This window comes from Thioclava sp. F1Mire-8 (genome assembly GCF_002213165.1).
Classification (GTDB): domain Bacteria; phylum Pseudomonadota; class Alphaproteobacteria; order Rhodobacterales; family Rhodobacteraceae; genus Thioclava; species Thioclava nitratireducens.
Genome location: NZ_NBNY01000005.1, coordinates 54,307 through 166,480, shown reverse-complemented (window position 1 = coordinate 166,480; position 112,174 = coordinate 54,307). Strand labels below are relative to the sequence as shown.

Sequence of the window (112,174 nt, the reverse complement as noted above, 5' to 3'; positions counted from 1 at the left end):
GACCAAGAACTCGGTTTCGACCGCACGTCTCGGCGCAGAGTCGGTAAAGGATCTCGCCCAGCAGTTCGTCGAGCGTGTTTCGTTCGCGCAAGGCGATGCGGTGGATCATGCTGCGGTTCAAAAGGAACTGCGCAGCATCGTTGATCAGATCGGCACCACGATCAGCCAGGCAACCTTCAACGGTGACAGCCTCGTCGACGGCTCGGCCAACGTGACGGTCGTCACCGGGATCAGCCGCGCAAGCGGTTCCTTCGCAACGACGTCGATGACCTTCCAGGCGGTCGATCTCTCATCGCTTCAGGCGACGCTGAGCGGGATCGACATCTCTGGTGGTTCGGCGGCGGTTCTGACCAGCGCGCTGACGAGCGCCCAAAGCGCTCTCTCGACGGCGATCGACAACGCGACCTCGCTGGGCGTTGCGGAGAAGTCGCTGGAAGCTCAGCAGAACTTCCTTGGCAAGCTGACCGACAAGCTCGACACCGGTGTCGGCAACATGGTCGATGCGGACATGGAGCAGGAGGCGGCTCGCCTGCAGTCCTACCAGGTTCAGCAGCAGCTCGCGACGCAGTCGCTCTCGATCGCGAACCAGGGCCCTCAGAACCTTCTGAGCCTGTTCCGCTAATCGGTGGCGAAGACATGAATGGAAAGGCCCCGTGCAGTGCGGGGCCTTTCCTTTTATCGCGCTCCGGTTGTCTTTTCCCCCAAAGTTTAAAAACGCCTTTAACCGGGTTGTGCTAAGTTCGGGCAAAGAGAACAAAAGAATATCGAGAGGAGAGCTTGCATGAGCGTCGCCGCGTATAAGCGAACCATTTCCGAAACCGAGTCTCCGCGGCAGATCGAGCGTCGTATCCTGTCGCGCGTCACTGGCGAGCTTGAGGCCTTTCTCGTCGATTATGACGAGGCGCCACGGGCCGGACGGGGGGCGATCCTCGCGCAGGGGCTGCGCACCGCGCTCTGGGAAAACGAACGCATCTGGACGGCATTGCGCGACGACCTCGCGGAGCCTGCGAACCAGTTTCCCGCCGAGTTGAAGGCCGGGCTGATCTCGCTCGCGCTCTGGGTCGAGCGGCAGACGCAGATGGTGATGGGCGGCGGCGGCGCGGTTGCGCCGCTGGTCGAGGTGAACCGCAACATCATCCGCGGGCTCAGCGGCGACGCGGGCGAGCCGGTCGCTGCGGAATAAGAAGGGGCGCGGGTCATGGCATTACGACTGACGTTGAAACCGAACGAGCGGATCGTGGTCAATGGATGCGTCATCCGAAATGCCAACCGCCGCCAGACACTTCAGATCGAGAATACCGCCGACGTGATCCGGGCCGAAGACCTGCTGGATGAAAACTGCGAGCCGACCCCGGTGAAGCAGGCCTATTTCCTGATCCAGACCGCGCTGATCCGCGCCGATACCCGCGACACGCTGGTGCCGGTCATTCAGGAGAAGCTCGCCGATCTCGCCACGATCTTCAGTGCCGCCGTGGTTGGCAGTGTTTTCGAGGCCGCGAACTGGGTGTCTCAGGGCGATTATTACAAAGCGTTGAGCGCGCTGCGCCCGGTCATGCGCCGCGAAGAAGAACTGTTCGCCCGCCTGTCCGCAAACACGAGCGCGACGGCGGCGCTGGAGGGCGAAGAATGCTGACGATTTCGGGCATGAGCAGTCGGCTCGCGCTGAGCCTGATCGATCGGACGCAGGCCAAGCAACTCGATCAACTGGCGCAAGAGCCGCAGCATGCGCGCGCGATCAGCCGTTTCCGCGAGAAGATCGGGGATATCCATACCGCGGCCGACTTGGTGAAGGATTACGACGCCTATAGTTTCGTGATGAAGGCCTTCGATCTGGAAGACCAGCTGTTCGGCAAGGCGATGATGCGCGAAATACTGTCGAGCGATCCCACTGACAAAAGTTCCCTCGTCAACAGGCTCACCGATCCGCGGTTTCGCAAGCTCTACGATGCGCTCGGGTTCACCAATGGCGGCACTGCAAACGCGAATACCTCCTCGGCCTCGTGGCAGGACAAGATCGTCGATCAATATGTCAGCCAGCAGTTCATCAATGGTGAGCGCGACCAGAACGAGACCGTCGGGTCCGTGCTCGAATTCCGGCAGAAGCTCGGCGGCGTCAAAACATGGTATTCGGTCCTGAAAGACAAGGATATGGCGCAGTTCATGCGCACCGCTTTGGGGATCCCGAATGACGTGGTGAAGCTCGATGTCGAGCGGCAGAAACAGATTTTCGAGGACAAGTTCGATCTTCCGAAACTCAAAGACCCGAAAGAGGTCGATGATCTGGTCTCCCGTTTCGTCGCTGTGTCCGATGCGAATAACTTCTCAATCGGAGGGGCGGCGGGGAATGCTGCGGTGACGCTGATGCAAGGCGCGGTGCAGGGGGGCTCGGGCCAATTCGTGCCCGCGACCTTCGATTTGACTGCGATCGCTACCTTCTCGGCTTCGCGCTACCGGTAAGCTGGTCGCCGGTCACGGACGGCTTCAGTCGATAATCACGTCATCATCGTCGAGCGGAATCCGGATTTCGTCCTCGCGCGACAACTCGAGCGCATAGTCCACAAGCGCGGATTGCGCTTCTTGCACCTCGCGCCCGCGCACCGGGCCCATCGCGGTCATTTCCTCGTTCAGCATGTCGCGCGAGCGGGCGGGCAGGGCGCTCAGGAAGTAGTCGCGTACCTCCTTCTTGGCCCCGCGCAAGGCGAGCGGAAGCGTTTGCCCTTCGACCCCGCGCATGACTTTGACGAGGCTCTGCTGGTCGAGCTTGCACAGATCGTCGAAGGTGAACATCTTCGCCTTGATCGCACCGAACGCCTCGGGAATACGTTTTTCCAGACGCTGGGTGATGTCGTCGAACAGCTTGCTATCGAGCTTGTTGAAGAGATCGGCCATGCGCTGCTGCGGGTCCGGGCCGGTATTGCGCGTCGCCGAGCTCATGAACTCTTTCTGCAACGTTTCTTCGATGTTCTGGAAGACATAACGCGGCACGGTCTCGATGCCGATCATCCGCTCCAGCACTTCCATCATGCGCTCTTCGCCCAGAAGCGGCAGCACTTTCGAGGCGACCTCGGGTTTCACCTTGCTCAGGATCGCCGCGACGGTCTGGTCGTGCTCTTCCTTGAGATAATTTGCGATGATCTGTTCGTTCAGCGCCGAGAAGTTTTCCCAGATATTGCGTCCTACCAGCGGGCCCTGAATCTCGTTCATGATGTCGGAGACGCGCTCGTCGGGGAGGAACCCTTTGAGCATGCTCTCCGCCATCTCCATCGAGCCCACGAGGCCGCCGCCATCGCCTGCGGTTTCCATGAACTCGCTCATCACCTCTTCGACGATATCGGCGGGGATCGTACCAAGGGACGAGATCGCATGGGTGATCGAATGGATGTCGTAATCGTCGAGCCGCTGCATGAGCCCTGCGCCGTGTTTCTCCCCGAGGCAGAGGAAAAGAATCGCTGCCTTCTCTGGGCCACGCAGTTTCTTGTAATCCCGGGAGGTTCTCATCGTCGGCGCTCGATCTGTTCTGAGGTGTAGGCAAGGATAGCAGGCTATCCTTTTATTCTCAATCAAGATCGCCCGCTATTCTTTGTAGTGATGTGTTTTCTAAGGATAGGGGCGGCGCAGAGGCTTAGCCACCCCCGCCATAGGCAACGTAAGATTGCATCATGCTCCCTGCGAGCATGTACCAGCCGTCGATCAGCACGAAGAAGATGACCTTGAAAGGCAACGAGATCATCACCGGCGGCAACATCATCATGCCCGCACTCATCAGCACCGATGCGACGATGAGGTCGATCGCGATGAAAGGCAGATAGATCAGGAAGCCGATCGTGAAGGCGCGCCGCAGCTCGGAGATCATGAAGGCAGGGACGAGGGTGCGCCAGTTCGCCTCCTCCGCCGTGGCAGGCGCGGGCGTCTCGGGCGCGGGTTCGGCGTTTTGCCCCGCTTCGTTGTCGCGGACGAGATCGGCGAAGAGCTTCAGGTCCTTCGGACGCGTATTGGCGAACATGAAGGCCTTGAACGGCGCGCCGATCCCGACGAGCGCCTGTTCCTCGGTCACCGTGTTGTTCAGAAGCGGCCGCAGCCCCCCGGTCCAGGCATCGTCGAAGACCGGCTGCATCACGAAGAAGGTCATGAACAGCGCCATCGCGCTCAGCACCATGTTCGGCGGCGTCTGGTTCAGCCCCAGCGCTGAGCGCAGCATCGAGAAGACGATCACGAAGCGGGTGAAGCTGGTCATGACGACAAGGACGCCCGGCGCGATGCTGAGCACGGTCATCAGCGCGATCAGCTGAATGATCCGCCCGCTCAGGCTGGCCGATGCATCGCTGCCTGGCGCGGCATTGTTGAGCCCCTGCGCTAGGTCGCTCAGCAACCCGCCCGCCTCCTGCGCCTCTGCGCCGCTGCTGAAAGCGAGCGACGCTACGAGCGTCAGGGCGACAAGTGGCAGGCCGGATTGCACCGTCAGAAATCGCTTCGTGAGGTGGATCATCGTTTCGGGACGTAGTCTTTGACGATCTCGGTCAGGGTGACGCCGAGCCGGTTGTCGCCCACTTTCACCAGATCGCCCCGCGCCACCAGCCGGTCGTTGATCACCACGTCGACCGGCTCGCCAATCTTCTTCTCCAGCTCGATGACCGAGCCGCGGCTCAGGTTCAGAAGCTGCGAGATCGGGATACGGCTCTGACCCAGCACGATCTGCACCGAGAGCCCGACATTGAGCATCGCGTTGACGTTCTGCCCGTCGGCATCGCTCTCGGCCTGTTTGCTGGCGAGCGTATGCAGCAGGGTCTCGGCTGCAGCGGCGCGGGCTTCGCCCTGCGTCGGCTGGGTTCCGGTTTCCGGCGTCTCAGGCGGCTGCGTGGATTCGGGCGTATCGTTGTCGGACATTTACACGGCTTTCCTGATTGGTGTGGCTTGGGGAGAGATCGTCTGCCGCAGGGCGATGAGGATGCTGCGGCAGACCGTCTCGAAGCTGTAATCCATCACGCCGTCTTCCCAGTCGGCATGGATGTCGCCATCGGCAAGCGCCGGGTCCGCGACGATGTTCAGGGCGGGGCTGTTCGGCCCGGCGCTGGCCTCGATCACCGGCGTCAGCCCCGCGACATTGGCGGGGGAGAGGCGGATCGTGAGGCTCGGTTTGCGCAGCGCGATTTCCATCGCCCGACGGATCTGGGTCTCGACCCGCGCGGTCGAGCAGCTCTCGATGAATTCGGGGAAAACCTTCTCGCAAACGCGCAGCGCGAAGCCGCAAAGGTGTCGCTCCAGCGCCGCTTGATGAGCGAGCTGGTTGCCCAGAAGTGCTGTGATCTCCGGAGAGAGCTTTTCCAGCGCCTCGGTCTGGCGTGCCTCGAGCGAGGTCGTGATCTCGGTGGTAGCCTCGTTGCGGCCTTGCGCACGGCCCGCCTCGAACCCTTGGGCGCGCGCGGCCGCCGCCGCGGAATCGAGATCGGCCTGAGTGAAGACCTTCAGGCGTTCGGCGGCGCGGCGGGCGTCTTCCGCCTGCATCTCTTCATCGAAGTCTCGCTGGAAAACCGTCATGTCATGCCTCGTTGAGCAGCCAGCCGCGCAGGACCTTGAGGGCCTCTTGCGGTTCTTCTTCGGCGATCTTCTGGATTGCCGAGACCTTGCGCTTCAGGATCGCGCCGCTGATCGCGAAGTTGGTGACGAGCTCCTCGTCCCTGGCGGGATCGTAGCGCTCCGCACGTTGGACGGGCGCTGCGGGCTCGGCGGCCTCCTGCGTTCGGGGCGCGACGGCACTGGCGGGCGCTGCGGGCAGGTTGTTGCCCGCGGGTGCTGCTGCTTCCGCCTCGCCCTCGGGGGCTGCGAGCGCCCCGGCGCCGGGCGCCTCGCTCAGCCGCGCGCGTTCGCGGTCGGCCCGGTTCAGCAACGGGCGCAGACCGAAGACAAGCACCGCGACCACGATCAGAAGGGCAAAGACCCAGCGCAGGATCGACACGATATTGTCGGAGAGTCGCTGCATCAGCGTCGGGCCGACCGGGCCGCCGACTTCCATCGAGTAATCGATGAAGCGCAGGCTATCGACCGAGACTGTATCGCCGCGATTCTGGTCGTAGCCGATCGCCGATTTCACCAGTGCGGTGAGACGCGCGATTTCCTCGGGCGAGCGCTGTTCGTATTTCAGCGAGCCGTCGTCCTGCACGTTGTATATGCCGTTGACCAGCACGGCGACCGACACGCGCTTGACTGCACCCGCTTCGGTCGTGGTCTCGCGCCGGGTGTTGCCGATTTCGTATTGCACCGACTCGCCGTTCTTGCTGCGGCTGTCGGTCGTGCTGCTCGCGCCGGGGCCGCCAAGCGCGCCAGGGATGTTGTTTCCGGTGTTCACACCCGCATCGCCATTCTGCACACCCTTTTGCTGTTCGGCGTTGTTCTGGGTGGAGCGCACGACCTGCTGATCGGGGTTGAAGCTTTGCTGCACCACGACTTCACGCTGGTTGGACAGGTCGACATTGACCTGCACGCGGGCATTCCCCGCACCGACACGCGCCGTCAGGATCTGCTCGATCGAGCGCGCCATCCGGTCCTCGGTCGCGGCCTTGTTCGACTGGAGTGTCGCTTGCCCGGCCGCATCCGAATTCTCCGCGAGGATGGTCTCGCCGCTGGCCGAGAGCACCGTCACCCGGTTGCCGTCGAGATTGGGCACTGCCGCCGCGATCAGGTTGCGAATCGCCAGCGCCTCCTTGCGGCTGATGCCGCGGGTGGAGGCGGCGCGCACGATGACGCTCGCGCTCGGGTCGGGGCTGGTGCGCGAGAAGGCTTCGCGCTCGGGCAGAACCAGATGGACGCGGGCGCTGCGCACCCCGTCGATGGTCTGGATCGAGCGCGCCAGCTCGCCCTCCATCGCGCGCAGACGGTTCACATGCTGCATGAAGGTGTTCATGCCGAAGCCGCTTGCGTTGTCGAACAGCTCCCAACCGGGTTCGCCATCCACTGGCAGGTTCTTTTCGGCCAGCGCCATGCGGGCGCGGGCCATGTCTCTCTCCGGCACCGACACCGCGCTGCCATCTGCAGACAGTTGCGTCTTGAACCCTGCCTGTTCGAGTGCGTCGACGATTCCGGCTGCGCTGGAGGGCGAAAGCTGGCTGTAGAGCAGCTTGTAGTTCGGGGCGGTCACGACGGATAGGCCGAAGACCAGCGCGAACACGCTGACGACGCCGACGGCCCCAAGCATCAGCAGCTTGCGCCGTCCCAAGGATTGAAGATTCCGCAAGAATTGCTGCACGGCGAACACCAGTTATTCTTCATCTACGCAATAGAAGCTATTCTATCTTTGTATTGCAAGTAAAGTACGGATGTATATACTTCACGACATCCAATGAAGATCGGGTTTTATCTTTAAGTTCGACGAAGAGAGGCGCGGTAGCCGATGACAGATGCGGCCGTTGATGGAGAAGAGCTTGCCGAAGCGCCTGCCGGGCGCTGGCGTGTCTTGCGTGACCACAAGCGTCTCGTGATGGCGGCGGGCGCCCTCGCGGTCGTGGCCATGTTCTGCGGTGGATTCGTCGCTTTCGGTGGCGTCTCTGCCCTCACCGGGGGCAAACCCGCAGAGTCGGCAGGCCATGGCGGTACGGGCGCGGGTGCCGCGGCCGGCGGGGACGCGCTACTGGATTTCGACGACATCGTGGTGAACATCACCGGGACGACTGCGGACGGCGCCTCCGCCGCGCGCTACCTCAAGATTCACCTAGCGCTGGTCTATCCCGAATCGCCAGAAGCCGAAGCCGCGATGGCCGAGAAGAAACCCTTCATCCGCGATACCTTCACCGGGTTCCTCCGGCAGATGACGGTCGAGGATCTGCGCGGCAGCATCGGTCTCATCAAGCTCAAGGCGGAGCTGCTCAAGCGCGCCCGCGCGGTCGTCGGGGACAATACGCCGAGCGAGGTTCTCATCAGCGATCTGGTGGTGCAGTGACGATGGCGGAGCAGGCGGACATGGCGATGGCGACGACGACGACGGCGGAGGTCGAGGACGAGATCATCCGCATGTCGATGCTCAATTACGAGCGTCTGCCGATGCTGGACGTGATCTTCGAGCGCTTCGTTCTGTCCTTCTCCAGCTCGCTCAAGTCGCTGACGGGTTCGGTGCTGGACGTGACGCTGGGCGAGGTCGAATACCTGCCCTTCGCCGACGCGATGAAAAGCCTGCCCAAGCATGGTTTGATCGCGGTTGCGCAGGCCGATCCTTGGGATGACCAGTTTATCCTTTCGCAGGATCCGGTCTTCCTGTTCTCCGCGCTCGAACTGATGCTGGGCGGGCAGCCGACGGGGCGGGCGAAGGATGCCAAGAACGGCTTCACGACGATCGAGCGCCGGATGGGAGAGCAGGTCGCCGAACGCATCCTCGCCGACATGGCGGTGGGCTTCCGTCAGATTTGCGAGGTCTCATTCCAGGTCGACCGGATGGAGAGCAATCCGCAATTCGCGAACATCGCTCAGCCCAACAGTCCCACGGTCCGCGTACCGCTCAAGGTCAGCCTCGAAGGCTACCACGGCGAGGTTCATCTGATCCTGCCTTACTCGACGCTGGAGCCGGTGCGCCCGCTGCTCACCAAGATATTCTTCGGGGATCGGCTGGGCGCGGACAGCTCGTGGCGTACGCAGCTGAAACAGAAGATCGAAGGGTCGTCGGTGGCGCTGACCGCGCAGCTGCACGAGCTTGTGGTACCGATGCGCGAGATTCTGGACTGGAAAGTGGGCGACACGCTCGACCTCGGGATCGACGACACCCAGCCGGTCCTTCTGCTCTGTGCCGGGAGTCCGGTTCTCGAAGGCGAAATGGGCAAGAAGCAAAACGGGTCGATGGCGCTGAAGGTGACCGCGAACCTCATGGGAAAGGACGAGTGGAGCAATGATGTCGATGCTGATTAACGCGATTATTCTCGTGTCTCTTGTGGGGTTGATGGCCTATGGCGTGGTGATCACGCGACGGGTCAAGAAGCTGATGCTCGTGCTCGAGGAAATGGAGCCGCTCGTCGCCGCTTTCTCCGCGGCCGTGGACAAATCGCAGCTCTCCGTCGAGGAGATGAAGGACGCGGTCGCCGAGGTGCAGAAAGCGCCCGCGCCCGAACCGGCGCCCGCGCAAGAGGCTGCGCCCGCCCTGACCTTCAACTCGCGCCGCGCCGCGCCGAAAGCGCCGATGGGATTGACCCGCGTCACCGGCAAGGCAGAACTGGTTAAAAGCTTCTTCGAGCAGACCCGCGTGCGCCGGGAGGCGCAGGGGCAATGGTGAAGAGCCGCCCCCTGCAGGTTCTCGTCGGTGTGCTGCTGCTTTCGGGCGGCGCGAAGCTCGCGACCAGTCTTCCCTCGGACATGATCCCGTTCCCGGACTCGCTTTTGCAGGCGGCTCTCGCAAGCGGGGCGGAAAAGCCGAACGCGGCAAAGGCTTCGTCGGCGGACGCTCCCGGCGATGCCAAGAGCAGCTGCGCCCCGACGCCGGAGGAGCTTTTGATGTCCGTGCGGCAGGAGCGCGACCTTCTTGCGGAACAGAAGAAGAAGCTCGACGCCCGCAGCGCCGAGATCGAGCTTGCCAAGCAGGGGCTCGACACCCAGTCGCAGCATCTCACCGAGTTGAAGGACAAGGTGACCAAGCTGCTCGACCAGGTCGACAAATCGCATACCGCCGACGTCGATCGCCTCGTGTCGATCTACAAGAACATGAAGCCGGCGGCGGCGGCTTCGATCATGAACGACCTCGATATAGAGGTGACGGTCATGGTGCTGGCCACGATGAATGAGCGCGACGTCGCCCCGATCATGGCCGCGATGACCCCGGTGCGCGCGCGGGCCGTCTCCAAGATCATTCTCGAACGTTCGAAGCTGCCGGGCGACCAGAAGCTGGTCAACGTCAAGCTCAACTGAAAAGCGCGGGCGTTCCGGCCCGCGCAGTTACCCGAATTTGCATCCAGTTTGGGAAAAGGGACGTTCAGCCCCTATTCTCATTCCTCGTCGACCCGCAGGACCGAGCCTTTCGGCGGCGCGCGCCGGATGTTGCGACGCAGATCCATGACATAGCCAATGATCTCCGCAACCGCCTGCCAATGCTCGACCGGCACGGTGTCATCCACTTCGATCGTCGCGTGCAGCGTACGCGCGAGGGGCTTATTCTCGACGATCGGCACCTCGTTCTCGCGCGCGATCTGCCGGATGCGGGCGGCCACGGCATCGGCCCCCTTGGCGACGCAGACCGGTGCGGCGTCGCTGCCCTGTTCGTATTTCAGCGCCACGGCATAATGCGTCGGGTTCGTCACGATCACGCTGGCGGTCGGCACGGCCTGCGCCATGCGCTGGCGGGCGCGCCTGCGTGCGATCTCCGCACGGCGGCCCTTGATCTGCGGATCGCCCTCGGAGTCCTTCATCTCGTCGCGGATTTCCTTGAGAGACATGCGCAGTTTGCGCCGCCACTCGAACCGTTTCCAGATGATGTCGCCGATGGTGATCGGGACGAGGAACACCATCGCTGCGCTCAGCAGCCATCCGGCCCAATGGGCGGCGTAGCTCGGAATGTTCTCGGGCAGGAAATTCTCGCCCTGCCAGATCCCGGTGACCGCGCGTTTCGCCACCCACAGCGCGAGCACGCCGATGACGAGAACCTTGGTGATGCTCTTGGCGAACTCGACCAGTGCGCCGGGCGAGAACATCTTCTTCAGCCCCCCAAGCGGCGAGAGCTTCGACAATTTCGGCTTCATCCGCTCCGACGAGACCACGGTTTCGCCCTGGATCAACACGCCGAACAGCGCGGCCAGAAGCATCACGCCGAAGATCGGGGCGGCCCATCCCGCGATCTCGCCGAAGAGCATGCTGAGGATGTCGCCAATATCGCGCGCGCCTGCCGACCCTTGGCCAATCTTAACCTGGCCCGCCCCGGCGAAGACCTGACCAAGCGAGGTCATCGCCCGGCCCGCCACGAGTGGCAGGATGAACATCACGATCATCAGCAGCGAGAAGACCGACATCATGTTGCCGGTCTCGCGCGAGGAGGGCACGTCGCCTTTCTCGCGCGCCGATTTCAGCCGCTTGTCTGTCGGCTCTTCGGTCTTGGAGGATTTATCCTGTTCGTCGCCTTCGGCCACGGCGCGCTCCTTAGGGTATGACGAAAGTGCCGAGCCAGTCGGTGAACCGGCCGAGGAAGACATGCAGCATGCTGGGCGACGCCGCCGCAAGGATCAGCAGGCCCGACGCGATCAGCGCGGGTGCTGCGACGAAGAAGACAGGCAGCGCGGGCATCATCCGGTTTGCAAGCCCCATCCCGAGATTGAAGATCAGCCCCATGACGAAGAACGGCGCCGCGATAGCCGCCCCGATATAGAGGCTGGCCGACGCGGCCTTCACGATCTGCTTCGCCATGTCGCCCAGCAGCAGGGTGCCCGGCGGAAAGACGTCGTAGGAATAGAGCAACGCGCGGATGATGACGTGATGCGTGTTCGTGACGAAAATCAGCGCGACGCCCGAGATCAGCAGGAAGCTCGCGATCATCGTGGAGCCTTCGAACGACCCGAGGCTCGGCGCGAAAGCATTGGCGAGACCCGAGACCTGCCCGGCCTGATGCCCCGCAAATTGCAGCGCGCTGAACAGCACCCGTGCAGTCAGCCCGATCCAGAGGCCCGTCGTCACCTCAAACCCGAGATAGATCGCGAAAGAAACGAGATTGTCGGGCTGCATCGGCATCACCGGCGTCGCGGGATAAAGCGCGAGGCTGAACACCACTGCCATCGCCAGACGGCTTCGGGTCGGCACCTGCATCTCGCCGAAGCCCGGCATGAACATCATAGCGCTGCCCAGCCGGGCGAAGACTATGAGATAGCCGAATAGCTGCGCGTCGAGAAATGTGCTCAGCCCGCTCACCCCTCAGGCCCCGATCGTCCCGACCGTCTTCATCGCGGCCTTTCGGTGCACCTCGTTATGTGAGATCACCTGAGTCATCGGGCTCACGCGTTCGAGCATCGAGCGGACATAGCCACGCACTTCCGGCGCGACCATCAGCGCGGGCCATTCGTCGCGTGCGGCGTGGCGCTGGATTTCCTGACGCGCCTCCAGCACGAATTCCTGCACGCGCTGCGGCGACATCAGGAAGGTCCGATCCTTGCCGTTGATCTTCACCGCTTCGCCGAATTCATGCTCCCACGCACCCGACATTGTCAGCACCGGCACGAAGCCCGAAGCATCCGCCAGCGCGCGGCAGATCTGGTTCGCAAGGCGGGCGCGGACCCGCTCGGTGATCACGGCAGGGTTGGTGCTCGACGGCGCGGCCTCGGCCACCGCCTCGATGATGAGCGGCAGGTTGCGGATCGAGATACGCTCGGCCAGCAGCGATTGCAGCACCTGCTGCAGCAGGATTTCCGGGGCGGGGTTGGAGATGTCGCTCGCGAGTTTCTGGTAGTCCCGGTCCAGCTCGGCCAGAAGCTTCTTCACCGCGCCATAGGTGAGCAGTTCGGACATATGCTCCTTGATGATCTCGGTGAGATGGGTGGTAATCACGCTCTCGGGGTCCACGACCGTATGGCCCTGCTGTTCGGCCTCGGACGCGCGCGCCGGGTCGATCCAGACCGCGCTCAGCCCGAAGGTGGGTTCCTTGATCCGCTCGCCGGGCAGCTTCACCTGATCACCGGACGGGTCGATCACCATCACGAGGTTGGGGCGCAGCTCGCCTTTCGCCGCCTCGACGCCCTGCACGAGGATCGAATAGCTGTTCGTCGGCAGCATCGGGTCGTCCTTGATGCGCACCGAGGGCAGGACGAAGCCGTAATCCTTCATGAAAAGATTGCGCAGGCTTTTGACCTTGCCGGGCAGGGCGGCGTCCATGCTCGAGATCAGCGGCACCAGTCCCGCGCCGAGGCTGAGGCGCAGCTCGTCGAGCTTGAGTTGCTGCTGCGTCGTCTCGGCCGAGGTCTCTTCCATCTGGGCCGCGCGGGCTTCTGCCGCCGCCGCGTCGCTGGCGCGCAGCGCGGCCTGCTCCTGCATTACATAGCCCAGCCCCGCGAGCAGCCCGGCCAGCGCGAAAAACACCACGATCGGGAAGCCGGGCAGCAGGCCGATCCCGCCAAGAAGCACCGCCGCCATGTAGAGCGCTTTCGGGAAGTTCGACAGCTGCCCCAGCACCGCCTCGTTGGCCGCGCCTTCCGTGCCGCCTTTCGTGACGATCAGGCCCGCTGCCAGCGACACCACCAGCGCCGGGATCTGCGTCACCAGCCCGTCGCCAATCGTCAGAACGGTGTAGTTGCCCGCCGCCTGAGAGACGCTCAGCCCGTGCTGGACCACGCCGATCAGGATGCCGCCGACGACATTGATCAGCGTGATGATGATCCCGGCCACCGCGTCGCCGCGCACGAATTTCGACGCACCGTCCATCGCGCCGAAGAAGCCGCTCTCGTCCTCGAGCTCCTTGCGGCGGCGCTTGGCTTCCACCTCGTCGATCAGTCCCGCGCCCAGATCGGCGTCGATCGCCATCTGCTTGCCGGGCATAGCATCGAGCGAGAAGCGCGCGGAAACCTCGGCGATCCGGGTCGAGCCCTTGGTGATGACGACGAAGTTGATCACCACGAGAATCGCGAAGATCACGATACCGATCACGAAATCCCCGCCCACGATGAAGCGCGAGAACCCTTCGATGACGCCGCCCGCCGCGCCGGGGCCGGTATGGCCCTGGCTGAGAATCAGCCGCGTCGAGGAGATGTTGAGCGACAGCCGCAGCATCGTCACCACGAGCAGCAGCGTCGGGAAGGAGTTGAACTCCAGCGGCTTCGGGATCCACAGCGCCACCATCAGGATCAGCACCGAGACCGACAGCGAGATCGCGAGGCCGAAATCCAGGATGATCGGTGGCAGCGGGACGAACAGCATCCCGAGGATCAGCGTCACGCCGATCGCGAAGCCGATATCGCGGTTCTTGATGCCGAGCCCCACGAGGTTCTGGCCGAGACTGGTTTGTTTTTGGCTCATTGCGCGCTCAATTCGTTCGCGTGAAATTGGGAAGCACAGGTTGCAGGTCGTTCGTCGAATAGATCGAAAGCCGCATGTCCTGATCCGCCGTCAGATCGGCCGACCAGAAGACGGGCAGTTTGCGGCGCGTGGGGCGTGGCGAGGCGGTCATGGTGGGCGCGTCCACGGAGGCTGCGCCTGCGAGTCGGACGAAATAGTCGCCCCTTTTCTGCGCCACCGCGAGATTGCGCCTGAGCGCGGTCAGATAGGTCTGGCGCGCCTCCGGGGTGAAGGAGTGATACGAGCCTGCGGCGAGCCACCAATCCCCCGTCCGCCGATGCAGATCGACCAGAAACCGCGCCGCGTAATCCACATTCGCCGCCGGATCGAAGGACTGGGCCAGCGAGTCAAACGCGTCCGGATGCCATTTGCGGTTCACCTGCATGCAGCCCGTATCGATCGAGGTGACGCCCGCTGCTTGCTTCTGGTGGACCCAAGCCATCGCCGCTTCGCGGCTGTCGAACACGCGCCCTTCGCCCGCGGCATTCACGCTCCACGGCCAGACGGTCAAGCGACCTTCATTGCGAAACCCCGCCTCCTGCAGCCCGATCGCGAGAAGCAGGTTGTCGGGGATGCCGTAGCGGTCCTGCGCCGCGAAAATCTGGCGCAGGCATTGCTGGTCATTGCCGAACTTGGAGGGGACGACTGTGGTTGCCTCGGGCACGGGGCGGCTGGAGGTGTAGAACCCCGCCCAGCCCTCGGCCCGCGCGGGGCCTGTCGCGGCGAAGCTCGCGATTGCAAGCGCCGCCAAGGCGCGAAACCACCCCGCCCGCGCCATCAGGTGGGCCCGTTCATGATGAGATCGAAGACGGTATCCGACAGGTGCGAGAGCGTCGCGTAGATGAAGGGCAGGGCGAGCACGAGGCCCACGAAGATCGCGACGATCTTCGGCACGAAGGTCAGCGTCATCTCCTGCACCTGCGTCAGTGCCTGGAAGATCGCGATGCCAAGGCCGACAAGCAGCGCGAGCGCGAGGATCGGGCCGGCCCCGAGCAGGATCGTCCAGATCGTGTCCGACATGATCGCATAGACATCGGCTTCTTCCATGACGCCCCCGCCTGCCTCAGATCGGCATCCGCATGATTTCCTGGTAGGCCTCGACCAGCTTGTCGCGCATCGCCACGGTGACCTTCACGGTGGATTCCAGCGCCATCGTCGCTTCGACGACCTGCTGCGTGCTGGCCTGTCCCGTCAGACCCGCCTGCGCGGTGGTATCGGCCGCACGCATGGTCTGGACCGCGTCTTCGGCGGCGCTCTTGAGCATGTCGCCGAAGCTTTGTCCCGCGGATTTGGCCTCCTGCGCGGAAGCAGGACCGCCACTCAGGTTGCGCGAGGCGCCATAGGCGCCCCGGATCGCTGCGTTGGAGAGGACTGGATCGCTCATGCGTCACCTATTTCAGAAGGTCGATCATCTCGCGGCGCATCTGGCGACCGGTCTCGAGCATGTTCAGGTTGGCCTCGTAGCTGCGCGCCGCTTCGCGCATGTTGCTCATCTCGATGATCGGGTTGACGTTCGGCAGTTTCACGAAACCCTCGGCATTCGCCGCCGGATGAGCCGGGTCGTATTTCAACACGAAATCAGAGGTGTCGCGACCGACTTCGGTGACATCGACCATCGAGGCGCCTGTCGCGTCATCGACCATTTCGCCGAAGGAGATGGTCTTGCGGCGGTAGGGATCCGCGCCCGGCGTCGAGCCGGTCGAATCCGCGTTGGCCACGTTTTCCGAGACGACCTTCAGTCGCTCGCCCTGCGCGCGCAGCCCGCTTGCCGCGATCGCACCGATTGATTTCAGAGGGTCCATGCTCATAGTCTGCTCCGCACGTTACTCTTTGCCGCTGGCGGCGTTGATAAGCTGGTAGGCCTTTCGATAGAGGTTCGCCGCCAACCGATATTGGTCCGCATTCTCGCTCGCGATCACGGATTGCTGCTCCAGCGCCACGTCGTTGCCGTCGAGACTGCTGTCCCATGCGCCGCTGGCATTCACCGTCTCGACGGTGGTTTCGTGCGACGGGCCGCCGGTTGCGCGCGCCGCGTCGCTCTTCTCGAGGAAGCTCTGGAAGTCGGTGACGTCCCGCGCGCGGTAATTCGGCGTGTCGGCATTGGCGATGTTCTCGGCCAGCACCTTCTGGCGGGCCGCAAGCCACTGCATCCGATCCGAGGCGAGGTTAAAAAAGGATATCGTATCAAGTTTCACGTTGGATCGCTCCGTTTTCATGGATAGTATACTGGTGTGAGAATGGATTGGTAGGGTTTATCCTTGTGAATACGATTTTTTCTTCCTTGAATTATGCGGTTGACGAGGCCGATGAGGCAAGAATTGTCGGTCATGTCCATTCGGTCACGGGCCTGTCGCTGACTGTCGTCGGGCTCGAACGCGCGATGGGAATCGGCCAGCGCTGCATCGTGCACGGGCGGCGCGGTCCGGTTCTCGCCGAGGCGGTCGGTTTGAACGAGGCTGGAACCCGCGTTCTGCCGTTCGGCAGCTGGGATGGCGTCTCGGTGGGGGATCGGGTCGAACTCGACCAGCACGGCGATCTGATCCACCCCGATGAAAGCTGGATCGGTCAGGTCGTGGATGCGCTGGGCCGGCCCGTGCGCAGCGGCACTGGCTGGACCCCGGGGGAGATGGCGCGCGACCTCAAGGCCGCCCCGCCGCGCGCCTTCGACCGAAAGCGGGTCGGCGCGAAGCTCGAGACGCAAATCAAAGTCTTCGACATCTTTACCCCGATCTGTCGTGGCCAGCGCATGGGTGTCTTCGCGGGCTCCGGCGTCGGGAAATCGACATTGATGGCGATGCTCGCGCGCAATACCGATACGGATGTGATCGTGATCGGGCTGGTGGGCGAGCGTGGCCGCGAAGTGCAGGACTTCATCCAGAACGATCTGGGCCCCGAGGGCATGGCGCGCGCGGTCGTCGTGGTGGCGACGGGCGACGAGCCGCCCTTGCTGCGCCGTCAGGCGGCGTGGACCGCGACCGCCGTGGCCGAGCATTTCCGCGATCAGGGCAAGCAGGTGCTGCTGCTGATCGATTCCGTCACCCGCTTCGCGATGGCGCAGCGGGAGATCGGCCTCTCCGGGGGCGAGCCGCCGACGATCCGGGGCTACCCGCCCACCGTCTTCGCGGAACTGCCGCATCTGCTGGAACGGGCGGGACCCGGCGTCGAAGGGACGGGCGATATCACCGGGCTCTACACGGTGCTGGTGGACGGCGATGACATGAACGAGCCCATTGCCGATACCGTGCGCGGGATCGTGGACGGGCATATCGTGCTCGACCGCCACATCGCCGAACAGGACCGCTATCCGGCGGTGAATGTGCAGAAAAGCATCTCGCGGATGCTGCCCGACTGCCACACCGACGCCGAGTATCGGATCATGCAGGCGGCCCGGCGCGCGCTGGGAAAATATGCGGATATGGAGGATCTGATCCGGGTGGGCGCTTACCGTCCCGGCGCCGATCCCGACACAGATGCGGCGATCCGCTTCCACCAAAGCGCGACGGTTTTCCTGTCGCAGCGGAAATCGGAGCAGCTTGGATCGATGCGGGCCTTCGCGGAAACCTACAGGCTGCTACTGGAAGCGGGCTTCGACGTGCCGCTTCCCGAAGAGGTAGATGGCGAGGGCGCGTAAGCCCGCGGTCCCGAGCGCCTCTTAAAGCGCGGCGATTTCCGACAGTGGGCCGCTCCAGTCGCCGAGCTGCGCCTGGCGATGAAGTTGCAGGTTTCCATACCAACGATCCGGGCTTCCTTGACGGCCCCAATACCACATGCACGCCGCCCCTTTCGGGATCAGCACATGGGTGTCGGGATGCCCCAGCGCACCGCAGAGATGGGCGGTGGTGTTGTCGATGCTCACCACCCGATCGAGCGCCATGATCTGTGCGGCGAACCCGTCGAGATCGGCGAACTGGTCGATTGCGGCATCGTGGAAAAGCGTCAGGTCAGGACGGCTGCGGGCGGCTTGCGCCAGCTCCGCCTCGCGGTCGCCATATTGCAGGTTCACCACCAAGGCACCTTCGGGCAGGGCCCTCAGCATCGTTTCTAGCGCGAGCGAGCGATGCGCTCCGGTGATCGCGTCGCTGCTGTGCCATGCGACGCCGACGATCGGTCGCCCCTGCGCCATCTCGCGATAGCGGGCCCGGGTCATCTCGACCTGCACCGGATCGGCGTTCAGATACCCGCCAAGCGGTCGCGCCGCGAGCGCCTCGACGGTGAGATAGCGCACGAGGTCACCGACGAAGATCATTTCCTCCGGAGCGACGCCCATCTTGTCGACCTTGGTGGTCTCCGCGAAGGCGATCCCAAGGCCGGAACGCTCGATCAAGGGCTTCATCCGGGCCTCGCCGACGAAGGTCACCTTTGCGCCGGCGGGCAGGGGAGCGCGCCCGATGATGGGCAGCAGCGCAAGCTGGTCGCCGATCCCCTGCTCGTCGACGAGAAAGAGGCGATCGCGGGTGGCGAGCCGCTCGGGCTCGGAATTTTCATAGGGAATGCGGCGGCGGTTCGCGTCGGGCTGGCGGCCTGCGTAATAGGGGGCTCCCGCCGCGAAATCGCCTTCGCCCATCAGGAAGGTGCCGTAGGCGCGCCGCACCCAGAGCCCGCCCCCGTCAACGAGGTGAAGGGCTTCGCGAAACGCGATCCGCGCCGCGCGAAAGTCTTCCCGGTCGAGGTGGCAATTGCCGGAAAATCCCAAAACCCGCTGGAACTGCGCGGGATCTTCGAAGCGATGCGAGAGGGTCTCGAGGGCGCGCTCGGTCTCGCCGCACGCACGTAGAGCCGCCATCCGAAGGGTGACGATTTCGTCGCGATGCGCGGGGGGCAGATCGGCCTCGGCCAGCAAGGCATCGGCGCCGACGATGAGGCCCCTGTAGTTCTGGCGGAAGAGTTTCGCCTTGAGCAAGCCGATGCGGTGCGCGATCGGCGCCGGCGAAAGTCGCGCGGCTTCCTCGTAGGCGGGCGCGGCTTCGGCATTGCTTTCGCCTGTGGCGAAGGCGTCGGCCGTGATGAACCAGATCTCGGCCGTCTTCATGCGCTCAGCCATCTTGCGCAGATTTCGTCCGGCCGTGGTCGACCGGTCGAGCCGCCCCATCAGATCGGCATAGAGGCGGGCCATCGGAACGTCTTCGCTGCCACGCTCGATTGCCTGCGCAAACAGATCGATGGCCGCGAAGATGTCGGCCTTGAGAACCCGCGCCTTACCCAGCCCTGCAAGCCCCATCGGATCGGTGGGCGCGATCAGCAGGGCGCGTTCGAAGAACTTCGTCGCGGCTTCGGCCTCGCGGCGGTCGAGCGCCACGGTGCCCAGCACGAGCCACGGGTGACGGTTCGCCGGATGCGCCTGGCTGACCTCATGCGCCAGCCGCGCCGCGTGCGGGCCGTCAGCCGCAGCGAGCGCCTCATAGGCTTCGTGCATCGTCAGCGCCGCTGCGCTGTCCGCGATACCGTAATACTTCGCGGCTTTCGCGGCCCGGGCGCGCCGGTCCTTGCGTGAGAGGGTGGTCTGGGTCATGCGCGTTCCCTCGGAATGGCGAAGTAGTCGATCGAATGGACGTAGAACACGCTGTCGACCAGCACGTAGTCATGCGCGCGGCACCATTCCTGCGCGAAGGCGAGGAGGTTGTCGCGGCGGGTCTCGACCCAGATCAGCGGGCGGTCGCGCGCGATCAGCCCCTCGGCCCCGGCGAGCACGTCCAGCTCCATCCCTTCAGCGTCGATCTTGAGAAAGTCGGCGCGGGCGTCGGCCATCAGCGCATCCAGCGTCACGACCTTCAACTCGCCCGCTTCGTCAGCGATCAGTGTCGTGGCCCCGAGGTTGTTTTCCTGCGTCGTCTCTGCGCGGAAGCTGCCCTCCGCGCGGCCCACGCCGAAGCCCATGCCGCGCCGGTCGATCAGGCCGTCGATCCCGTTCGCGGCGATATTGCCTTCCAGAAGGGTCAGCGCCGCGGGGTTCGGCTCCACCGGATAGATGCGCGCCGGGTTCAGATGCTGTGCGTACCAGACGACGTGGTTGCCGATATTCGCGCCGACCTCGACGATATGCGGGTGCTTCACGCCGATCAGATCGCGCAGCTTCTCGAGCGAGCTATCCTCGAAGAACCTCCCCTGAAGGTGGGTGTTCTGGATGATGTCGAGCGGATTGGTGATCTGCATCTTCGCCGCCACCCCCCGATGTTCGAGCGGCGCCCAGAGCGGATCGCGCTCGACCGCGTCGGCCCACATCCGCTCGACCTGTCGGGCCCAATCGGCTCCGGTCGCAGAGCGCGGCCCGGTGGAGTGCTGATCGCGGCGGTTGATGAAGAAGATCTCCGGGCGTTTCGCGCAGTGCCCGTTCTGCCAGAGTTGCAGGTAAAGCTTGTAATCCTCGCCCGTATCCATCGCCTCATCGAAGCCGAAGCGCGCCGCGAGTTCGGTGCGGATGAAAGCGCCGATCTGAACCGCGAAGAAGGGTGGCGTGGCGAGAAACTCTGCATAGCTGGAAAGCTCTGCCGGCTGACCGTCACGCAGTTGCGGCTCGCCCGCCGCGTCGAATTCGCAGATCAGCCCCCAAAGCGCATCGAGCGTGGGCTCATCGGCAAGTCGCGCGCCGAAAGCCTCGAACGCGTTCGGGGTCAGCACGTCATCCGCATCGAGGAAGAAAATCCATTCGATGCCCGCCTCCTGCGCTTGCCGGATCGCGGTATTGCGACGTGCAGACCGGCCGTGCAGCCCTTGCGTGTCATCCATCGGGTAGTGATGGACATGGTCGAACGGCCCCTTGGAAAAGCCGATCGCGGTCTCGACGGAGGGCGCGCAGCTTTCTTCGAACAACTGGCGATGGCCGGGGCCGATCGGGGTGATGATTGCGCAATCCATGGCTCAGCGCTCCTTGCCGCTTTGTTCATCCGCAAGCGACTGGAAGACGGATTCCCGGATCGTATCGAGCGAGACCTTCCGCGCCTCGCCATGGCTGAGCGCAGGCGTCAGGCCAAGTTGCAGCGCCAGCGCCGAGAAGAAGATCAACGCGGCGCCGCCCAACATCGTGCGCATCTGCGGCTTCGCGCCCTCGCGCTTTGCTGGAAACTTGCCTGGCTCCGCGCGCGCCGGGGCAGACAGGGCAGCGGCGCGCGGTTTTGCGGCTTCGGGGGCGATGAAGATGTAGTGGTCGAGCGCGGTCAGTCGCGCCGTCAGCGGCGCCTGCCGCAAGGTCGCGAGAAGCGGGGCCGGGAAGTGATCCGCCGCGGCGTGGATCTGACCGGGCAGGGCGGTTGCCCCCTGACGCGCGAGTTCCGCCACCGGGATGGCGAAGCTGCGAAGATCGTCGCGGAAGTAGACGTCTCGGACCCCGAAGCTTTGCGCATCGGCGCCGGCCTCGTCGATGGTGATCCGCACGGTGTCGGCATCGAGGCTCAATTCGCAAGTCGCCATCAGCGCCTCGGCCCGGTGCGTATCGCTCAGCCGCCGGAAGCCGGGCGGGCCGCCATCCGCGCTCACCGGGGCCGTTGTTTCCGCTCGATTGGTAGGCACAGAGGCCGTATTCCTGCTCGTCGGCGGAGCGTTCGATGTCGCGGAGTATGTCGGGTTCAACTCCGACAGGAGCCGCTCGACCTCGCGCAACGCAGGCGACACCGAGGCGGATTTCGCATCGGTCATCGCTTCCGGGTCGAGCCCCTCGTCGGCGGCATAGGCGAAATTGATCGCGTAATCGCGGGCGATTTCCGGAAGGTTGTCGGTGTCCTGCACGAGCGACAGAATCTTCTGCTCGTCGGAGAACAGTATCCGCCGTGTCTGGTAGCCGTCGATCTTTGGAATGACGCTGAACTCATCCGCGCGCCAGTTCATCGACCGCGCGAGCCGGGGCAGTACGCGCCCGGCCTCGCTCGCGTGGAAGACCAGCATCGCGCAGCCGCCTTCCGGGTCGAGGCCGACGGCCAGACACATGTGCTGCGGCCATTGCTGGAACAGATGGCGCAGATCCTGCTCTTCGAGCAGAAAGGCTATGGCTTCCGCACTGGCGCTCATTCGATGCCCTGAATCCAAGATCAGTGTTGGAGTTATCCTATCTATTCATGGATAATCGGTCAAGTTTCCTTGTCTATAGATGATATAGTGTGTTTTGTGCTTATTCTCGTTAATGATTTTGGTATTTATACTTGACTTAACGAGAGCGTCACCGGAGATTTGCTCGAGATTTTGGGGAAACTGCGCCTGCCGGTGAAAGACTGGGGGCGCGAAGCATACGGACAAAGTATAATGACGATCATCCTTGGCCTGTTGGCCGTCGTGGGCCTCGTGTTCGGCGGCTTCCTCCTGTCCGGCGGCAGCATGGACGTTCTGATTCATGCCTTGCCGTTCGAAGGGATGATGATCGGCGGCGCCGCGCTCGGGTCGTTCCTGATCGCCAACTCGTTCGGGATGATCAAGCAATCGGGCCGGGGGCTCGTAAAGGTGCTCAAGGGCAGCAAGTGGAAGACGGCGGATTACACCGACCTCTTGAACCTGCTCTACGAGCTGTCGCGGCTCTATCGCAACAAGGGTATCATCGCGCTCGATCCGCATGTCGAAGCCCCGGAAGAGAGCGAGATCTTCAGCCGCTATCCGCGTATCCTGAAGGATCATTTCGCGATCCAGCTTATTACCGATAGCTTCCGGATGCTGGCGATGAATTTCGACGACAAGTACCAGACCGAGGACGTCATCAACCGCAAGCTGAAGAAGCATCACCGCGAGGTTCTGGCCCCCGCCTCAGCGCTCCAGACCGTGTCCGACGCCTTGCCTGCCATCGGCATCATCGCCGCCGTTCTGGGCGTGATCAAAACCATGGGTGCGATCGACCAGCCGCCGGAGATCCTGGGTGGTATGATCGGCGGCGCGCTTGTCGGGACCTTCCTCGGCGTGTTCCTTGCTTATTGCTTCGTGCAGCCGATGTCTGGCCGTCTGCGCCAGATCGAGGAAGAGGATTCCGCGTTCTATGCGGTGATCCGCGACATCTTCGTTGCGCTTGTGAGCGACCACCCGCCGAATATCTGCGTCGAGATCGGGCGCGGCAGCATCCCAACCGCGCATCAGCCGGATTTCTACGCCGTCGAGCAGGCGCAGAAAGACCTGCCGCAGGCGGCGTAACCGCGCCATGGCCCGCAACCGGATCGCGGCCCTGGAGGTGATCGGGCGGCTGCGGCGGCGTGAGCTCGAAGAGCAGGCCGGCGAGCTATCGAAGCTGAATGCGCAGGTCGCGCGGCTGGAAGGCGAGCGCGATACGCTGACAGCGCGCGCCCGCGCCGAGCTTCACGTCACCTCGCCTGAGACCGCGCCTTACGCCGCCGGATTCCGCGAGGCGGTGCGCGAGACGGTCTCGTGGCTCGATCAGGAGATCGGCACGCTGAACGAACGCCGCGTGCCGCTCGAAGACCGGATGCGAGAGCTGTTCCGAGAGGCGAAGACCTATGACACGCTTCTCGACCGGGCCCGCGCCGAACGCGCGGCGGAGCTGGCAAAGCGCGAGCAGGCACAGGCCGAGGAGCGCACGCTGCAGCGCTGGCTGCGCGACAGGGATGCGGTCAGAAGCTGAAAATCTCGCCGAGATTGGCGATGATCGTGACGAGCAGGACAACGCCGGCAACGAGCAGCGCGATCCACCAGACATATTGGAAGACGATCGCCGCGATTCCGAGGCTCACCGCATAGCTCGGCAGTCGCCAGTTTTCGCGGAGTGCCGCTGCGATCCCCGCGAGCACGATCGCTAGGATCCCGAGGACCGGCGCCGCGAGGCCGAGGTAGCTGGAAGCCGGGAGTGGTTGCGGCTCCACCGGCTTCGGCGCAAGGCCGAAGAAGGACCGCCAAGCCGAGCGTTTGATCTCGCCAGCGATCTCGCCAATCTGACTTCCGGCAGAGGGCTGAGGCCCGTTCGAAATACCCGAGATCTGCACGAAAACCAGAACCAACGCGGCCGCGCCCGCCAGCAACGCCCAGAAGCCCCAACTGCGAAACAGGGGGCGAAGCGGGGCGGGCGGATGGCTTTCACTTTGGGTCATTCCGCGAGGTTAGCCGCGAATCTTGACGCAAATAAGAAGAATGCACGTCGCGCGTTGACGCATCACGCGCCCACCGCACCTGCCCCGCCGGATTCACGCTGGCGTGACGCGTCGTCCTGAGGCTAAGCTTCCTCGACAGCTCATCCACGAAGGGAGACGCCCGATGGAGTTCAGCGAAGCGATCCGCAAATGTTTCTCGAACTACGTGACTTTCACCGGCCGCGCGGCCCGGCCCGAATTCTGGTGGTTCGTGCTCTTCGTCTTTCTCGGGAACATCGTCTTCGGGCTGCTGGATCGCATCCTCTTCGGTCCGATGATGATGCGGAGCGGCGAAGCGTCGCTGCTGGGGGCGATCTTCTCGCTCGTCGTGTTCCTGCCGTCGCTCGCGGTGCTGGTGCGGCGGCTGCACGACCTCGACCGAACCGGCTGGTGGGCCTTGATCATGCTGATCCCGCTGATCGGGACGCTGGTCCTGCTCTTCTTCACCGTTCAGCGCGGCTCGCCGCGCGGTAACCGTTTCGGGCCGCCGCCGCTGCCGCCGCACCAGATGCCGTCCTGACCTGACATGAAAAAGGGCACCCAAGCGGGTGCCCTTCATTCCGTCACCGGATACGCGCCTCTCAGTCGAGCGCCGCATCGCACCGTTTGCAGGTGCCGGGATGCTCATGCGTGCCGACATCGGGCAGGATCTTCCAGCAGCGCTCGCATTTCTGACCGTCGGCCTTCTCGAAGACCACCGAGATGCCCGAAACTTCGGGCAGGCGGTACGCTTCCTGCGGAGCCGGATCGGCGGTCAGCGCGATGTCCGAGGTGATGCAGAGATCCTCGAAGGGCACCGATTTCAGCGCCGCCAGAACATCCGCATCCTCGACATGTACGACTGGTGCGGCCTCTAGCGAGGCTCCGATCACCTTGGCCGAACGCTGCACCTCCAGCGCTGCCGTCACCACGCGACGTGCGCGGCGGATGCCATCCCATTTCGCCGCAAGGCTCGCGTCGGCCCAGGCTTCGGGCGTCTCGGGGATGTCCTGCAGGTGAACCGAGGCATCGTCGCCCGGGAAGCGCGACAGCCACACGTCTTCCATGGTGAAGACGAGGATCGGCGCGAGCCAGGTCGTCAGGCGATGGAACAGCAGATCCAGCACCGTGCGCGCCGAACGGCGGCGCAGGCTGTCCTCGGGGTCGCAATAGAGCGCATCCTTGCGGACGTCGAAATAGAAGGCCGACAGGTCCACCGTGCAGAAGTTGAACAGCTGCTGGAAAACGCCCTGGAAATCGAAGGCGTCATAGCCCTTGCGCACCTCGGTATCGAGCTGTGCCAGACGATGCAGTACCCAGCGCTCCAGCTCCGGCATCTCGGTCGGATCGACGCGCTCGGCGTCGGAGAACCCATCGAGATTGCCCAGCATGAAACGCAGCGTGTTGCGCAGACGACGATAGCTGTCGGCGGTGCCTTTCAGGATCTCCTTGCCGATGCGCAGATCGGCCGTGAAGTCCGACTGCGCAACCCAGAGCCGCAGGATATCGGCGCCGTATTGCTCGATCACCTCCTGCGGCGCGACGGTGTTGCCGAGCGATTTGGACATCTTCATGCCCTTCTCGTCGAGCGTGAAGCCATGCGTCACCACGTTGCGGTAGGGCGCGCGGCCCTTCGTGGCGCAGGCCTGCAGCAACGAGGAGTGGAACCAGCCGCGGTGCTGGTCGGTCCCCTCGAGGTAGACATCGGCGATGCCGTCCTCTGTCCCGTCCGCGCGGTCGCGCAGCACGAAGGCGTGGGTGGAGCCGGAATCGAACCAGACGTCGAGCACGTCGAAGATCTGCTCGTACTCGTCGGGATTCACGACGCCTTCCAGAACCTTCGCCTTGAAACCGTCCTCGTACCACGCGTCCGCACCCTCGGTCTCGAAGGCGGCGGTGATGCGCGCGTTGACCTCGGCGTTGCGCAGCAGGAAGTCTGCGTCGGTGGGCTTGGCGCCTTTCTTGACGAAGCAGGTGAGCGGCACGCCCCAGGCGCGCTGACGGCTCAGCACCCAGTCGGGACGGTTCTCGATCATCGAATGCAGGCGGTTCTTGCCCTTCTCGGGCGTGAAGGTCACCAGCTCCTCGATCGAGGTCAGCGCGCGGGCGCGGATCGTGTCGCCATACTCGCCCATGCCGTCATCCAGCGTGTGGTCGATCGCGGCGAACCATTGCGGCGTGTTGCGATAGATCAGCGGGGCCTTGGAACGCCAGCTATGCGGATAGGAGTGCTTGATCTTGCCCTTGGCGAGAAGCGCCCCGGCCCAGGCCAGTTGCTTGATGTTCGACACATTTGCCGGTCCGTCCTTGCCATCAGCCGCGACGATCGCCTCGCCGCCGAACAGCGGCAGGTCCTTGCGGTAGCTGCCGTCGGGCTCGACGTTATAGGTCATCTGCAGCCCGTATTTCAGGCCCATCTGATAGTCGTCGTCGCCGTGGCTCGGTGCGGTGTGAACGAAGCCCGTCCCGGCCTCGTCGGTGACGTGGTCGCCGGGCAGGACCGGGACGTCGTAATCCCACTCGCCATTCGCGCCCTCGACGCCGGCATAGGGATGCGAGAGCGTCAGCCCCTCAAGCTCTGCCGCGCTGACATTGCGCACGCGGGTGAAGCTCTCGACTTTCGCCTGATCCATCACCGATTGCGCCAGCGCATCGGCCATCAGCAGCAGTTCGCCTTCCTCGGCGGTCGATTTCTCGCCCAGCGTGTCGACGCGGTAGAGCCCGTAGGCGATGCCCGGATTGAAGGACACGGCGCGGTTTTGCGGGATCGTCCACGGGGTCGTGGTCCAGATCACGACGCTCGCCGCGTGCAGCTGATCGGCCAGCAGCGCCTGATCCGCGGCGTCATATTCGACCGCATCCTCGGTCGGCATGTCGGCATTGCCGCCCCGGCGGACCTTGAAGCGCACCCAGATCGTGTGGCTGGTGTGGTCGTGATACTCGACCTCTGCCTCGGCCAGCGCGGTCTTCTCGACCGGCGACCACATCACGGGCTTGGAGCCTTGGTAGAGCGTGCCGTTCATCAGGAACTTCATGAACTCCTCGGCGATCACCGCCTCGGCATGGTAGTTCATCGTCAGATAGGGATCGGCCCAGTTGCCATAGACCCCCAGACGCTTGAATTCCTCGCGCTGGATGTCGACCCAGTTCTCGGCAAAGGCGCGGCATTCGCGGCGGAACGCCACCACGTCGACAGCGTCCTTGTCGAGCCCCTTGGCGCGGTACTGCTCTTCGATCTTCCACTCGATCGGAAGGCCGTGGCAGTCCCAGCCAGGCACGTAGCGCGCGTCGCGGCCCATCATCTGCTGAGAGCGAGTGATGAAATCCTTCAGGATCTTGTTGAGCGCGTGACCGATATGGAGATGGCCGTTCGCGTAGGGAGGGCCGTCATGGAGCACGAAGCCGGGGCGCGTCTCCTTCGCGGCCTTCTCGCGCAGGCGATCGTAGACGCCGATCTTCTCCCAGCGCGCCAGCCAGTCGGGCTCACGCGCAGGCAGGCCCGCGCGCATCGGGAAATCGGTTTTCGGCAGGAAGACGGTGCCGCGATAGTCGGGGGCGGTCGTCTCGGTGGTCTGGTCGGAACTCATGGATAGGTCGTCCTTGGGAAAGGGAAGGGCGTGCGCGCGCACGCCGCGAGGCTTGGCGCAATATCCCGGCTACCCTGACGCGTCAGAGCGCCGGGCAAATAATTCGCGGATATGCAGCCAGCAAGAACATGCCGCCCTTATAGGCGTGAGGTGCAAGCGCGGCAAGCGCAGATCAGGGAGGGCTGCCGCCCGTCACCGTGGGTTCGCAATCGCCGAAGAGGAGGGGGCGCTGCCCCCACGCCCGGTCGGGCGCTCCCCCCACGCCCGGTCGGGCGCTCCCCCGGGATATTTGTGCCAAGCCGAAACGTCGTTGCAGGCAAAAGCCGGGGATGCGCGGCCGATCGGGCTGGCCCCCTTCCCCCCTCGGTCGCGATCTCTTAGGGTCGGGGCGAAGCGAGGGAGGCAGCATGGCGGAACAGGCAGAAATCACGGGCGAAATGGTGGAGCAGCTCTTCCGGCGCTCTTCCGACGAATATCTATTCGCACGTTGGGGGCGCCCCGTCGTTCCCGTCGTGTTCGGGGTCGAGGCGGCGACGCTTGCGACGGTGAAGGGCGCGGTCGAGGCGGTGGTGGCGCTGGCAGGGCACAAGATGGCCGAGACCGATCCCGAGCTGGGCGCGAACCTGATGATCTTCTTCTTCCGCGACTGGCAGGAATTGCTCGAGGTGCCCAATCTCGATCACCTGATCGACGGGTTGCAGGATCTGGTGATCCGGCTCGACGATCAGGGGGCGAACCAGTATCGCGTCTTCCGCTTCGACAGGGAGGGCGCGATCCGCGCCTGTTTCGCCTTCGTGCGGATGGATGCGGGGCTCGACGAGGTGCCCGCCGAGGTAATCGCGCTCAGCCAGGCGGTGCAGATGATCCTGCTTTGGTCCGACAAGGCCTTCGTGAAACGCTCGCCGCTTGCGGTGGCGCGCGGGGTGACCGTGCTGCGCCCCGAGATCGCTGCGGTGATCGCAGCTGCCTATGACCCGACGATGCCGGCTGTGGCGAAAGATCCGAGCCACGCGCTGCGTCTCGCGGCCCGCGCCGGCCTGCGTCAGGGCGAGGCCGCAGAGGCGGTGCGGGAATTGTCGCGCGAAGTGGGCGAGGCGGAGCCGGACGATCGGGAGAACGAGCATGGCGCATGAGTTTCCGATCCGGGTCTATTACGAGGATACCGACCTCGCGGGGATCGTCTATTACGCCAATTATCTGAAGTTCATCGAGCGCGGGCGGTCCGAATTCGTCCGCGCGCTGGGCGTAGATCAGGTCGCCATGAAGGCCGATTACGGGGTGGTCTTCGCGGTGCGCCGCGTCGAGGCCGATTACCTGCGTCCCGCGAAATTCGACGACGAACTGGTGGTGACGACCGACCTCGTCACCGAAACGGGCGCGCGCTTGGTGATGGAGCAGACCGTGCAGCGCGACGGCGAGGTGCTGTTCACCGCGCAGGTCACCATCGTCTGTCTCAACGAGGCGGGCGCGGCTCAGCGGCTTCCCGCCGATATTCGCCGGAAACTGGCCCCGAAACTGCATTGAAAAGCGGCGGGGTTTCGCCGGTTACATTGTTGTTATGGCGTTCCCCTTACTGCTGATATAGAATCGCTGGTAATCAGAGGCCCGATAACGTGGCCCCAACCGGCGAGCAGTACCTATGGACCATTCTTCGCTTGCGATGGCGCAGGAGATCGATTTCTCCCTGCTGGCGCTCTTTCTGCGCGCATCGCTGACCGTCAAACTCGTGATGATCATCCTCGTCGTGGCCAGCTTCTGGTCCTGGGCGATCATCATCCGCAAATTCATCGCCTATCGCGCGGCGCGCTCCGAGGCGGAAGCCTTCGACCGGGCCTTCTGGTCCGGCGAGCCGCTCGACGAGCTGTTCGACCAGATCGGCCCCGCGCCCGAAGGCGCGAGCCAGAAGATCTTCGCCGCCGGCATGTTGGAATGGCGCCGGTCGCATCGTCAGGACGGGGCGCTGATCACCGGCGCGCAAGCGCGGATCGAACGCTCGATGGATGTCGCGATCCAGAAGGCGACCGAAAACCTCAATTACGGGCTGACCTTCCTTGCGACCGTGGGCTCGATCTCGCCCTTCGTGGGCCTGTTCGGTACGGTCTGGGGGATCAAGGTCGCCTTCGAGGAGATCGCGATCTCGCAGAATACCTCGCTCGCCGTCGTGGCGCCCGGCATTTCGGAAGCGCTGGTGGCGACCGCGCTGGGTCTTCTCGCGGCAATTCCGGCGGTGATCTTCTACAACAAGCTGTCGTCCGATGCCGATCGCATTGCGGGCAACTATGAGGCCTTCGCGGACGAATTCTCGACCATCCTGTCGCGCCAGTTGGATAGCTGATCATGGGTGCGGGTGTTGCAAAACGCGGATCGGGCGGATCGCGGCGCCGCAGGAGCGGACGCGGGCGTCACGCCGCGATGAGCGAGATCAACGTCACGCCGATGGTCGACGTGATGCTGGTGCTGCTGGTGATCTTCATGGTCGCCGCGCCGATGATGACGGTGGGCGTGCCGCTCGAGTTGCCGAAGACGGCGGCCAAGGCCGTACCGACCGAGCAGGAGGTGCCGCTGACGGTGTCGATCCAGGCGGACGGGAAGGTCTCGCTGATGAACTCGGAAGTGCCGCAGGATCAGCTGATCGACCGTCTCAAGGCGATCGCGGCCGAGCGCAAGAGCGACAAGGTCTTCCTGCGCGCGGATGGCAAGATTTCCTATTCTCAGGTGGTGCAGGTGATGGGCGCGCTCAACGGCGCGGGGTTCTCGAACATCACGCTCGTCACCGATACCGGGGGGCCGCAATTGACGGCGCCTGCGGGGAACTGAGCCCAGGGGGCATCGCATGAACCGTGCGGACAAGATCGGTTACGGCCTGTCGGGCGCGCTGCATCTGGGCGTGCTCTTCTGGGTCATTGCCGGGGGCCAGTGGTTCTTCCCGAAACCGAATAAGCCGGTGGTGATCTCTCAGGTCGCGGTGATGTCCGAGAAGGACTTCAACACGATGATGGCCTCGGCGCCGAAGGACGCGCCGCAGCCCACGCCGGATCCGGTCGCGCCCACGGCGCCCGATACGCCAACCGAGACGGCCCCGCCGCCCAAGCCGCCCGCGCCGGAGCCGCAGGCCAAGCCCGAGCCGGAACCGCAGGCGATGCAGCAGCCCGACCCCGTACCGGATGCGCAGCCCGATGTGTCGGCCCTGCAAGAGCCGCCGCCGCCTGCCGAAGTTAGCGACACGCCGCCGGAGATCGTGCCGCCGGTCGAGGAGCCTTCGCCGACGGTCACGCCCGATATCTCGCCCGTGCCGAAGCCGAAACAGGCGCCGCGCGTTGCTCCCACGCCTGCGCCCGAGCCGCCGCCCGAGGCGAAGGTCGACCCGCAGGCTCAGCCGCAAGAGGCCCCCAAACCCGCTGACACGCCCGATCAGCCCACCGAGAAGCCGAAGGAGGCGACGGCGCCGCCCGAAGCCTCCACCGAAATCGTGACCGAGGCGAACAAGACCAAGGACAAGCCGGAAAGCTCCGCGCCGCTGGCCTCGCCGCGGCCGAGCGCCAAGCCAAAACCGCCCGCGCCGAAAGAGACGCAGACGGCTGCGTCCCCGGCAGAGAAGAAGCCTGAAGCGCCCAAGCCCGCCGAGAAGAAACCGGCTGAGCCGAAACAGGCTGAGAAAACGCCCGCGCCGAGCGAGCCGAAGAAAGTCGACAGCGCCTCGGTCAACGATGCGCTTGCGGCTGCCTTGGGCGGTGAAGGCACGGGTGGCACCGGCTCTGCGCCGACGGGTCCGCCGATCACCGCGGGCGAGAAAGACGCGCTGATCGTCGATATCAAGCAGTGCTGGAACACCGGCGCGCTCAGCTCGGATGCGCTGCGCACCACAGTGACGCTGTCGGTCGACATGCAGCCCGACGGCCACCCGATCATCTCCTCAATCAAGCTGGTCGGGGCGACGGGCGGCACCGGCAACGCGGTCGATCAGGCCTTCGAGGCCGGGCGACGCGCCATCGTTCTGTGCGGTTCGGACGGGTTCCCGCTGCCGCCGGAGAAATATGACCGCTGGAAAACGATCACCATCGACTTCAATCCCGAAAAAATGAGGATGAAATGATGGCTGATCGGCGAATTTCCGCGCGGTGTCATGGGGTTGTGATGCACGATCGTGCCGCAGCGCGTTACAAACCGGGCAAGACCCGGAAAGGGAGTGTGTGACATGATGCGTTTCGTTCTCAGTTTGCTGGCCGCTGTGATGCTGGCACCCATCGCCGCAATCGCGCAGGATTCCGAGCCGCTGCATATCGAGATCACCGATGGTGTGATCGAGCCGATGCCGTTCGCAATCGCGGGTTTCATCCCCGAGACCCCCGACGCTGGCCAGATGGCGAGCCAGATCACGCAGGTGATCTCGAGCGATCTGACCGGGACCGGGCTGTTCCGCGAAATTCCGAAATCCGCCTATATCCAGAACGTGTCGAGCTTCGACACGCCGGTGAAATATTCCGACTGGCAGGCGATCAACGCACAAGCGCTGGTCGTGGGATCGGTCGGGATGCAGGGCGGCAAGGTGGTCGTGAAGTTCCGCCTGTTCGACGTGTTCTCCGGACAGCAGATGGGCGACGGGCAGCAACTTGCGGCCTCGCCGGCAAGCTGGCGGCGTCTGGCACACAAGGTCTCGGACGTGATCTATTCGCGCATCACGGGCGAGGGGCCGTATTTCGACAGCCGCGTTGTTTTCGTCTCGGAAAGCGGGCCGAAGGACAACCGCCAGAAGCGCCTCGCGGTGATGGATTACGACGGCGCGAATGTGACCTATCTCACCGATGCCTCGACCATCGTGCTCGCACCGCGTTTCTCGCGCGACGGGACGAAAGTGCTCTTCACCACCTTCGAGACCGGTTTCCCGCGCATCAAGATGCTCGACGTGGCGACCGCCTCGGCGAGGCTGCTGCCTGAAGTGCCCGGGACGATGACATTCGCGCCGCGCTTCTCGCCCGATGGGCAGAAAATCGTCTACTCGATGGAGCAGAACGGCAATACCGACCTCTGGATGATGAATGTCAGCACGGGCCAGACCCAACGCCTGACGACCTCGCCCGCGATCGAGACTTCGCCCAGCTTCTCGCCCGACGGCTCGCGGATCGTGTTCGAGTCCGATCGCTCGGGTACCCAGCAGCTCTACATCATGCCGGTCGGCGGCGGCGAGGCGACGCGGATCAGCTTTGGCGACGGGCGCTATTCGACGCCGGTCTGGTCGCCGCGCGGCGATATGATCGCCTTTACCAAGCAGAACCAAGGCCGGTTCCATATCGGCGTGATGCGCACCGATGGCTCGGAAGAGCGGCTGCTGACCTCGTCCTTCCTCGACGAGGGCCCAACCTGGTCGCCCAATGGCCGCGTAATCATGTTCACCCGGGAGAGCCCCGGCGCCGAAGGCTCGGCCTCGCTCTATTCGGTCGACATCTCCGGGCGCAACCTGAAGAAAGTCTCCACGCCGGGCGCCGCGTCGGACCCGGCCTGGTCGCCGCTTCTGCCGTGAGGGCGGATTAACAAGCGTTAGAGAAACTGGTAGGCTCGCCCGCAATGGGCAGATCAACAAAGGCGGAACCAATGAAATTTGCAGTGAAGGCCGTGTTGGCCATCTCGATGCTGGGCCTCGCGGCCTGTTCGAACCCCGATCAATACGGCTCCGGTGCGACCGGTCCCGGCGGCGCGCTCGGACCGGGCGGCGCTGGCATGGGCGGCGTCAGCCAAGGCGGGATCAACGATCCGAACTCGCCGGCCTATTTCAGCCAGACCATCGGCGACATGGTGCATTTCCAAGTCGACCAGTCGACGCTGACCGACACCGCGCGCGGCATCCTGAGCCAGCAGGCGAGTTGGCTGGTGAGCCACCCGAGCTACACCGCGATCATCGAAGGCCATGCCGACGAGCAGGGTACCCGCGAATATAACCTCGCGCTTGGGGCGCGTCGTGCCTCTGCGGTTCAGGAATACCTGATCAGCCAAGGCGTGGCCGGCAACCGTCTGCGCACGGTCTCCTACGGTAAAGAACGTCCGCTGGCAGTCTGCTCGACCGAAGAGTGCTACCAGAAGAACCGTCGCGCCGTGACGGTGATCTCGCAATCGGCGGTCGGGAGCTGATCGCGATGCTGAGAGCTTTGCTTCTCGGTGCGGCTGTTCTTGCAGCCGCGCCCGCGCTGGCTCAGGACGCGAACCGCGCCCAGACGCTGGCTGACATCAAGACCGAACTGGGACAGCTTCAGGCCGAGATCGGTAGCCTGCGCCAGGAACTGAAATCCTCTGGTCAAGCCGGTCTGCAGAAGGCGGGCGGCGATTCCGCTCTGCAGCGCATGGATTCGATGGAGCTGTCGCTGTCGCATATGACCGACCGCGTCGAGGAGCTGGAAAACAAGATCAACCGCGTCGTCGCCGACGGCACGAAGCGGATCGGCGATCTGAACTTCCGGGTCTGCGAAATGGAAGAGAATTGCGACATTTCGAAGCTTGGCAAGACAGAGCCGCTGGGAGGTGAAGCGCCGAACACCGGTGCGTCGGTCACGGGTCCGGCTCCGGATTCCACGCCCGGACCCGATCTTGCGATCAACGAGAAATCGGATTTCGAGGCGGGCAAGAAGGCCTATGAGGATGGCGATTACGCCTCTGCGGCCGATCTTCTCACGACCTTCCGGCAGACCTATCCCGGTTCCCCGCTGACCAGCGACGCGATGTATTATCGCGGTCTCGCACTGCAAAAGCAGGGTGATGAGGCGGGCGCTGCGCGGGCATGGCTCGACGGGTTCTCCGCCGACCCGAAAGGCTCGCGCGCCGCGGACAACCTGTTGTCGCTCGGCAAGGCGCTGGGGCAGCTCGGACAGCAGAGCGAGGCCTGCACTACGCTGGGTCAGGTGAGCGCACGCTTCCCGGGTTCGTCGGCGGCGGGCGAGGCGCAGAACGCGCAGCAATCGCTGGGATGCCAGTGAGCGTTCTCCGGTGACGCTGGACGACATCGCAAGACACGGTTTTGACCCCGACGCGCCCCGGCGCGTCGGGGTTGCCGTTTCCGGGGGTTCGGATTCGATGGCGACGCTGGCGCTGTTGGCTGCGCATTTCGAGGTCGCCGCGGTGACGGTGGATCACGGGCTGCGCGCCGAGGCTGCCGAGGAAGCCGCATTTGTCGGGCGGTTCTGCGCAGATCGGGGTATTTCGCACACGATCCTGCGCTGGGACGGAGCCAGCGCCGAAGGTAACCTGATGGACGCCGCGCGCCGGGCGCGCCTTGGGCTGATCGGCGCATGGGCGGGCTCGACCGGGATCAGTCATGTCGCACTTGGGCATACTGCCGACGATCAGGCAGAGACCTTTCTGATGCGGCTCGCGCGCGAGGCGGGGCTGGAGGGGCTGACAGGCATGCGCCCACGCTTCGAGGCCGAGGGGGTGACATGGCATCGCCCGTTCCTGACCCAGACACGAGGGGCGTTGCGCGATTACCTGCGCAGGCAGGGCATCGCATGGGTCGACGATCCGTCCAACGAAAATGAACGCTTCGACCGGGTGAAGGCGCGACAGGCGCTTGGCACGCTGAAATCTTTGGGTGTCGATGCGCAGGCGATTGCCGGGGTGACGACAAACCTTGCGTCGGCCAACGCTGCGCTGCATCGACTGCTGATGGCGGAGGTCGAGCGCCATGTCTCCGAGCAATCGGGAGATCTGCTGATCGACGTGGCGGGCTTTTCCGCGATGGAACCGGAGCTGCAACGCCGCCTGATCGTGGCAGCGCTGCGCTGGATCTCTGGCGCGGATTACGCGCCACGCGCCGCGAAGGTGCAGACCCTGCTGGCGGAGTTGCCCCGGCAAGGCGACCGCACCCTGCACGGTTGCCGTATCACCACCGCCAAGGGCGCGCTACGCATCACCCGCGAGGCGCAGGCGGTGGCCGATCTGCGCGTGACCCTCGAAGATGGCGCCGCGACCTGGGACCGCTGGGTGGTCACCGGGCCCGCCATGGACGCCACGGAAGTCGCGGCGCTGGGGGAGGCGGGATTACGCCAATGCCCCGATTGGCGCGAAACGGGCCTTCCGCGTGCCTCGCTTGCCGCAAGCCCGGCCATATGGCGGGGCGAAACGCTTGTCGCGGCACCGCTCGCAGGCTTCGGGATCGGCTGGCAGGCGCGGATTTGCCGCGACGCATTCGACACTTGGCTAATTCGACGTTGAACCCGGGCGCGTAATGCCTATTTTCACTGAGGAAGAGGCGGCGACCGCAGGTCAGCCGCCCGATACGATTGGAGGATATTCCTTGGGTAATGCGCGCAATCTGGCCTTTTGGGCGGTGCTGTTCCTGCTGATTTTGGCCCTGTTCAACCTTTTCGGTGATGGGCAATCTTCGATGAACTCGTCCCAAGCGACCTATTCGGAGTTCATGGACGCCGTCAACAAAGGCGAGGTGAAGAACGTCCGCCTCGATGGCGAAGAGGTGCGCTACCAGCTCGCCGACGGCACGAGCTTCACCACCGTCAAGCCTCTGGAAGATCAGATCGCAGAGAAGCTGATCGACAAGGGCATAGCGGTGAGCGTCGTCAAACAACAGCAATCCGGCTTCATGTCGCTGCTGGGCGTCTGGCTCCCGTTCCTCGTGCTGATCGGCATCTGGATCTTCTTCATGAACCGGATGCAGGGCGGCGGCAAAGGCGGCGCGATGGGCTTCGGCAAGTCCAAGGCAAAACTGCTGACCGAGAAACATGGTCGCGTGACCTTCGACGACGTGGCTGGCATCGACGAGGCCAAGGAAGAACTCGAAGAGATCGTCGAATTCCTGCGCAACCCGCAGAAATTCTCGCGCCTTGGCGGCAAGATCCCGAAAGGCGCGCTGCTGGTGGGCCCTCCGGGCACCGGTAAGACGCTTCTTGCCCGCGCGATTGCGGGCGAGGCGGGTGTGCCGTTCTTCACCATCTCGGGCTCCGACTTCGTCGAGATGTTCGTCGGTGTCGGTGCATCGCGTGTCCGCGACATGTTCGAACAGGCCAAGAAGAACGCGCCCTGTATCGTCTTCATCGACGAGATCGACGCGGTGGGCCGTGCCCGTGGCGTCGGCATCGGCGGCGGCAATGACGAGCGCGAACAGACCCTCAACCAGCTGCTGGTCGAGATGGACGGGTTCGAGGCCAATGAAGGCATCATCATCATCGCGGCGACGAACCGGAAAGACGTGCTTGACCCTGCGCTGCTGCGTCCGGGCCGCTTCGATCGCCAGATCCACGTGCCGAACCCCGATATCAAGGGCCGCGAGAAGATCCTGACGGTTCACTCGCGCAAAGTGCCAGTGGGGCCCGATGTCGACCTGCGCACCATCGCGCGCGGCACGCCGGGCTTCTCGGGCGCCGACCTGATGAACCTCGTCAATGAGGCGGCTCTGATGGCGGCGCGCGTCGGGCGTCGTTTCGTCTCGATGGAAGATTTCGAGAACGCGAAGGACAAGGTGATGCTGGGTGTCGAGCGCCGCTCGATGGTCCTCACCCCCGAGCAGAAGGAAATGACCGCCTATCACGAGGCCGGTCACGCCATCGTCGGACTGTCGCTGCCGAAATGCGATCCGGTCTACAAGGCCACGATCATTCCGCGCGGTCAGGCCTTGGGTATGGTCGTCTCGCTGCCCGAGATGGACAAGCTCAACTACCACAAGGACGAGGCCAAGCAGAAAATCACCATGACGATGGCGGGTAAGGCTGCCGAGATCATCAAATGGGGCGAGGAACATGTCTCGAACGGCCCGGCCGGTGACATTCAGCAGGCGTCGGCCATAGCCCGCGCGATGGTGATGCGCTGGGGCATGTCCGACAAGGTCGGCAATATCGACTACGCCGAGGCGCATGAGGGCTATCAGGGCAACACCGCTGGCTTCTCGGTCTCGACCAAGACGAAAGAGCTGATCGAGGAAGAGGTGCGCGGCCTGATCGAAGAGGGCTATCAGGAGGCCCGACGCATCCTCACCGAGCGGATCGAGGATTGGGAACGTCTGGCGCAGGGGCTTCTGGAATACGAGACCCTCACGGGCGACGAGATCAAGAAGGTCCTCTCCGGAGAGCCGCTGGGCGGCGACGACGATGACAGCTCCTCGGGAAGCCTGCCGTCGGTGACCGCGCTGCCCAAGACGTCCAAGAAAAAGGATCAGGGCGACGGCGGGGCGGAAACCACCCCCGAGCCTTCGGCCTGATCGCGCAGGTTCGCGAGAATGGTCACGCGTGACGCTTCAGTGCCGGGCGCAGCCGATTGGGATCCCGACGCTTATGCGCGGTTCCGCAATCTGAGGCTGCGTCCGGCACTCGACCTTCTGGCGCGGGTTCCGCATCTGCCAGAGCGCGGCAAGATCATCGATCTGGGCTGCGGCAATGGCGCGGTAGCCGAGACGCTGAACCACCAGTACCCCAAGCGCAAGATCGTGGGCGTCGATAATTCCGAGGCGATGCTCAAGCGCGCTGCGGCGACCGGCGCCTATCATCGCTGCGATCTGGTCGATATTTCCGAATGGACGCCCAACAAGCCGCCCGCGATGATCTTCTCCAACGCTGCGCTGCATTGGCTGCCCGATCACGCGAAGCTGTTCCCGCGTCTGGCCGGAGAGCTGCGCGAGGGCGGCGTTCTGGCGGTGCAGATGCCCGCCCAGCATGGCGCGCCGTCGCATCGCATCCTGCGCGACCTGTCGCAGGAGATGTTCCCCGACCGCTTCAACTTCGCCGGCTGGGTGCCGCCCGTGGCCCCGGCGGTGGATTACGCGAAAATGCTCAGCCCCCTTGGCGAGGTCGACATCTGGCACACCGAATATCTGCAGGAACTGGAGCCCACGCCGGGCGCGCATCCGGTCCGCCGCTTTACGGAAAGCACGGTGATGCGACCTTTCCTGCGGCTCTTGGGCGACACTGAAGCGCAGGTTCTCATCGAACGCTATGAAACCGCGCTGGAGACGGTTTATCCTTTGCGGGACGACGGCAGCGTCTTTTTCCCGTTCCGTCGTCTGTTTGTCGTCTTGTCAAAGAGGGGCTGATGGCCGCGCTGAAACCCACGCAATATCAAGGGGAGGTCGTCTGGCTCGGGCTGGTGACCACCGAGGGACAGCTGACCTCGACCCCGGTCGAAGAGATCGAATTCACCTTCGACGGTCCCGTGGGAGAACTGCATGGCGGACGCACACGTCCCTCTTGTTCGCGGGTCACAGATCAGCATCCAAAGGGCACCGAGATCGCCAATGTCCGCCAGCTGACGATCCTGTCGGCCGAGGAGCTGGCGGAGACCGCTTTCGCGATGGGCGTGCCGGAAATCGATCCGTCCTGGGTCGGCGCGACGATCGTGCTGCGCGGCTTGCCGGATCTGACCCATATCCCGCCCTCGGCGCGGCTTCAGAACGAGACCGGGCTGACCCTCGTCGTCGATATGGAAAACCGCCCCTGCGTCCTGCCGGGCCGGGTGATCGAAGAGCACTATCCAGATAAAGGCAAGCGCTACAAACCCGCAGCGCACGGACGGCGCGGCGTCACCGCATGGGTCGAACGTCCGGGCCGGCTGGTGGTCGGTGAGACGCTGCGGCTGCACATCCCCGATCAGCGCGCCTGGGAGCTGATGGACGAGGTCCGCTGAGGCGATTTAATCCCGCAACGGTCGCTTCTTTCCCTTTCGCCGCGTCGTCAAATGGTTACCCTCCGTCAGCAGGAGGACCAGATGACCAGTGATCTCGATATTGCCCGTGCCGCCACGCTGCGCCCGATGCCGGAAATCGCAGCGAAACTGGACATTCCTGAAGACGCCCTGATCCCCTATGGCCGCGACAAGGCGAAGCTGGAGGCGGAGTTCGTCGCTGGGCTGGATGGGCGCGAAACCGGCAAGCTGATCCTCGTCACAGCAATCTCGCCGACCCCCGCGGGCGAGGGCAAGACGACGACGACCGTGGGCTTGGGCGACGGGCTGTCCCGGATCGGAAAGCGCGCCGCGATCTGCCTGCGCGAAGCCTCGCTCGGCCCGAATTTCGGGATGAAGGGTGGGGCCGCGGGGGGCGGTTACGCGCAGGTCGTGCCGATGGAGTCGATGAACCTCCATTTCACTGGCGATTTCCACGCGGTCGGCGCGGCGCATAACCTGCTCGCGGCGATGATCGACAATCATATCCATTGGGGCAACGCGCTCGAGATCGACGCGCGCCGGATCACGTGGCGGCGTGTGCTCGACATGAACGACCGGGCGCTGCGCGACATCGTCGTCAGCCTCGGCGGCGTCGCGAACGGCTTCCCACGCCAGACCGGCTTCGACATTACCGTCGCCTCCGAGGTCATGGCCTGCCTCTGCCTGAGCCGCGACCTGACAGATTTGCAGGAGAGGCTCGGTCGGATCGTCGTGGCCTATCGGCGCGACCGCTCGCCGGTGACCTGCGCCGAGATCGGAGCCGACGGCGCGATGGCGGTGCTGTTGAAAGAGGCGCTGCAGCCCAATCTCGTGCAGACGCTGGAGGGCACTCCCGCTTTCGTCCATGGCGGGCCCTTCGCCAATATCGCGCATGGCTGCAACTCGGTGATCGCGACGCAAAGCGCGCTGAAGCTGGCCGATTACGTCGTGACCGAAGCGGGGTTCGGCGCCGATCTGGGTGCTGAGAAATTCTTCGACATCAAATGCCGTAAGGCCGGACTGACGCCGAGTGCTGCTGTGGTCGTGGCGACGGTTAGGGCGCTGAAGATGAATGGCGGTGTCGCTAAAGCGGATCTTGGCGCGGAGGATGTTGCCGCGGTCGAGGCGGGCTGCGCTAATCTCAACCGTCACATCGCGAATATGAAGAAATTCGGCGTACCGGTCGTGGTCGCGATCAACCGCTTCACTGCCGATACCGAGGACGAGATCGCAGCGGTGCGCGCCGCCGCCGAGGCGCAGGGCGTGGAGGCGGTTCTATGCACACACTGGTCGGAAGGCGGCGCCGGAGCCGAGGCGCTGGCCGAGAAGATCGTCGCGCTTACCGAGCGCCCTTCGCAATTCGCGCCGCTCTATCCCGATGACATGCCTCTGATCGAGAAGATCGAGACCATTGCCACGCGCATCTACCACGCGAGCGACGTCTATGCCGATCAGAAGATTCTCAACCAGCTGCGCGATTGGGAAGCCGCGGGCTATGGAAACCTGCCGATCTGCGTGGCCAAGACGCAGTATTCCTTCAGCGCGGACCCGACGCTGCGCGGGGCGCCCTCGGGCCATACGCTGCCGATCCGCGAGGTGAGGCTCTCGGCCGGGGCGGGGTTCGTCGTGGTGATCTGCGGTGAAATCATGACCATGCCGGGCCTCCCCCGGCACCCGGCTGCGGAGACGATCGGCCTCGATGCCGACTGCCGCATCACGGGTTTGTTCTAGGCGCGCGGTCTTGAGCTTGTTGGGCCAAGCTGCGATAGGGGGCGCAAGTGTTCCGGGAGCCTTGTCGATGAAAACCCCGTCCGAACTACACTCGATGGAAGAGCTGCGCGTCGCGATCGATGCGCTCGACCGGGAGCTGGTCGAAATGCTCGCCGCGCGCACCCGGCTGATCGCCCGTGCGGCGGAACTCAAACAGGAAAATGGCTGGCCTGCACGCATCCCCGACCGGGTCGAGGACGTGGTCTCGAAGGTGCGCGCCGCCGCCGGTCCTGCCGGGCTCGATCCCGATCTCGCCGACCGTCTGTGGCGCGAGATGATCGAGCATTTCATCGCGCAGGAAGAACAGGTTCTGGGCAAGGGAGATCCCGATGAGCGCCACGATCATTGACGGCAAGGCGTTTGCGCAGGGCAAGCTGGACGAGACCTATGCCGAGGCGCAGCGGCTCTCGGAGGCAGGCTGGGCGCCGTGCCTCGTCTCGATCTCGGTAGGTGACGTCGCCGCTGCCGAACTCTATGTGCGCAACCAGAGGAAATATGCCGAGAAAGCTGGCGTGGCCTTCGAGGTGCGCAACTACCCCGAGACGATCAGCCTCGAACAGCTTCAGGGCGTGCTGGCCGGTCTGAACGCCGATCCGCGCGTCAACGGCATCATCATCCAGCGCCCGCTGCCCGCACATATCCCGGTCAAGGCGCTGCAAAAGGCGGTTCACCCGCTCAAGGATGTGGAGGGGATGCATCCGTCCTCGATCGGCAACATCGTCTATAACGAGCTGGAACTGGGCCCCTGTACCGCCGTCGCAGCGGTGGAGATCCTGAAATCACTGCCGCTCCAGACCGAAGGGCTCAATGTCTGCGTGATCGGCCACTCCGAGATCGTGGGCAAGCCGATCGCCTTCCTGATGATGGGGCTCGGCGCCACCGTCACGGTGTGCCACCACATGACGCGGCAGGTCTCGGTGCATTCGCGCGCCGCAGACGCCGTTTTCGTCGCTGTGGGAAAGCCGGGGCTGGTGCACGGCGAAATGCTCAAGCCCGGCGCGGCCCTGATCGATATCGGCATCAACCGGGTCGAGGGGCGCACCGTGGGCGACGCCGATTTCGACAGCTGCGCCGAGGTGGCGGGCTGGATCACGCCCGTGCCTGGCGGGGTGGGGCCGGTCACGGTCTCTACGCTGATGAACAACGCGGTCCGCGCGACCCGCATGCAGATGGACCATTACCGCGCGACCTTCGCGGCGGCGGAGTGACGGAGGAATGAAATGACGGCGACGATCATCGACGGGAAGGCCTTCGCAGCGAGCGTGCGCGAGAAAGTGGCCGAGCATGTCACCCGGCTGCAGGAGGAACACGGCATCACGCCGGGCCTCGCAGTGGTTCTGGTGGGCGAAGACCCGGCCAGTCAGGTCTATGTCCGAAACAAGGGCAAGCAGACCCTTGAAGCCGGGATGAAGTCCTACGAGCACAAGCTGCCAGTCGAGACCTCCGAGGCCGATCTGCTGGCTCTGGTCGAGAAGCTGAACGCCGATCCGGCGGTGCATGGCATCCTCGTGCAGCTACCGCTGCCCGATCACATCGACGAGGAGAAGGTGATCAATTCGATCACCCCCGCGAAGGATGTCGACGGCTTCCATATCCTCAATGTGGGCCTTCTCGGCACCGGGCAGAAATCGATGGTACCCTGCACGCCGCTGGGCTGCCTGATGATGCTGCGCGATCAACTGGGTAGCCTCTCGGGGCTGAACGCCGTCGTGGTGGGGCGCTCCAACATCGTCGGCAAGCCGATGGCGCAACTGCTGCTGCGCGACAGCTGCACCGTCACCATCGCCCATAGCCGCACCAAGAACCTCGCGGATGTCTGTCGCGGCGCCGATATCCTTGTCGCGGCCGTGGGCCGTCCACGCATGATCCCGGGCGACTGGGTGAAGCCTGGCGCGACCGTGATCGATGTCGGCATAAACCGGATCGACGCGCCCGAGAAGGGCGAGGGCAAGACGCGGCTGGTCGGCGATGTCGATTTCGACAGCGCCAAGGAGGTCGCCGGCGCGATCACCCCGGTGCCGGGCGGCGTCGGGCCGATGACCATCGCCTGCCTGCTGGCCAACACGGTCACCGCCTGCTGCCGCGCGAATAACCTGCCCGAACCCGAGGGTTTGACTGCCTGACGAAAGTAGGTAAGGATTTCCGCAGGTTGGACAGGAGAAAACGGCCTTTGCCGTTGTCGGACCTGTGATGCTTGCGTTACCCAAGCGTCAATTGAGGCGTGGCGGCTATGGCAGGATTCTGGAAGACATATTGGCGGGCGTTGAAGATCCCGGCTCTGCCGGTGATCTGGATCGTCGCATCGCTTTTCGGTGTCGCCGCCGGTCCGTTCAACTCTCTCGAATCCATGTCCTTCGGCGCACGCTTGGTTTTCTGGCCGACCAGTATCGCCGTGGGCATTCTGATAGGCGCGGCAATCCGCATTTTCGTGCGGCGCAAGTTGGGTTTACGCTGTTTCCGATACGAGGCTCCGACCCTCGCGGGTCTCTCGGCTCTCGTGCTGACCGCGCCGCTTTACCTGCTCGTCCTGCTGCTTGCGGAGAAGCCGAATTTCGGCGGGTTCGAGATATTCCACATGGCCGCATATATCTTTGGCCTCTCGATGGCGGGATCGATCCTGCGGCACTGGATGGCGCCCGAGCAGGGGCGCCGAACGCGGTCGCGTGAGATCCATGCCGCTGCCTATCCGACAGAAGCGCCGAGCGGGGCCGATCCGTCCGCGGAGAAAGCTCTGACACGGCCCGCGCCACGTCTGCTCTATCGGCTCGACCCGGACTTGCGCGCGCCGTTGATCCGGCTTGCGGTGAATGACCACTATGTCGACGTGGTCACCGAGGCCGGGCAGACCAGTCTGCTGATCCGGCTTGCCGATGCGATCGCCGAGACCGAGGGCGCGCCAGGCCTGCAGGTCCATCGCTCGCATTGGGTGGCGCGCGAAGCGGTGCGCGCGATGCGCAAGGAGAAGGGGCGGGTCTTTCTGGAGATGTCCGACGGCGAAGAGGTGCCTGTCTCGCGCACCTACCAGCCGCGCGTCGAGGCTGCGGGCTTCCCGCCTTCCGGAGCGGAGCGGATGGCCGCGCAGTAGCGCCGTCAGTGGACGATCACCTCGTCTTTCACGAACATGTTGTCCCAGGCGCGATCCACCAGCTCCGGTGTCATCTGATAGGGGATGCCCTCGAATTCGCAGATCGAGATCATCTGGTCGATCAAGAAGATCGGCTGATAATTGGCGTAGACATTGTCGATGGTGGGATATTTCACCTTGAGCAGGTGCAGCAGCGCTTTCTCATCCAGTGGCATCTGCCGCTTCTTCGCCACCATCTGGAAGATCTTGAGATAGTCGGATTGGTTCGGCCCGTCGATCTTGATCTTGAAGAAGATACGACGCAGCGCCGCCTTGTCGAAGATATCGTTCGGGTGGAAGTTGGTCGAGAAGATCACCAGCGTGTCGAAGGGCACCTCGAATTTCTCGCCCGACTGAAGCGAGAGGATATCGCGGTTCTCTTCCAGCGGCACGATCCAGCGGTTCACCAGCTTCTGCGGCGGCTCCGCCTGACGGCCAAGGTCGTCCACGATGAAGACGCCGCCCGCCGATTTGAACTGCAGCGGCGCGGTATAGGTGCGCGCGGTCGCGTTGTATTTCAGATCGAGCATGTCGAGCGACAGTTCACCACCGGTAATCACGGTCGGGCGCTCGCAATAGACGTAGCGCTGATCGAACTGCATCCCGCGCTTGCGCAGGGCGGTGGGATCGTCCTCCTCGACGGGGACGGGGGTGTGTACGATAGGGTCGTAGACGGTGATGATCTGACCGGCATATTCGATGGCGCGAGGAATGAAGATATTGTCGCCGATCGCGTCGCGGATACCGTTCGAGATCGAGGATTTGCCATTGCCGGGGGGACCGTACATCAGGATCGAGCGCCCCGAGGAGACCGCCGGACCAAGTTGGCCGATCAGGTCGGGCGGCAGGATCAGGTGGCCCATCGCGCCCAGAAGCTGCTGGCGGGTCAGCTGGATGTTGCGGATCGACTGGCGCTTGACCTGCTCGCGATAGATCGTCAGCGGGACAGGCATCGCGCCGTAATATTCCGACTGTGCGAGCGCATCGAGCGCGCGGGCCTTGCCGCTATCGGACAGCTGAAATCCCATCTCGCCGCCGGAATTGGCGTGCAGCGTGCCCATCGCCTCCAGCAGACCGTGCTTGCGGCACATGTCGATCAATTCCTGCACCATGGTAATCGGCAGGCAGACCAGCTTCGACAGCGCGGAGGCCGTGTCCGTATTGGTGCGGAACATCGTCTTCAGGAGGATGTCGCGCATCACCACGACATTTAGCCCCGTTTCCTCCAGCGCGCGCGGCGGGACAGGGGCGATGACATTCGCGGTCATCATGTTCATCTGGCGCATCCTCTCGGCTATACGTCCCGTCTGATCGAAAACGGGGCGAAGATCGGTCCGGGCCAATCTTGCTGGCGATTGTGGCCAAAAGTTGGAAAAACAGGGTAATCGTCGCGATACCTGATCGGCGGGCCGAACAATCAGCCGAGGGCCGCGAGCAGCAGATACGCCCAGAGCGTGCCGACCAGCGCCAAACCCATCGGGAAGTCCTTGCGCTTCCAGCTGACCCAGTCGGGGGTCGCGTTCACCACTGCCGGGATTGCACGAAAGATGCGATGCGCAGCGAAGGCGGCCAGCAGGAAGGCGCAGAGCAGGAACATCGTCAGTTGCACGTCGAACAGGTCATGCGAGAAGAATGGCGCGGCGCCGGCGGCGAATTTCGCGTCTCCCGCGCCGAAATGCGCGATCTGGTTCAGGATATAGCCGATCGCGAAGACGACGAGCGCATGGGTCCAACGCCATCCATAGACGTCGAGCGGCAGCAGGAGCGGCCCCGCCACCGCAAAGATCAACAGCAGCGCCAGTACCGCCTTGTTGCGGATCTTCATGTATTTGAGGTCGGTAAAGACCACCCAGGCGCAAACCGGGGTAATCAGCACCAGAAAGATCAGCGCCGACAGAGGCGGAGCAAGACCGAGCATTCCGTCAGCCCTTCAGCGCGCTCGAGGATCCCTGATCGAGCGCCTTCAGCGCCCGGTCGGCCTCCGCGAAATATTGCGGATTGGTGTCGATCGCGTCTTGCAGAAGCGTCTTGCCGATATTGACGTCGCCGCGCTTCACTGCCGCGAGACCCGCCGTATAGAGCAATTGCGCCCTCTCGGTCTGGGTCATGTCGATCACGGGCAGGTCGTATTTGCCTTGGCTCGCACGGGCGAGTACGAGGTTGTTCTTCGTGGTGAAGCGCGTCGGGTCGTAGGTGAGCGCTTCCTTGAACAGTTTCTCGGCCCCCGCCGCATCGCCGCGGCTGAGCTTGGAAAAGCCCCAGTTGTTGTAGATGCCCGCGGGCTTCGTGGTCAGGCCCGCCGCGGTCTCGTAGAAGCTGTCGGCCTTCTTCCACTTTTTCTCGCTATCGGCGACCATCGCCTCAAGCCGGTAGCGGTCGTAGGTCTCGTGGGTCGGCGGCACGGTGTCCAGCGTCGCCTTCGCTCCGGACCAGTCATTGGAGCGGATCTGCGCCTCGGCCATCGACACGCGGTCGTCATTGGTCGCGCCCGGCATGGCGATGACCTCCTGCCAGACCTTCACGGCCTGCACCGGCTTCTGAGCGCGCACGAGCGATTTCGCGAGGCCGCGCTTGGCGTCGATCCGGTCGGGGTGATCGTTGGACAGCCGGGTGAAATAGGTAACGGCCTCGTTCGGGTCGGCGACCGTCAGCATGATGTCGGTGAGGTTGGTCTCGTCGACGGCATTCACGCTTTTCATCGCGCGCGCGACTTCGGCGTCGTTGTTATTGCCCATACAGCCAGAGAGAGTCATCGCACAGCCAGCCAAGGCTGCCAGAAAGATCGGGTGGCGCATGTTACCTGCGTCCTTTTTGCTCGAGCCTCAGTGCTTCGTCAGCAGCAGGTAGTCACCGACCCCTTTCCTGACGAGCGTGAACTGCTTGTCCTGTGGCGCAGCGTAACCCGGCTCCTCGATTTTTGCGAGCGCCCGCGTGAGGTTTTGCTTGATCGCGTCCGATTGGCCACTGTCCAGCGCGAAGGCCAGTTTGAAGACGCGGGCGGCTTCGGCGTATTTGCCGCGCTCCATCAGAACGACGCCGAGGTTGTTCCACGCCGGCACGAAGGTCCGATCGGCTTCGGTCGCCCGGCGCAGCATCTGTTCCGCCTGGTTGAGACGCCCGAGCTTCAGGTCGGCCGAGCCCACGCCCGAGAGGATTTCCGCCGTGGCGCCATGCTGGCCTGCCGCGCGGTAATAGGCTTTCAGGGCAAGCTCGTATTCACCCGCTTCCATCAGCCGGTGGCCGACCAGAAGCCCGTCGACCGCCTCCGCTCCGGGTTTGGTGCCGGGGGCGAAAGCGCCCCGTTTCTCAGCCGAAAGGCCGCCCGGGTTGCAGGCGGCCAGTGCGGTTACTGTCAGCGCGGCCAGTATCAGGCCGCGGCGCTTTGGGATCATGCCGTCAAATGCCCATATTCTTGAAGTTCTCAAGCATATCATGGATCGACGGGCCAACAAGAATGATCAGAAGCGGCGGCACGGTGAACATCATCGTGCCCAGCGTCATCTTGGTCGGGATCTTGTTGGCGGCTTCCTCGGCGCGCATGATCCGCTTGTCGCGCATGTCGGCGGCATAGAGGCGCAGGGCCTCTGCGATCGAGGTGCCGAATTGCTGCGACTGAATCATCACGGTCACGAAGCTCGCGATATCCGGCACGCCCGAGCGTTCGCCGAAATTGCGCAGCACGGTCGCCTTGTCGAGACCGGCCTTGATCTCGTGCGCGACCATTGCGAATTCTTCCGACAGTGCCGGGTAGGATTTGTTCAGCTCTTTCGAGACGCGGATGATCCCCTGATCGAGGGACTGGCCCGCCTCGACGCAGACGAGGAGCATGTCGAGCGCATCGGGGAAGCCGTTCTGCATCTCGTCGGTGCGCGCTGCCACGCGCTTGTTCACCCAGTATTTCGGGCCGTAATAGCCCACGCCGCCGGGCCCGAGCACCCAGAGCACGGTGCCCAGCATCCCCATCGCCTGCCCTTCGGGCGCGCTGGAGTTGTAGAGCACGACATAGAGCGAGCCGAGCGCGAGCAGGCCGATGCCAGCCGCGAACTGAACCGCGTGGAAGGTGCGCACCGCATTCGGACCGCGATAGCCGGCCGATTGCAGCCATTTGCGCGACTCCGACAGTTCCTCGGCATTTTGCGGTTCGAGGAAGGCCGCGTATTTCTGCAGTTTGTCGTTCTGCGTGTCGCGCAGCTTCTGACTGGGGCTGTCGTTGTTCGTGCTGGGTGCCTGACGCGGCGGGCGCGGGGCATTGCCACGGATCTTGTCAAAGGGGTCTTCGCGCTTCTTCAGGAGCGCGGGGACTGCAGCGAGCACGAGAAGCCCGCCAAGACCTGCGAGCGCCATCATCGGACCCATCGGCCCGAGCGCATCGATCAGCATCTGGTTGATGGCAGCGAAATCCATTGGGCTCTCCTCAGACCTTGATGGTTGTCATGACCTTCATGAAGATCACGTTGGCGCCGAGCAGCAGGAACACCACGATCGCGGCCGGAATGAAGGCGGCGGTCGTTTTGACCTCGTCGTAATAGTCGGGCGAGACGACCTGAATGATCACCATCACCACGACGGGGAAGGCCGAGAGGAAGATGCCCGACCAGCGCGGCTCCGCGGTAATCGCTTTCACCCTGCGGAACAGCCGGAAGCGTGAGCGGATCACCTTGGACAGACCGTCGAGAACCTCTGCGAGGTTCCCGCCCGAGGTCTGCTGGATCGACACGGCGACCGCGAGGAAGCGCAGATCCTGCATGTCGAGCCGTTCAGCCATTTCCGAGATCGCCTCGGCCACGTTGCGACCGTAGGCCGCCTCGTCGGCGATGATGCCGAATTCGGTGCCCAGCGGATCGGGGATCTCGCGCGCGACCGCCTGGATCGCGGAGGGCAGGGGGTGACCGACGCGAAGCGAGCGCACCATCAGTTCCACCGCGTCGGGTAGCTGCTCCTCCATCAGGGCCATGCGTTTTTTGGCCTTCGAGTTGACCCAGAAATAAACGCCGCCCACGCCCATGAACAGCGCGAGGAAGATGCGGATGAAAATGCCGGCATCCGAGCTCAGCGTGAGTGCCATGAAAGCGGCGAAGCAGGCGAAGGCCATGATGCCGATCAGCGCCATCGGCGAGAACGCGATGTTGCCCTTCTGCGCCTTGTTTGCCAGCAGCGAATAGAGCGGGATCGAGCGCGCGTCGCTATGCTGCGACGCTTCCTTGCGCAGACGCTCCAGCACCTCTTCGCGCCGTTCGCCCTTGTTGAGCATCTCGAGGCGGCGATTGACCCGCTTGTTGAGCGAGATCGATTTGCCGAAGACCAGCAGGTAGACGCCTTCGACGAGCAGCAGAACCGCGACGAAGATCAGCAGGTAGATAATGGGGGTCGCCATGACGGAGTGTCCTTAGTCCTGCACGGGTTCGTAGATCGACGCCGGCAGGTCGTAGCCCCATTGCCGGAACCGATCGGAATAATGAGAGCGCACGCCGGTCGCGGTGAAGCGGCCGATGATCTTGCCGTCGGGGGCAAGCCCGAGACGCTCGTAGCGGAAGACTTCCTGCATCGAGATCACGTCGCCTTCCATGCCGGTGATTTCGGTGACCGAAACCATGCGGCGCGAGCCGTCCTGCAGACGCGAGGCCTGCACGATCAGGTTCACAGCCGAAGCGATCTGGCTGCGCATCGCCTTCATCGGCATCTCGATGCCCGACATCGAGATCATGTTCTCCAGACGCGCCACGCCATCGCGGGCGGAGTTCGCGTGAATTGTGGTCATCGAGCCGTCGTGGCCCGTGTTCATGGCCTGCAGCATGTCGATGACTTCCTCGCCGCGCGTTTCGCCGACGATGATCCGGTCGGGACGCATCCGCAGCGCGTTCCTGAGACAGTCGCGCTGGGTGACCGCACCCTTGCCTTCGACGTTCGGCGGGCGGCTTTCCATCCGGCCCACATGGGTCTGTTGCAGCTGAAGTTCCGCCGTATCCTCGATCGTCAGGATGCGCTCGGAGTTGTCGATGAATGAGGAAAGCGCGTTCAGGGTCGTCGTTTTACCTGAACCCGTCCCGCCCGAGACGATCACGTTGAGACGGGTCGCGACGGCGGCTTGCAGATAGGCCGCGATTTCCTCGGTGAAGGCGCCGTAACTGACGAGATCGTCAATCCCCAGCTTGTCCTTCTTGAACTTACGAATGGAGACGAGCGAGCCGTCCACCGCGATCGGCGGCACCATCGCGTTGAAGCGCGAGCCATCGGCGAGACGCGCGTCCACATAAGGGTTCGATTCATCGACGCGACGGCCCACGGCCGACACGATCTTGTCGATGATGCGCAGCAGGTGGCGTTCGTCCTTGAAGGTGATGTCGCTCAGTTCGAGCTTGCCATTGCGCTCGATGAAGATCTGCTGCGGGCCGTTCACGAGAATGTCGTTGACGGTGTCGTCCTTCAGAAGCGGCTCGAGCGGACCGAGCCCCATGACCTCGTCGTAAAGCTCTTGTTGCAGCGCTTGGCGGTCCTGCGCGTTAAGCGCGACCGAAAGCTCGGTCATCGCCTCGGCGGTGATGTCGGCGATCTCGGCGCGCAGCTCGCGTTCGGAGGCGTGCTCAAGTGCGGCGAGGTTCAGGTTCTCCAGCAGCCGCTTGTGCAGCTCCACCTTGAGTTCCTGAAGGCGCTGTTTGCGTTTCTTTTCCTTGTCGACGGCCACCGGGTCGGCAGCAACCTTCGCTGGGCCCATCTTGCGATGGACCACCTGCGTCTTCGGCGCAGCGTCGATCGGCGGCGGCTTGGCGGCACCGGGCACGGGCGGCGGGGGGGCGGCCTTGCCGTTGGTGGGCTTTGCCCCGTCTTTCTTGTAGCGCGAAAACATCTGGACGTGTCCTTTCGGGTCAGGCGGCTGCTTCGACGGCTTCGTTCAGCTCCACCAGCGAGCCGGCGAGCTTCTGGAATTCCTTGCGTAGCGGCACTTTCGGTGCCGAGAGCGCCAGTGGCAGCCCGTGATCGTTGGCCTGAGTGATCTGCTTGCCGCCATCGCTCATCAGCAGCTCGAGCGAGATATCGAGGCTCTCGGCCAGTCGCTTCACGCGGGCCTTGCCGTTGAGATCGGTGAATTTCGGCGCGCGATTGAGCACGTAACGCAGCTTCTCGGTCGGCAGCCCCTCGGACTTCAGCGCCCGCTGCATCCGCAGCACGTTCTGGGCCGAGCGCATGTCCAGCTCGATCAGCGCGAAGTAGAGATGGGCCTTGTTCAGCACCGTCTCGGTCCAGCTGACCACGGTCGAGGGCATGTCGATCACGACGAAATCGTAATGTGCCCGCGCCATGTCGATCAGGCGCTCCAGATCGTCGCCGCTCAGAAGGTCCAGCGGCAGCATGTCGGTCGGCGCGGTCAGCACGTCGAGCTTGTCGTTGAAGCTGAGCATCGCCTGTCGGAAGGTCTCTTTGTCCATATGCTCGGTATCGGCGAGCATTTCGTAGATCATCTCGCGGCGCGGCAGGTCGAGATAGGTCGCGGCGGCGCCGAATTGCAGGTCGAGGTCGAGCAGGCAGACTTTCGGCGAGGTCGACGGGGCTTTCTTCTTCTTTTTACCGTCGTGGATCGTCGCCATTTCCCAGGCGAGGTTCACCGCGAAGGTGCTTGCACCGACGCCACCGGACAGGCCGTGAACCGGGAGGACGACACCATCGTGGTTGCCGGTCGCCGCAAAGGTCGGCGCGTGGACGGGGGGCGCGGCTTCGACCGGCGGGGCGGCTTGGCCAAGACGCTCGATCGCGTCGTGCAGCGCGCCTTCGGGAAGCGGGTAGGGGACGAAATCATCCGCGCCGAGCCGCAACAGTTGATGCAGCGCGATCGGGCTGACCTCATCGGCGATCAGGATGACGCGGATGTTGCGGTCCTTCGCCTCGGTGATGATGCCGGAAATCTTGGTCAGCTCGTCCTCGTCTTCGCCATTGACGGCGATCGCGATGAACTCGAGCTGTTCCGCGTCGGGCTGGCCGAGGAAGATGACCGCTTCATCGAAGGTCAGATCGCCCCAGCTTTCGCCGAGCTCGGTTTCCATATCCTCGATCAGCAGATCGAAATTCGACACATCGCGGGACACGGTGCACGCCTGGATCGGGGCCGGCTCCGAAGTCATGATAGCTGCTGCAGTCATTGCCTCTGTCCTCTTTTTCGTGACCCGTGGCGCGGTTCGGTTAACTCTGTTCATACGCCGCGGACCGGACGCGACTCGCTGGACGCGCCTATTCCGTCGAGGCTCAATCTCGTTTCTAATCTGGGCGACATTGGGGCCAGACTGTTTCAATTGTGGGATATTGAGAGACGATAAAGAAAAACGGCGGGCTTTGTTGAAAGCGCCCGCCGTCTATGGGTCTCATTTGCCGAAATGTTGCGACAAGGTTAGCGAATTCAGTGGCTTAGTTGCCGCCGCTATTGTTGTTGCCGCCGCCGGCTGTCGCCGAGGCGATATAGTCGCGATAGATTACCGCCGCGTATTTTCCGTCGAGCAGCATAGGCCGGCCCTTGGTCACGAAGCCGGAGACCTCGGTGACGGTGCGGCGATTCTGCGCGTTCGGAGCCTGCGTGTAGACAAGCGGATGCGTTTCGCCGAAGGAAACGACCGCCTCCAGCCGCGCGCGGGAGATGCCTTGCGACACGAGGAAATTCACCACCGCGCGGGCGCGCCGCATCCCCAAGGCCTTGTTATAGGCGTCGGAGCCTACGAGGTCGGTATGCCCATAGACCCGGAAGCGTACTTCCGGGTTCTGCCGGATCCAGTTCGCCTGCATCAGCAGCGCATTGCGCGCCTGCGCATCGAGCACCGAGGAGTTGAAGGCGAAATGCACCGTGTTCGGCACGTCGGCGGCGAATTTGCGCGTCATGTTGATGACGTAGCTTTGATTGCCGCTCATCATCGCCTGGTTCTGCGCGATCGCGGAGCCGAATCCGAGGGAGCCTTCCGTGGTCGAGCCGACCTCGGAGTTGAAGACCTTGGTGCCTTCGGAACAGCCCGCCAGCAGAGCCACGGTTCCGACGGTGATCGCGAGGGTGCGCAGTTTCATGTTCCCAGCCATCTCGCTCACTCCATCACATAGCCATAGGACCCGGAGAAGTCCTGCTTGGCGACTTCCGCGGCAGGACCCTTCTGCGGTGCTCGACCGCCCGAGGTTCTGCCGTTGAGGAACAGCTCGGACTCGGTTGGCGGCTTCAGGCGATCCGTAGGCAGCACCAGCGTGTCGCCCTTCACGGGCGAGACCAGATGCGGCGTGACGATGATCACCAGTTCGGACTGCTTGCGTTCGAACTCGGTCGAACGGAACAGCGCGCCGAGCACCGGCACATCGCCGAGCCACGGGATCTGCCCCACGGAATCGTTGAAGTCGTCCTGCAGCAGGCCCGCGATCGCGAAACTCTCGCCATCACGCATCTCGACGGTGGTCGAGGTCGAGCGCTTCTTGAAGGCGCTGACGTTGAAGGTCCCGCTCGTGTAACCGTTCGCCGTGTCGATCGAGGAGACAGAGGCGGCGATTTCGAGGTTGATAACGTCACCATCGACGACGCGCGGGGTGAAGGACATCTCGACGCCGAAGGGCTTGTACTGGATCGAGACGTCACCGTTGTTGAGCACCGGGATCGGGTATTCGCCACCGGCGAGGAAGTCTGCGGACTGGCCGGAAAGCGCCGTCAGGTTCGGTTCGGCGAGGGTACGAACGACGCCTTTGTTCTCAAGCGCCTGGATGAGAACGCCCAGCTGGAAGGTCCCTCGGGTCAGGCCGATGCCGATCCCGTTCTCGTAGCTCTGCGAGGCAGCGTTCGAGGCAGTCGTTGTGGTGCCTCCGAAGCCAGCCCCCGCGCCCAAGCCTCCGTTCGGACCGAGGCTGGCATTGATCGAGGAGCTGAGGCTTTTCGCGACCGAGCGCTGCATCTCTGCGAAGCGCACTTTCAGCATCACCTGCTGCGTACCGCCCACCATCATCAGGTTCGACACCCGGTCGGGCGCGTAGCGATTGGCCAGTTCCAACGCGCGGCTGAGTTTCTGTGCCGAGGAAACAGTGCCCGACAGCACGATACCGTCATTCGCGGTGCGGACCTGGATGTTTTCGCCGGGCAGGATCTGCTTGAGGCGTTCCTTGAACTCCGCGAGGTCCGGGGTCACCTGAACGTCGACATTGGAGATCAGCTTGCCGTCAGCGCCGAGGATCGTCAGCGTCGTCCGGCCCGGAACCTTGCCGAGCACATAGATCGAGCGGTCCGAAAGGGTCTGGATGTCCGCGATGCCAGGGTTGGCGATCGAGAGTTCCGAGAACGGCGTGTCGCTTTCCACGACCACCGCACGGTTGAGCGGAACGGTCAGCGGCGCTTGAGTGGCGCCGGACATGATCCGCAACGTGTCTGCCTGCACCGGGCCCATCGCCGCGATGCTCAACGCCATGCCACAAAGGCAGGCCTGCATCAAAGTTCTAAATTTCATCTGTGACCCTGCCTCTCCGATCACGCCACTCGCAAATCTTCTGCCTGCTTAGGGACTGTTATGGTCCATTATTGCGGGAAAGAATGCGGCAAGACCTGTTTTTTTGCAAGAATCAATGGATTGAGCGTCGTTCTTGATGTGGAAAACGTGTCACATATGAAAGCGGGGCCCCGTAGAGCCCCGCGCAAGCGACTGATATTTGTCATTTATTTAATTCGTGCAGGGGATCGGCGTCTCGATGACTTCCGTGCCCTTGCGGGTCTTGATCGTGCAAACCTGCGCTTTTTCGACCTGTTTGACTTCTTCTCTCTTGATGCCAAGCAGCTCATCGCGGTTGATTTCGATCTGGCCGAGTTGCGCGCTGTTCTCCAAGCCGACGAGCGAAAGGGTCAGGCGACCGGTGTTCTGTGCGAGCGTCAGGGCCGCGACCTGCTCGGGGCTGACTTCTGCCGTGACCGAGCGCGCGATCTGGGTCGCACTGGTGCGGTCGGGATCGGTGCTCTGGTCGATCGCGATCAGTTTCAGGTTGCTGTCGATCAGCTTCGTGACGGGTTCGCCGTTGATTGAGCCGGACCAGTAGACATCAACAAAATCTCCCGGACGCAGGAAGCCCGAAACTGCAGAAGTCGACGAAACTTGGATTGTGAACGCGCGACGACCGTCCGGGAGGCTCGCCATGATGCCCGCGTTCTCGCCTGGTTGGGTGACACGCGAGGCGAGCAGCATTTCTCCGGGAGTAAGCGCGCGCATCGACGCCCGATCACGGGTTTCGCCCTCCAAGAACGCTGCATGTGCGGCTTCTGGAGTGCCTTGCTTCGCAGTGATCACAGTAAAGGCGTTTTTCGGCACCGCGTTGGCTTGCATCTTGATGGTGGCGAGGTCTTTGGGGCCAAAATGCTCACCGTATTTCAGCTCTTTCCGCACAACGACGACATCGGCGAGCTTCGGTGCATCCTTCTGCATAGCGACCAACTGGTCCCGTTCGGCTTGGAACTGCGCGATTTGACCTTGCGCCATCATGACCGCCACGCCTGCGAGGCCGACGCCAGCAACAAGGAAGAGAACGAAGATCAGTCGCATTGGAGCATCCTTCTGTTTTCATTTCGACGACAACGCTACGGCGAGAGTCGCTTTGTTGCAGGCAAAGATGGCGAAACGTTGGCGTGGGTCGGGCCCAAGATTGAAAGCTGGTTCTATTTGCCCAACTCGCTGTCTGTGAATGTCGTGGCAAGCTCTTGCGTTCTGATGTAGTTCGCAATTTTGCGCGAGGCTCCGCCAGTTTCATTCCAGATGAAAGATGCTGCGATAAATCCGAGCGAAACGACCGAGGCGGTGAGAACAACCCAGTCGACAGTGACAGCGCCATCTTCCGCTTCAAGTATGTCGAATATTTCTTTCCGGAACATGAAGCATCCTCGTTTTCTTCTGGGGATCGCCTGAGGGCGACGCGAAGCAAGGCTCCGAAACGAGAGAAGGTGGAGCGCCTTGCCGAATAGGCTTGCTTTAAGATGTTAAGCCGCTCTCTCGAGCGGCTTAACATAGTGTTCAGAACAAGCTCTTTTACTTCGTCGCGCCAGCGGTGATTTCGTCTGCAGTGAAGGAGTCGGAAACCGTCGCGCCGTTCAGGTAAGTCGCGATACGATCCGACAGGCCAGCGGTTTGGGTGCGGACCAGGGCCAGCGCGGCGGCGCCGAGGCCGACGACGGCAGCGGTCAGCACAACCCAGTCAACGGTTACAGCGCCGTCTTCTTCGTCGTGGAACTTCTTGAGTTTGAAGAATTTCATCATGGTGTCTCTCCTAAGGTTTTGTCTCTGCCCCGCGGTCCCGGTTGGCGTCCGTGCCGGTTTCCGTCTCGCGGTATGGGGACATATGGCCCCCGGAACGTGGCGCGATTTGGGCGCATCGCAGGCGATTTCGCGAAAATGGAAATTCAGGCTGACGCGCAATCTAACCCATTGTGAAATAAGGAAATAAAAATCAAAATTTTTTGGAACATTTGCATTTTGCGTCAGGATTCCGGTCATCACACCGCGATTCGCGGGACTCAAAGGGGCGGATTTTCTGGAATTTTTCCAGGTTTTCAGGGATAGTCGGGCCAAAGCGGCCCTCGAGAGCCGCGCGAGGCAGTGAGCAGGTGGCGCAGATGCGCAAGGTTTTAGCAGGGATTCTCTGCAGTGCGATGGTGGCCGTGGTCGCGCCCGTGGGGGCCGAGCCCGCAGCCCCCCTCTTCAAGAGCGTGAAGCCCAAGACGGTCAAACCACCCGCGCCCGGCACCAAGCGCTTCATAACCATCCAGATCGATCCCGAGGAACAGAAGCGCCAGCTTGCCGCGATGGCGAAGCAGCCCTGGGAGCCGGAAACGGCGCCTCCCGCGGACGACAGCGCGACGGGCGATGCTCCGGCCTCTACGCCGACGCCGCGCGTGCCGGCGCATTACGCGTGGTATTGGAACAAGGTCTCGCCGCGTCTGGGCGAGCGAGCGGGGCGGTTCGATCAGGCGATTTCCGCTCTGTCGCAAGGGCCGAAAGGTACGCGGGTGCGCGAGCCGCGGCTCAACGATCTGGCGAAGATTGCACGGGCGCATGGCACCGATATCCTGCGTTCGACCATCGGGACCGAGGTCTCGCCAGCGCTGGTGCTGGCGATGATCGCGGTGGAATCGGGCGGGCGGCATGACGCGCAAAGCCATGCAGGGGCCGTGGGGCTGATGCAGCTGATCCCAGCGACCGCAGAGCGGTTCGACGTCGAAGACAGCAAGGACCCGGCGCAGAACATCGCGGGCGGGGTGAGCTATCTCGACTGGCTGATGAAGGAATTCGACCGCGATCCGCTGATGGTCATCGCCGCCTACAACGCGGGCGAGAACGCGGTGAAGCGCAATGACGGCGTGCCGCCCTATGCGGAGACGCGCGACTACGTGCCCAAGGTGCTGGCGGCGTGGAACGTGGCGCGGGGGCTCTGTGCGACGCGCCCGCAGCTGGTGAGCGACGGTTGCGTTTTCCGGGTCACCCAAATGGCAAAGAGCGGCCCCTGAAGGCCGCTCTTTCCGTAACAAGCCTATGGAGGCGATCAGTTGACGATCGTCGCCTCGGTCGCTTCGCGGATCTCGTCCTCGGTGACGCCCTCGGCGCATTCGACGATCTTCAGCCCGCCCTCGACGACATCGAGGACACCGAGATTGGTGATGATGCGGTTGACGACGCCGGTGCCGGTCAGCGGCAGGGTGCATTCCTTCAGCAGTTTGCTGTCGCCATGCTTGTTGGTGTGATCCATCACGACGATGACTCGCTTCACGCCCGCCACGAGGTCCATCGCGCCGCCCATGCCCTTCACCAGCTTGCCGGGGATCATCCAGTTCGCCAGATCGCCATTCTCGGCCACTTCCATCGCGCCGAGGATCGCCATCGCGATCTTGCCGCCACGGATCATCCCAAAGCTCATCGCGCTGTCGAAATAGACCGTGTTGGGCAGTTCGGTGATCGTCTGCTTGCCAGCGTTGATCAGGTCGGGATCCTCTTCGCCCTCATAGGGGAAGGGGCCCATGCCCAGCATGCCGTTCTCCGATTGCAGCGTGACGTGCACGCCCTCGGGGATGAAGTTTGGGACCAGCGTCGGGATGCCGATGCCGAGGTTCACATAGGTGCCGTCTTCAAGCTCCTGCGCCGCGCGGGCGGCCATCTGATTTCTATCCCATGCCATGGGTCAGGCCTCCTTCTTTTCGCGGGTGGTGACTTTCTCGATGCGCTTCTCATGTTCCCCCTGGATCAGGCGGTGCACGTAGATGCCGGGCAGGTGGATGCAGTCAGGGTCGAGCGAGCCCACGGGCACGATCTCTTCGACTTCCATCACGCAGACCTTGCCGCACATCGCCGCCGGTGGGTTGAAGTTGCGGGCCGTCTTGCGGAACACAGCGTTGCCGGTCTCATCCGCTTTCCACGCCTTCACAATGGAGACGTCAGCGAAGATGCCCTCTTCGAGGATGTAGTGCTCGCCGTTGAACACCTTCACCTCTTTGCCTTCGGCGATCTGGGTGCCGTAGCCGGTCTTGGTGTAGAAGCCGGGGATGCCGTGGCCGGCGGCGCGCATGCGCTCTGCCAGAGTGCCCTGCGGGTTGAATTCCAGCTCGAGTTCGCCGCTCAGATACTGGCGCATGAACTCGGCGTTCTCGCCCACGTAAGACGACATCATCTTCTTGATCTGCTTCGTGTCGAGCAGCTTGCCGAGGCCGAACCCGTCCACGCCGCAATTGTTCGACGCGACGGTGATGTCCTTGACCTTGCTCTCGACCAGCGCGTCGATCAGCATTTCAGGGATGCCGCAGAGGCCGAAGCCGCCTGCCGCGATCAGCATTCCGTCGAAGAGAAGCCCGTCGAGAGCCTCCTTCGCGGAACCGTAAATCTTGTTCATGGATATCCTCCGCTCATATGCGCGTGAAGATGACGCCGGGGCGGAGGGGAGTCAATTGCTGCGATGCGGCGAGGGTGGTGTGTTGGGGTCAACTTCGCGCGCGAGCGCGCCGGGAGGGGGCTCTGCCCCCGCGCTGTCGCGCTTCCCCGGGATATTTTTGTCAAGACGAAGTGGGCGCGGGCGCCTCACTCCTCGTCGGTCTTCTTGGCCGCCGTCTTTTTCGCCGCGGGTTTCTTCGCGGCGGTCTTCTTGGCGGTCGGTTTCTTGGCCGCAGGCTTCTTCGCGGTCGTTTTTTTAGGCGCGGCTTTCTTCTTCGTGCCGCCCTTCTTGGCCGCCTTCGCCTCGATCAGCGGAAGCGCGTCTTCAAGCGTGACGGCTTCCGGTTCAAGTTCTTTCGGCAGGGTCGCGTTGATCTTGCCCCATTTGACGTAGGGACCGTAGCGCCCCGGCATGACCGCGATCGGGCCGCCCTCGGGGTGTTCGCCCAACTCCTTAAGCGGTTTCGCGGCGGCACCGCGCCCGCCTTTGGCGGCTTTCTGGGCGATCACTTCCACGGCGCGGTTCATGCCGATGGTGAAGACCTCGTCCACTTCCGGCAGGTTCGCGTAGATCCGGCCTTTCTTAACGTAGGGCCCGTAGCGGCCGATCCCGGCTTCGACCAACTCGCCGTCCTCGGGGTGCGGGCCGATCTCGCGCGGCAGGCTCAAGAGCAGCAGCGCCTTTTCGAGGTCGATTTCTTCGGGTTTCCAACCCTTGGGCAGCGAAGCGCGAGGGGGTTTCGGCACATCCTCGGTCGGCTCGCCCTTCTGGACGTAAGGGCCGAAACGTCCGACACGCAGCGTGATCGCCTGCTCCTCGTCATAGCCCAGCACCTTGCCGTCGAGTGCCTGAACCTCATCGTCGCCATCGGGCGCCGACAGAGGCCGGGTGAAACGACATTCGGGATAGTTGCCGCAGCCGATGAAGGCCCCGCCGGAGCGCGCGGTCTTCAGGTGCAGCTTGCCACTGCCGCAAAGCGGGCAGATGCGCGGGTCCGACCCGTCGGGGCGCGGCGGATAGAGATGCGGCGCCAGAACCTCGTCGATCTTGTCGAGCACTTCCGAGATCCGCAGCTCCGACGTCTCTTCCAGAGCTGCCGAGAAATCACGCCAGAAGCGCTTGAGCACTTCCTTATAGTCGCGATCGCCTGCGGAGATATCGTCGAGCTGATCTTCCAGATCGGCGGTGAAATCGTATTCCACGTAGCGCTTGAAGTAGTTCGACAGGAAGGCCGTCACCAAGCGCCCGGTATCTTCCGGGATCAGGCGGTTCTTGTCCTTGCGGACATAGCCGCGATCCTGAATCGTCGTGACAATCGAGGCATAGGTGGAGGGGCGCCCGATGCCGAGCTCTTCCATCCGCTTGACCAAGGTCGCCTCAGTGTAGCGCGGCGGCGGTTGGGTGAAGTGCTGCTCGGGCGTGATGTCGCCCTTCTTCGCCTCTTCGCCCTCGTGGATCTGCGGCAGACGGTTGCTGTCCTCGCCCTCATCGTCGTCGCGGCCCTGATCGTAGACTTTCAGGAAGCCGTCGAACACAACGACGGAGCCGGTCGCGCGCAGTTCCACCTGTTCGTCGCCGGAGCCGACGAGAACGGTCGTCCGCTCGAACCGGGCCGCTTCCATCTGCGACGCGATCGTGCGTTTCCAGATCAGATCATACAGCTTCCACTGATCATCGGAGAGCTTCAGCTTGTCGGGCGATTTCGACATATCCGTGGGGCGGATACATTCGTGCGCTTCCTGCGCGTTCTTCGCTTTGTTCTTGTACATGCGCGGGCTTTTCGGGACGTAGCTGTCGCCGAACTTGTCCTTGATCGCATCGCGCGCCTGCATCACCGCCTCGGGGGCCATGTCGATGCCGTCGGTCCGCATATAGGTAATGTGCCCCGCCTCGTAGAGACGCTGCGCCGCCGACATCGTGGCGCGCGCGCCGAAACCGAACTTGCGGCTGGCTTCCTGCTGCAGCGTCGAGGTCATGAAGGGCGGGTAGGGGTTGCGGTTGGCGGGCTTCGCCTCGACCGAGGCCACGCTGAGATCGCGCGAGGTGATCGCCTGCACCGCCATCTCGGCTGCGGTCTCGTTCTCGAGGTCATATTTCTCAAGCTTCTTGCCGCCGAGAACCGACAGGCGCGCTTCGTATTCCTGACCGCGCGGCGTCGTCAGGATCACCTTCACCGTCCAGTATTCACGCGGTTTGAAGGCTTCGATCTCCATCTCGCGCTCGACGATGAGGCGCAGGCAAACCGACTGGACACGGCCCGCCGATTTCGCGCCAGGCAGCTTGCGCCAGAGAACCGGCGAGAGGTTGAAGCCCACGAGGTAATCGAGTGCGCGGCGGGCGAGATAGGCCTCCACCAGTGGGGCATCGACATCGCGCGGATGCTTCATGGCTTCTTGGATTGCGGTCTTGGTGATCGCGTTGAAGGTGACGCGGGACACGTTCTTGCCCTTGAGCTTCTTCTCCAGCGCTTCCTGCAGATGCCACGAGATGGCTTCGCCTTCGCGATCGGGGTCGGTTGCGAGGATCAGCGTGTCGTCATCTTTCAGCGCGTCGGTGATCGCCTTGATGTGCTTTTTCGAGTCGCTCGCGACTTCCCATTTCATCTCGAAATCGTGCTCGGGATCGACCGAACCGTCTTTCGGAGGCAGATCGCGGACGTGACCGAAGGAGGCGAGAACGGTGTAATCGGACCCTAGATACTTGTTGATCGTCTTGGCCTTGGCAGGGGATTCGACGACGACAACGGCCATAAGGTCCTCACTATTCAGCGCTAAAGGGTCTGGGCGCGGAACATGTGGGGGTTTGGTGGGGATTGTCAATGCACCCTGGCGCTGAGGAAATCCCGCAGGCCTTAAACCGGGCGGCTGATCAGCCCGCCGCGATGGCGCTCTATTCGGCCCTCGATCTCGAGCGCGGTGAGAGCCTGTGAAAAGGCCGCCGCCGGCACGTCGAGATCGCGGATCACCTGATCCTCGGCGGTGGGGGAGGGGCCGAGCCGTTCGAGGATCTTCGTGCCCAGATCGGCAGGTTCCGGAGCCGGCTTTCCGGAGGAACGCCGGGGGCTGGGTTCGGGTGCGGTCCGGGCGACGGTCGCTCTCCGCGCATTGAGCGCGGCCAGCACGTCCTCGGGCCCGCGCACCAATGTCGCGCCGTCGCGGAGCAGCGCGTTGCAGCCGCCCGCGCGCCCGTCCATCGGGTGTCCCGGGACGGCCATTACCTCGCGCCCCTGATCGAGCGCATCGCGCGCGGTGATCAGGCTGCCGGATTTCAGGGCCGCTTCGACCACGACGACGCCGGCGCTGAGCCCCGAGATAATCCGGTTGCGCGCAGGGAAGTGGCGCGCCTGCGGCTGCGTGCCGGGCGGGGCTTCGGTCAGCCGCAGCCCGGTCTCCGCGATCTGTCGGGCAAGCGTCGTGTTCTCCTGCGGGTAGATCACGTCGATTCCACCCGCCTGCACCGCGATCGTCCCGGTGAGCAGGGCGGCCTCATGGGCGGCGGCATCGATCCCGCGCGCCAGCCCGGAGACCACGCAGATGCCCGCCTCGCCCAGACCTTCGCTCAACCGCTTCGCCATGCGCAGCCCCAGCGAGGACGCGTTGCGCGCACCGACTAGCGCGATCATCGGGCGGGTGAGCAGCTCCGGCTGGCCAAGCGCCCAGAGCACGGGTGGCGCATTGTCGATCTGCGCAAGCGCGGGGGGATAGTCAGGCCCTCCATGAAGCAGGAGCAGCGCCCCTGCGGCCTTGCCCGCCTTGATTTCGGCGCGGGCCTGTTTCTCGGGGAAAGGGGTGTAATCGGTGACGCCCGCCGCGCGTGCGACCTCTGGCAGGGCCGCGAGCGCTGCCGTCGCGGAGCCATGTTCGCCGATCAATCTGTGGAAAGTTGTGGGCCCGACACGTCGGGAGCGAATGAGGCGAAGAGCAGATAGTTCGTCTTCTTCCGTGGTGGGTGGGGTGAAGGGGGTGGGGTAAGAAAACAAATCTGTTTCCATCCGGCCCTCCGCCTCAATCGCCCCCCCTTCTTGCCGTGTTATTCTTAATAAGTTGTTACCAAAACTCGGTGTGCGCGGCGTTTGGAAGGAATTTTCTGCGTTTTGACTGCAAATTTTCGGCGTCGCCGATTTGCAGCTGCTGATCGCGCGGGCGAAGCGGTCTTCATGGACCGTCCCGCCCGTATCTGTCGGAAACGATTACGCCGCCGAGCCGCCCACCGTGAGGCCGCCGATCATCAGGGTCGGCTGGCCGACGCCGACCGGTACCCATTGCCCCGCCTTGCCGCAATTGCCGATGCCGGGGTCGAGGGCGAGGTCGTTGCCGATGGCGCGGATATGCTGCATCGCGGTCGGCCCGTCGCCGATCAGGGTCGCGCCTCTTACTGGTGCGCCTACGACACCGTTCTTCACGCGATAGGCTTCGGTGCAGTTGAAGACGAACTTGCCATTGGTGATGTCGACCTGACCACCGCCGAAGCCGACCGCATAGATGCCGTCCTTCAGATCGGCGAGGATCTCGCCCGGATCGGCATCGCCGCCGAGCATATAAGTGTTGGTCATCCGCGGCATCGGGGCATGGGCGAAGCTCTCGCGCCGCCCGTTGCCGGTGGCCTCGACGCCCATCAGCCGCGCGTTCTGGCGGTCCTGCATGTAGCCTACGAGCACGCCGTCCTCGATCAGCACGTTCTTGCCCGAGGGCGTGCCCTCGTCGTCAATCGTGATCGAACCGCGCCGATCGGGGATCGTGCCGTCATCAAGCACGGTGACCCCTTTCGCGGCGACCTGCTGGCCCATCAGCCCGGCGAAGGCCGAAGATTTCTTGCGGTTGAAGTCGCCTTCCAACCCGTGCCCGACTGCTTCGTGCAACAGCACACCCGGCCAGCCCGGGCCAAGCACGACGTCCATCACCCCGGCGGGCGCGGGCTCGGCGCGCAGGTTCACCAGCGCGATGCGCAGCGCCTCACGCGCGACGGGTTGCCAATGCGCGGGTTCGATCAGGCCCGACAGTCCGAAGCGTCCGCCGCCACCATGACCGCCGGACTCGCGCCGCCCGTTCTCTTCCACGATCACCGAGATGTTGATCCGCGCCATCGGGCGGATATCCGAGACCAGCCCGCCCTCGGGCCGAAGAATGAAGACCTCCTGCAGGCTCGCCGCCATCGAGGCCGAGACCTGCACGACGCGCGGGTCGAGGTCGCGGGCGAAGGCGTCGATCTCGCGCAGTATGTCGATCTTCGCCGCGAAGGGCGTGTCGGAGACCGGATCGGTATCACTATATAGATGCAGGTTCGTGCCTTTGGGCGGGGGCGCCATCGTGCCGCCGCCGTCGCCCACGGCCAGCCGCGCAGTTTCGGTCGCCCGTTTCAGCGCGGCTTCGGAAATCTCGGTCGAATGGGCATAGCCCGCGACATCGCCCTTCACCGCCCGCAGGCCGAATCCTTCGGAGGCGTCGTAAGAGGCGGTCTTGACCCGCCCGTCATCGAACACGAGCGCCTCGGACCGACGCTGTTCTAGAAACAACTCGCCATCCTCGGCCCCCGCGGTCGCCTCGCGCAGCAATTGCAGGGCGCGGTCCTTGTCGAGCTTGTCCTCGAATGGCGCGAAACGGTCGGGCTGGGTCATCGTCTCTCCTCGGATAGCGATCAAAATTGCCAAAATGTCGCAGCTTTTGCTTGCGCCATCCTCCCAATATGATTTTAAAGTGAGAACACGCAACGGTGAACGGTTTGGGAGAGCCGGACGCCGTCGGGCGGCAGGGAGAAACGCCGCCAAAAGGGAGACATGGGACTTATGCGCTTTGCAAGCAAGGGCCGCGGTATCGCGGCCGCTGTCACGTCGGCTGTTCTGTCGACGCTCGTCGCCGGGCAGGCCTCGGCTCAGGACATGATCAAGGGGCTGCCGGTAATCGGTAAGCCGCATCTGGGCGGGACGGGGTTCCAGCCAGCGTCGTCCAACCTCGCGGAAGACCAGCAATGGCTCGACCATATGCTTTTGGTCATCATCGCCGCGATCTGCGTTCTGGTCTTCGCCCTGATCATCTATTCGCTGCTGCGCTTCAACAGCCGCGCCAACCCGACGCCGCGCAGCTTCACCCATAACACGCCTCTCGAGATCACCTGGACCTTCGTGCCGATCGTGATCCTCGTGGCGATCGGGGCCTTCTCGTTGCCCGCGCTGTGGAACCAGCAGGAAATTCCCGAGGGCGACATCACCGTGAAGGTGACCGGTTACCAGTGGTACTGGGGCTACGAATACCCTGATGAGGGCATTTCGTTCGATTCGCTTCTGCTCGCGAAGGAAGACCTCGAAGAGCATGGCTATGCACCCGACGAATACCTGCTGGCAGCTGACAACGCGATGGTGGTGCCGAAAGGCAAGACGATCGTCGTGCAAGTCACTGGCGCGGACGTGATTCACAGCTGGACCGTGCCGGCCTTCGCGGTGAAGCAGGACGCCGTGCCGGGCCGGATCGCGCAATTGTGGTTTAAGGCCGATCAAGAAGGTGTGTATTTCGGCCAGTGTTCGGAGCTTTGCGGCACCAACCACGCTTACATGCCCATTGTGGTCAAAGTTGTCTCACCGGAAGTTTACGCTAACTGGCTCGAGCGTGCGAAGAATGACTTCGCCTCGGTCGAGACGGATGGGGCGGTTCGGGTCGCACAGAACTGAATACATCGTGCGATAACACCCGAGGAACGCTTTCATGAGTGACATCAGCTATATTCGCCAACAGGACAACGAGGCGCGGTTCGGCGACTACATCGCGCTTCTGAAGCCGCGCGTGATGTCGCTGGTGGTCTTCACCGCTTTCGTCGGTCTCGTGGTGGCGCCGAATCCGGTGCATCCCTTCGTGGGCTTCGTCGCGATCCTGTTCATCGCGCTGGGCGGTGGCGCCTCGGGCGCGCTGAATATGTGGTATGACGCGGATATCGACCGGATCATGCGCCGCACTCGCGGTCGTCCCATCCCGGCGGGCCGCATCTCTGAGCGCGAGGCGCTGGGCTTCGGGCTGGCGCTCTCGGGCATCTCCTGCGTGATGCTGGCGCTGGCCACGAATATCTTCTCGGGCCTGTTCCTTGCCTTCACCATCTTCTTCTATGTCGTCGTCTACACGATGTGGCTGAAGCGCGCGACGCCGCAGAACATCGTGATCGGCGGCGCTGCGGGCGCCTTCCCTCCGATGATCGGATGGGCCGTGTCGACGGGTGGCATCTCGATCGAATCCGTGGCGATGTTCCTGCTGGTCTTCCTCTGGACGCCGCCGCATTTCTGGTCGCTCGCGCTGTTCATGAAGTCCGATTACGACGAGGCGAAAGTGCCGATGCTGACCTCGACCCACGGTCGGGTGGTGACGCGCAAGAACATCCTGTTCTACGCCTTCATCCTCGCCCCCATCGCGGTCGGCACCGGTTTCACCTCGATCGGCGGCCCGGTCTATTTCGCGACGGCGCTGATCATGAACGCGCTCTTCATCAAGGGCGCGATCGAAATCCACGCCCGCACCGAAGCGCAGGCGGAGGCCGACAAATACGCGGTCGAAAAGCGCTTCTTCTATTTCTCGCTCATCTACCTCTTCGCGCATTTCGCGGCTTTGCTGGCCGAAGCGGGGCTGAGCTATATCGGTTTGGGAGCTTGGTAAGCGATGGCAATCACCCGGGACAGTGACCTCCATATCCGCCGGTTCACCCGCAATGTGGGGCTTGGAGCGGTTCTTCTCGGGTTCGTCGCGATCGTCTTCGGCCTGACCGTGGTCAAGGTCGAGAACGGCTCGAAGATGGAAGCCTACGACCACCAGCCGCGCGCCTCGGTGCTGCCGGCGGAGGGCGCTTCGAAATGACCCAGCGCCCCACAGATCGGTCGAATACGCGCGTGCTGCTCTCGCTGCTCGCGGTGATCGTCGTGATGGGGGCAGGGGCTTGGGCTGCGGTGCCGTTCTACAACTGGTTCTGCAAGACCACCGGATATGGCGGCACGACCAACACTGCCGAGGTGCTGCCCGACAAGGTTCTCGACCGCGAGATTCTCGTGCGTTTCGACGCCAACGTGGCACCGGGCATGCCGTGGAAATTCAAGCCGGTCCAGACCGAGATGAAGCTGAAGATCGGCCAGAACGGGCTGGCCTTCTACGAGGCCTACAACCCGACCGATCACGTCATCGCGGGCACGGCGAGCTACAACGTCTCGCCCGATGTGGCCGGCTACTATTTCGACAAGATCCAGTGCTTCTGCTTCACCGAACAGGTGCTGCAACCCGGGGAGAGGGTGCAGATGCCGGTGAGCTTCTTCGTCGATCCCGGCATCGTCGATGATGCGGATGCGAAGCGGATTCACGCGATCACGTTGAGCTACACTTTCTATCAAACCGACCTTCCCGAGCCGGAAGACACCGCCTCGGTCCGTCAAAGGGAGACGGAGACGGTCAACTAGCCATCGGAGGGAGACGCATGGCCCACGCAAAGAACCACGACTACCACATCCTACCGCCCTCGATCTGGCCCTTCCTCGGTGCCGTTGGTGGCTTCATCATGCTCTTCGGGGCGGTGCTCTGGATGCAGAGCATCACCCATTACGTCTTCTTCGGCGGCCTGCTCGTGGTGCTTTATACCATGTATGGCTGGTGGTCGGACGTAGTCCACGAAGGCGAGACCGGCGATCACACGCCCGTCGTCCGGATCGGCCTGCGCTATGGCTTCATCCTGTTCATCATGTCCGAAGTGATGTTCTTCGCGGCCTGGTTCTGGAGCTTCTTCAAGCACGCCATGTACCCGATGGGCCCGATGAGCCCGCTCAAGGATGGCGTCTGGCCGCCCGAGGGCATCGTTACCTTCGATCCATGGCACCTGCCGCTGATCAACACCGTAATCCTGCTGCTTTCGGGCGTGACGCTAACCTGGGCGCACCACGCTCTGGTCCATGAGAACGACCGCAGCCAGGTCAAGCAGGGGCTGATCCTCACGGTGATCCTCGGCGCGTCCTTCACGGTGCTGCAGGCCTACGAATACAGCCACGCGGCCTTCGGTTTGGCGGGCAATATCTATGGCGCCAACTTCTTCATGGCGACGGGCTTCCACGGCGCGCACGTGATCATCGGGACGATCTTCCTGCTGGTCTGCCTGCTGCGTATCGTGCGCGGCCAGATGACCCAGAACGAGCATGTCGGTTTCGAGGCCGCCGCCTGGTACTGGCACTTCGTCGATGTTGTCTGGCTCTTCCTGTTCGCGTCGATCTATATCTGGGGCAGCGCGTAAGCGCCCCCGGCCATCACACGCAAAATGCGCAGATCGGCGCGGGGGGCGACCCTCGCGCCGCTTTCTTGGAGGCTTGATGAAACGCTATATCTTTCCGCTGCTGCTGGGCGTCGTCGGCTGCGCGATCCTGATCTCGCTCGGCATCTGGCAGGTGCAGCGCCTTGGCTGGAAAGAGGCGATGCTGGCCGAGATTTCCGCCAAGATCGAAGGCCAGCCGCAGGCGCTGCCGCCTGAAGGCACCGACACCAAGCCGCTGAAATACGAACCCGTCACGGTAAGCGGGCGCACGACGGGCCAGGAGATCCTCGTGCTTTCGGGCCAGAAGGGCGTCGGCGCGGGCTACCGGGTCATCGACGCTTTCGAGACCGATCAGGGCCGCAAGATCCTGCTCGATCGCGGCTTCATCCCTGAGGGCGAGAAAGGCACCGACCGCCCCGCAACGGATCTGACCGTCACCGGAAACCTGCACTGGCCCGAAGAAGCCGACAGCTACACGCCCAAGCCCGACGCGAAGTCTGGCATCTGGTTCGCCCGCGACGTGCCTGCGATGGCCGCGAAGCTCGGCACCGAGCCGATCCTGATCGTCGCCCGCACCGTCCAAGGCGCGGCGCAGGGCATAACCCCGGTCCCCGTCACGATCACCGGCATCCCCAACGACCACCTCGGCTACGCGATCACCTGGTTTTTGCTCGCAATCGTCTGGGCCGGGATGACAATCTTTCTTCTCTGGCGTATCAGGCGGCAACAGGCCTGAGGATTGACGATGCGTTATGTTTCCACTCGGGGCAAAGCCCCGGTTCTGAATTTCGGCGATGCGATGCTGACGGGGCTTGCCCGTGACGGCGGGCTCTACGTGCCCGAGACCGTGCCGCAGTTTTCCGCCGATGAGATCGCCGCGCTCGCAGGGCAGCCCTACGAGGAAATCGCCTTCCGCGTGATGAAGCCCTTCGTCTCCGAGACCTTCTCGGACGAGGAGCTGCGCGGCGCCATTTCCCGCGCCTATTCCGGCTTCGGCCATGTCGCCCGCGCGCCGATGGTGCAGCTGGCGCCGAACCATTTCCTGCTGGAGCTGTTCCACGGCCCCACGCTCGCGTTCAAGGATTTCGCGATGCAGGTGATCGGACAGCTGTTCCAGATCGAACTGCAAAAGCGCAATCAGAAGATCACCATCGTCGGCGCCACCTCGGGCGATACCGGCTCGGCCGCGATCGAGGCGTTCCGCGGGCTCGACAATGTCGATGTGTTCATCCTCTTCCCGCATGGCCGGGTGTCCGAAGTGCAGCGCCGCCAGATGACGACGCCCGTCGAGGGCAACGTCCACGCGCTCGCGCTCGATGGCGATTTCGACGATTGCCAGGGCAAGCTGAAGGACATGTTCAACGATTTCGACTTCCGCGACGAGGTCGGTCTGGCGGGCGTGAACTCGATAAACTTCGCCCGCGTGCTGGCGCAGATCGTGTATTTCTTCTCCTCCGCCGTGGCGCTTGGCGCGCCGCATCGCAAGGTCTCCTTCACCGTGCCCACCGGCAATTTCGGTGATATCTTCGCGGGCTTTCTCGCAAAGGAAATGGGTTTGCCGGTCGAGCGTCTGGTGATCGCGACGAACCAGAACGACATCCTGCATCGCTGCCTCGAGAAGGGCGATTACACCAAGCAGGGCGTCACGCCCTCGATCTCGCCGTCGATGGATATCGAGGTGAGCTCGAACTTCGAGCGCGCACTGTTCTGGGCCTACGGCAAGGACGGGGCCGCGATCGAGAAGCTGATGGACGAGCTGAAAACCGAAGGCTCCTTCACCGTCTCCGAAAACGCCATCGGTGCGCTGCGCGATATCTACGACAGCGGCTCGGTCGGCGAGGCGCGCACGATGGAAGAGATCGGCGATACGCTCAAGGAGACCGGCGAATTGCTTTGCCCGCATTCGGCGGTCGGCGTGAACGTGGGCAAAGCTGCCGTCGCGCGTGACCCGGCCACGCCGATGGTCACGCTCGCGACCGCGCATCCCGCGAAGTTCCCCGATGCCGTGGAAGAGGCGACGGGCATCCGCCCCGATCTGCCGCCGCGCATGGCCGACCTGTTCACCCGCGAGGAGCGTGTGACCCGGGTGCCGAACGACCTCGCCGACCTTGAAGCGCTGATCCGGGAGCGTCGCCGCACATGATCGAAATGACCACCCTGAAGAACGGCTTGCGTATCATCACCGAGACGATGCCGGGCCTTGCCTCCGCCGCGATCGGCGTCTGGATCACTGCCGGTGGCCGCCACGAACGCCCCGAGCAGAACGGCATCGCACATTTCCTCGAACATATGGCGTTCAAGGGCACCAAGACCCGCTCGGCGCTGCAGATCGCGGAAGCGATCGAGGATGTGGGCGGCTATATCAACGCCTATACTTCGCGCGAGATGACCGCCTATTACGCCCGCGTGCTGGCCGAAGACGTGCCGCTCGCACTCGACGTTATTTCGGACATCCTGCTGAACCCGGTCTTCGATCAGCGTGAGATCGAGGTGGAGCGCGGTGTGATCCTGCAAGAGATCGGCCAATCGCTCGACACGCCCGACGACGTGATTTTCGACTGGCTGCAAGAGGCAGCTTACCCTGATCAGCCGATGGGCCGCACCATCCTCGGCCCGGCGGAGAAGGTCCGCAGCTTCGCGCGCGACGATCTGTCCGGCTTCGTGTCCGAGCATTACGGCCCGGATCAGATGATCCTCTCGGCGGCCGGTAATGTCGATCACGCGGAGATCGTGAAACGCGCCGAGGATATCTTCGGTGATCTGCGCCCCGCGCTGAACCCCGCGCCTTATCCGGCGAAATGGATCGGCAACGAGCGGCGCGAGATCAAACAGCTCGAACAGGCGCATTTCGCGCTTGGCATCGAAGCGCCCAGCTATCGCGACGCCGATCTCTACACCGCGCAAGTCTATTCGGTCGCGATGGGCGGGGGCATGTCCTCGCGCCTGTTCCAGAAGATCCGCGAAGAACGGGGCCTGTGCTACACGATCTTCTCGCAAGCCGGCGCCTACGAGGACACCGGCATGTTCACCGTCTACGCGGGCACGTCGGGCGACGAGATTCGCGGTCTGGCCGAGCTGACCATCGACGAGTTGAAACGCGCGGCCGAAGACATGACCGAGGTCGAGATCGCCCGCGCCCGCGCCCAGATCAAGGCGGGTCTGCTGATGGGGCTGGAAAGCGCTTCGGCGCGCGCAGAACGCATGGCGCGCAGCCTCTATATCTGGGGCCGGGTGCCCGGGATCGACGAGGCCTCGGCCCGGATCGACAGCGTCACCCGTGACGCGGTGCGCGATTTCGGGGAACGGCTCGCGATCGGTGGTCGCACCGCGATGGCGCTTTACGGTCCGGTCAAGGATGCTCCCGAACTGGGCGCATTGCGGGAAAGGCTCGCCGCCTGATGTTCGCGCGCCGTCGTCAGCTGCGGATCGATACGGATCGGATGATCCTTCGTCCGCCGCAGCATGGGGATTATCGCCCGTGGGCCAGCCTGCGTGAGGACAGCCGCGCCTTCCTGACCCCGTGGGAGCCGAGCTGGTCCTCCGACCATCTCGGGCGCAAGGCCTTCTCCAACCGGGTCTACTGGGCCGCGCGCGCGATCGCGAATGGCACCGCGGTCCCCGTCTTCCTGTTCTCGCGCCGCGACGAGACGTTCCTCGGGGCGATCACGCTCGACAATATCCGGCGCGGACCGGCGCAGGCGGGCACGCTGGGCTATTGGATCGGCCAGCGTCACGCGCGTCAGGGTTACATGCGCGAGGCGATCGAGGCCGTCGTGCATTACGCCTTCACCAAGCTCGACCTCAGCCGGATCGAGGCGGCCTGCCTGCCCGAGAATGCGGCCTCGCGCGGGGTTCTGGAGAAATCCGGTTTCAAATACGAGGGAGTCGCACAGAGCTACCTGCAGATCAACGGGCGCTGGCGCAATCACGTCCTCTATTCCAACCTGCGCTCGGATCGCCGGGGACGGACGGATGTCCGATAGGGGCGCCTGCGCTCGCGCGACATGTTGCGGGGCGAACGGCAGAGGGGGCGCTGCCCCCGCTGGCGCAGCCAGCCCCCCGGGATACTTAAGCCAAGCCGAAGGAGCCAGAGATGCGTACCGCCGCTGATGAAAGTTTCGTCGAGACGCTGCGGGAGGCGGTGCCGCGCCTGAGCCTCGGCGCGCCGGGGGCGTCCTATCTCGAAGAGCCGCGTGGGCGCTATCACGGTATCGGCGGGGTGCTGGTGAAGCCGACGTCGACCGAAGAGGTCGCTGCGGTGCTGAGGCACTGCCACGCGGCGGGCGTCGCTGTGATGCCCTATGGCGGCGGCACCGGGCTGGTTGGCGGCCAGATCACCGAGGACGGCCCCGCGCCGGTGATCCTGAGCCTCGAGAAAATGAACGCGGTTCGCGCGGTCAGCGGCTATGTGCTGGAGATCGAGGCAGGCGCGACTCTGCTTGAGGCGCAGCAGGCGGCGGAAGGTGTGGAGCGGCTGTTTCCGCTGACCATCGCGAGCCAGGGCTCCGCCCGGATCGGCGGTGTGCTGGCGACCAATGCGGGCGGGGTGAACGTACTGCGCTATGGCAACGCGCGCGAGCTGTGTCTGGGCGTCGAGGCGGTGCTGGCCGATGGCACGGTGATCTCCGGCCTCAAGCATCTGCGCAAGGACAATACCGGCTACGATCTGAAGGACCTGCTGATCGGGTCCGAGGGCACGCTCGGGATCATCACGGCCGCGACGCTGCGGCTCTTCCCGCGCCCGGCGGCGGTCGGCACGGCGATGATGGCTGTTGAAAGCCCCGCCGCAGCGCTGGAACTTCTGGAACTGGCCGAGGCCCGGATGCCGGGCTGTGTCTCGGCCTTCGAGTTGATCTCGGGGCAGGGGCTGCGTTTCCTCGACGAGGTCGGACCGGAGGTGCATCAACCTTTCGAGGCGCGCCCCGACTGGTCGGTGCTGATCGAGATCGGTCTGCCCGAGGGGCTCACCCCGGAAGAGGCGCTTGCGGAGCTGTTCGAGGCCGCCGAGGGGCTGGTCAGCGACGGGGTGATCGCAAGCTCCGAGAGCCAGCGCGCCCAGATGTGGTCGCTGCGCGAGAGCCTGCCGGAAGCGAACAAGCGGATCGGGTCGATATCGAGCCACGACATCTCGCTGCCGCTGCCGAAGCTGGCCGCTTTCATCGAAGAGGCGCGTGGCGCTCTTCTCGACCTCGGCAATATCCGGATCAACTGCTTCGGCCATGTCGGCGACGGCAATCTGCATTTCAACGCCTTCCCCGCCGAGGGGCGCGACCGCAAGGAATACGAGAACCTGCGTCGCGCGATCCCCGAAACGGTCTACGATCTGGTCGACCGTTTCGGCGGCTCGATCTCGGCCGAGCATGGGATCGGGCGGCTCAAGGTGGGCGATCTGGAGCGCTACGGCGATCCGGGCAAGCTGGCCGCGATGCGCGCGATCAAGGCGGCGCTTGATCCCAAGGGCATCCTGAACCCCGGCGCGGTGCTGGCGGAGCGCTGAAGGGCAAGAGAAACGCGCCCCGCCAGGAGAGCAGGCGGAGCGCGGCGTTCTGGTTCACGTGTCATTGCAAGCAGCCGAACCATCTGGCCCGGTCAGGTTAGGTCGATTTGCGTAAGAAAGATGTTAACGCGGCCCCAGCGCGGCGGCCTGCCGCGCGATCCGTGCTACATCGCGGCTTAGGGGAAGGTCGTCCTCCATCCGGTCGACATCGACCCAGCGCGCATCCAGAGCGTCATCGGCGGCGACCGGCTCTCCGGCCTGCCACTGACATTCGACCGCGATCAGCACGAAGTGATGCTCCAGCGCGCCCGCATCGTCATGGGCAAGCACATCGAGCGCGTTGAAGGCATGGGTGGCCAGCGCCTGCACGCCGGTTTCCTCCAGCAATTCGCGCTCTGCCGCCGCGAGAAGCGTTTCGCCAAGCTCGACCTTGCCGCCGGGAAAGCCCCATAGCCCGGCATCGGGCGGGTTGGCCCGTTGCACCAGCAGGGCCTGTCCGTCGCGGATCACGACGGCGAGAATGGCGGGGACCGGACGGGGGCTCACGCCCCCTCGAATTCGCAGAGCACGCTGACATTCATGCCGCGATCTTCGAGCAGTTTGCGCCCGCCCAGTTCCGGCAGATCGACGATGAAGGAGAGGCCCACGATCTCGCCGCCCACGCGTTCGATCAGCTGGATGCCCGCCTGCGCGGTGCCGCCGGTGGCCAGAAGGTCGTCGACGACCAGAACCTTCTCGCCGGGCTTGATCGCATCCTCATGCATCTCCATCACCGCCTCGCCATATTCCAGCTGGTAAGCCTGCGAAATCGTCTGGCCGGGCAGCTTGCCCTTCTTGCGGATCGGCACGAAGCCTTTCGACAGCTGATGCGCGATCGCGCCGCCGATGATGAAGCCGCGCGCCTCCAGCCCCACGACCTTGTCGATCTGCTGGCCCGCCCACGGGTGAAGCATCTGGTCGATCGCCATGCGGAAGCCGCGCGGATCGGCGAAAAGCGTGGTCACATCGCGGAACATGATCCCTTCATGCGGGAAGTCGGCGATGGTGCGGATATAGTCTTTGACGTTCATGGGATCCTCAGAGCTCGAGCACGCGGCCCGCGATGGTCTTCAGTTTGCGCGCCATCTCGGGGTCGCGCTTGTCGGGGGCGGTCATGATTGCGCTGTCGAGGGCGCGGGTACAGCCGGTGGCGCAATCGCCCGCGGTGCCTTTCAGCAGACCCGGCAGGGCCGCGACCAGAGCGCGCGCCTTATCGGCATTTTTCATCGCGACGGCAACGACCTGCGCCACGTCCACTGCATCGTGATCGGGGTGCCAGCAGTCGTAATCGGTGATCATCGCGACGCAGGCGTAATGCAGCTCCGCCTCGCGGGCGAGCTTGGCCTCGGGCATGCCGGTCATGCCGATCACATCAGCGCCCCATTGGCGGTAGAGCTCGCTCTCGGCTTTGGTGGAGAATTGCGGGCCTTCCATCGCGACATAGGTGCCCCCCTCGTGGACGGTGACGCCGGTCTTGCGCGCGGCCTCGGCGCAGGCGGTCGAAAGCTCCGCACAGACGGGATGGGCCACCGAGACATGACCGACCATGCCGGGACCGAAGAAGGTCTTTTCGCGGGCGAAGGTGCGGTCGATATACTGGTCCACAATCAGGAAATCGCCCGGCGCATAGGCCTCTTTCAGCGAGCCCACTGCGGAGACGGCGACGAGATCGGTCACGCCCAGCTGTTTCATCGCGGCGATATTGGCGCGGTAGGGGACGGTGGTCGGCGTCTCGACATGGCCGCGGCCGTGGCGGGGCAGGAAAGCCATCTTCACGCCATCGAGGCTGCCGGTCAGCACCTGATCGGAGGGCGCGCCGAAGGGTGTCTCGACGGTGACCCACTCGGCCGCCTCCAGCCCGTTGATCTGATAGACGCCCGAGCCGCCGATCACCCCGATCATCCTGTCCATTCCGCGCATCCTCCGGCTGTCTTTTCCGCGTCGCGGCGAGCCTAAGGCCCGCGCGCGCGGGAGGAAAGAGGGATTGCAGCCACTTGCCGCGCGGTCTATCGCCGATGGGCGAGGGAAATGGGAGCCCTCACGGGAGAGGATCTATGGAAAATATCCGCGGCTCGGTGCTGATGGTCGTCGCGATGGCGGCCTTCGCGATGGAAGACATGTTCGTCAAATCCGCCTCGAGCCATCTCGCGGTGGGCGTGGTGCTGATGCTGTTCGGCATTGGCGGCATGGCAGTCTTCGCAACCCTCATCATGGCGCGAGGGCAGCGGCTGCTGCACCCGGCGCTCGCCTCGAAGCCGCTGCTGATCAAGCTCGCGCTCGAAGTGATTGGGCGTCTCGGCTATACGCTGGGGATCGCGCTGACGCCGCTCTCGAACGCCTCCGCGATCCTGCAGGCGACACCGCTCGTCGTCGTCGCGGGCGCGGCGGTGGTGTTTTCCGAGCGTGTCGGCATCCGGCGCTGGGTCGCAGTGGGGATCGGGTTCATCGGCGTGCTGATCGTGCTGCGTCCCGGCCTCGACGGCTTCGTTCCGGCTGCCCTTTGGACCGTTCTGGGGATGCTGGGCTTCGCGGGCCGCGATCTGGCGACGCGCGCCTGCCCGCCGGTCCTGTCGAATTTCCAGCTCAGTTTCTACGGCTTCATGATGCTGATCCCGACCGGCGTACTGATCCTGCTGATCTTCGGCGGTGTGACGACGCCCGATCTTGTTTCGCTGCGCGATGTGGCCGGCGCGGTGGCCTTCGGCAGCCTCGCCTATTGGTCGCTGACGAAAGCGATGCGTATGGGCGAGGTTTCGGTCATCACGCCCTTCCGCTACACCCGCCTGATCTTCGCGCTGATCCTCGGGGCGGTCGTGTTCGGCGAGCGGCCTGACACCGCCATGATCTTCGGCGCGGCGCTGATCGTGGCGAGCGGCCTCTACACGTTGGTCGAAGGCCGCCGCAGCCGGATCCGCGCGCGGGTCAGAGCTTAGGCCGCAGCATCTCGAAGGTTTCCGACACGGCCGCGTAATCGCCGCGATTGCCGAGCCGCACCAGACGGTCGGGCGGCGAATAGAGCCCGTCCTTCAGGCAATCATCGGCGATATGGATGCCGGTCACTTCGCCATGAACGAGGTAATTACCCTCGCCCAAGAGCTTGATGACCTGCACGACGCGACATTCGAGCGAGGCGGGCGCCGCCGCCACGCGCGGGCAGTCGATGGTCTCGCATTCCGCTTTCTCGATCCCGCATTCGGCGAATTCGTCGGTGCCCGCGGGATAGTTGGCGCAGGAGGCGTTCATCTGGTCCTTCAGCGCATAGGTCACGAGATTGGCGCAGAACACCCCCGCCTCGCGCAGTTGCGAGACGCTGTCCTTCGTGCCGTCGCGGTCGGGCTTCACCCCGGTCGAGGCGAAGATCACCTGCGGCGGCGTATAGGCGACCGCGTTGAAGAAGGAATAGGGCGCGAGATTGTCGCCCATCTCGCTGCGCGTCGAAATCCAGCCGATCGGGCGTGGGGCGACGATGGAGTTGAACGGGTTATGCGCGAGCGGGTGGCCATCCGAGGTGCGATAGAACATGCTTTCTCCTGTTTGATCCCGAACTTAGCGCATGCTACCGCGCAGGAAAGGGGCAGCCTGAAAGGGGCGGCGATGCACGAGCTCGCGCAAGAGACGGCAGAGGACTGGTGGGAGGTCGAGGCGCTCTACGACCTCTGCTTCGCGCCGGGCCGCACGGCGCTGTCCTCCTATCGCCTTCGCGACGGCGTCGATCCGGTCCGGGAGCTTTGCCTCACGCTGCGTCAGGACGGCATCCTTGCCGCCGTAATCCGCTACTGGCCGGTGCGGGTCGGCGGCAAGCGCGTCCTGCTGCTCGGGCCGATCGCGGTCCACCCGACGCGGCAGGGCGAAGGCCTGGGCGGAATTCTGATGCACGAAAGCCTCTCGCGCGCCGCCGATCTCGGCTGGGAGCGTGTGCTGCTGGTGGGCGACGCGCCCTATTACCAGCGCTTTGGCTTTTCAAAGCTCGACGAAGTCGAGATGCCGCCGCCCACCAATCCCGACCGCGTTCTGGGACTCGAACTGGTGCCCGGTGCCTGGGAGGGCGTGCACGGTCAGGTCGAGAAAGACGACTGATTGCCGAAGCGCTCCCGCCGCCCCATATCTGGAAAAGGCAAGGAGGCGATGATGGCAGATATTCTTCCCCCCGTAAGCGACCCTGCGATTCTGGGCCAGCTCGACACCCTCGCGAAACGCCACCGCGCTGCGGGCGGCGTGGTGATGCAGCTGATCGGCTATGTCGGAGGTTCCGCCGAAGGGCTTCTGAGCAAATTGCCGGGGCCCGTGCGCAACGGTCTGGATGGGGCGACCGAGCGCGCGCTTTCGGGCGCGATGACAGCCGCCGAGCGCTCGCGCGGAATCGTCGCGGACCGGCCCGACTGGATGAACCGCACGCTGACCACCGCAATGGGGGCCGCAGGCGGCGTCGGCGGTCTGGGCAGTTCGCTCGCCGAGTTGCCCTTCACGGTCACGATGCTACTGCGCGCCATACAGGGCATCGCCGCCGAACACGGCTTTGACCCGGCCTCCGAGGAAGTGCGGCTCGAATGTCTGCGGGTCTTCGCATCTGCCGGGCCGCTCGAGGATGATGACGGGATGGATCTGAGCTTCCTCGCCGCGCGCGCGACGATCACCGGGTCGAGCATGAAGTCGCTGATCGCAAAGGTCGCGCCTCGCCTGTCGATCGTGCTGGGTCAGAAACTCGCCGCCCAGGCCGCCCCGCTTCTGGGCGCAGTCGCGGGCGCTGCGGTGAACTACGCCTTCACCAGCTATTATCAGGAAATCGCCCGCGTCCATTTTGGGCTGAAGCGCCTTGCCCGGGACACCGGCACCGATGAGGGCGTTCTGCGCGAGGAGCTTGTCGCCCGCATCGCCAAGTGATCGCGACGCCGCGCCCCTGTTTTCCGTCGAATGCCTCCGGCGGGGATATTTAGACCAAGAGAAAGGTAGCTTCGCTTCCTCTTGTCGAAAATATCCCGGGGGGCTCCGAAGGAGCGGGGGCAGCGCCCCTCTACGTACCACTAGGCGAGAGCAGCTTCTCAGCCCTTCGCGTCCTCAAGGATCATCTGCGCCGCCTTTTCGGCGATCATCATCGTCGGTGCGTTGGTGTTGCCCGAGGTGATCGTCGGCATCACCGAGGCATCCGCGATGCGCAGCCCTTTCAGGGCTTTCAGCCGTAGCCGCGGATCGACCACTGCACCGTCATCAGGCCCCATCCGGCAAGTGCCGACGGGATGGAAGATCGTGGTGCCGATATCGCCCGCGGCTTTCACCAGCTCAGCTTCGGTCTGATAGTCCGGGCCGGGCTTATATTCCTCGGGCTTGTATTTCGCGAAGGCCGGTTGCGAGGCGACACGGCGGACCTGCCGGATCGCTTCGACGGCGACGCGGCGGTCGCCCTCGGTCGAGAGGTAATTCGGCGCGATTTCGGGATGGGCGCGGAAATCGGGAGAGGTGATATGCACATGGCCGCGGCTCTCGGGGCGAAGGTTGCACACGCTCGCCGTCATGCCGGGGAAAGCGTGGACCGCGTCGCCGAACTTGTCGAGGCTGACCGGCTGGACGTGATACTCCAGATCGGGCGTCTCCTTCTCGGGGAAGCTGCGGGTGAAGATGCCCACCTGCGACGGCGACATCGACATCGGCCCCGAGCGGAACAGCGCATATTCCATCCCGATCTTCGCCTTGCCCCAGAGGGTCGAGGCCATGGTGTTGAGACTCTTGACGCCCGAGACCTTGTAGATCACGCGCAGTTGCAGGTGGTCCTGCAGGTTCTCGCCCACACCGTTCACTTCGGCCACCGGGGTGATGCCGTGCTGGGACAGCACGTCGCCGCGCCCGATTCCCGAGAGCTCGAGGATCTGGACCGAGCCGATCGAGCCCGCCGAGAGCACCGTCTCGCCCGCCTTCACATCGTGGCTCTGTCCGTTCTGGTTGTAGCGGATGCCGATTACGCGCCCCTCTTCGATCAGGAGCTTCTCGACCTGCGCATTGGTTTCGATCCGCAGGTTCTGGCGTTGCATCGCGGGTTTCAGGAAGGCTTTCACCGCGCTCCAGCGCCAGCCGGATTTCTGAGTGACGTGGAAATAGCCGCCGCCCTCATTGGTGCCGGTGTTGAAATCGTCGGTGCGTGGGAACCCGGCCTCTTCGGCGGCCTCGAGAAAAGTATCGAGCATCTCCCAGCGCACGCGGGCTTCTTCGACCCGCAATTCGCCGCCAGCGCCATGCAGGTCGCTCTCGCCGCGATAGAAATCTTCCTGCTTCTTGAACAGCGGCAGCACGTCGTCCCAGCCCCAGCCGGGATTGCCCGCCTGCGCCCACATGTCGTAATCGCGGGCCTGGCCGCGCATGTAGATCATGCCGTTGATCGAGGAGCAGCCGCCGAGGATGCGCCCGCGTGGATAGAGCAGTTCGCGCCCGTTCAGTCCGGCTTCGGCTTTCGACTTGAAACCCCAGTCGGTGCGCGGGTTGCCGATGCAATAGAGATAACCGACGGGGATGTGGACCCAGTGGTAGTTGTCACGCCCGCCGGCTTCCAGCAGCAGCACCTTGTGCTTGGGGTTCTCCGACAGTCGGTTGGCCAGAACGCAGCCTGCGCTGCCGCCCCCGACCACGATGTAATCGTATTGCTCCATAAGCCCCTCCCGAACTGCGCCTCCGGGCAGGACTTTCGCAAGCTGCCGTCCGGGAAACAAGGCCATGGACCGTTCATTCGCGCAAAGTCGCTTTGCGAAAACGCAAGGAGGGGCTTGCCTGTGAGGGGGGTGATCCGTTCTATGGCGCAAATCTCGCCGGAGCCTTTCATGGTCCTTTACCGCCTTCTCGTCAGTATCGCGAGCCTGCCTGTTCTGGCGGCGTTGCTCTGGCGCGTTCTGCGCGGACGCGAAAGCCGGGTCGCTTTGTTGGAGCGGTTGGGCGGTGGGGAGGCCGCGCCGGGACGATTGTGGCTGCACGCGGCCTCGAATGGTGAACTGACCTCCGCCAAGCCTTTGATCGAAGCGCTGCTGGCCGCCGATCCTGCGTTGCAGCTGTTGGTGACGGTGAACACGGTGACGGCGCGCGCGCTGGGGCAGGGCTGGAACGATGCCCGCATCGCGATCCGTATGGCGCCGCTCGACCATCGTGCGGTGCTGCGGCGGTTCCTGTCGCGCCATGCCCCGCGCGCGCTGGTCGTGATCGAGAACGAGCTGTGGCCGAACCGCATGGCGCTGATGGCCGATGCACAGCGTTCGATCTTTGTGATCGGTGCCCGGATGTCGGCCCGCTCGGCGGCGCGCTGGGCGAAGATTGGCATCGCGCAGCCGATGGTGGCGCAGATCACCGCGCTCTCGGCGCAGGATGCGGGGTCCGAGGCGCGGTTCCTCGACCTTGGCCTGCCGCAAGAGCGGCTGATGCCCCCCGCCAACCTCAAGACCTCGATAACCGTCGCACCGGGCGTGCCGCTCGGCTGGCCGCGCAGCGACACGGTGTTGGCCGCGTCGACCCATGAGGGGGAAGACGCGACGATCCTCGCCGCCTTTGCGAAGGCGCGCACGCACCGACCGGGCCTGCGCCTGATCCTCGCCCCGCGCCATCCCCGCCGTGCGCCCCAGATCGCAGCTCTGATCGCCAAGGCCGGGCTGCGTCATACCACCCGCTCGAAGGACGGGCCCCCGACCGCGGAGGTCTATCTGGCCGATACGCTGGGCGAAATGGGCCGCTGGTATGCGAGCGCGGGCCTGTGCTTCGTGGGCGGCTCGCTTGTCGAAAAGGGCGGTCATACCCCCTATGAACCGGCGAGCTTCGACTGCGCTTTGCTGCATGGTCCGGATGTCGCGAATTTCGCCGCAGCCTATGCCGCACTCGACGCGGCAGGCGGCGCGCGGCTTTGCGCGACCGAGTCGGATCTCGCCGCTGCGTTCGCCACGCTCGACGCCGACGAACAGGCGGAAATGGCGCGCGCCGCGCGGGCGGCGCTTGGGCCGCCAGCCGATGTCGAAAGCATCGCAACCGCGCTCATCGCGCGTCTATGACCTGCGCCAATATGCTTGCATCGCGGGTTAAATAGCCTATTTGCTTACCCATTCGGGAGATGCAGAGATGATCCGTTATACGCTGCAATGCGAGAATGAGCACCGCTTCGACAGTTGGTTTCCCTCGGCCTCCGGGTTCGAGGCGCTCAAATCCGCAGGCCAGCTGGAATGTGCGGTTTGCGGCTCGAAAAACGTCGAGAAATCGCTGATGGCGCCGCCCGTCGCGCAGACACGCAAAACGCAGGAGGGCGCGCCTGAACGCCCCCTCTCGCAGCCGCATTCCGAGGCCGAGCAGGCTCTTGCTGCGATGCGTCGCGAGATCGAGAAGAACTCCGATTACGTCGGCATGAACTTCGCTACCGAAGCGCGCGCGATGCACGAGGGCACCGCCAAGAAACGCGCGATCCACGGAGAGGCGAAACTCGACGACGCGCGCAAGATGCTCGAGGACGGGCTCCCGGTTCTGCCGCTGCCCTTCCTGTCGACTCGCAAGACGAACTGACCCTTTTCGCTCTTTCCAAATATCCCGGGGTGAGTTCGCGAACGCGAAGAGGGGCAGCGCCCCCGAGCCGATCTGCAGGCCCGGAAACGCCAAATCTCTTGCGTGCCCCAACGGCTTGAGCTAGCAGAGGCGCGACTCTGCCCAAGGGGGATTTCCATGCCCATTCTGGTGATGAAATTCGGCGGCACTTCCGTCGCCGATCTCGACCGGATCGCAAACGCCGCCGAAAAGGTGAAGCGTGAAGTCGAGCGCGGTTACGATGTCATCGTGATCGTCTCCGCGATGTCGGGCAAGACCAACGAACTCGTCAACTGGGTCGAGACCACGTCGCCGCTCTACGATGCGCGCGAATACGACGCCGTGGTCTCCTCGGGTGAGAATATCACCGCCGGCCTGATGTCGCTGCGCCTGCAGGAGATGGGCGTCTCCGCGCGCAGCTGGCAGGGCTGGCAGGTGCCGATCAACACGACCTCTGCGCATGGCGCGGCGCGCTTCGTGTCGATCCCGCGCGAAAATCTTGACCAGAAATTCTCCGAAGGCTTCAAGGTCGCGGTGATCGCCGGCTTCCAGGGGCTGTCGCCGGAGAACCGGATCACGACGCTCGGCCGGGGCGGCTCGGACACGACCGCTGTGGCTTTCGCCGCTGCGTTCGGCGCGGAGCGATGCGACATCTACACCGATGTCGACGGCATTTACACCACCGACCCGCGCGTCTCCTCCAAGGCGCGCAAGCTCGACCGCATCGCCTTCGAGGAGATGCTAGAACTCGCGAGCCTCGGGGCGAAGGTTCTGCAAACCCGCTCGGTCGAGCTCGCGATGCGCTACAAGGTGCCGCTGCGCGTGCTAAGCTCCTTCGAGGAAACCACGGAGAATTCGGGCACTCTGGTCTGCGACGAGGATAAAATCATGGAATCGAAAGTTGTCTCCGGCGTCGCCTTTTCCCGCGACGAAGCGAAAATGACCCTCGTGACGGTCGAGGACCGCCCCGGTATCGCCAGCGCGATCTTCGGGCCGCTCGCGGATGCCGGTGTGAATGTCGACATGATCGTCCAGAACATCTCCGAGCGTCAGGCCGAGCATGAGGTCAAGGTCACCGACATGACCTTCTCCTGCCCGGTCAATCAGGTGGCCCGCGCCCGCAAGGCGATGGAAGACGCTCGCGACGCCGGTCTGATCCAGTTCGACGAGCTGGTCGCAGACGAGGACGTGGCGAAAATCTCCGTCGTCGGGATCGGCATGCGTTCCCACGCGGGGGTCGCCGCGAAGATGTTCAAGGCGCTGGCCGCCGAAAACGTCAACATCAAGGTTATCTCCACGTCGGAAATCAAGATTTCGGTGCTGGTCGACCGCAAATATCTGGAACTGGCGGTTCAGGCCCTGCATGATGCCTTCGAACTCGACAAGGCCTGAGTAACCCGAAGGGCCGCAGCAACAGGGACGACCTGCGCGGATGGTGGAACTGAGCGAAAGTGATAGTCGCACGCTGTTGCGACGCCTGCGCGATACGCTGGCCACGGAGGGCGACGGGCAGGACCGGCTCAACCACATCACCCAGATCATCGCGGATTCGATGGGCACCGAAGTGTGCTCCATCTATCTGTTCCGCGATCCCGAAACGCTAGAGCTTTGCGCGACCGAAGGTCTGAAGGCAGAGGCTGTCCACCACACGCGGATGCGTCTGGGCGAAGGTCTCGTGGGGCGCGTGGCGCGGTCGGGCCGCCCGATCAACTCCGCCGATGCGCCCTCCGAGCCGGGCTTCCGCTACATGCCGGAGACGGGCGAAGAGATTTACTCCAGCTTCGTCGGCGTGCCGATCCAGCGCGTGGGGGAAAAGCTGGGCGTTCTGGTCGTGCAGTCGAAGGACGAGCGCAGCTTCTCGGATGACGAACTTTATGGGCTCGAGGTGGTCGCGATGGTGCTGGCCGAAATGACCGAGCTTGGCGCTTTCACCGGCGGCGAGAATTCCGAGATCGGCGCGACTCACCGCTTCCCGGTCATGTTCCGCGGTGCGACCGGTCAGGAAGGCGCCGCCGAGGGGCGCGTCTGGCTGCACGAGCCGCGCGTCGTCGTGACGAACCCGGTCGCCGAAGATCCCGAGGCCGAGGCCGCGCGCCTCGAGGAGGCCATCACCGAACTGCGCGGCAAGATCGACGAGATGCTCGCCAGCCCGACCCTGATCGACAAGGATCAGCGGCAGGTGCTGGAGACCTTCAAGATGCTCGCCGCCTCCAAGGGCTGGAAACGGCGGATGCTCGAAGACATCGCAGCGGGCCTCTCTGCCGAAGCTGCGGTCGAGAAGGAGCAGAACGCCGCGCGCGACCGGATGCGCAAGGCGCCCGATCCGTACCTGCGCGAACGGCTCAACGATCTCGACGACCTGTCGAACCGCCTGCTGCGGCAGCTGACGGGGCAGGGCAGCGATACCGGTGCCGAGATGCCCGAAAACCCGGTGCTCGTGGCCCGCAATATCGGCCCGGCGGAACTTCTCGACTATGATCGCAAACTCAAGGGCGTGGTGCTGGAGGAGGGTTCCGTCGGCTCGCATGCCGCGATCGTCACCCGCGCGCTCTCGATTCCGCTGGTGATCCATGCGGGCCGGATTACGGCGGAGGCACTGAACGGTGACCCGATCCTCGTCGACGGTGATCAGGGCGTGGTGCACCTGCGGCCAGAGGAAAGTGTAGCGCATGCATTCCGCGACAAGATCGCGATGCAGGCCGAGGCACAGAAACGCTATGCCTCGCTGCGCGACCAACCTGCGGTCGATCGATCGGGCCAGATTGTCTCGCTGATGATGAATGCTGGGCTGATGGCGGATCTGCCCTCCCTGAAGGGCTCCGGCGCTGATGGGGTGGGGCTGTTCCGCACCGAACTGCAATTCCTGACCCGCACAAAGGTGCCACGCCGCGACGAGTTGGTTCAGCTCTACAAGCGGGTGATGGACGCGGCCGACGGCCGACGGGTGAATTTCCGCACGCTTGATATCGGCTCCGACAAGGTGGTTCCCTACATGAAGCCGCAGGACGAGCCGAACCCGGCGATGGGCTGGCGCGCGCTGCGGGTGGGGCTCGACAAGCCGGGTATCCTGCGAATGCAGCTGCAGGCGCTCTTGCGCGCAGCCGACGGACGCCCGACGTCGATCATGTTTCCCTTCATCGCGCTCCCCGAGGAATTCTACGCCGCGCGCGATACCTTGCTGCGGGTCCGCGATCGCGAGGCCCAGTTGGGCCGCACCGTGCCCGAGGAGTTGCGCATCGGCGCGATGCTGGAAACCCCGAGCCTCGGCTTCGCGCCGGACAGCTTCTATCGAGATTGCGATTTCATCTCGATCGGCGGCAACGATCTGAAGCAGTTCTTCTTCGCCGCCGACCGCGAGAACGAACGGGTGCGTCGCCGCTACGATACGCTTGACGGGTCCTTCCTGAACTTCCTTGAGCGGATCATCGCACGCTGCGCGGTTTCGAACACGAGCCTCAGCTTCTGCGGCGAGGATGCGGGGCGCCCGATCGAGGCGCTGACCTTCGCGGCGCTCGGCATTCGTACGCTTTCGATGCGACCCGCTTCGATCGGTCCGGTCAAACATCTGATCCGCCGCGCCGATCTGGGGGAACTGCGGCAGGTGATCCAGCAGGCGCGCAATGCAGGGCAATCCACTGTGCGCCCCGCGGTAACGAGCTACCTCGCGCATCTCTGACAGGGGCGGGGGCCTCTGAGGTCGCAATAAAAAAGGGGCGCTGCCCCCTCTGTCCTTCGGAAATTCACCCCGGGATATTTACGCCAAGGCGAAAGAGGTAAGCCTTCGCCTTGGCACACATTTTCGGCGGGGGGCTGGGGGCGCGAAGCCCCCAGTCTTTGCCTTCCGTCTCAGCCGGCGGCCAGACGTTTTTCCTCGGCCGCTTTGTAGGCTTTGTCCGAAGGCGCGATGAAAGTGTAGAACATCGGCACCACGAACAGCGTGAACATCGTCCCGATCAGGATCCCCGAAAAGATCACGAGGCCCATCGCCTTGCGTGCCTCTGCGCCCGCGCCTTGCGCGAGGATCAGCGGCACCACCGCCAGCGCCATTGCGGCGGTGGTCATCAGGATCGGACGCAGACGGGTCTGCGCGGCCTTCACGATCGCCTGCCGGCGGGTGAGGCCCGATTGCTCGCGCTGCTGGTTGGCAAACTCGACCATCAGGATCCCGTGTTTCGTGATCAGCCCCACCAGCGTGATCAGCCCCACCTCGGAATAGATGTTGAGCGTGCCCAAGCCGAGGTTCAGCGGCAGCACCGCGCCAAAGATCGTCAGCGGCACCGTCATCATGATGATGAAGGGGTCGCGGAAGCTCTCGAACTGGGCGGCGAGCACCAGATAGATCACCAGCACGGCCGCCGCGAAGGCGATCACGATGGTATTGCCTTGCTGAGTCTCGATCCGCGATTGGCCCGAATAGTTCACGAAGAAGCCGTCGGGCATCACCTGATTGGCGATGTCCACGATCGTCTGCACGCCCTCGCCGGTGGAGCCGCCGGGCAGGGGGAGCGCCGTGATCGTCGCCGCGTTCAACTGGTCGAACTGTTCGATCGAGGCGGCGTTCACGCCGGTGTCGATCTTCACGAGCGATGACAGCGGGATCATCGCACCCGAGGCGGAGCGGACGAAGTAGCGGCCCAGCTCCTCGGGATTCGCGCGGAATTCCTGAGGCACCTGCGGGATGATGTCGTAGCTGTTGGAGTCGCGGTCGAACTGCGCCACCGACGCTTCGCCGACCAACAGCCCCAGCGTCGAACCGATATCCGAGACCGGCACGTTCAGCGCCGCCGCCCGGTCGCGGTCGATCGTGACATTGACCTGCGGGCTGTCGAAGTTGAGTGAGTTCTGTACGACGATGAACTTGCCCGTGGCCTGCGCCTTGTTCTTGATCTCCTCGGCCACCTCGGCGACGCGTTTGGCGGAGTGGATCGACTGGATCACCACCGATATCGGCAGGCCGCCCCCGGTGCCCGGCAGCGACGGCGGCGCAAAAGCGAAGCCCTTCAGGCCGGTCGATTTGCCCAGATCGCTCTGGATCTCCTGCTGGATTTCCTTCTGGCTGCGGGTGCGATCCGCCCAGTCCTTGAGCGCCCAGATATAGATACCCTGAGAGCTGTCGCCGCCGAAGCCCGCGATCGAGAAATCGGTGCGCACTTCGGGGATGTCGGCGGTGTCGCGTCCGACCTGGTCGATATATTTCTGCGTGTAGTCGCTGGTCGCGTAGCGTGGCCCGTTCAGGATCGCGAAGAGCGCGCCGTTATCCTCGTCCGGGGCAAGCTCGGAATTGGTGTTCATCAGCATGAACCCGGTCACGCCCACCAGCGAAACGACGATGAGCAGCGTGATCCCGCGCAGGTCGAGCGAGCCGTCGACGCGCCGTCCGTACCAGCCCGAGAGCCGATCGAAATTGCGGTCAACGAACGCCTGGAAGCCCTTGGACTCGCCATGTTTCAGCAGGCGGCCCGACATCATCGGCGTGATCGTCAGCGCGATGATCCCTGACAGGATCACCGACCCCGCGAGTGCGAAGGCGAATTCACGGAACAGCTGTCCGGTCAACCCGCCGGTGAAGCCCAGAGGCGCGAGCACTGCGGCCAGCGTGATCGTCATCGCGATGACCGGTCCGGTGATCTCCTTCATGCCCCGCACGGCGGCGGGGATCGGTTTCATCCCCTCTTCGATATGTCGGTGGATATTCTCCACCACCACGATCGCATCATCGACGACGAGGCCGATCGCCAGCACCATTGCCAGCAGTGTGAGAAGGTTGATCGAGTATCCCAGCGCCAGAAGCACTGCGAGCACCCCGATCAGCGAGAGCGGAATGGTCACGATGGGCATCGCCACGGAGCGCAGCGAGCCGAGGAACAGAAGGATCACCACGGTCACGATCGCGACCGCCTCGCCGATGGTCTTGAACACCTCGTGGATCGAGGCCGAGATCGTCTCGGTCGAGTCGTAGACCAGCTCGATCTTCATGCCTTCGGGAAGCGTTGCGTTGATATCGGGCAGCGCCTTGCGCACCGCCGCCGCCGTATCGAGCGGGTTGGCAGCCGGCGTCGGGTAGACGCCGAGGAACGTGCCCTCTTTGCCTTCGAAGGTGACGATCTCGTTCTCGGAGGCCTTGGCGAGCTCGATCTTCGCGACATCGCGGAGGCGCACCACGTCATCGCCCTTGCCGGTGATCGGCAGCTTGCCGAAGGCTTCGGGCGTCTGCAGCGTGGATTGCAACGTGATCGACTGGGCGACGTATTCGTTTTTCGTCTTGCCCGGGGCCGAGAGGAAGTTCGACGCCTGAATGGCGCCCACCACTTCCGACGCCGTGACGCCGCGCGCAGCCAGCTTGTCCGGATCGATCCAGACCCGCATCGCGTAATCGGAGGCGCCGATGATCTGGGTCTGCGCGACGCCCGGAATCGTGGACATGCGCGGACGGATCACCCGGCGCAGATATTCGGTCAGCTGCTCGGGGGTCATGTTGGGGTTGAGCGCCGCGAGATACATCAGCGCGAAGGTCTGGCCGGTGCCCTTCTGGATCACCGGGTCCTTCGCGGCCGAGGGCAGTTGGCCCTTCACCTGCTGCACTTTCGAGAGCACCTCGGTCATCGCCGCGTCGGAATTGGACCCGAGTTTCATATGCACCGAGATAACCGAGGCCGAGGGCCGCGACTGGGTGGTGACGTAATCGACGTTTTCAGTGGTCGCCACGGCAGCAGCGAGCGGCGAGGTGATGAAGCCCTGGATCAGTTCGGGCGAGGCGCCGGGATAGGCGGTGGTGATGGTGACCACCGTTTCCTCGACTTCCGGATATTGGCGGACGGGCAGGTTAAAATAGGCCTGCGCCCCCAGCAGGAGCATGAACGCGCCCAGAACCATCGACAGGACGGGGCGGCGGATGAAGATCTCGGAGATATTCATGGGCTTGGCCTTACTGCGCCTTCGCGCCGTCTGAGGTCGTGTCCGATGAGGCGTCCGACGTGGTGTCCGAGTCCCCCTCCGCGCTGGCGCTCGAGTTTCCGTCCGAAGACGCCTCGGAGTTTGCCGCGGCGTTGCCCTCCATGCCGAAGGCTTTCATCACCTCTTCGGTCGAGGGCGCATCGGGATCGGGCGAAATCGCGTTGTCGATGCTCACCGTCGCGCCGGAGTTCAGCTTGTTCTGACCCGCGTTGACGACCATGTCGCCCGCTTTGAGACCCTTGGTGACTTCGATGAGTTGGCCGGAGCGGCGTCCGAGCGTGATGAAGACCTGCTTGGCGACCAACTGCGGCTTATCCGCGCCTTCGGGGGTCTCCTTGCGCACCACGTAGACGGAATCGCCGTAGAGGTTGGAGCTGACCACGGTCTGCGGCAGGGCGATCACGTTATCCTCTGCGGGCAGCACCACAGTGACATGCACGAACTGGCCGGGCGTCAGCTTGCCTTCGCCATTGGGAACCTCGGCGCGCAGCGTCACGAGGCGCGAATTCGGGTCGATCTTGGGCTCGATCCCGGTGATCTCGCCTTTCAGGTCGACGGAGCCGTCCTCGGTTTGCACCTTGACGGTCTGACCCGCTTCGGCCAGCCGCGCCTGCTGCTCGGACAGGGTGAAGTCGACCCGCATATGATCGCGATCCTGCAGCGTCGCATAAGTGGTGCCGGTTCCGACATATTGGCCGACCTCCACCCGCGGAATGCCGATGATGCCCGCAAACGGCGCTGTCAGGCGCTTCTTCTCGAGCAAGGCCTGGAGCTTCGCGACGCTTGCGCGCGCTTCCTGTGCGCTTGCTTCGGCCTGATCGAGATTGGAGGTGGCGGACACGCCCCGGTCGGCGAGCTGACGCGCGCGCTTGAGATTGGTCTCGGCGAGGTCCTGAGCGGCCTTGGCCGAGGCCAGATCGGCGCGCTCGGAGCTGTCGTCGATCTGCAAGAGCACCTCGCCCTTCTCGACCTTGTCGTTCGCTTCGAAATGAATCGCCTGCACCGTGCCGCCCATTTCGACGGCAAGTTCGGTCCCTTGCACGGCGGCGGCGGTCCCGATCGCCTCGAGGCCCGGCTCCCAGGTGATGGGCTTCACCTCGCTGACCGAAACCGCCACGGGGGGCTGCTTCATATTCGCGAAGAACTGCGAGATCATCTTGGAGCGGAAAAGATTGTAGCCGACGACGCCACCCACCACGAGGATGAGGGCGACGAGAGCGATGAGGAGGCGTTTGATCATTTGGATGTCCCGTCAAAATCCCTGTTTGCGCATGGTTTCGGCCCCGCCGACCGACCCGCGCGCGATTTTTGAACCATTTGGTTCACGTCTGCGCCCTGTCAATACGCGAGCGACGCTAAAAGGATGGGTCACAGTGCCGTGAAGGCAAGGTGGAAAACCGGTGCGGCCAAGCAATACTTGGCGTTTTGTAACGTCAAGATCGCGGAAATCTGATTTTTTCCGCCTCGACCGCCAAGAAACGTGCATTATCTTTACTTGTACCTGCGATCCTGACGGCCCCGCGTCGCTTTGCAGCGGTGTCTGGTTCTAGGAGTTTGCATGGATCCCCTTTCTTTTTTGCGCATCGGTTTCGAGGCCGCGCGGATCGGCGTCGAGGCGCAAGCGGTGATCTCGATGCGGGTCGCGGGGATGATGGGGCTTTGGGATGTTTCCCCGCTCGAATCGTTCCAGATGATGCAGGAAAAGCCGGTGGCGGTCGCGGCGGCGGCAGAGGCTGCAGCTTTCGCGCTGATGCGCGGACAGACGGCAGATCGGGCGATTTCGGCTTCGATGACGCAAATCGGAAACCACACCAGCGCCAACATGATACGATTGTCGCGCCGCGGCCCCAGCTGGTTCTGATGGGTTGAGCCGGGCAGGGCCGCCACGCTGGCGCGGCGGCCCCGTAGTCTTTAGGCGGCGCTGTCTTCCTCGACCGCGTCATCGCCTTCTTCGACGCTTGCGGGCGTGACCATGGCCGTCAGGATCGTCGGCATGTCGACCACGCCGATCGGCTTGTTCGCCTTGTCGACAACAGTCGCCATGCGCACCTCGGCATCGGCCATCCGGCGCGCGATCTTCTCGAGCACCGAGCTGGCTTTTACCTTCATCTTCGGCAGCTCGCCTTCCGGCAATGGCATCGCGATGGTCTCCGCTCGGATCACGCGACCCCGGTTCACCTCGCGGACGAACTCGGCGATGTATTCATTCGCCGGGCGCAGCACGATTTCCTGCCCAGTGCCTACCTGATTTAGCGCACCGTCGCGCAGGATCGCGATCTTGTCTCCCAGCCGCAGCGCCTCGTCGAGGTCGTGGGTAATGAAGACGATCGTCTTCTTCAGCTCCGCCTGCAGGTCAAGAAGTACCTTCTGCATGTCCATCCGGATCAACGGATCGAGCGCGGAGAACGCCTCATCCATCAACAGGATGTCGGCATCGTTGGCCAGCGCGCGGGCTAGACCCACCCGCTGTTGCATGCCCCCCGAGAGTTGGTTCGGGTAGTTGTCCTCGTAGCCCGCAAGACCAACGCGCGCGATCCATTTCTTCGCGATCGGCTCGGACTCCTTGCGGTCGATGCCCTGGATATCGAGGCCGTAGCAGGTGTTTTCCAGCACGGTCCGGTGCGGCAGAAGCGCGAATTTCTGGAACACCATCGCGGTCTCGTGGCGGCGGAATTCACGAAGCTCCTCTTCGTTCATCTTTACCACATCGCGGCCATTATAGAGGATTTCCCCGGCCGTGGGCATGATCAGCCCGTTGATATGGCGGATGAGCGTCGACTTGCCCGAGCCCGAGAGGCCCATGATCACCGAGATCTTGCCCGGCGGCAGGTCGAGGTTGATGTTCTGCAGACCGAGCACATGGTTGTGCTTGTCGTTGAGTTCTTCCTTGCCCATGCCGCCCTGCACGACCTCCACGTAATCTTTGGGTCGCGCCCCGAAGATCTTGTAGAGATTGCGGATTTCGATGCCCGAGCGGGTCTCGTCCGCTGCGTTTGTCGTCGCATCAGTCATGGCCAGCCTCCGAATGTTTCTGCAGCCGCTTGCCGAACGCCTGGCTTGCGCGGTCGAAGATGATCGCGATCGCGACGAGCGCGAAGCCGTTCAGGAAGCCGATGGTGAAGAACTGGTTGTTGATCGCCTGCAGCACGTTTTTACCGAGGCCGCCGACACCGACCATCGAGGCGACGACGACCATCGCCAGCGCCATCATGATGGTCTGGTTGACGCCCGCCATGATCGTCGGCAGCGACAGCGGAAGCTGGACGCCCCAGAGTTTCTGACGCGGGTTGGCTCCGAAGGCGTCCGCGGCTTCGATGACTTCCTTGTCCACGAGGCGGATGCCCAGATTGGTCAGACGGATCATCGGCGGGATCGCGTAGATCACCACCGCGATCACGCCGGGCACCTTGCCGATACCGAAGATCACGACGACCGGGATCAGATAGACGAAGGATGGCATGGTCTGCATGACGTCGAGCACCGGCGTCAGGATTTGCTGCATCCGGTCCGAGCGCGCCATCAGGATGCCGATCGGCAGTCCGAGGATGATCGCGATCAGCGTCGCCACGGTGACCATCGCGAGGGTGGTCATGGTGTCCTCCCACAGGCCGAAAATGCCGATGAAGGCAAGGCCCATGGCCGAGCCCATCACGATCTTCGGATTGCGCGAGGCGAACCACACCACGACGAGGATCAGCGCGAAGATGATGAACCACGGCGTGTCCACGAAGGCGTGTTCGAGAGTGTTGAGAAACCATTGAAGCGGCCGCGTGGCCGCGTCGATTTGATCGGAATAGGCGCGGACGATGCCGCGGAACCCGTCGTCGATGCCCATGCGCATGTGGCGCAGGGTGGAGTTGGGAAGGGAAGGGAACTCACAGAGCAGTTCCGGCAAGCCCCAGCATGAAGATGCCATCTTGTTATGTCCTCCGGTCGATTATTTGCGCCGGTTAAAAGAAAGCGCGCGCAAGGCTCCCCTTACGCGCGCCAAAATCTCGGTTCGCCCGCTCAGAGCGCGTCCTCGACCTTCTTGATCACGTCGTCGGAAAGCCACGCTTTCCAGACATCCGGATAGTTCTCGAGGAAGTAGTAAGCGGTGTCCTCGTTGGTGCCTTGGTTGTCGGCCTGCCAAGCGAGGAACTCGCCCACGATCTTGTTCGACCATTCACGCTTGCCAAGGTAGTCCATGGCCACCGCGTTGTTCTGGGCGAACTCCTTGGTCACGACCGTAAACACGTCCGAGGTCGGGTAGGCGTTGGGCTTGGGATCGACGCAATCGGCCTGCGAGTTGCACTCGTCCCAGGCTTTCTTGTCGTTCGGAACACCTGCGTCGAGCTTGACCATCGGGTATTTGCCGAGGATCGCCGTCGGTGCCCAGTAGTAACCCAGCCAGCCCTTTTTGGACTCGTAGGCATTGGCGATCGAGCCGTCGAGGCCCGCAGCCGAACCGGTGTCGACCAGCTTGAAGCCCTTCTCCTCGGCCTTGTGGGCCTTGAAGCGGTTCGCGGTCGAGATCTGGCAGTTCCATCCCGACGGGCAGTTGTAGACGCCACCGATCGACGGCTCTTCGGGATCGGGGAACAGCTCGGGATGCTTCAGCGCATCGTCGACCGTCTTGATCTCGGGGTGCTCGTCGGCGACGTATTTCGGAATCCACCAGCCTTCTTCGCCGCCATCCTTGAGGATTTCGGCGGCGATCACGAGGCGGTCCTCGCTGACGGCCTTGTCGAGCGCGACCTTCACCGCGTTCACCCAAAGCTCGGGCGCGATATCGGGCTCGCCCTTCTCGTTCATCGAGGTGAAGGTGGGCATCGTGTCGCCGGTCACCAGCGTCACGTCACAGCCGTAGCCGTTTTCGAGAATGATCTTGTCGACCCAAGCGGCGACACCGGCCGAAGCCCAGTTCATTTCCGCTTCGGTGACGGAACCACATTCGCCGTCGGCGGCGAAGGCAGGCGCCGAGAAGGTCGCCAGCGGCAGCGCCGTCAGTAGCGCGGCAAGCGCTTTCTTGTTCATACAGGTCCTCCTGTTGTGGCAGCTTTGATTTGAAGCGATCCGCGCGGGCTGCCGCCGTGATACCGGTCGCGATAAGTCCCGGATTTTCCCGGGTTGGAATCCTCATGAAGTCACGCTCACGTGAGAACGCGCGCAGGACTTGCCAAATTCCGACACTTCTATGTCGTAAATAACCAAGTCGAGGCGCGCAACCTTTTCACGGACCTTTCCGGCTCCGTGCGGCGTTACAGCCGCACGAAGAGGTGAAAGCATGACAACCGAGCCCAAGGACTCCGTTTCGTCGGAGAATAACACGGGGTTTTCCGCCGCCGTGACCCCCGGTGCGGACTCCGCGCTTCCGTCCGGTATAAGTCACGGGAAAGACGTCGGAAATTCCGATGCTGACCCCGATTCCGGCGCCCCGCCGCAGCCGAGCGCCGCGCTGCGTCGCGAAGCGGTCGCGCTGATTGCGAACCCCTCTTCGGGGGGCAATGCCAAGGACGAGGAAGCGATCAGCCGCGCGATGGAGGCGCTTGGTGACGGTGCGTCGCTTTATCGATGGTCGCCGGAAAGCGACATTGTGGCGACCGTGCGTAAAGCGCTCGACGAGGGCGCGGAGATGATCGTGGCGGCGGGTGGTGACGGCACCGCGATGGCTGTCGCGGGTGCGCTGGTGGGGCAGGATGTGCCGATGGCCGTACTGCCGCTCGGTACCTTCAACTTCTTCGCCCGAGGCCTGCGTCTCTCCGAGGATCCGGAAGAGGCGGCGCGCGCGATCCGCGAAGGCAAGGCGCACTCGATCCGCGTCGGCGAAGTGAACGGGCAGGTGTTTCTGAACAATGCCTCGCTCGGCATCTACCCGTCGATCTTGAAGGCGCGCGAGGACATCTATGCGCGCTGGGGGCGCCGCCGGATCGTCGCGCATTGGTCGGTGTTCAAGACCTTCCTTCGGTTCCAGCGCCCGATGCAGCTGAAGATTACGGCTGACGGAAAAAAGCTGAGTCGACGCACGGCGCTCGTCTTCATCGCCCGCTCCGCCTATCAGCTCGATTTCTTCGGGCTCGACGGGGCGACCGTGATCAGCGACGACGCCTTCGCGGTGCTCGTGGCAAAGGCGCAGACCCGCCGGGATCTCTTCCGTCTCTCCATGCGCCTTGTGCGCCGCAAGACAAAGCAGGGCGAGGATTACGAGTTGATCCGGGCGAAATCCTTCGAGATCGAAACCGTGCGCCGTAGAGGCCTTCTGGCCTATGACGGTGAGAAATGCCGCGCTGAAAGCCCATTCCGCTTCAAGATGTCCGACGAGCCGCTCTGGATCGTGCTGCCCGCGACGCATGGCGAGACCGAACCCCAAGACGCAACTGCATGACACGTATCGTTCACCTTTCCGACCTGCATTTCGGGCGCAGCCTGCCCGAACTCGAGATGCCGCTTCTTACGGCACTGAACCAGCTCGAACCCGATCTGACGGTGATCTCGGGGGATTTCACGCAGCGCGCCCGGCGCGGTCAGTTCATGCAAGCTCGGATGTTCCTCGAGCAGATCGAGAGTGAGACGCTCTCGGTGCCCGGCAATCACGACACGCCACTCGACAATATCGTTCTTCGGATGCTCAAGCCCTTCGGGCGCTACAAATCCGCTATCAATCACGATCTCGAACCAGTCTACGAGACCGACGGCTTCAAGGTGGTGGGCGTGAACACGGTCAACCGCTTCGCGTGGCAGCGCGGGAAGGTGCCCGACCGCACGATCTCCCGTCTGTGTCAGGAATTCGAAGAAGCGGGCGAGAGATTGCGAGTCGCAGTGATGCACCATCCGCTCGAACACGGCCCCGAGGTCGACAAGGCTCTCATGGAGGGGGCAGGGGACGCGCTGCAGGGCATGTCGGAATGCGGTGCGGATCTCGTGCTTTCGGGGCATCTGCACACCGGGTTGGTGGCCCCCTTCTCGGCTGTGCCGGGCATACTGTTCGTGCAGGCGGGGACGGGCCTGTCCTCGCGCCTGCGCGGCGAGCCGAATACGTTCAACGTGATCGAAGGGGGGCGCGACGCTCTGTCGATCACGCTTTACGGGGCGCGGGACATGAGCTTCGAGCCGATCGAGAACGAGAGGTTCATCCGCGCCCCGGACGGGACGTGGATCCGGGCCTGATCAGTTCGGCTTGCCGGAAATGTCGCCCCAATCGAGAACGGGGGCGGCGTCGATCTCATGCGCGTCGAGCATCGAGGCGACGCGCTCGAGCGAGGCGATGATCTGCGCCTGCTCCCAATCTTCCAGTGCCTCGAATCGGCGGACGAAGATTTGCTGCAGGGCGTCGGGTGCCTCGTCGATCGCGCTCGCGCCGAGCTCCGTAATCACGATATCGGTCTGACGGCGGTCCCGTTCGGAGCGCTGACGGGTCACCATGCCCTTGCGCTCGAGCTTGTCGATCAGCGCTGTCATCGTCGCCTGGCTCACGCCCATACGCTGTGCGATGGCCTTGGGGGTCGACCAGCCTTTTTCGGAAATCACCTGAAGCACGCGGAACTGCGCAGGCGTCAGCCCGGCAGCCTTCGCCAGGTCGCGGCCGAACATTTCGGTCGCGCGCAGGATTCTACGCAAAGCGATCAGGCTCGTATCGACACGCTCCATCAGGCGGCGGGCCCCTTTTTTATCAAGACGGCCCAGTATCGCAGAGAGTTCCGTGTTCTGCAATTGCTTGGCTTTGCTAAGCTTATTTCGTTCGCTTCTACTCATTTGCTTTGTCATACTAACGGTATTTAGGGCTTATAAGCAAGAATATAAGGCTATAAGCGGAACTTTTCCGGGTTCCATTAGTTAGGTGGTTGAAATTTTCGACTACATGAACTACTTAGGCTACCGAAGCAAACGAGAGGAAAGAGCTGTGCCGCAAGTCGAGTCGATCAAGAAGGGTTCTGAACTGGTCTTCCGTAAGCCGGAGTCCGAAGACGGCAGCGAAATCTGGAAGCTGATCCGCCGCTGCAAGCCGCTTGATGAAAATTCGATGTATTGCAACCTTCTGCAGTGCGATCACTTCGGGGACACCTGTGTCCTCGTGGAGCGCGAAGGCGAGGTCGTCGGCTGGATTTCGGGCTACATCGCCCCGTCCGAGCCGGACACGTTCTTCGTGTGGCAAGTGGCTGTTTCCCCCGACGCGCGGGGGCTGGGTCTTGGCAAGCGTATGCTGCGCCACCTCATCCAGCGCGACGTCGCCGAAGACTGCACCAAGTTGAAGACGACCATCACCAAGAGCAACGAAGCCAGCTGGGCGCTCTTCCGTTCCTTCGCCCGTTCGATGGGCGGCGAGCTGACCGATGAGGCGCACTTCCACGAAGAAGACCATTTCGACGGCCACGCCTCGACCGAACATATGGTCACCATCACCTTCCCCGAGGAGGCGCGTGCTGCCGCCTGATCTCAGGCCGCGCACCCTCCTCTTTCCCCCAATTCTACGGAGTCCCCCATGACCGTTCATTCGACGGATAAGACGATCTTTACCCAACGCGAATCTGAAGCCCGCTCCTACTGCCGCGGCTTCGATACGGTTTTCACCAGCGCGCAAGGCTCGGAGCTGACCGACGCCGAGGGCAACACCTATATCGACTTCCTCGCCGGTTGCTCGTCGCTGAACTACGGGCATAACGACCCGGACATGAAGCAGGCGCTGATCGAGCACCTGACCGAGAACAAGATGGGCCACGCGCTCGACCTGCACACCGACAGCAAGGGCAAGTTCCTGCGCGCCTTCGAGGAGCATATCCTCGCCCCGCGCGGCATGGACCACAAGCTGATGTTCGTCGGTCCGACCGGCGCGAACGCCGTCGAAGCCGCGATGAAGATCGCGCGCAAGGCGACTGGCCGCACCAATATCATCACCTTTACCAACGGCTTCCATGGCGTGACCATGGGCGCTCTGGCCGCGACCGGTAACGGTTATCACCGTGGCGGCGCCGGTATGGACACGCATGGCGTGACCCGCATGCCCTATGACGCCTATGCCGATGGCGTCGATTCGGTCGCGCTGCTCGACCAGATGCTCTCGGACGCCTCGGGCGGGATCGACGCTCCGGCGGCGATCATGCTGGAGACGGTTCAGGGCGAGGGCGGCCTCAACGCCGCAAGCCCGGAATTCGTGAAAGGCGTCGAACAAGTCGCCCGCAAGCACGGTGCGCTGTTCATCATCGACGACATTCAGGCAGGCTGCGGCCGCACCGGCACCTTCTTCTCCTTCGAGGAGATGGACGTGATGCCGGACGTCGTGACCCAAGCGAAGTCGATCTCCGGCTTCGGCATGCCGATGGCGCTGGTTCTGGTGCGTCCCGACTACGACGTGTTCGGCCCGGCCGAGCATAACGGCACCTTCCGCGGCAACACCCATGCCTTCGTGACCGCCACCGTGGCGATCGAGAAGTTCTGGGCCGACGACAAGTTCCAGAAGGAACTGGCCGTGAAATCGGACGTCCTGCGTGAAGGTCTGGCCGCCGTGGCCGATCTCGTGCCGGGTGCCTTCCTCAAGGGCCGGGGCCTGATGCAGGGTGTCGATGTCGGCACCGGCGAGCTTGCCTCGGCGATCTGCGGTCGCTGCTTCGAGAAAGGTCTCGTGATCGAAACCTCGGGCAATGACGACCAGGTCGTGAAGGTGCTCGCACCGCTGACCACGCCGATGGAACAATTCCGCAAGGGGCTGGAAATCCTGCGTGAAGCCGCCACCGAGGTGACCGGTGAACGCACGGACATCGCGGCGGAATAATCCGCCGCCCCCTCCCCGGCGATCCAACGAATTCAAATACGGAGAAACGATCATGATCGTTCGTGATTTCAACAAGCTCAAGAACACAGACCGCGACGTGTCCGATGCCGACTGGAGCAGCGTTCGCATGCTGCTGGCCGACGACAAGATGGGCTTCAGCTTTCACATCACCACGCTGAAGGCGGGTTCGGACCACACGTTCCACTACAAGCACCATTTCGAGAGCGTCTACTGCATCTCGGGCAACGGCCACATCACCGAGCTCGACAACGGCACGCGCCACGAAATCAAACCGGGCGTGATGTATGCGCTTAACCTGCATGACCATCACCGCCTCGTCGCGGGGGACGAAGACCTCGTCATGGCTTGCTGCTTCAACCCGCCGGTGACCGGTAACGAGGTTCACCGTGAAGACGGGTCGTACGCGCCGGCCGAAGAACTGGAAAATTCGTAAGGGGGCCAAATTGACCCACCAGAATCACACGGTCGAAAAGATTGGCGGCACCTCCATGAGCCGCGTGGACGAGTTGCTCGACACGCTGTTCATCGGAGACCGCAAGGGCGCCGATCTCTATAACCGCATTTTCGTCGTCTCGGCGTTCGGTGGCATCACCGATCTGCTGCTCGAACACAAGAAATCGGGCGAGGCGGGTGTCTATGCGCAATTCGCAAAGGCCGACAGCGAACATGGCTGGCACGAGGCGCTGAGCCGCGTGTCCACCGCGATGATCGAAGCCCATGAGAATGTGCTCAAGCATCCCGGCGACATCGCGCAGGCGACCGAGTTCGTCCGCGAGCGCACCGAAGGCGCGCGCAACTGCCTGATCGACCTGCAGCGTCTGTGCTCCTACGGGCACTTCCGGCTCTCGCAGCATATGCTGCAGATCCGCGAATTGCTGTCGGGTCTGGGCGAGGCGCACTCCGCTTTCGTCACGACGCTCCTTTTGCAGCGCAACGGCGTGAACGCACGTCTCGTCGACCTGTCCGGTTGGCGCGACGAGACCGATCACGACCTAGAAGGCCGGATCATGGGTGCGATGAAGGACATCGATCCGAAATCCGAGCTTCCGATCGTGACGGGCTATGCGCAATGTGCCGAAGGCTTGATGCGGGAATTCGACCGTGGCTACTCCGAAGTGACCTTCTCCAAGCTCGCAGCCCTCACCGGCGCGCGCGAGGCGATCATTCACAAGGAATTCCACCTGTCTTCCGCCGACCCGAAGCTGGTGGGCGAGGGCAAGGTGCGCAAGCTGGGTCATACGAACTACGACGTGGCCGACCAGATGTCGAACATGGGCATGGAGGCGATCCACCCGAAGGCCGCCAAGACCCTGCGCCAGGCGGACGTTCCGCTGCGTGTCACCAACGCGTTCGACCCGGGCGATCCGGGCACGCTGATCGACGACAAGCCCGCCAAGGAAGCGGCGGTCGAAATGGTGACCGGCCTCGATATCATCGCGCTCGAAGTGTTCGAACAGGACATGGTCGGCGTGAAAGGCTACGACGCCAAGATCCTCGAGGTGCTGACGCGCCACGACGTTCGTATCGTGTCCAAGGCCTCGAATGCGAACACGATCACCCATTACGTCGATGCCCCGATCCGTGTGCTGCAGCGCGTCGAGAAGGATCTTTGCGAGATTTATCCCTCGGCGGAAATTTCGGCCCGGATGCTCTCGATGGCCTCGGTCATCGGGCGTGACCTGAGCGGTCTCTCGGTACTGACCCGTGGACTGCAGGCGATCGCGAAAGCGGATATGGAAAGCCTCGGCGCCACGCAGGGACCGCGGAGTGTGGACGTGCAATTCGTCCTCGAACGGGACGATCTGAAACCCGTGATCAAGGCGCTCCACGAGGAGTTCATCCCGGAAGAAAGCGCCCTCAAGCAAGTTGCGTGAAAGACGTGACGCCAACTTTGTATAAAGCCCGTGCGGAACTCCGCGCGGGCTTTTTTCATTGAGCCTGCGACATCCCGCCACGCTGCGACGTTTGAACCATGGCCCGGCGGTTGCCGTACCCTCGGGTAAGTCTAGTTCTTATCACGTAACGTGCAGAAACGCGGACGACCATGAGCATATTCGACATACCGACACTCGATCTGGCGCGGGCGCAATTCGCCTTCGTCGTCGCGGCACACATCGTCTTCCCGGCCTTCTCGATCGGCACGGCGAGCTACCTGATGGTGCTGGAAGCCCTGCGGATGATCACCGGCAAACAGGTCTACCAGCGAATTTTCGAGTTCTGGAAACACATCTTCGCGGTGGTCTTCGGGATGGGTGTCGTCTCGGGCGTCGTGATGTCCTACGAGTTCGGTCTGAACTTCGCGCATTTTTCCGACAAGGCGGGCCCGGTGATCGGGCCGCTGATGGGCTACGAGGTGATGACGGCCTTCTTCCTCGAGGCCGGTTTCCTCGGGATCATGCTGTTTGGCCGCAACCGGGTGAACAAGTGGATCTACATGTTCGCGGTCACGATGGTCGCGGTCGGCACCTTGATCTCGGCCTTCTGGATTCTCTCTGTGAACAGCTGGATGCAGACGCCGCAGGGCTTCAAGATCAACGATGTCGGCCAATTCATTCCGACCAGCTGGCTCGAGGTGATCTTCAATCCCTCGCTGCCCTATCGTTTCGTGCACATGGTGCTGGCGGCCTATCTCACGACCGCGCTCGTCGTGGCGGGTGTCGGCGCGTGGCATCACATCCGGGGCAATGCGGACGATGCCGTGCGCACCATGTTCCGCATGGCGATCGGGATGATCCTCGTGACCGCACCGATCCAGATCTTCGCCGGCGACCAGCACGGGCTCAATACGCTCGAACATCAGCCTGCCAAGATCGCGGCGATGGAAGGGCATTGGGAGACCAGCAAGGGTGCCGGGCTGATCCTCTTCGGCATCCCGAGCCCGAGCAAGGAGCGCACCGATTACAAGATCGAGGTGCCCTATGCGTCCTCGCTGATCCTGACACACTCGCTCGATGGCGAGGTGCCGGGCCTCGGGGACTTCCCGCCGAATGAGCGCCCGCCGATGACGATCGTCTTCTTCACCTTCCGGATCATGGTGGGGCTCGGCTTCGCCTTCGCCGCGATCGGGCTCTGGGGCGGGTGGCTGATGTGGCGCAAGCGCCTGCATGAGCCGGGCCTCTTCCACAAGGTGGCGCTGGTCTTCGCGCCGGGCGGCTTCCTCGCGATCATCATGGGCTGGTTCACCACCGAATTCGGCCGCCAGCCCTACACCATCTACGGTCACTTCACGACGGCGGAGTCCGTGTCCTCGCTGACGGCGGGGCAGGCCTGGGCCGCGCTGATCGGGTTCGTCGTGGTCTATGCCTTCCTCTTCGGTTCGGGCACCTTCTACCTGCTGCGGCTGATGCGGCGCGGACCGGAAGGTGCCGAGCCGGTGGAGAACACGCCGCAGCGCGCAGGCGGCGTGGCGGGCGCGATGCTCGCCAATGATGTGACGACCGAGAAAGAGGGGGCCCACGCATGACCGGTTTTGCGCATTACCTGCCCGACATCTGGGCCGCGATCATCGCCTTCGCGATCCTGACCTACGTGGTGCTCGACGGGTTCGATCTCGGCATCGGCATCCTGTTTCCGTTCCTCGGCTCCGAGGAGAACCGCACCCGCGCGATGAACTCGGTCGCCCCGGTCTGGGACGGCAACGAGACATGGCTGGTGATGGGCGGCGGCGGTCTGCTTGCCGTCTTTCCGCTGGCCTACGGGATCATCCTGAACGCACTTTATATCCCAATCGTCATAATGCTGCTCGCGCTCGCGTTCCGGGGTGTGGCCTTCGAGTTTCGTGGCAAGACCCGGCGCTGGCAGCGGCTGTGGGACCGGGCGTTCTTCGGCGGATCGCTCGTCGCGACGCTGGCGCAGGGCGCGATCCTCGGCGGGCTGCTGCGCGGCCCCGAAGTGACCGACCGGACCTTCACCGGCGGCCCGTTCGACTGGGTGAGCTTCTTCTCGCTCGGCACCGCGCTGGCGCTGGTGGCGGGCTACGTGATGCTGGGGGCAGCCTGGCTGGTCATCAAGACTTCGCACGGGCTCTATGATCTGGCGCGCCGGATCGGGGAGCGCGCGCTGATCGCGACGCTGGGGTTCATCGGCCTCGCTTCGCTCGCCACCCCGTTCCTGCATCCGGAATATTATCACCGCTGGTTCCAATGGCCGGGCGTGATCTGGAGCGCGGTGGTGCCGCTTCTGCTGCTCGTGGCGGGCTTCGGCTACTGGACGGCGATCCGCTCGGACCGAGGCGTCGTCGCCTACCTGTCGGGGATCGCTATCTTCGTGCTGTGTTTCGCGGGACTGGGACTGTCGATCTTCCCCTATATCGTGCCCGCCTCAATCACCATCCGCGAGGCCTCCACACCGGCGATGTCGCAGGGCTTCATCCTCGTCGGCGCGGCGATTTTCCTGCCGATCATCCTTGCTTATACGGCCTATGCCTACTGGGTGTTCCGCGGCAAGACGTCCGAGCATGAACATCACTACTGAGTGAGGCGCGAGAACCGCTGGAACCGGGGGCGCAAACGCTTGGTTGGGTCTGCGTGATCCATATCCCGCGTACAGATTTCATGCCCGACGTTTTCCATATGTCGCCTTCAGCCGGTAAGTCCGGCCTACGCGCGTCCCTCGGGGCGCGCGTGCTCGTATCTGCGCGGACCAAAACCGGAGGAGCTGCGCGCCATGTCTGACAAGCTAGATAAACTTCCCGAAGAAAGCGGCCCGTCGGGCGGGTGGGGCTCGTTGAAGGGTATCGCCCGGATCTTCGGTGAATCCTGGCCTTCTTCGCCTGACGTGCTGCGCGAACTCGAGCGGCAGAACAAGCCGGGCGGCTTCATGTGCGCCTCCTGCGCCTTCCCGAAACCTGCCAATTACCACCCGTTCGAATTCTGCGAAAACGGGGCGAAGGCGACGCTCTGGGAGATGACGAAATCGCGCCACACGCCCGAGTTCTGGGATGATCATACGGTTGCGGAACTCAAGGACTGGCCCGATCACGAGTTGGAAAAGACCGGCCGCCTGACCGCGCCGATGCGCTACGATCGCGCCTCCGACCGCTATGTCGAGGTCAGCTGGGACGAGGCCTTCGCCGAGATCGGTTCGATCGTGAAGGGGCTGCCGAAGAAAGAGGTCGTATTCTATTCCTCGGGCCATGCCGGGCTGGAAGCGAGCTATCTCTGGGCTCTGATGGCGCGCGCCTACGGCAACAACAACCTGCCGCAAAGCTCCAATATGTGCCACGAGACGACTTCGGTCGGCCTCAAGAAGGTGATCGGCTCGCCGGTCGGCACCATTCTCTGGGAAGATCTCGAAGAGACCGACTGCTTCTTCTTCTTCGGTCAGAACCCCGGCACCAACTCGCCGCGTTTCCTGCATCCGCTGAAGGCGGCGAAGGATCGCGGGGCGAAGATCGTCACTTTTAATCCGGTGAAGGAACAGGGGCTCGTCAGCTTCGTCGATCCGCAGAACCTCTACGACATGGCACGGGGCCACGAGACGAAGATCTCCGACCAGTATCACCAGTTGAAGGCAGGCTCGGACATCGCGGCGCTGACCGGCCTGTGCAAGGCGGTGCTCGAAGAGGACGAGAAAGCCCAGGCGCAGGGTCGCCCAGCGGTCGTCGACTGGGAGTTCCTGAAAGAGCACGCGATCAATTACGACGAGTTCCTGACCTTCTGCCGCACGACGTCGTGGGAACAAATCACCGAGGAATGCGGGCTGTCCGAGGCCGAGCTGCGGCAGGCGGCGGATGTCTACATCCACGCCCAGAAGGTCATCGGCGTCTATGGCATGGGGCTTACTCAGCACGCGCATGGGGCGACCAATATAGGGATGCTGGTGAACTTCCTCGCGCTGCGCGGCAATATCGGGCGCAAGGGCGCGGGGTGCTGCCCGGTGCGCGGCCACTCCAACGTTCAGGGCCAGCGTACGGTGGGCATCGCCGAAAAGGCGAAGCTGATCCCGATGGACAAGCTGCGCGAGCTCTACGGTTTCGAGCCGCCGCAGGAAGACGGTTTCCACATCGTCGACGCCGCGCAGGCGATGCTGGAGGGCAAGGTCTCGGCTACCTTCTCGCTCGGCGGCAACTTGGTTCGCGCGCTACCCGATAGCGACCGGATAGAAGAGGCGTGGCCGAAGCAGAAGCTCACGGTGATGATCTCGACGAAGCTCAACCGTTCCCATCTCTATCCGGGCGAAGTGGCTTATATCCTCCCCTGTCTGAGCCGGTCGGAAAAGGACGAGCAGGAAACGGGTAACCAATACGTCTCGGTCGAGGACAGCTTTTCGATGATCCATGGCTCGCTCGGCAAGGGTGCGCCCGCGTCGGATAAGCTGAAATCCGAGCTGGCGATCACCTGTAGCATCGCGAAGGCGATCTGCGAGCCTAACCCGAAGCTGAAATGGGACGAATGGGTGAAGGACTACTCCAAGGTCCGAGACCTGATCGAGGCGACCTACCCGGACGACTTCCGCGGCTTCAACGAGCGGCTGAACGAGCCGGGCGGGTTCTGGCGCGGCAATCCGGCGCATGATCGCATCTGGAAGACCGAGAGTGGCAAGCTGGAGTTCACGACGCCGTCCAAGCTCAACGCGCTGGGGTTCGACGACAAACCGGGCCGCTACCGGATGATCACGATGCGCTCCAACGACCAGTTCAACACCACGATCTACGGCTATTCGGACCGCTTCCGCGGGATCGAGGGGACGCGTGACGTGCTCTTGATGAACAAGATCGACATGGCCGATCTCGGGCTCGAGCACGGCGACCCTGTGGTTGTCCATGGCGACATGGATGATGGGGTCGCACGCAGCAAGACCGGGCTGAAGGTCGTCACGTTCGAGCTGCCGCGCGGCACGGTCGGGGGCTATTACCCCGAGTGCAACGTGCTGGTGCCGGTGGGGCTCAATGACGAGCTGTCGAAGACGCCCGGCTCCAAGGGCGTCCCGGTGCGTATCGAGAAAGCCTAAGCGGGAACGGCGGCGGGGCGACGGCTGTCGATCCACGCGATGGCGAGAAAGACGAGCCCCGCCGCTGCCAGCCCCGCACCGACATAACCTGTGGCGGTCCAGCCATAGCCTTCTGCCAGCGCGATCCCGGCAAGAAACGGCCCGATCGCGTTGGCGAGGTTGAAGGCCGCGTGATTGAGGGCAGCGGCGAGCGTCTGAGCCTCGCCCGCGACTTCCATCAGCCGCATCTGCATCGGGATCACCATCCCGGCGGTCGAGCCGAGCGCGACCATCGCCACCGACATCGCGACCCAGTTGCCAATGGTGAAGGTGTAGAGGATCGACATCACCATCATCCCGCAAAGCAGGATCACCCCCGCGCCGAAGCGCGACCAATCAGAGAGCTTGCCCGAAATCCAGTTGCCCAGCGTGCCGCCCACGCCGAAGGCGGACAGTGCCACAGGGATCGTCCAGGCGGGGCCTGCCTGCGTGTCGATCATCGCCGCTGACAGGTAGGAATAGACCGCGAAGATGCCGCCGAAGCCGATCGAGCTTACAAGAAGCGTCAGCCAGACCGAGCGATTGGCCAGAGCACCGAGCTCGCGCATCGGGCTGGCGTTCGGATCGCGCGGTGTCGCAGGGGCGACGCGCGCGATCATCAGGGCCGAAGCCGCGCAGATCACCGCCACGATAGCAAAGCCCCAGCGCCAGCCGAAATTCTGGCCGATCGCCCCCGCCAGCGGCACGCCCACGATATTCGCGATCGTCAGGCCGGAGATCACCATCGCGATGCCCTGCGCGCGTTTGCCTACGGGCATCAGGTCAGCGGCGAACAGCATCGCCATCCCGAAATAGGCCCCATGCGGCAGGCCCGAGGCGAAGCGCGCCGCCATGAAGCTATCCATATTCGGTGCGAACCCGGCCAGCAGGTTCGCCACCGCATAGAACCCCATCAGCCCGATCAGGAACTGCTTGCGCGGGATTTTCGCGCCGATCACCGCCAGAAGCGGCGCGCCGATCACGACGCCAAGCGCATAGGCCGAGATCGCATGACCGGCCCGCGCCTCGGTGATCCCGAAATCGGCCGCGTAATAGGGCAGCAGCCCCATCGACGCGAATTCGATCACGCCGATACCGAAAGTGCCAAGGGCCAGCGACAGGATCACGGCCCGCGCGTGGCGGGGTTCGAGCGTCATGGTAGTCTCCGAAAATAGGCGTGTAGCGCGAGTATCAGCCCCGTGACTTAGGCGATTGCTGCGCTGCGGCAAGGGGCGGCCCGGTTATTTCCCGTAATAGTCGCGGAACCACGCCACGAATTTCGCGATCCCCTCGCGGACATTCGTCTGCGGACGGTATCCGGTAAGGCTTTGCAGAAGCGAGGCATCGGCCCATGTCGCGGGCACGTCGCCTTTCTGCATCTCCATGTAATTGCGCTTTGCGGGGCGGCCCAGCTCGGTCTCCAGCGCATCGACGAAATCCAGAAGCTTCACCTTGTCGGAATTGCCGATATTGACGATCCGGTAGGGGGCCACGGGCGAAAGGCTGTCGCCCTCTGCGATCTCGTCGCGCGAGGCGGGGCGCTCGGGGACTGCATCGATCAACAGGCGGATGCCGCGCACGAGGTCTTCGACATAGGTGAAGTCGCGATACATCTCGCCATGGTTATAGATGTCGATCGGGCGGTCGTTCAGGATCGCGTCGGTGAACTTGAACAGCGCCATGTCGGGGCGGCCCCACGGCCCGTAGACCGTGAAGAAGCGGAACATGGTCGTCGGCAGGTTCCACAGATGAGCATAGGAATGGCCCATCGACTCGGTCGCCTTCTTCGTCGCCGCATAGATCGTCAGCTGCGTGTCTGCCTTGTCGGTCTCGGCATAGGGCAAGTCCTCGTTCGCGCCGTAGACCGACGAGGTCGAGGCCATCAGCAGGTGCTTAACCTCGTGGCGGCGCGCGGCCTCCATCACGTTGAAGGTGCCCACGATATTCGCCTCGATATAGGCGCGGGGCTGTTCGAGGCTGTAGCGCACGCCGGCTTGAGCTGCGAGATGGACGATGATCTCGGGTTTGAACTCATCCGCCATCGCGTCGAAGGTCTCGAGGTCTTCGAGCATCCCCTCGGTCGCGGAGAAATTCGGATTCTGCAGCAGCATCGCGTGACGGCGCTGTTTGAGGGCGACATCATAATAGTCGGTCATCCCGTCATAGCCATGCACCCGGTAACCTTCGTCGAGCAGCAGCTTCGCCAGATGGTAACCGATGAAGCCCGCGGTGCCGGTGATCAGGATGCGCGTCATGAATGTCCCTCGCAAATACTGCATCTGCAGTAGCGAGAGGGGGGTGGGAAGGTCAAGCGAGGCGCAGAAAATGTCCCCGGGCAGAGGAGGGGGAACGGCAGCCCAAGCCACCGCCCGAAGCGCGAACGCGGGAGTTGCGTGCGCGGGGCAAACGCACTATACGCCCCCGGTGGCCAGACGGCCGCATCAGAATCAACGCAAAAAGCCGTGTCCCTTCCGCACTCGCTTCGGGAAGGTGTTCCGGCAAGGAGAAGCGATATGAAACTCAATGAACTGCGCGACAACGAAGGCGCGGCCCAGAAGAAAAAGCGCGTCGCCCGCGGTCCCGGCTCGGGCAAGGGCAAGATGGCTGGCCGTGGTATCAAAGGTCAGAAGTCACGTTCGGGTGTGGCCCTGAACGGTTACGAAGGCGGCCAGATGCCGCTCTATCGTCGTCTTCCGAAGCGTGGCTTCACCAAGCCGAACGCGAAGAAGTTCAACGTCGTGAACCTCGGCCAGATCGAGAAATTCATCGAAGCCGGCAAGCTCGACGCGAAATCGGACATCACCGAAGACGCTCTGGTCGCGGCCGGTGTCGTGCGCCGCAAGCTCGATGGCGTGCGTGTTCTCGCCAAGGGCGACATCAAGTCGAAAGTGGCTCTGAAGGTCACCGGCGCTTCGAAATCGGCCATCGAGGCTGTCGAGAAGGCTGGCGGCTCGGTCACGGTGGCGCAGGCCGCTGAATAAGCTGTTGTGAGCGGGCCCCGGCCCGATTACATAGGCGAAGGTTTTCTAGGCGCCGCCGACCGGGAACCGGTTGGGCGGCGCTTTACATGAAAGAGACGAGCATATGGCATCTGCTGCAGAGCAAATGGCGGCGAACCTCAGCTGGGACGCCCTGGGCAAAGCCACCGAGCTGCGCCAGCGCATCTTCTTCACCATTGGTTTGCTGATCATCTACCGCCTTGGCACCTATATTCCGGTTCCGGGCATCGACGCGCAGGCACTGCGCGAATTCATGCAAAGCGCGGGCTCCGGCCTTGGCGGCGTGTTGTCGATGTTCACGGGCGGCGCGCTCGGTCGGATGGGTGTCTTCGCACTCGGCATCATGCCCTATATCTCGGCCTCGATCATCATCCAGCTTCTGACCGCTCTGGTGCCCGCACTCGAGCAGATGAAGAAGGAAGGCGAGCAAGGCCGCAAAAAGATCAACCAGATCACGCGCTATGCGACCGTGGCCCTGGCGACCTTCCAGGCATGGGGTCTGGCCGTGTCGCTCGAGAAGGGCGATTTGGCACACGATCCGGGCCTGTTCTTCGTCGCAGCCGTGGTCATCACGCTCGTCGGCGGCACGATGTTCCTAATGTGGCTGGGTGAGCAGATCACCGCACGCGGCATCGGCAACGGCATCTCGCTCATCATCTTCGTCGGTATCGTCGCGGAAATCCCGGCGGCTCTGGCCCGCTTCCTCGAGCAGGGGCGTGCGGGTGCGATCTCCACTCCGGTGATCCTCGGGGTGATCCTGATGATCGCGATCGTGATCACCTTCGTCGTCTTCATGGAACGCGCGCTGCGCAAGATCCATATCCAGTATCCGCGCCGTCAGGTGGGGATGAAGGTCTATGACGGCGGCTCCAGCCACCTGCCGATCAAGGTGAACCCGGCGGGCGTCATCCCGGCGATCTTCGCCTCGTCGCTCCTGCTGCTGCCGACCACCATCGCGACCTTCTCGGGCCAGAACACCGGTCCCGTGATGTCGACGATCCTCGCCTATTTCGGCCCGGGTCAGCCGCTGTATCTGCTGTTCTACGTCGCGATGATCGTGTTCTTCGCCTATTTCTACACCGCGAACGTGTCGTTCAAATCGGACGAGGTCGCGGATAACCTGAAAAATCAGGGCGGCTTCGTGCCCGGCATCCGTCCCGGCAAGAAGACCGAGGAATATCTCGACTACGTCGTCAGCCGCGTTCTGGTGATCGGCTCTGCCTATCTCGCTGCGGTCTGCCTTCTGCCCGAGATCCTGCGTTCGCAGCTGTCCATCCCGTTCTACTTCGGCGGCACCTCGGTTCTGATCGTGGTCACCGTTTCGATGGACACCATCAACCAAATTCAGTCGCATCTTCTGGCCCACCAATACGAGGGTCTGATCGAGCGTTCGCAGCTTCGCGGCCGTTCGGGCAAGAAGAAGAAGGGGCCGCGCAAGCCGCCCGCGCGCCGCTAAATCCGCCAAGCGTTTTCAGGGGGAGCCGACATGGCAAATATCATTCTTCTCGGCCCGCCTGGCGCGGGCAAGGGCACCCAGGCCCGCCGTCTCGTCGAAGAGCGCGGCATGGTCCAGCTCTCGACCGGCGACATGCTGCGAGAGGCGAAGGACTCGGGCACCGAGATGGGCAATGTCGTCGCCGAGGTGATGGCCAAAGGCCAGCTGGTGACCGACGAGATCGTCATCGGTCTGATCGAGGAAAAGCTCGCCGCCGGTGGCGAAGGCTTCATTTTCGACGGCTTCCCGCGGACGCTGGGCCAGGCCGATGCCCTGGGCAAGCTGCTCGCCAAGATGGGCACCAAGCTCGACGCGGTGATTGAGATGCAGGTCGATGACGAGGCGCTTGTCGCCCGCATCACCGGCCGCTCGACCTGCGGTGGTTGCGGCGAGGTCTATCATGATCAGACCAAGCCCTGGCCCGCGGATGGCAAATGCGAGAAGTGCGGCGGCACCGACGTGAAGCGTCGTGCGGACGACAACGAAGAAAGCCTGCGCACCCGGTTGATGGAGTATTACAAGAAGACCTCTCCACTGATCGGCTACTACTACCACGCGGGCGATCTGTTCACGATCGACGGGCTGGCCGAAATCGAGACCGTAGCGACCTCGATCGCGCGGATTCTCGACCAGCAAGGGTAATCGTAAAAGAAGCCTTGACCCGGAGGGCGTTTACCTCTAGGTCACGGCGTCTCCGATGAGAATCGTTTCCGAAAAGGGAGAGATTCCCTCGGGGATTAATCGTGGGGTCCGAAGCGCCAGTTTCGGGCCTCGTGTTGTGAAAAAAGGGCCTGGGGTTACGGGCTCGCAACGAAAGGATACACGCTTTGGCTCGTATTGCTGGCGTCAACATTCCGACCGGGAAACGCGTCCCGATCGCACTTACCTACATCACCGGGATCGGTCCCCATTCGGCTAAGCAGATTTGCGAAGCCACGGGTATCGACGTGACCCGTCGCGTCAACGAGCTTTCGGACTCCGAAGTGCTCGCGATCCGCGAACATATCGACGCCAACTACACCGTCGAGGGCGACCTGCGCCGTGAAGTTCAGATGAACGTCAAGCGCCTGATGGATCTCGGCTGCTACCGTGGCCTGCGTCATCGTCGCAACCTGCCCGTGCGCGGTCAGCGCACCCATACGAATGCGCGCACGCGCAAAGGCCCGGCGAAACCCATCGCTGGCAAGAAGAAGTAAGGGGAGGCAGGACAAATGGCTCGTGATAAGGTTCGCGCTAAGCGCAAGGAACGCAAGAACATCGCCGCTGGCGTCGTTCATGTGAACTCCTCGTTCAACAACACCAAAATCCTGATCTCTGACGTGCAGGGCAACGCGATCTCGTGGTCGTCGGCTGGCACGATGGGCTTCAAGGGCTCGCGCAAGTCGACCCCCTACGCCGCTCAGATGGCTGCGGAAGATGCGGCCAAGAAGGCTCAGGAACACGGTCTGCGCACCGTGGACGTCGAAGTTCAGGGTCCGGGTTCGGGTCGTGAATCGGCGCTGCGCGCGCTGGCTGCGGTCGGTCTGACCGTCACCTCGATCCGTGACGTGACCCCGATCGCCCATAACGGCTGCCGCCCGCCGAAGCGTCGCCGCGTCTAATCTAGATTACGACGGTCGGGCCGTGCGGGATTCCCGTGCGGCC

At 63.6% G+C, this 112,174-nt stretch carries 111 protein-coding genes (1 of these 111 cut by a window edge); 62 read left to right on the top strand and 49 right to left on the bottom strand.

Translation table 11 applies throughout. From position 1 onward, the window contains the following. The 4 genes from B6V75_RS16545 to B6V75_RS16530 all read left to right on the top strand — a co-directional run. A protein-coding gene (locus tag B6V75_RS16545) for a flagellin (protein WP_088720403.1) crosses the window boundary here: on the top strand, nt 1-622 show its 3' portion. The gene continues 206 nt to the left of window position 1, outside the view; 622 of the gene's 828 nt are visible here — the last part of the coding sequence; its start codon lies beyond the left edge, outside the window; it ends in the stop codon at nt 620-622. A gap of 159 nt (nt 623-781) precedes the next feature. Then, a complete protein-coding gene (locus tag B6V75_RS16540; RefSeq protein WP_075775847.1) occupies nt 782-1,183 on the top strand; it encodes a flagellar biosynthesis regulator FlaF in 402 nt (133 codons plus the stop codon). Between the two features lie 15 nt (nt 1,184-1,198). After that, the gene (locus B6V75_RS16535; protein ID WP_075775848.1) at nt 1,199-1,633 is read left to right on the top strand and encodes a flagellar biosynthesis repressor FlbT; all 435 of its coding nucleotides are present in this window, start codon (nt 1,199-1,201) and stop codon (nt 1,631-1,633) included. Next, nucleotides 1,627-2,457: a DUF1217 domain-containing protein gene (locus B6V75_RS16530; RefSeq protein ID WP_088720402.1), complete on the top strand. Its 831-nt coding sequence runs from the start codon at nt 1,627-1,629 to the stop codon at nt 2,455-2,457. Before B6V75_RS16535 ends, B6V75_RS16530 begins: the two co-directional genes overlap by 7 nt. Nucleotides 2,458-2,481: 24 nt before the next feature. Here B6V75_RS16530 and B6V75_RS16525 read toward each other — a convergent pair whose 3' ends face one another. The 5 genes from B6V75_RS16525 to fliF form a co-directional block, all read right to left on the bottom strand. Then, on the bottom strand, nt 2,482-3,498 hold the full coding sequence (locus tag B6V75_RS16525; protein ID WP_075775850.1) for a flagellar motor switch protein FliG: 1,017 nt from the start codon (nt 3,496-3,498) through the stop codon (nt 2,482-2,484). Nucleotides 3,499-3,622: 124 nt separating this feature from the next. Beyond that, a complete protein-coding gene (fliP, locus tag B6V75_RS16520) occupies nt 3,623-4,486 on the bottom strand; it encodes a flagellar type III secretion system pore protein FliP (RefSeq protein ID WP_088720401.1) in 864 nt (287 codons plus the stop codon). Continuing rightward, the gene (locus B6V75_RS16515) at nt 4,483-4,884 is read right to left on the bottom strand and encodes a FliM/FliN family flagellar motor switch protein (protein ID WP_075775852.1); all 402 of its coding nucleotides are present in this window, start codon (nt 4,882-4,884) and stop codon (nt 4,483-4,485) included. The genes fliP and B6V75_RS16515 overlap by 4 nt, the downstream gene beginning before the upstream one ends. Then, entirely contained in the window at nt 4,885-5,535 is a 651-nt protein-coding gene (locus B6V75_RS16510) for a FliH/SctL family protein (RefSeq protein ID WP_088720400.1), read from the bottom strand. Nucleotide 5,536: 1 nt separating this feature from the next. Continuing rightward, on the bottom strand, nt 5,537-7,210 hold the full coding sequence (gene fliF / locus B6V75_RS16505) for a flagellar basal-body MS-ring/collar protein FliF (protein WP_346393650.1): 1,674 nt from the start codon (nt 7,208-7,210) through the stop codon (nt 5,537-5,539). 174 nt (nt 7,211-7,384) lie between these two features. On the opposite strand from fliF, the gene B6V75_RS16500 reads away from it, so the two are divergent. The 4 genes from B6V75_RS16500 to B6V75_RS16485 are packed head-to-tail and all read left to right on the top strand — an operon-like array spanning nt 7,385 to nt 9,876. Beyond that, nucleotides 7,385-7,930 (top strand): flagellar basal body-associated FliL family protein, encoded by a 546-nt coding sequence (locus tag B6V75_RS16500; protein ID WP_075775854.1) that lies wholly within the window; start codon nt 7,385-7,387, stop codon nt 7,928-7,930. Nucleotides 7,931-7,932: 2 nt separating this feature from the next. Then, the gene (locus tag B6V75_RS16495) at nt 7,933-8,886 is read left to right on the top strand and encodes a FliM/FliN family flagellar motor switch protein (protein WP_088720399.1); all 954 of its coding nucleotides are present in this window, start codon (nt 7,933-7,935) and stop codon (nt 8,884-8,886) included. Beyond that, nucleotides 8,870-9,247, top strand: coding sequence for a flagellar motor switch protein (locus tag B6V75_RS16490; RefSeq protein WP_088720483.1), 378 nt, complete (start codon nt 8,870-8,872; stop codon nt 9,245-9,247). Before B6V75_RS16495 ends, B6V75_RS16490 begins: the two co-directional genes overlap by 17 nt. Beyond that, the gene (locus B6V75_RS16485) at nt 9,241-9,876 is read left to right on the top strand and encodes a hypothetical protein (protein ID WP_088720398.1); all 636 of its coding nucleotides are present in this window, start codon (nt 9,241-9,243) and stop codon (nt 9,874-9,876) included. Before B6V75_RS16490 ends, B6V75_RS16485 begins: the two co-directional genes overlap by 7 nt. A 77-nt stretch (nt 9,877-9,953) precedes the next feature. On the opposite strand, the gene flhB is transcribed toward B6V75_RS16485, so the two are convergent. The 8 genes from flhB to B6V75_RS16445 are packed head-to-tail and all read right to left on the bottom strand — an operon-like array spanning nt 9,954 to nt 16,187. Continuing rightward, entirely contained in the window at nt 9,954-11,087 is a 1,134-nt protein-coding gene (flhB, locus tag B6V75_RS16480; protein WP_240496989.1) for a flagellar biosynthesis protein FlhB, read from the bottom strand. A gap of 10 nt (nt 11,088-11,097) precedes the next feature. Next, complete coding sequence (locus tag B6V75_RS16475) at nt 11,098-11,859, bottom strand: flagellar biosynthetic protein FliR (protein WP_240496988.1); 762 nt, start codon at nt 11,857-11,859, stop codon at nt 11,098-11,100. Nucleotides 11,860-11,862: 3 nt separating this feature from the next. Beyond that, a complete protein-coding gene (gene flhA / locus B6V75_RS16470; RefSeq protein WP_088720396.1) occupies nt 11,863-13,953 on the bottom strand; it encodes a flagellar biosynthesis protein FlhA in 2,091 nt (696 codons plus the stop codon). Between the two features lie 7 nt (nt 13,954-13,960). After that, on the bottom strand, nt 13,961-14,743 hold the full coding sequence (locus tag B6V75_RS16465; RefSeq protein ID WP_240496987.1) for a lytic transglycosylase domain-containing protein: 783 nt from the start codon (nt 14,741-14,743) through the stop codon (nt 13,961-13,963). Between the two features lie 26 nt (nt 14,744-14,769). Then, nucleotides 14,770-15,039 carry a flagellar biosynthesis protein FliQ gene (gene fliQ / locus B6V75_RS16460; protein ID WP_075775861.1) on the bottom strand — a complete coding sequence of 90 codons (270 nt, stop codon included), beginning with the start codon at nt 15,037-15,039 and terminating at the stop codon, nt 14,770-14,772. 16 nt (nt 15,040-15,055) lie between these two features. Then, complete coding sequence (locus B6V75_RS16455; protein WP_088720395.1) at nt 15,056-15,376, bottom strand: flagellar hook-basal body complex protein FliE; 321 nt, start codon at nt 15,374-15,376, stop codon at nt 15,056-15,058. A 7-nt stretch (nt 15,377-15,383) separates the two neighbouring features. Continuing rightward, nucleotides 15,384-15,794: a flagellar basal body rod protein FlgC gene (gene flgC, locus B6V75_RS16450; protein WP_075775863.1), complete on the bottom strand. Its 411-nt coding sequence runs from the start codon at nt 15,792-15,794 to the stop codon at nt 15,384-15,386. 21 nt (nt 15,795-15,815) lie between these two features. After that, nucleotides 15,816-16,187: a flagellar basal body protein gene (locus B6V75_RS16445; RefSeq protein WP_088720394.1), complete on the bottom strand. Its 372-nt coding sequence runs from the start codon at nt 16,185-16,187 to the stop codon at nt 15,816-15,818. Nucleotides 16,188-16,273: 86 nt separating this feature from the next. Here B6V75_RS16445 and B6V75_RS16440 point away from each other — a divergent pair, with 86 nt between their 5' ends. Further along, nucleotides 16,274-17,623 (top strand): FliI/YscN family ATPase, encoded by a 1,350-nt coding sequence (locus B6V75_RS16440; protein WP_206198505.1) that lies wholly within the window; start codon nt 16,274-16,276, stop codon nt 17,621-17,623. A 21-nt stretch (nt 17,624-17,644) separates the two neighbouring features. On the opposite strand, the gene B6V75_RS16435 is transcribed toward B6V75_RS16440, so the two are convergent. The 3 genes from B6V75_RS16435 to B6V75_RS16425 are packed head-to-tail and all read right to left on the bottom strand — an operon-like array spanning nt 17,645 to nt 21,990. Then, nucleotides 17,645-19,501, bottom strand: a complete 1,857-nt coding sequence (locus B6V75_RS16435) for a hypothetical protein (RefSeq protein WP_088720392.1) — start codon at nt 19,499-19,501, stop codon at nt 17,645-17,647. Continuing rightward, nucleotides 19,498-20,844 carry an FkbM family methyltransferase gene (locus tag B6V75_RS16430; protein WP_088720391.1) on the bottom strand — a complete coding sequence of 449 codons (1,347 nt, stop codon included), beginning with the start codon at nt 20,842-20,844 and terminating at the stop codon, nt 19,498-19,500. Before B6V75_RS16430 ends, B6V75_RS16435 begins: the two co-directional genes overlap by 4 nt. A 3-nt stretch (nt 20,845-20,847) precedes the next feature. Continuing rightward, on the bottom strand, nt 20,848-21,990 hold the full coding sequence (locus tag B6V75_RS16425; RefSeq protein WP_088720390.1) for a hypothetical protein: 1,143 nt from the start codon (nt 21,988-21,990) through the stop codon (nt 20,848-20,850). 231 nt (nt 21,991-22,221) lie between these two features. On the opposite strand from B6V75_RS16425, the gene motA reads away from it, so the two are divergent. Together motA and B6V75_RS16415 are read left to right on the top strand one after the other, a co-directional pair. Further along, nucleotides 22,222-23,091, top strand: a complete 870-nt coding sequence (gene motA, locus B6V75_RS16420) for a flagellar motor stator protein MotA (protein ID WP_075775869.1) — start codon at nt 22,222-22,224, stop codon at nt 23,089-23,091. Nucleotides 23,092-23,098: 7 nt separating this feature from the next. Next, nucleotides 23,099-23,536 (top strand): flagellar FliJ family protein, encoded by a 438-nt coding sequence (locus B6V75_RS16415; RefSeq protein ID WP_088720389.1) that lies wholly within the window; start codon nt 23,099-23,101, stop codon nt 23,534-23,536. Here the strand turns inward: B6V75_RS16415 and B6V75_RS16410 are convergent. Beyond that, nucleotides 23,526-23,999 carry a hypothetical protein gene (locus B6V75_RS16410; protein ID WP_088720388.1) on the bottom strand — a complete coding sequence of 158 codons (474 nt, stop codon included), beginning with the start codon at nt 23,997-23,999 and terminating at the stop codon, nt 23,526-23,528. The genes B6V75_RS16415 and B6V75_RS16410 overlap by 11 nt on opposite strands. Nucleotides 24,000-24,162: 163 nt before the next feature. Between B6V75_RS16410 and B6V75_RS16405 the strand changes: the two genes are divergently transcribed. Next, nucleotides 24,163-24,558, top strand: coding sequence for a DUF805 domain-containing protein (locus B6V75_RS16405; RefSeq protein WP_088720387.1), 396 nt, complete (start codon nt 24,163-24,165; stop codon nt 24,556-24,558). 61 nt (nt 24,559-24,619) lie between these two features. Here the strand turns inward: B6V75_RS16405 and ileS are convergent, their stop codons facing one another. After that, nucleotides 24,620-27,604 (bottom strand): isoleucine--tRNA ligase, encoded by a 2,985-nt coding sequence (gene ileS, locus B6V75_RS16400; RefSeq protein WP_088720386.1) that lies wholly within the window; start codon nt 27,602-27,604, stop codon nt 24,620-24,622. A 437-nt stretch (nt 27,605-28,041) separates the two neighbouring features. Here ileS and B6V75_RS16395 point away from each other — a divergent pair, with 437 nt between their 5' ends. From B6V75_RS16395 to B6V75_RS16315, 17 genes are all read left to right on the top strand, one after another. Next, complete coding sequence (locus tag B6V75_RS16395; RefSeq protein WP_240496993.1) at nt 28,042-28,737, top strand: hypothetical protein; 696 nt, start codon at nt 28,042-28,044, stop codon at nt 28,735-28,737. Then, nucleotides 28,727-29,128: a tol-pal system-associated acyl-CoA thioesterase gene (ybgC, locus tag B6V75_RS16390; protein WP_088720385.1), complete on the top strand. Its 402-nt coding sequence runs from the start codon at nt 28,727-28,729 to the stop codon at nt 29,126-29,128. Before B6V75_RS16395 ends, ybgC begins: the two co-directional genes overlap by 11 nt. Nucleotides 29,129-29,243: 115 nt before the next feature. Further along, entirely contained in the window at nt 29,244-29,939 is a 696-nt protein-coding gene (tolQ, locus tag B6V75_RS16385) for a protein TolQ (protein WP_088720384.1), read from the top strand. Nucleotides 29,940-29,941: 2 nt separating this feature from the next. Beyond that, the gene (tolR, locus tag B6V75_RS16380; RefSeq protein ID WP_075775876.1) at nt 29,942-30,421 is read left to right on the top strand and encodes a protein TolR; all 480 of its coding nucleotides are present in this window, start codon (nt 29,942-29,944) and stop codon (nt 30,419-30,421) included. Nucleotides 30,422-30,437: 16 nt separating this feature from the next. Further along, nucleotides 30,438-31,697, top strand: a complete 1,260-nt coding sequence (locus B6V75_RS16375) for a hypothetical protein (protein ID WP_088720383.1) — start codon at nt 30,438-30,440, stop codon at nt 31,695-31,697. A 102-nt stretch (nt 31,698-31,799) separates the two neighbouring features. Next, nucleotides 31,800-33,122, top strand: coding sequence for a Tol-Pal system beta propeller repeat protein TolB (gene tolB, locus B6V75_RS16370; protein ID WP_075775878.1), 1,323 nt, complete (start codon nt 31,800-31,802; stop codon nt 33,120-33,122). 71 nt (nt 33,123-33,193) lie between these two features. Next, entirely contained in the window at nt 33,194-33,727 is a 534-nt protein-coding gene (gene pal / locus B6V75_RS16365; protein WP_075775879.1) for a peptidoglycan-associated lipoprotein Pal, read from the top strand. A 5-nt stretch (nt 33,728-33,732) separates the two neighbouring features. After that, nucleotides 33,733-34,566 carry a tol-pal system protein YbgF gene (gene ybgF, locus B6V75_RS16360; RefSeq protein WP_346393649.1) on the top strand — a complete coding sequence of 278 codons (834 nt, stop codon included), beginning with the start codon at nt 33,733-33,735 and terminating at the stop codon, nt 34,564-34,566. 10 nt (nt 34,567-34,576) lie between these two features. After that, on the top strand, nt 34,577-35,800 hold the full coding sequence (gene tilS, locus B6V75_RS16355; protein WP_276206186.1) for a tRNA lysidine(34) synthetase TilS: 1,224 nt from the start codon (nt 34,577-34,579) through the stop codon (nt 35,798-35,800). 82 nt (nt 35,801-35,882) lie between these two features. Then, on the top strand, nt 35,883-37,796 hold the full coding sequence (ftsH, locus tag B6V75_RS16350) for an ATP-dependent zinc metalloprotease FtsH (protein WP_075775881.1): 1,914 nt from the start codon (nt 35,883-35,885) through the stop codon (nt 37,794-37,796). 18 nt (nt 37,797-37,814) lie between these two features. Then, nucleotides 37,815-38,624 (top strand): methyltransferase domain-containing protein, encoded by an 810-nt coding sequence (locus B6V75_RS16345; protein ID WP_088720382.1) that lies wholly within the window; start codon nt 37,815-37,817, stop codon nt 38,622-38,624. Further along, nucleotides 38,624-39,214: a sulfurase gene (locus B6V75_RS16340; RefSeq protein WP_075775883.1), complete on the top strand. Its 591-nt coding sequence runs from the start codon at nt 38,624-38,626 to the stop codon at nt 39,212-39,214. The genes B6V75_RS16345 and B6V75_RS16340 overlap by 1 nt, the downstream gene beginning before the upstream one ends. 81 nt (nt 39,215-39,295) lie before the next feature. After that, the gene (locus B6V75_RS16335) at nt 39,296-40,963 is read left to right on the top strand and encodes a formate--tetrahydrofolate ligase (protein WP_088720381.1); all 1,668 of its coding nucleotides are present in this window, start codon (nt 39,296-39,298) and stop codon (nt 40,961-40,963) included. Between the two features lie 67 nt (nt 40,964-41,030). Further along, nucleotides 41,031-41,351: a chorismate mutase gene (locus B6V75_RS16330; protein ID WP_088720380.1), complete on the top strand. Its 321-nt coding sequence runs from the start codon at nt 41,031-41,033 to the stop codon at nt 41,349-41,351. Then, a complete protein-coding gene (locus tag B6V75_RS16325) occupies nt 41,332-42,210 on the top strand; it encodes a bifunctional 5,10-methylenetetrahydrofolate dehydrogenase/5,10-methenyltetrahydrofolate cyclohydrolase (RefSeq protein ID WP_088720379.1) in 879 nt (292 codons plus the stop codon). The genes B6V75_RS16330 and B6V75_RS16325 overlap by 20 nt, the downstream gene beginning before the upstream one ends. 12 nt (nt 42,211-42,222) lie before the next feature. Beyond that, nucleotides 42,223-43,125: a bifunctional methylenetetrahydrofolate dehydrogenase/methenyltetrahydrofolate cyclohydrolase FolD gene (gene folD, locus B6V75_RS16320; RefSeq protein WP_088720378.1), complete on the top strand. Its 903-nt coding sequence runs from the start codon at nt 42,223-42,225 to the stop codon at nt 43,123-43,125. Nucleotides 43,126-43,232: 107 nt separating this feature from the next. Then, nucleotides 43,233-44,087 carry a LytTR family DNA-binding domain-containing protein gene (locus B6V75_RS16315; protein ID WP_088720377.1) on the top strand — a complete coding sequence of 285 codons (855 nt, stop codon included), beginning with the start codon at nt 43,233-43,235 and terminating at the stop codon, nt 44,085-44,087. A 5-nt stretch (nt 44,088-44,092) separates the two neighbouring features. Here the strand turns inward: B6V75_RS16315 and B6V75_RS16310 are convergent, their stop codons facing one another. The 13 genes from B6V75_RS16310 to B6V75_RS16250 form a co-directional block, all read right to left on the bottom strand. After that, nucleotides 44,093-45,403, bottom strand: coding sequence for an ATPase (locus tag B6V75_RS16310; protein WP_088720479.1), 1,311 nt, complete (start codon nt 45,401-45,403; stop codon nt 44,093-44,095). 140 nt (nt 45,404-45,543) lie between these two features. Continuing rightward, nucleotides 45,544-46,044: a prepilin peptidase gene (locus B6V75_RS16305; RefSeq protein ID WP_088720376.1), complete on the bottom strand. Its 501-nt coding sequence runs from the start codon at nt 46,042-46,044 to the stop codon at nt 45,544-45,546. 4 nt (nt 46,045-46,048) lie between these two features. After that, complete coding sequence (locus B6V75_RS16300; RefSeq protein ID WP_088720375.1) at nt 46,049-46,921, bottom strand: hypothetical protein; 873 nt, start codon at nt 46,919-46,921, stop codon at nt 46,049-46,051. 27 nt (nt 46,922-46,948) lie between these two features. Then, nucleotides 46,949-47,518 carry a tetratricopeptide repeat protein gene (locus B6V75_RS16295; protein ID WP_088720374.1) on the bottom strand — a complete coding sequence of 190 codons (570 nt, stop codon included), beginning with the start codon at nt 47,516-47,518 and terminating at the stop codon, nt 46,949-46,951. A gap of 4 nt (nt 47,519-47,522) precedes the next feature. Then, nucleotides 47,523-48,530 (bottom strand): type II secretion system F family protein, encoded by a 1,008-nt coding sequence (locus tag B6V75_RS16290; RefSeq protein ID WP_075775894.1) that lies wholly within the window; start codon nt 48,528-48,530, stop codon nt 47,523-47,525. A 10-nt stretch (nt 48,531-48,540) separates the two neighbouring features. After that, nucleotides 48,541-49,500, bottom strand: a complete 960-nt coding sequence (locus tag B6V75_RS16285; protein WP_088720373.1) for a type II secretion system F family protein — start codon at nt 49,498-49,500, stop codon at nt 48,541-48,543. 12 nt (nt 49,501-49,512) lie between these two features. Then, nucleotides 49,513-50,970, bottom strand: a complete 1,458-nt coding sequence (locus B6V75_RS16280; RefSeq protein ID WP_075775896.1) for a CpaF family protein — start codon at nt 50,968-50,970, stop codon at nt 49,513-49,515. Nucleotides 50,971-50,989: 19 nt separating this feature from the next. After that, entirely contained in the window at nt 50,990-52,258 is a 1,269-nt protein-coding gene (locus B6V75_RS16275) for an AAA family ATPase (RefSeq protein WP_088720372.1), read from the bottom strand. Nucleotides 52,259-52,520: 262 nt separating this feature from the next. Continuing rightward, the gene (locus B6V75_RS16270; protein WP_240496986.1) at nt 52,521-53,165 is read right to left on the bottom strand and encodes an OmpA family protein; all 645 of its coding nucleotides are present in this window, start codon (nt 53,163-53,165) and stop codon (nt 52,521-52,523) included. Between the two features lie 17 nt (nt 53,166-53,182). Continuing rightward, the gene (locus B6V75_RS16265) at nt 53,183-54,574 is read right to left on the bottom strand and encodes a type II and III secretion system protein family protein (protein ID WP_088720370.1); all 1,392 of its coding nucleotides are present in this window, start codon (nt 54,572-54,574) and stop codon (nt 53,183-53,185) included. A 210-nt stretch (nt 54,575-54,784) separates the two neighbouring features. Then, a complete protein-coding gene (gene cpaB / locus B6V75_RS16260; protein WP_088720369.1) occupies nt 54,785-55,654 on the bottom strand; it encodes a Flp pilus assembly protein CpaB in 870 nt (289 codons plus the stop codon). 113 nt (nt 55,655-55,767) lie between these two features. Then, a complete protein-coding gene (locus B6V75_RS16255; protein ID WP_088720368.1) occupies nt 55,768-55,980 on the bottom strand; it encodes a hypothetical protein in 213 nt (70 codons plus the stop codon). Nucleotides 55,981-56,134: 154 nt separating this feature from the next. Continuing rightward, nucleotides 56,135-56,362: a hypothetical protein gene (locus B6V75_RS16250; RefSeq protein WP_168174497.1), complete on the bottom strand. Its 228-nt coding sequence runs from the start codon at nt 56,360-56,362 to the stop codon at nt 56,135-56,137. 356 nt (nt 56,363-56,718) lie between these two features. On the opposite strand from B6V75_RS16250, the gene B6V75_RS16245 reads away from it, so the two are divergent. Then, nucleotides 56,719-57,609 (top strand): lytic transglycosylase domain-containing protein, encoded by an 891-nt coding sequence (locus tag B6V75_RS16245; RefSeq protein WP_240496985.1) that lies wholly within the window; start codon nt 56,719-56,721, stop codon nt 57,607-57,609. Nucleotides 57,610-57,644: 35 nt separating this feature from the next. On the opposite strand, the gene B6V75_RS16240 is transcribed toward B6V75_RS16245, so the two are convergent. From B6V75_RS16240 to tldD, 5 genes are all read right to left on the bottom strand, one after another. Further along, the gene (locus B6V75_RS16240; RefSeq protein WP_075775901.1) at nt 57,645-58,274 is read right to left on the bottom strand and encodes a CoA transferase subunit B; all 630 of its coding nucleotides are present in this window, start codon (nt 58,272-58,274) and stop codon (nt 57,645-57,647) included. Nucleotides 58,275-58,277: 3 nt separating this feature from the next. Continuing rightward, complete coding sequence (locus B6V75_RS16235; RefSeq protein WP_088720366.1) at nt 58,278-58,982, bottom strand: CoA transferase subunit A; 705 nt, start codon at nt 58,980-58,982, stop codon at nt 58,278-58,280. Nucleotides 58,983-59,167: 185 nt separating this feature from the next. Continuing rightward, nucleotides 59,168-61,771, bottom strand: a complete 2,604-nt coding sequence (gene topA / locus B6V75_RS16230) for a type I DNA topoisomerase (protein WP_088720365.1) — start codon at nt 61,769-61,771, stop codon at nt 59,168-59,170. Between the two features lie 101 nt (nt 61,772-61,872). Next, nucleotides 61,873-63,012 carry a DNA-processing protein DprA gene (gene dprA / locus B6V75_RS16225; RefSeq protein WP_088720364.1) on the bottom strand — a complete coding sequence of 380 codons (1,140 nt, stop codon included), beginning with the start codon at nt 63,010-63,012 and terminating at the stop codon, nt 61,873-61,875. A 198-nt stretch (nt 63,013-63,210) separates the two neighbouring features. After that, complete coding sequence (gene tldD / locus B6V75_RS16220; RefSeq protein ID WP_075775905.1) at nt 63,211-64,635, bottom strand: metalloprotease TldD; 1,425 nt, start codon at nt 64,633-64,635, stop codon at nt 63,211-63,213. 261 nt (nt 64,636-64,896) lie between these two features. On the opposite strand from tldD, the gene coxB reads away from it, so the two are divergent. From coxB to B6V75_RS16170, 10 genes are all read left to right on the top strand, one after another. Next, entirely contained in the window at nt 64,897-65,682 is a 786-nt protein-coding gene (coxB, locus tag B6V75_RS16215; RefSeq protein ID WP_233243109.1) for a cytochrome c oxidase subunit II, read from the top strand. 34 nt (nt 65,683-65,716) lie between these two features. Further along, nucleotides 65,717-66,652 carry a heme o synthase gene (gene cyoE / locus B6V75_RS16210; protein WP_088720362.1) on the top strand — a complete coding sequence of 312 codons (936 nt, stop codon included), beginning with the start codon at nt 65,717-65,719 and terminating at the stop codon, nt 66,650-66,652. 3 nt (nt 66,653-66,655) lie between these two features. Next, nucleotides 66,656-66,850, top strand: a complete 195-nt coding sequence (locus B6V75_RS16205; RefSeq protein WP_075775908.1) for a hypothetical protein — start codon at nt 66,656-66,658, stop codon at nt 66,848-66,850. Further along, the gene (locus B6V75_RS16200; RefSeq protein ID WP_075775909.1) at nt 66,847-67,440 is read left to right on the top strand and encodes a cytochrome c oxidase assembly protein; all 594 of its coding nucleotides are present in this window, start codon (nt 66,847-66,849) and stop codon (nt 67,438-67,440) included. The genes B6V75_RS16205 and B6V75_RS16200 overlap by 4 nt, the downstream gene beginning before the upstream one ends. Nucleotides 67,441-67,457: 17 nt before the next feature. Beyond that, nucleotides 67,458-68,261, top strand: a complete 804-nt coding sequence (locus tag B6V75_RS16195) for a cytochrome c oxidase subunit 3 (protein ID WP_088720361.1) — start codon at nt 67,458-67,460, stop codon at nt 68,259-68,261. 73 nt (nt 68,262-68,334) lie between these two features. Further along, nucleotides 68,335-69,015 (top strand): SURF1 family protein, encoded by a 681-nt coding sequence (locus tag B6V75_RS16190; RefSeq protein WP_168174496.1) that lies wholly within the window; start codon nt 68,335-68,337, stop codon nt 69,013-69,015. A 9-nt stretch (nt 69,016-69,024) separates the two neighbouring features. Further along, nucleotides 69,025-70,422 carry a threonine synthase gene (thrC, locus tag B6V75_RS16185; RefSeq protein WP_088720359.1) on the top strand — a complete coding sequence of 466 codons (1,398 nt, stop codon included), beginning with the start codon at nt 69,025-69,027 and terminating at the stop codon, nt 70,420-70,422. Next, nucleotides 70,419-71,678, top strand: a complete 1,260-nt coding sequence (locus B6V75_RS16180) for a pitrilysin family protein (protein ID WP_088720358.1) — start codon at nt 70,419-70,421, stop codon at nt 71,676-71,678. Before thrC ends, B6V75_RS16180 begins: the two co-directional genes overlap by 4 nt. After that, complete coding sequence (locus B6V75_RS16175; protein ID WP_075775914.1) at nt 71,678-72,262, top strand: GNAT family protein; 585 nt, start codon at nt 71,678-71,680, stop codon at nt 72,260-72,262. The genes B6V75_RS16180 and B6V75_RS16175 overlap by 1 nt, the downstream gene beginning before the upstream one ends. A gap of 110 nt (nt 72,263-72,372) precedes the next feature. Next, nucleotides 72,373-73,776 carry an FAD-binding oxidoreductase gene (locus B6V75_RS16170; protein ID WP_088720357.1) on the top strand — a complete coding sequence of 468 codons (1,404 nt, stop codon included), beginning with the start codon at nt 72,373-72,375 and terminating at the stop codon, nt 73,774-73,776. A gap of 123 nt (nt 73,777-73,899) precedes the next feature. Here B6V75_RS16170 and B6V75_RS16165 read toward each other — a convergent pair whose 3' ends face one another. From B6V75_RS16165 to B6V75_RS16155, 3 genes are read right to left on the bottom strand one after another with little or no spacing between them, the layout of a single operon-like run. Next, entirely contained in the window at nt 73,900-74,322 is a 423-nt protein-coding gene (locus B6V75_RS16165; protein WP_088720356.1) for an NUDIX hydrolase, read from the bottom strand. After that, on the bottom strand, nt 74,319-74,846 hold the full coding sequence (locus tag B6V75_RS16160; protein WP_088720355.1) for an adenine phosphoribosyltransferase: 528 nt from the start codon (nt 74,844-74,846) through the stop codon (nt 74,319-74,321). Before B6V75_RS16160 ends, B6V75_RS16165 begins: the two co-directional genes overlap by 4 nt. A gap of 7 nt (nt 74,847-74,853) precedes the next feature. Beyond that, nucleotides 74,854-75,726 carry an S-methyl-5'-thioadenosine phosphorylase gene (locus B6V75_RS16155; protein WP_088720354.1) on the bottom strand — a complete coding sequence of 291 codons (873 nt, stop codon included), beginning with the start codon at nt 75,724-75,726 and terminating at the stop codon, nt 74,854-74,856. A 143-nt stretch (nt 75,727-75,869) separates the two neighbouring features. Here B6V75_RS16155 and B6V75_RS16150 point away from each other — a divergent pair, with 143 nt between their 5' ends. Then, nucleotides 75,870-76,748 (top strand): DMT family transporter, encoded by an 879-nt coding sequence (locus B6V75_RS16150; RefSeq protein ID WP_088720353.1) that lies wholly within the window; start codon nt 75,870-75,872, stop codon nt 76,746-76,748. Here the strand turns inward: B6V75_RS16150 and B6V75_RS16145 are convergent. After that, on the bottom strand, nt 76,738-77,337 hold the full coding sequence (locus B6V75_RS16145; RefSeq protein WP_075775920.1) for a flavin reductase family protein: 600 nt from the start codon (nt 77,335-77,337) through the stop codon (nt 76,738-76,740). The genes B6V75_RS16150 and B6V75_RS16145 overlap by 11 nt on opposite strands. Nucleotides 77,338-77,409: 72 nt before the next feature. Here B6V75_RS16145 and B6V75_RS16140 point away from each other — a divergent pair, with 72 nt between their 5' ends. Both B6V75_RS16140 and B6V75_RS16135 read left to right on the top strand, forming a co-directional pair. Further along, nucleotides 77,410-77,892 (top strand): N-acetyltransferase, encoded by a 483-nt coding sequence (locus B6V75_RS16140; protein ID WP_088720352.1) that lies wholly within the window; start codon nt 77,410-77,412, stop codon nt 77,890-77,892. A gap of 48 nt (nt 77,893-77,940) precedes the next feature. Further along, nucleotides 77,941-78,696, top strand: coding sequence for an EcsC family protein (locus B6V75_RS16135; RefSeq protein ID WP_075775922.1), 756 nt, complete (start codon nt 77,941-77,943; stop codon nt 78,694-78,696). A 158-nt stretch (nt 78,697-78,854) separates the two neighbouring features. Here B6V75_RS16135 and B6V75_RS16130 read toward each other — a convergent pair whose 3' ends face one another. Continuing rightward, the gene (locus tag B6V75_RS16130) at nt 78,855-80,450 is read right to left on the bottom strand and encodes a GMC family oxidoreductase N-terminal domain-containing protein (protein WP_088720351.1); all 1,596 of its coding nucleotides are present in this window, start codon (nt 80,448-80,450) and stop codon (nt 78,855-78,857) included. Between the two features lie 168 nt (nt 80,451-80,618). Here B6V75_RS16130 and B6V75_RS16125 point away from each other — a divergent pair, with 168 nt between their 5' ends. From B6V75_RS16125 to ptsP, 4 genes are all read left to right on the top strand, one after another. Then, nucleotides 80,619-81,827, top strand: coding sequence for a glycosyltransferase N-terminal domain-containing protein (locus tag B6V75_RS16125; RefSeq protein WP_088720477.1), 1,209 nt, complete (start codon nt 80,619-80,621; stop codon nt 81,825-81,827). 67 nt (nt 81,828-81,894) lie between these two features. Beyond that, on the top strand, nt 81,895-82,329 hold the full coding sequence (locus B6V75_RS16120; RefSeq protein ID WP_088720350.1) for a DUF1178 family protein: 435 nt from the start codon (nt 81,895-81,897) through the stop codon (nt 82,327-82,329). A 156-nt stretch (nt 82,330-82,485) separates the two neighbouring features. Beyond that, nucleotides 82,486-83,739 (top strand): aspartate kinase, encoded by a 1,254-nt coding sequence (locus B6V75_RS16115; protein ID WP_075775925.1) that lies wholly within the window; start codon nt 82,486-82,488, stop codon nt 83,737-83,739. A gap of 40 nt (nt 83,740-83,779) precedes the next feature. Continuing rightward, nucleotides 83,780-86,023 (top strand): phosphoenolpyruvate--protein phosphotransferase, encoded by a 2,244-nt coding sequence (gene ptsP / locus B6V75_RS16110; RefSeq protein WP_075775926.1) that lies wholly within the window; start codon nt 83,780-83,782, stop codon nt 86,021-86,023. 170 nt (nt 86,024-86,193) lie between these two features. On the opposite strand, the gene B6V75_RS16105 is transcribed toward ptsP, so the two are convergent. Further along, the gene (locus B6V75_RS16105) at nt 86,194-89,262 is read right to left on the bottom strand and encodes an efflux RND transporter permease subunit (RefSeq protein WP_075775927.1); all 3,069 of its coding nucleotides are present in this window, start codon (nt 89,260-89,262) and stop codon (nt 86,194-86,196) included. Between the two features lie 10 nt (nt 89,263-89,272). Beyond that, nucleotides 89,273-90,541, bottom strand: a complete 1,269-nt coding sequence (locus tag B6V75_RS16100; protein ID WP_088720349.1) for an efflux RND transporter periplasmic adaptor subunit — start codon at nt 90,539-90,541, stop codon at nt 89,273-89,275. Between the two features lie 318 nt (nt 90,542-90,859). On the opposite strand from B6V75_RS16100, the gene B6V75_RS16095 reads away from it, so the two are divergent. Next, entirely contained in the window at nt 90,860-91,162 is a 303-nt protein-coding gene (locus B6V75_RS16095) for a hypothetical protein (RefSeq protein WP_075775929.1), read from the top strand. 50 nt (nt 91,163-91,212) lie between these two features. Here B6V75_RS16095 and B6V75_RS16090 read toward each other — a convergent pair whose 3' ends face one another. From B6V75_RS16090 to B6V75_RS16080, 3 genes are all read right to left on the bottom strand, one after another. Beyond that, complete coding sequence (locus B6V75_RS16090; RefSeq protein ID WP_088720348.1) at nt 91,213-92,313, bottom strand: glycine betaine/L-proline ABC transporter ATP-binding protein; 1,101 nt, start codon at nt 92,311-92,313, stop codon at nt 91,213-91,215. Then, nucleotides 92,306-93,217 (bottom strand): proline/glycine betaine ABC transporter permease, encoded by a 912-nt coding sequence (locus tag B6V75_RS16085; protein WP_075775931.1) that lies wholly within the window; start codon nt 93,215-93,217, stop codon nt 92,306-92,308. The genes B6V75_RS16090 and B6V75_RS16085 overlap by 8 nt, the downstream gene beginning before the upstream one ends. Nucleotides 93,218-93,309: 92 nt before the next feature. Next, nucleotides 93,310-94,317 (bottom strand): ABC transporter substrate-binding protein, encoded by a 1,008-nt coding sequence (locus B6V75_RS16080; protein ID WP_075775932.1) that lies wholly within the window; start codon nt 94,315-94,317, stop codon nt 93,310-93,312. A 250-nt stretch (nt 94,318-94,567) separates the two neighbouring features. Between B6V75_RS16080 and B6V75_RS16075 the strand changes: the two genes are divergently transcribed. Next, nucleotides 94,568-95,665, top strand: a complete 1,098-nt coding sequence (locus B6V75_RS16075; RefSeq protein ID WP_088720347.1) for a diacylglycerol kinase family protein — start codon at nt 94,568-94,570, stop codon at nt 95,663-95,665. Continuing rightward, entirely contained in the window at nt 95,662-96,447 is a 786-nt protein-coding gene (locus B6V75_RS16070; RefSeq protein WP_075775933.1) for a metallophosphoesterase family protein, read from the top strand. Before B6V75_RS16075 ends, B6V75_RS16070 begins: the two co-directional genes overlap by 4 nt. On the opposite strand, the gene B6V75_RS16065 is transcribed toward B6V75_RS16070, so the two are convergent. Further along, nucleotides 96,448-96,927: a MarR family transcriptional regulator gene (locus B6V75_RS16065; protein ID WP_075775934.1), complete on the bottom strand. Its 480-nt coding sequence runs from the start codon at nt 96,925-96,927 to the stop codon at nt 96,448-96,450. It abuts the gene before it with no gap. A 253-nt stretch (nt 96,928-97,180) separates the two neighbouring features. Here B6V75_RS16065 and ectA point away from each other — a divergent pair, with 253 nt between their 5' ends. The 7 genes from ectA to B6V75_RS16030 all read left to right on the top strand — a co-directional run bounded on the left by ectA (nt 97,181) and on the right by B6V75_RS16030 (nt 106,018). Further along, complete coding sequence (ectA, locus tag B6V75_RS16060; RefSeq protein WP_075775935.1) at nt 97,181-97,711, top strand: diaminobutyrate acetyltransferase; 531 nt, start codon at nt 97,181-97,183, stop codon at nt 97,709-97,711. A 48-nt stretch (nt 97,712-97,759) separates the two neighbouring features. Next, on the top strand, nt 97,760-99,046 hold the full coding sequence (ectB, locus tag B6V75_RS16055; RefSeq protein ID WP_075775936.1) for a diaminobutyrate--2-oxoglutarate transaminase: 1,287 nt from the start codon (nt 97,760-97,762) through the stop codon (nt 99,044-99,046). Nucleotides 99,047-99,098: 52 nt separating this feature from the next. After that, complete coding sequence (locus tag B6V75_RS16050; protein ID WP_075775937.1) at nt 99,099-99,500, top strand: ectoine synthase; 402 nt, start codon at nt 99,099-99,101, stop codon at nt 99,498-99,500. A gap of 10 nt (nt 99,501-99,510) precedes the next feature. Beyond that, the gene (locus B6V75_RS16045; RefSeq protein ID WP_088720346.1) at nt 99,511-100,941 is read left to right on the top strand and encodes an aspartate kinase; all 1,431 of its coding nucleotides are present in this window, start codon (nt 99,511-99,513) and stop codon (nt 100,939-100,941) included. Nucleotides 100,942-101,111: 170 nt separating this feature from the next. After that, complete coding sequence (locus B6V75_RS16040) at nt 101,112-102,530, top strand: cytochrome ubiquinol oxidase subunit I (protein WP_088720345.1); 1,419 nt, start codon at nt 101,112-101,114, stop codon at nt 102,528-102,530. Further along, complete coding sequence (gene cydB, locus B6V75_RS16035; RefSeq protein WP_088720344.1) at nt 102,527-103,540, top strand: cytochrome d ubiquinol oxidase subunit II; 1,014 nt, start codon at nt 102,527-102,529, stop codon at nt 103,538-103,540. Before B6V75_RS16040 ends, cydB begins: the two co-directional genes overlap by 4 nt. A 192-nt stretch (nt 103,541-103,732) precedes the next feature. Next, nucleotides 103,733-106,018 (top strand): FdhF/YdeP family oxidoreductase, encoded by a 2,286-nt coding sequence (locus B6V75_RS16030; RefSeq protein WP_088720343.1) that lies wholly within the window; start codon nt 103,733-103,735, stop codon nt 106,016-106,018. Here B6V75_RS16030 and B6V75_RS16025 read toward each other — a convergent pair. Further along, nucleotides 106,015-107,193, bottom strand: coding sequence for an MFS transporter (locus B6V75_RS16025; RefSeq protein ID WP_088720342.1), 1,179 nt, complete (start codon nt 107,191-107,193; stop codon nt 106,015-106,017). The genes B6V75_RS16030 and B6V75_RS16025 overlap by 4 nt on opposite strands. Before the next feature lie 84 nt (nt 107,194-107,277). Then, complete coding sequence (locus tag B6V75_RS16020; protein ID WP_088720341.1) at nt 107,278-108,291, bottom strand: NAD-dependent epimerase/dehydratase family protein; 1,014 nt, start codon at nt 108,289-108,291, stop codon at nt 107,278-107,280. A gap of 258 nt (nt 108,292-108,549) precedes the next feature. On the opposite strand from B6V75_RS16020, the gene rplO reads away from it, so the two are divergent. The 5 genes from rplO to rpsK all read left to right on the top strand — a co-directional run bounded on the left by rplO (nt 108,550) and on the right by rpsK (nt 112,131). Then, on the top strand, nt 108,550-109,017 hold the full coding sequence (rplO, locus tag B6V75_RS16015; RefSeq protein WP_075775944.1) for a 50S ribosomal protein L15: 468 nt from the start codon (nt 108,550-108,552) through the stop codon (nt 109,015-109,017). Between the two features lie 103 nt (nt 109,018-109,120). Next, nucleotides 109,121-110,491: a preprotein translocase subunit SecY gene (secY, locus tag B6V75_RS16010; protein ID WP_075775945.1), complete on the top strand. Its 1,371-nt coding sequence runs from the start codon at nt 109,121-109,123 to the stop codon at nt 110,489-110,491. A gap of 30 nt (nt 110,492-110,521) precedes the next feature. Then, nucleotides 110,522-111,172 carry an adenylate kinase gene (locus B6V75_RS16005; protein WP_075775946.1) on the top strand — a complete coding sequence of 217 codons (651 nt, stop codon included), beginning with the start codon at nt 110,522-110,524 and terminating at the stop codon, nt 111,170-111,172. Nucleotides 111,173-111,357: 185 nt separating this feature from the next. Beyond that, nucleotides 111,358-111,726, top strand: coding sequence for a 30S ribosomal protein S13 (gene rpsM / locus B6V75_RS16000; RefSeq protein WP_075775947.1), 369 nt, complete (start codon nt 111,358-111,360; stop codon nt 111,724-111,726). Nucleotides 111,727-111,741: 15 nt separating this feature from the next. Further along, nucleotides 111,742-112,131, top strand: coding sequence for a 30S ribosomal protein S11 (gene rpsK, locus B6V75_RS15995; protein WP_038076914.1), 390 nt, complete (start codon nt 111,742-111,744; stop codon nt 112,129-112,131). Nucleotides 112,132-112,174: the final 43 nt, after the last annotated feature.

What these genes read in the sequence shown, in the direction of transcription:
- B6V75_RS16410 (WP_088720388.1), bottom strand. Translation starts at nt 23,999, where the DNA reads ATGACCCAAAGTGAAAGCCATCCGCCCGCCCCGCTTCGCCCCCTGTTT.
- B6V75_RS16255 (WP_088720368.1), bottom strand. Translation starts at nt 55,980, where the DNA reads ATGTTCCGGAAAGAAATATTCGACATACTTGAAGCGGAAGATGGCGCT.
- motA (WP_075775869.1), top strand. Translation starts at nt 22,222, where the DNA reads ATGACGATCATCCTTGGCCTGTTGGCCGTCGTGGGCCTCGTGTTCGGC.
- B6V75_RS16315 (WP_088720377.1), top strand. Translation starts at nt 43,233, where the DNA reads ATGGCAGGATTCTGGAAGACATATTGGCGGGCGTTGAAGATCCCGGCT.
- B6V75_RS16435 (WP_088720392.1), bottom strand. Translation starts at nt 19,501, where the DNA reads ATGACCCAGACCACCCTCTCACGCAAGGACCGGCGCGCCCGGGCCGCG.
- cpaB (WP_088720369.1), bottom strand. Translation starts at nt 55,654, where the DNA reads ATGCGACTGATCTTCGTTCTCTTCCTTGTTGCTGGCGTCGGCCTCGCA.
- cyoE (WP_088720362.1), top strand. Translation starts at nt 65,717, where the DNA reads ATGAGTGACATCAGCTATATTCGCCAACAGGACAACGAGGCGCGGTTC.
- B6V75_RS16100 (WP_088720349.1), bottom strand. Translation starts at nt 90,541, where the DNA reads ATGATCAAACGCCTCCTCATCGCTCTCGTCGCCCTCATCCTCGTGGTG.
- B6V75_RS16040 (WP_088720345.1), top strand. Translation starts at nt 101,112, where the DNA reads ATGAGCATATTCGACATACCGACACTCGATCTGGCGCGGGCGCAATTC.
- B6V75_RS16150 (WP_088720353.1), top strand. Translation starts at nt 75,870, where the DNA reads ATGGAAAATATCCGCGGCTCGGTGCTGATGGTCGTCGCGATGGCGGCC.
- B6V75_RS16540 (WP_075775847.1), top strand. Translation starts at nt 782, where the DNA reads ATGAGCGTCGCCGCGTATAAGCGAACCATTTCCGAAACCGAGTCTCCG.
- B6V75_RS16335 (WP_088720381.1), top strand. Translation starts at nt 39,296, where the DNA reads ATGACCAGTGATCTCGATATTGCCCGTGCCGCCACGCTGCGCCCGATG.
- B6V75_RS16095 (WP_075775929.1), top strand. Translation starts at nt 90,860, where the DNA reads ATGGATCCCCTTTCTTTTTTGCGCATCGGTTTCGAGGCCGCGCGGATC.
- B6V75_RS16170 (WP_088720357.1), top strand. Translation starts at nt 72,373, where the DNA reads ATGCGTACCGCCGCTGATGAAAGTTTCGTCGAGACGCTGCGGGAGGCG.
- ybgF (WP_346393649.1), top strand. Translation starts at nt 33,733, where the DNA reads ATGCTGAGAGCTTTGCTTCTCGGTGCGGCTGTTCTTGCAGCCGCGCCC.
- B6V75_RS16085 (WP_075775931.1), bottom strand. Translation starts at nt 93,217, where the DNA reads ATGGCATCTTCATGCTGGGGCTTGCCGGAACTGCTCTGTGAGTTCCCT.
- B6V75_RS16310 (WP_088720479.1), bottom strand. Translation starts at nt 45,403, where the DNA reads ATGAACATGATGACCGCGAATGTCATCGCCCCTGTCCCGCCGCGCGCG.
- B6V75_RS16305 (WP_088720376.1), bottom strand. Translation starts at nt 46,044, where the DNA reads ATGCTCGGTCTTGCTCCGCCTCTGTCGGCGCTGATCTTTCTGGTGCTG.
- B6V75_RS16155 (WP_088720354.1), bottom strand. Translation starts at nt 75,726, where the DNA reads ATGGACAGGATGATCGGGGTGATCGGCGGCTCGGGCGTCTATCAGATC.
- B6V75_RS16345 (WP_088720382.1), top strand. Translation starts at nt 37,815, where the DNA reads ATGGTCACGCGTGACGCTTCAGTGCCGGGCGCAGCCGATTGGGATCCC.
- tolQ (WP_088720384.1), top strand. Translation starts at nt 29,244, where the DNA reads ATGGACCATTCTTCGCTTGCGATGGCGCAGGAGATCGATTTCTCCCTG.
- B6V75_RS16140 (WP_088720352.1), top strand. Translation starts at nt 77,410, where the DNA reads ATGCACGAGCTCGCGCAAGAGACGGCAGAGGACTGGTGGGAGGTCGAG.
- pal (WP_075775879.1), top strand. Translation starts at nt 33,194, where the DNA reads ATGAAATTTGCAGTGAAGGCCGTGTTGGCCATCTCGATGCTGGGCCTC.
- fliQ (WP_075775861.1), bottom strand. Translation starts at nt 15,039, where the DNA reads ATGGAAGAAGCCGATGTCTATGCGATCATGTCGGACACGATCTGGACG.
- B6V75_RS16525 (WP_075775850.1), bottom strand. Translation starts at nt 3,498, where the DNA reads ATGAGAACCTCCCGGGATTACAAGAAACTGCGTGGCCCAGAGAAGGCA.
- ileS (WP_088720386.1), bottom strand. Translation starts at nt 27,604, where the DNA reads ATGAGTTCCGACCAGACCACCGAGACGACCGCCCCCGACTATCGCGGC.
- thrC (WP_088720359.1), top strand. Translation starts at nt 69,025, where the DNA reads ATGCGTTATGTTTCCACTCGGGGCAAAGCCCCGGTTCTGAATTTCGGC.
- B6V75_RS16280 (WP_075775896.1), bottom strand. Translation starts at nt 50,970, where the DNA reads ATGTTTTCGCGCTACAAGAAAGACGGGGCAAAGCCCACCAACGGCAAG.
- dprA (WP_088720364.1), bottom strand. Translation starts at nt 63,012, where the DNA reads ATGGAAACAGATTTGTTTTCTTACCCCACCCCCTTCACCCCACCCACC.
- B6V75_RS16120 (WP_088720350.1), top strand. Translation starts at nt 81,895, where the DNA reads ATGATCCGTTATACGCTGCAATGCGAGAATGAGCACCGCTTCGACAGT.
- B6V75_RS16145 (WP_075775920.1), bottom strand. Translation starts at nt 77,337, where the DNA reads ATGTTCTATCGCACCTCGGATGGCCACCCGCTCGCGCATAACCCGTTC.
- B6V75_RS16005 (WP_075775946.1), top strand. Translation starts at nt 110,522, where the DNA reads ATGGCAAATATCATTCTTCTCGGCCCGCCTGGCGCGGGCAAGGGCACC.
- B6V75_RS16235 (WP_088720366.1), bottom strand. Translation starts at nt 58,982, where the DNA reads ATGAACAAGATTTACGGTTCCGCGAAGGAGGCTCTCGACGGGCTTCTC.
- B6V75_RS16205 (WP_075775908.1), top strand. Translation starts at nt 66,656, where the DNA reads ATGGCAATCACCCGGGACAGTGACCTCCATATCCGCCGGTTCACCCGC.
- B6V75_RS16495 (WP_088720399.1), top strand. Translation starts at nt 7,933, where the DNA reads ATGGCGGAGCAGGCGGACATGGCGATGGCGACGACGACGACGGCGGAG.
- B6V75_RS16245 (WP_240496985.1), top strand. Translation starts at nt 56,719, where the DNA reads ATGCGCAAGGTTTTAGCAGGGATTCTCTGCAGTGCGATGGTGGCCGTG.
- B6V75_RS16175 (WP_075775914.1), top strand. Translation starts at nt 71,678, where the DNA reads ATGTTCGCGCGCCGTCGTCAGCTGCGGATCGATACGGATCGGATGATC.
- B6V75_RS16065 (WP_075775934.1), bottom strand. Translation starts at nt 96,927, where the DNA reads ATGGAGCGTGTCGATACGAGCCTGATCGCTTTGCGTAGAATCCTGCGC.
- B6V75_RS16515 (WP_075775852.1), bottom strand. Translation starts at nt 4,884, where the DNA reads ATGTCCGACAACGATACGCCCGAATCCACGCAGCCGCCTGAGACGCCG.
- B6V75_RS16430 (WP_088720391.1), bottom strand. Translation starts at nt 20,844, where the DNA reads ATGGATTGCGCAATCATCACCCCGATCGGCCCCGGCCATCGCCAGTTG.
- B6V75_RS16395 (WP_240496993.1), top strand. Translation starts at nt 28,042, where the DNA reads ATGGTGGAGCAGCTCTTCCGGCGCTCTTCCGACGAATATCTATTCGCA.
- B6V75_RS16275 (WP_088720372.1), bottom strand. Translation starts at nt 52,258, where the DNA reads ATGACTGCAGCAGCTATCATGACTTCGGAGCCGGCCCCGATCCAGGCG.
- B6V75_RS16195 (WP_088720361.1), top strand. Translation starts at nt 67,458, where the DNA reads ATGGCCCACGCAAAGAACCACGACTACCACATCCTACCGCCCTCGATC.
- B6V75_RS16535 (WP_075775848.1), top strand. Translation starts at nt 1,199, where the DNA reads ATGGCATTACGACTGACGTTGAAACCGAACGAGCGGATCGTGGTCAAT.
- tolR (WP_075775876.1), top strand. Translation starts at nt 29,942, where the DNA reads ATGGGTGCGGGTGTTGCAAAACGCGGATCGGGCGGATCGCGGCGCCGC.
- B6V75_RS16325 (WP_088720379.1), top strand. Translation starts at nt 41,332, where the DNA reads ATGAGCGCCACGATCATTGACGGCAAGGCGTTTGCGCAGGGCAAGCTG.
- B6V75_RS16025 (WP_088720342.1), bottom strand. Translation starts at nt 107,193, where the DNA reads ATGACGCTCGAACCCCGCCACGCGCGGGCCGTGATCCTGTCGCTGGCC.
- flgC (WP_075775863.1), bottom strand. Translation starts at nt 15,794, where the DNA reads ATGGACCCTCTGAAATCAATCGGTGCGATCGCGGCAAGCGGGCTGCGC.
- B6V75_RS16125 (WP_088720477.1), top strand. Translation starts at nt 80,619, where the DNA reads ATGGTCCTTTACCGCCTTCTCGTCAGTATCGCGAGCCTGCCTGTTCTG.
- B6V75_RS16240 (WP_075775901.1), bottom strand. Translation starts at nt 58,274, where the DNA reads ATGGCATGGGATAGAAATCAGATGGCCGCCCGCGCGGCGCAGGAGCTT.
- rplO (WP_075775944.1), top strand. Translation starts at nt 108,550, where the DNA reads ATGAAACTCAATGAACTGCGCGACAACGAAGGCGCGGCCCAGAAGAAA.
- B6V75_RS16130 (WP_088720351.1), bottom strand. Translation starts at nt 80,450, where the DNA reads ATGGAGCAATACGATTACATCGTGGTCGGGGGCGGCAGCGCAGGCTGC.
- B6V75_RS16530 (WP_088720402.1), top strand. Translation starts at nt 1,627, where the DNA reads ATGCTGACGATTTCGGGCATGAGCAGTCGGCTCGCGCTGAGCCTGATC.
- tolB (WP_075775878.1), top strand. Translation starts at nt 31,800, where the DNA reads ATGATGCGTTTCGTTCTCAGTTTGCTGGCCGCTGTGATGCTGGCACCC.
- B6V75_RS16500 (WP_075775854.1), top strand. Translation starts at nt 7,385, where the DNA reads ATGACAGATGCGGCCGTTGATGGAGAAGAGCTTGCCGAAGCGCCTGCC.
- B6V75_RS16090 (WP_088720348.1), bottom strand. Translation starts at nt 92,313, where the DNA reads ATGACTGATGCGACGACAAACGCAGCGGACGAGACCCGCTCGGGCATC.
- B6V75_RS16050 (WP_075775937.1), top strand. Translation starts at nt 99,099, where the DNA reads ATGATCGTTCGTGATTTCAACAAGCTCAAGAACACAGACCGCGACGTG.
- B6V75_RS16080 (WP_075775932.1), bottom strand. Translation starts at nt 94,317, where the DNA reads ATGAACAAGAAAGCGCTTGCCGCGCTACTGACGGCGCTGCCGCTGGCG.
- B6V75_RS16300 (WP_088720375.1), bottom strand. Translation starts at nt 46,921, where the DNA reads ATGCGCCACCCGATCTTTCTGGCAGCCTTGGCTGGCTGTGCGATGACT.
- B6V75_RS16485 (WP_088720398.1), top strand. Translation starts at nt 9,241, where the DNA reads ATGGTGAAGAGCCGCCCCCTGCAGGTTCTCGTCGGTGTGCTGCTGCTT.
- B6V75_RS16415 (WP_088720389.1), top strand. Translation starts at nt 23,099, where the DNA reads ATGGCCCGCAACCGGATCGCGGCCCTGGAGGTGATCGGGCGGCTGCGG.
- B6V75_RS16070 (WP_075775933.1), top strand. Translation starts at nt 95,662, where the DNA reads ATGACACGTATCGTTCACCTTTCCGACCTGCATTTCGGGCGCAGCCTG.
- B6V75_RS16180 (WP_088720358.1), top strand. Translation starts at nt 70,419, where the DNA reads ATGATCGAAATGACCACCCTGAAGAACGGCTTGCGTATCATCACCGAG.
- B6V75_RS16160 (WP_088720355.1), bottom strand. Translation starts at nt 74,846, where the DNA reads ATGAACGTCAAAGACTATATCCGCACCATCGCCGACTTCCCGCATGAA.
- B6V75_RS16490 (WP_088720483.1), top strand. Translation starts at nt 8,870, where the DNA reads ATGTCGATGCTGATTAACGCGATTATTCTCGTGTCTCTTGTGGGGTTG.
- B6V75_RS16135 (WP_075775922.1), top strand. Translation starts at nt 77,941, where the DNA reads ATGATGGCAGATATTCTTCCCCCCGTAAGCGACCCTGCGATTCTGGGC.
- ybgC (WP_088720385.1), top strand. Translation starts at nt 28,727, where the DNA reads ATGGCGCATGAGTTTCCGATCCGGGTCTATTACGAGGATACCGACCTC.
- B6V75_RS16425 (WP_088720390.1), bottom strand. Translation starts at nt 21,990, where the DNA reads ATGAGCGCCAGTGCGGAAGCCATAGCCTTTCTGCTCGAAGAGCAGGAT.
- B6V75_RS16295 (WP_088720374.1), bottom strand. Translation starts at nt 47,518, where the DNA reads ATGATCCCAAAGCGCCGCGGCCTGATACTGGCCGCGCTGACAGTAACC.
- flhA (WP_088720396.1), bottom strand. Translation starts at nt 13,953, where the DNA reads ATGAGCCAAAAACAAACCAGTCTCGGCCAGAACCTCGTGGGGCTCGGC.
- B6V75_RS16250 (WP_168174497.1), bottom strand. Translation starts at nt 56,362, where the DNA reads ATGATGAAATTCTTCAAACTCAAGAAGTTCCACGACGAAGAAGACGGC.
- tldD (WP_075775905.1), bottom strand. Translation starts at nt 64,635, where the DNA reads ATGACCCAGCCCGACCGTTTCGCGCCATTCGAGGACAAGCTCGACAAG.
- ectB (WP_075775936.1), top strand. Translation starts at nt 97,760, where the DNA reads ATGACCGTTCATTCGACGGATAAGACGATCTTTACCCAACGCGAATCT.
- B6V75_RS16405 (WP_088720387.1), top strand. Translation starts at nt 24,163, where the DNA reads ATGGAGTTCAGCGAAGCGATCCGCAAATGTTTCTCGAACTACGTGACT.
- B6V75_RS16375 (WP_088720383.1), top strand. Translation starts at nt 30,438, where the DNA reads ATGAACCGTGCGGACAAGATCGGTTACGGCCTGTCGGGCGCGCTGCAT.
- ptsP (WP_075775926.1), top strand. Translation starts at nt 83,780, where the DNA reads ATGGTGGAACTGAGCGAAAGTGATAGTCGCACGCTGTTGCGACGCCTG.
- folD (WP_088720378.1), top strand. Translation starts at nt 42,223, where the DNA reads ATGACGGCGACGATCATCGACGGGAAGGCCTTCGCAGCGAGCGTGCGC.
- B6V75_RS16265 (WP_088720370.1), bottom strand. Translation starts at nt 54,574, where the DNA reads ATGAAATTTAGAACTTTGATGCAGGCCTGCCTTTGTGGCATGGCGTTG.
- B6V75_RS16340 (WP_075775883.1), top strand. Translation starts at nt 38,624, where the DNA reads ATGGCCGCGCTGAAACCCACGCAATATCAAGGGGAGGTCGTCTGGCTC.
- B6V75_RS16285 (WP_088720373.1), bottom strand. Translation starts at nt 49,500, where the DNA reads ATGGCGACCCCCATTATCTACCTGCTGATCTTCGTCGCGGTTCTGCTG.
- fliP (WP_088720401.1), bottom strand. Translation starts at nt 4,486, where the DNA reads ATGATCCACCTCACGAAGCGATTTCTGACGGTGCAATCCGGCCTGCCA.
- B6V75_RS16115 (WP_075775925.1), top strand. Translation starts at nt 82,486, where the DNA reads ATGCCCATTCTGGTGATGAAATTCGGCGGCACTTCCGTCGCCGATCTC.
- B6V75_RS16020 (WP_088720341.1), bottom strand. Translation starts at nt 108,291, where the DNA reads ATGACGCGCATCCTGATCACCGGCACCGCGGGCTTCATCGGTTACCAT.
- cydB (WP_088720344.1), top strand. Translation starts at nt 102,527, where the DNA reads ATGACCGGTTTTGCGCATTACCTGCCCGACATCTGGGCCGCGATCATC.
- topA (WP_088720365.1), bottom strand. Translation starts at nt 61,771, where the DNA reads ATGGCCGTTGTCGTCGTCGAATCCCCTGCCAAGGCCAAGACGATCAAC.
- B6V75_RS16270 (WP_240496986.1), bottom strand. Translation starts at nt 53,165, where the DNA reads ATGAAACTGCGCACCCTCGCGATCACCGTCGGAACCGTGGCTCTGCTG.
- B6V75_RS16330 (WP_088720380.1), top strand. Translation starts at nt 41,031, where the DNA reads ATGAAAACCCCGTCCGAACTACACTCGATGGAAGAGCTGCGCGTCGCG.
- secY (WP_075775945.1), top strand. Translation starts at nt 109,121, where the DNA reads ATGGCATCTGCTGCAGAGCAAATGGCGGCGAACCTCAGCTGGGACGCC.
- B6V75_RS16290 (WP_075775894.1), bottom strand. Translation starts at nt 48,530, where the DNA reads ATGGATTTCGCTGCCATCAACCAGATGCTGATCGATGCGCTCGGGCCG.
- B6V75_RS16200 (WP_075775909.1), top strand. Translation starts at nt 66,847, where the DNA reads ATGACCCAGCGCCCCACAGATCGGTCGAATACGCGCGTGCTGCTCTCG.
- B6V75_RS16030 (WP_088720343.1), top strand. Translation starts at nt 103,733, where the DNA reads ATGTCTGACAAGCTAGATAAACTTCCCGAAGAAAGCGGCCCGTCGGGC.
- B6V75_RS16455 (WP_088720395.1), bottom strand. Translation starts at nt 15,376, where the DNA reads ATGAGCGATCCAGTCCTCTCCAACGCAGCGATCCGGGGCGCCTATGGC.
- coxB (WP_233243109.1), top strand. Translation starts at nt 64,897, where the DNA reads ATGATCAAGGGGCTGCCGGTAATCGGTAAGCCGCATCTGGGCGGGACG.
- rpsK (WP_038076914.1), top strand. Translation starts at nt 111,742, where the DNA reads ATGGCTCGTGATAAGGTTCGCGCTAAGCGCAAGGAACGCAAGAACATC.
- B6V75_RS16075 (WP_088720347.1), top strand. Translation starts at nt 94,568, where the DNA reads ATGACAACCGAGCCCAAGGACTCCGTTTCGTCGGAGAATAACACGGGG.
- B6V75_RS16105 (WP_075775927.1), bottom strand. Translation starts at nt 89,262, where the DNA reads ATGAATATCTCCGAGATCTTCATCCGCCGCCCCGTCCTGTCGATGGTT.
- B6V75_RS16510 (WP_088720400.1), bottom strand. Translation starts at nt 5,535, where the DNA reads ATGACGGTTTTCCAGCGAGACTTCGATGAAGAGATGCAGGCGGAAGAC.